The organism is Ancylobacter mangrovi, from assembly GCF_024752335.1.
GTDB lineage: Bacteria > Pseudomonadota > Alphaproteobacteria > Rhizobiales > Xanthobacteraceae > Ancylobacter > Ancylobacter mangrovi.
In genome coordinates, this window is sequence record NZ_JANTHY010000001.1 from 721,601 (window position 1) to 833,278 (window position 111,678).

A 111,678-nucleotide genomic window follows, 5' to 3' on the forward strand; every position below is an offset into this window, starting at 1 on the left:
TCTATCTCGACCTCGCCGAGCGGGCGCGGACGCGGACGGTCGACGGGCGCGAGATGATCGGCGTCGCCTCGGGGTCGTCCTTTTTCGCGATGATGCCGGCGGACGCGCTGGAAGACGAGGCGCCCGCGCAGACGGGCGAAGGAACGAGATGAGCGAAGGAACACGGCTGGGCGCCGGCATGCCGGAGCCCCCGGAAGACATTGTTGCCGCCACGCCCGACGCGCCGCTGCCGCTCGCCGACTTCCTCGCCCGTGCCCGCACGCGCCTGCTGCCCGAGCCGGACCTCGACGGCGACCCCGCGCGCGGCGACCATGAGCTCACCCCGCATTTCCGCGCGCTGCTGAACGCCGTTCCGATGCGGGCGGCGGCGGTGCTGATTCCCGTCGTCGCCCGCCGGCAGCCGAGCATCCTGCTGACCTTGCGCTCGGCGCATCTCAACAATCATCCCGGCCAGATCGCCTTTCCCGGCGGGCGCATCGACCCGCAGGACGCCGGCCCGCTCGACGCGGCGCTGCGCGAGGCCGAGGAGGAGGTCGGGCTCGCCCGCGACCGGGTGACCCCGCTCGGCTATCTCGATCCCTACCTCACCCGCACGGGCTTTCGCATCGTGCCGGTGGTGGGTGTGGTGCGGCCCGATTTCGGGCTGACGCTCAATCCCGACGAGGTGGACGAGGCATTCGAGGTGCCGCTCGACTTCCTCATGAGCCCGGACAACCACCAGCGCGAGACCCGCGAATCGCAGGGGCTTTTGCGTACCTTCCACGCGATGACGTATGACCGTCGGCGCATCTGGGGCGTGACCGCAGGTATCCTGCGCAGCCTCTATGAACGGGTCTATGGCTGATGCTGCGTGTCGCGATCATCAATATCCTGCTGTTCCTGCTGCCTTTCGCCGCCTTCGCCCTGTATCTGCGCTTCGGGCGACGCGTGGACAGCATGCTCGAGGGCTGGTCGAGCGCGGCGCTGGTCGCCTGTACCGCGGTCGCGGTGGTGCTGGTCGCGGCCAGCCTGTTCCTGTTCGAGGCGCAGGGGCGCGGCCCCACCAAGGGAGCCTATGTGCCGCCGACCTGGAAGGACGGCGTGCTGACCCCCGGCCATATCGAATGAACCCGCTCTTCGCCCACCGGCCGGGCCTGGCGCGCGTGCTCGCCGTGCTCGACGGCGAGGGCGAGGAGGCCCGCATCGTCGGCGGCGCGGTGCGCGACTGGCTGATCGGGCGCGGCGTGCGCTCGGACATCGACATCGCCACCACCGCCCTGCCGGAAGAGGTGACGCGCCGCGCGCGGGCGGCCGGGCTGAAGCCGGTGCCGACCGGCATCGAGCACGGCACGGTGACGGTGGTCGCCGAGGGCGAGCCCTATGAGGTGACGACGCTGCGCGAGGACGTCGAGACCGACGGCCGTCGAGCGCGGGTCGTGTTCGGCCGGAACTGGGCGCATGACGCGGCCCGGCGCGACTTCACCATGAACGCGCTCTACCTCACGCGCGCCGGCGAACTCGTCGACCTCGTCGGCGGGGAAGCGGACGCGGTGGAGGGCCGGGTGCGCTTCATCGGCGACCCGGACACCCGCATCCGCGAGGACTATCTGCGCATCCTGCGCCTGTTCCGCTTCCACGCCGCCTTTGGCCGCGGCCCGCTCGACGCAGCGGCGCTGGCAGCGGCGATCCGAAATCGCGCCGGCCTCGCCCTTCTCTCGCGTGAACGCGTGCGGGCGGAGACGATGAAGCTGCTGGTCGCCGCGCGCGCCGCGCAGACGCTGGCGGAGATGGAACAGGCCGGGCTGCTGTCGGCGGTGCTGGGGCGGGCGGGGGACGTGCCCGCCTTTTCCCGCCTCGTTCCCATCGAGGCGGCGACCGGCCTCGGGCCCGACGCGGTGCGCCGGCTCGGCGCGCTCGCCGTGCGCGGCGAGGAGGACGTCGCCGGCCTGCGCGAGGCGCTGCGCCTCTCCAATGCCGAGACCGCGCGGCTGGAGGCGCTGGCCGGGCCGACGCCGGCGCCGGCCATGTGCGAGAAGGGGCAGAAGGCGTTCATCTACCGGCTGGGGCGGCAGGCCTATCTCGACCGGGCGCTCATCGGCTTCGCGCGCTCGGGCGCACCGCTCGACGACGAGGGCTGGCGCGAGCTGGTCGCGCTTGCCGCCGACTGGCAGGCGCCGCGCTTCCCGCTCAAGGCGGCGGACCTGATCGCCCGCGGGCTCAGGCCCGGTCCCGCCCTCGGCGCGGCGCTGGCGCGGGCCGAGGAGATCTGGATCGAGGCCGGCTTTCCGCTTGAGCGGGCGGCACTCGACGAGGTGCTCGCGCAGGCGGTGGAGGCCGCGCCGAGCCTCGTGCCGCCGCCGCGCTAAGCTATTCCGCCGCCGCGCTGACTTCCTCGGCGTCGATGAAGCCGCCCGACTGGCGCTGCCACAGCCGGGCATAGAGCCCGCCCTGCGCCACCAGCTCGGCATGGGTGCCGACCTCGACGATGCGGCCGTGATCCATCACCACCAGCCGGTCCATGCGGGCGATGGTGGAGAGCCGGTGCGCGATCGCGATCACCGTCTTGCCGGCCATCAGCGCGTCGAGATTGGTCTGGATCGCGGCCTCCACCTCCGAATCGAGCGCCGAGGTGGCCTCGTCCAGCACCAGGATCGGCGCGTCCTTCAGCAGCACGCGGGCGATGGCGATGCGCTGGCGCTGGCCGCCGGAGAGCTTCACCCCGCGCTCGCCGACATGGGCGTCGAGCCCGGTGCGGCCCTGCGGGTCGGCCAGCGTGTCGATGAACTCGGCCGCATGGGCGCGGCGCGCCGCCTCCATGATCGCGTCCTCGCCGGCCTCGGGACGGCCGTAGCGGACGTTGTCGCGCACCGAGCGGTGCATCAGCGAGGTGTCCTGGGTGACGACGCCGATCCGCGCCCGCAGCGATTCCTGCGAGATCTCCTTCACGTCCTGCCCGTCGACGAGGATGCGTCCGCCCTCCACGTCGTAGAAGCGCAGCAGCAGGTTCATCAGCGTCGACTTGCCCGCGCCCGACGGGCCGACCAGCCCGACCCGCTCGCCCGGCGCGATGACGAGGTCGAGATGTTCGATCACGCCCGCGCCCTTGCCATAGTGGAAGGTCACGTCGTCGAAGCGGATCTCGCCGGCCCGGACGGCGAGCGCGGGGGCGTCGGCGCGGTCGATCACCGTATGCGGGCGGGCGATGGTGAGGATCGCCTCCTGCACCGTGCCCACATTCTCGAACACGCCGGTGACCACCCACATGATCCAGCCGGACATGTTGGTAATGCGGATGGCGAGGCCGGTGGAGAGCGCGATGGCGCCGAGATTGATGGCGTCGATCGACCACAGCCACACGCCGAGCCCGCCGATCGAGCCCAGCATCACGCTGTTGAGCACGCTGATGGACAGCGCCATGCGGGTGATCTGGCGCTGCTGGTCCTTGAAGGCGGCGTTGTGCCGCTCCAGCGCCTCGCGCACATAGCTGTCCTCGCGGTCGCCATGGGCGAACAGCTTCACCGTCATCATGTTGGTGTAGCTGTCGACGATGCGGCCGGAGAGCAGCGAGTTGGCCTCCGAGGTGGTCTTGGAGAGCTGGCGCACACGCGGCACGAACTTCGAGAGCGCGAGCACATAGAGCGCGATCCAGACGACGATCGGCACGGCGAGCCGCATGTCCGCCTCCGCGAACAGAACCACCGCGCTCACCGCATAGACCGCGACGTACCAGAGCGCGTCGATGACCTCGACGACCGAGCCGCGTAGCGCCGGGCCGGACTGCAGCACACGCTGGGCGATGCGGCCGGCGAAGTCGCTCTGGAAATAGGAAAGGCTCTGGCGCACCACCCAGCGATAGGACTGCCAGCGCACCAGGCTGCCGACGTTCGCGGTGACCGACTGGCGCACCAGCAGGTCGTGCAGCGCGTTGCAGGCCGGGCGGGCGATCACCACCACGAACGCCATCCAGGCCATCAGCCCGCCGTGATCGGCGAACAGCGTCGCCGGGGTCGAGGACTGCAAAAGGTCGACGATCTGGCCGATGTAGCGGAACAGCGACACCTCGACGATCGCCACCAGGAAGGCGGCGCCGAGCGCGGCGACGAAGATCCAGCCGCTCTGGCGCACGAAGTGCCAGTAGAAGGCGATCAGCCCCTCCGGCGGGCGCACGATGGGCGCGGGGCGGAACGGGTCGACGAGGTTCTCGAACCAGGTGAGGACGCGCATGAACATGGCGGGCTTTCTGCCGCAGCGATGCGGCACCAGTATGTCGGGAGGCGTGTGAACCAAACAGGAACATCGACGAGTCGCGGCACCGGCGCCACCCACCCGGCGTTGTCCGGCTTTCCACCCGGCCGGCGAAGCAGCTAGAAGCGGCCGCTCAGGGAGAAGACGCCATGTCCGCCGAAACACCTGCCGATACACCCGCCGAGATGTCCGCCGCGACCTCCGTCGCCGCCGACCGCAACGCGCCCGGCACGCCGATCGATCCGGCGACCATCGGCCCGCGCAAGGAGGAGGCGCGAGCCTGGTTCGAGGATCTGCGCAACCGCATCTGCGCGGCGTTCGAGAAGCTCGAGGACGAGGCGCCGGACGAGCTCTATCCCGGCGCGCCCGGCCGCTTCGAGCGCACGCCCTGGAACCGCGCCGACCACACCGGCACCCCCGGCGGGGGCGGGGTGATGGCGCTGATGCACGGGCGGCTGTTCGAGAAGGTGGGGGTGCATTGCTCGACCGTGCATGGCGAGTTCGCCCCCGAGTTCCGCCAGCAGATTCCCGGCGCGGAGGAGAACCCGCGGTTCCACGCCACCGGCATCTCGCTGATCGCCCACATGACGAACCCGCACGTGCCGGCGGTGCACATGAACACGCGCTTCGTCGTCACCTCGAAGGCGTGGTTCGGCGGCGGGGCGGACCTGACCCCGGTGCTCGGCGCCCGCCGCACACAGGAGGACCCGGACGCGGTCGCCTTCCACGCCGCCATGCGCGGCGCCTGCGAGGGCCGGCCGAACGTCGATTACGGGCGCTACAAGGCGTGGTGCGACGAGTATTTCTTCCTGCCGCACCGGGGCGAGCCGCGCGGCATCGGCGGCATCTTCTACGACTGGCTGGATTCGGGCGACTGGGCGGCCGACTTCCACTTCACCCGCGCCGTCGGGCTCGCCTTCCTCGACATCTATCCCGCGCTTGTGCGTGCCAACTTCGCCCGGCCCTGGAGCGAGGCCGAGCGCGAGGAGCAGCTCGTGCGCCGCGGGCGCTATGTCGAGTTCAACCTGCTCTACGACCGCGGCACCGTGTTCGGGCTGAAGACCGGCGGCAACGTCGATTCGATCCTCTCCTCCATGCCGCCGGTGGTGAAGTGGCCGTGAGGGCGAAGACCGGCGGAGAGGTCAGCGCGGGAAGCCCCCAGTCTGGCGCAGCGCTTCGCCGAGGATCATCGCTCCCGCCACCGCGACGTTGAGCGAGCGCGCGCCCGCTACCAGCGGGATGATGATTCGCGCCTCGGCCGCCGCGTGCACCTCCTCCGGCACGCCCGCGCTCTCGCGCCCGAGCAGCAGCACGTCCGATGGCGAGAAGGCGAAGCCGGCATAGGGCAGGGCGCCGCGCGTGGTGGCGAGCACCAGCCGCCGTCCTTCCGCGCAGCGCCAGTCCTCGAAGGCGGCGAAGCTCGCATGGCGGCGGATCGCGGTCCGGTCGAGATAGTCCATGCCGGCCCGCCGGAAACCCGCGTCGCCGACCGGGAATCCCGCCGGCTCGATGATGTGCAGCGACAGCCCGAGGCAGGCGGCGGTGCGCGCCAGCGTGCCCGCATTCGGCGCGATGTCGGGCTGGAACAGGGCGAGGGCGAGAGTCATGGCGGCCTATACTCGGAGATTACCTAGAGGTGGCGGCGGGGCCTTGCGGAGCCGCGCCCCGGCTGGCTTTGCCCCGCAGCCCCTTGAAGGCAAAGGATAGCCGGCAGCGCGAGCGGCGGTAGGGGCGCATGGACGGGGCGGGGGGCAGGACGGACTGCCGCACTGTGTTCATCTGGACAAGGGGCGGCTCGGATGCAATTAGAGGCACTCGAAGGTAGGTTGACCATAGATCATGGGCCTAGGTGCCGCCGGGTTCGGGCACGGCAGGCCCGGCGGGGAGAGCCGGATCTAAAGGTCAAGGGCTTGAGGGGAAAGGAAACCATCGTGGCAACAACCGGCACGGCGGAAACCACGCGCCGCGACTTCCTCTATATTGCGACCGGCGCCATGGGCGCGGTCGGCGCCGCTGCTCTGGTATGGCCGTTCGTTTCGCAGTTGCAGCCCGATGCGTCGGTGCTGGCGCTGTCGTCGACCGAGGTCGACCTGTCGCTGATCGAGGAAGGCCAGATCGTCACCGTCAAGTGGCGCGGCAAGCCGGTCTTCGTGTGGAACCGCACCGCCGAGGACGTCACCAAGGCCAAGGACGTGCCGGTGGCGTCGCTGATCGATCCGGTCGCGCGCAACGCCAACCTCGCAGCCGACGCGCCGGCGACCGACGCCAACCGCGCCGCCGAGGGCGACGGCCGCGAGAAGTGGCTGGTCGTGGTCGGCATCTGCACGCATCTGGGCTGCGTCCCCATCGGTCATGCCGGCGAATTCGACGGCTGGTTCTGCCCCTGCCACGGCTCGGAATACGATTCGGCCGGCCGCGTGCGCCGCGGCCCGGCGCCGGAGAACCTGGCCGTCCCGCCCTATCAGTTCGTGTCCGACACGAAGATTTCCATCGGCTGAGCCGACGACCCGGGAAACAGACAGATGAGCGGACACGCGACGTTCGAGCCGAAGAATCCGGCCCTGAAGTGGTTTGAAAGCCGGCTGCCCCTGGTCGGCCTGATCCATTCCTCCTTCATCGCCTACCCGACCCCGCGCAACCTGAACTACTGGTGGACCTTCGGCGGCATCCTGTCGCTGATGCTGGTCTGCCAGATCCTGACGGGCGTGGTGCTGGTGATGCACTACACCCCGCATGCGACGCTCGCCTTCGACTCGGTCGAGCACATCATGCGCGACGTCTCCTATGGCTGGCTGCTGCGCTACATGCACGCCAACGGCGCGTCGATGTTCTTCATCGCGGTCTACATCCACATGTTCCGCGGCCTCTATTACGGGTCCTACAAGAACCCGCGCGAGGTGCTGTGGATCCTCGGCTGCATCATCTACCTGCTGATGATGGCGACCGGCTTCATGGGCTACGTGCTCCCCTGGGGGCAGATGAGCTTCTGGGGCGCCACCGTCATCACCAACCTGTTCTCGGCGATCCCGGTGGTCGGCCCGACCATCGTGCAGTGGCTGTGGGGCGGCTTCTCGGTCGACAACGCGACGCTGAACCGCTTCTTCTCGCTGCACTACCTGCTGCCCTTCATGATCGCGGGCGTCGTCGTCCTGCACGTGTGGGCGCTGCATGTGGTCGGCCAGAACAACCCGACCGGCGTCGAGCCGAAGTCGGAGAAGGACACCGTTCCCTTCACGCCCTACGCGACCATCAAGGACGCGTTCGGCATGGTGTGCTTCCTCATCTTCTTCTCGTGGTTCCTGTTCTACATCCCGAACTATCTCGGCCACGCGGACAACTACATCCCGGCCAACCCGCTGGTGACGCCGGCGCACATCGTGCCCGAATGGTACTACCTGCCGTTCTACGCCATGCTGCGCTCGGTGCCGGACAAGCTCGGCGGCGTGCTCACCATGTTCGGCGCGATCGCGGTGCTGTTCTTCGTGCCGTGGCTCGACACCTCGAAGGTCCGCTCGGGCGCCTACCGGCCGCTGTTCAAGCAGTTCTTCTGGATCTGGCTGGCGGTGTGCATCGGCCTCGGCTGGCTCGGCTCGAAGCCGGCGGAAGGCGGCTACGTGATTGCCGGCCGCATCCTGACCGTGTGGTACTTCGTGCACTTCCTCGTCATCCTGCCGCTGCTCGGCCTGTTCGAGAAGCCGAAGGCGGTGCCGGCCTCGATCACCGAGGCGGTGCTGGGCAAGAACAAGGGCGCGGCACCGGCCTCGACCGGCGCCCAGGCGCCGCAGACCAAGGGCTGAGCGGAACATCATGAGCAACACCATGTCCTTCCGCTCGATCGCCCTCGGCTCGCTCGCGGCCGTGCTGATGCTCGCCGGCCCGGCCGAGGCCCAGGAGCACGGCGCGCCCAAGCCGCCCCGCGAGGAGTGGAGCTTCGCCGGCCCGTTCGGCCATTTCGACCGGGCCCAGCTCCAGCGCGGCTTCCAGGTGTTCAAGGAGGTCTGCTCCTCCTGCCACTCCGCGCATCTGTTCGCCTTCCGCAACCTCGCGCAGGAGGGTGGCCCTGGCTTCACCGAGGCGCAGGCCAAGGCGGTGGCCGAGCAGTACCAGATCGAGGACGGGCCGAACGACGCCGGCGACATGTTCGAGCGTCCCGGCCGGCTCTCCGACCACTGGCCCTCGCCGTTCCCGAACGAGCAGGCCGCCCGCGCCTCGAACGGCGGCGCCTACCCGCCGGACTTCTCGACGCTAGCCAAGGCGCGCACCTACGAGGTCGGCTTTCCCGGCTTCCTGATCGACATCGTCACCCAGTACCAGGAGCAGGGGCCGGACTATATCCACGCCCTGCTGAACGGCTATCACGACGAGCCGCCGGAAGGCTTCACCCTGCCGGAAGGCGCGCACTACAACGAGTTCTTCCCCGGCCACGCCATCAAGATGCCGAAGCCGCTCTCGGACGGGCAGGTGACCTATTCGGACGGCACGCCGGAGACGGTCGACCAGTATTCGCGCGACGTGATCAGCTTCATGATGTGGCTGTCCGAGCCGCATCTCGAGGCGCGCAAGCGGCTCGGCTTCCAGGTGATGATCTTCCTCATCATCTTCGGCGGGCTGCTCTACTTCACCAAGAAGAAGGTGTGGCGCAACGTCGAGCACTGAGCGCGGCTCGCCGGCACCGGAGAATCAAAAGGGCCCCGCACGGGGCCCTTTTTCATGCGCGGCGGCTCTATGGCGCTTCTCGCGGAGACAGGGCGGCACGTCGCTCCTTCCCAGCTCGCCATGATGCCCACGGTTGGGGTCAGAAGCGGTAGTTCAGACCGGCCCGCCAGAGGTGGAGCTGGGGCGGCTCCTCGCCGAGATCCGAGGTGATGAGGTCGACATAGAGATAGTCGACCTTCGCGCTCCACTCGTCCGACAGCGCGTATTCGACCCCGCCTCCGGCGGTCCATCCGGCGGTGAAGGCGCTCTCGCTGTAGCTCGCCGGCTGGCTGCCCACCGGAACCCAGGCGCCGGGCGCGAGCTGGGCCTCCAGCGTCGCGTCGCCGCTCACCTCGGCGCTGGAGTAGGTCACCGCGAGGCCGGCCGTGACGAAGGGCAGGAGCGGGCCGACGGCGTAGCCGAGCCGCAGCCGTGCGGTGCCGATGAACGGCGTGTGCAGGCGCACATGGCCCGAGGAGAGGAGCCGCTGCACCGGGCTGAGGGCGCTCGTCCCGTCGAAGTCGAACGCGCCGTCGAGGCCGCTATACGCGACGTCCGCCTCGACGCCGATCAGCGAGCCGTCGGCATAGTGCCAGTTGTAGCCGACGGTGAGGCCGCCGATCGCGGCGTCGCGCTTGCCGTCGCACAGGCCGCCGGTGCAGCCATAGCTGTCGAGCGGCGCCTCGAAGGCGTCGACGAAGGCGTCCTTGTCAATGATGCTGAACGCCTGGCCGGCCTGCGGCCCGACATAGAAGCCGGACCAGTCCGGCGCCGGCCGGGCCGATTTCGCCATGCTGCCCGCCACGCCCCCCGCAACCCCGCCCGCCTGCGCCGCCGTGCCGGACGTGACCGTCAGTCCGGCGACAAGCACCGTGCAGGCGTTCTTGAACGTGCCCATATCCTTGTGCCCCCTTGCCCCGGTCCCGCTAGGCTTCCAGCCGCTCCACGAACATGCAGTTCGTGACCTCGAAGGTCGGCCGGCCCTGCATGTCGCGCGCGCTCTCGCGGGTGAAGACGAGCCCCCATTCGGGCCGGTTGGCGCTCGGCTTCTTGGCGATCACCTCGCTCTGGAAGGAGAGCGTGTCGCCGGCGATCACCGGACGCAGCCATTTCAGGTCCTTGAAGCCGGGGGAGGGGCCGATGCGCGGCACCCGCTTGCCCTCGCGGCGCAGCGTCTCGTGCAGATGCGCCTGCGCCTGTGCGCGCAGCCGCGCGGCGATGGCGGCGGTGTACCAGCCCGAGGCGGCGAGCCCGCCGAAATGGGTGCGCGCGCCGGCGGCGGCGTCGAGATGGAAGGGCTGCGGGTCCCAGGCCCGGGCGAAGGCGATCATCGCCTCGGCGCGGAAGGTGTGCGAGCCGAGCCGGGTCACCTCGCCGACCTCTATATCCTCGAAGAACAGCATGGGGTCCTCACACCGGCCGGTAGCCGGGATTGCGCCGGCCGAACATGATGGTGCCGACCAGTTCCGTCATCACGTTCTGCTGCGCGTCGATCAGCTCGAAGCGGAACTTCACCAGCCCGATCTCCGGCCGGCTCTTGGAGGTCCGCGTCTCCAGCACCTCGCGGCGCAGGCTCAGCACTGCGCCGGGATGCACCGGCTTGAGGAAGCGCACCTCGTCGACGCCCGGCGAGCCGAGGCAGGCGCTGTCGTTGAGGAAGCCGTCGGCGGCGAGGCGCATGAAGATGCAGCACAGGTGCCAGCCGGAGGCCGAGAGCCCGCCGAGCCGCGTCGCCTCGGCGGCGGAATCATCGAGATGGATCGGGGCGGGATCGAAGTCGCGGGCGAAGGAGATGATCTCCTCGCGCCCCACCACGTAGCGCCCGCAGGTCGCCACGTGCCCCTCGTTGAAATCTTCCCAGAACTGCATTGAGCGTGCGATGCCCTTCCGACGTTCCGATGCTCCGCCGCCGGGGCGGCAGGCGATCTCAGGCGACAATGGCCGGCGGGTCAACTCGCCGGCGATGTCCGCGCCTCACAGGCGGGCATAGTCGAACAGCTCGAAGTCGCGGGCGAACAGCGCGTTGATCCGCTCGATCGAGGCCCGATCCAGCCGGTCGGCATAGCGATAGGCGTCCGATCCCAGCATGGCGGCGTCGGTGACGTTCTCGTCCGCGCGGGGCGGCACGGGAATGCCGAGAAAGCCGCAGAGGCGCTCGAATTCGGGCTCGAAACGCTCGACCCGGCCAACGAAGCCGACATAGGGCTCGCCCGCCAGATGGGTCCAGTAATGCGCCGGATGGAGCGAGAAATTGGTGTTGCGGCCGGTCTCGTAGACCTGCCGCTCGGTGATCGAGGCGATCCAGGCGTTAAGGTCGTAGCCCGCCGCCTCGAGCTGGCGCCGGTTCTCGTCGAGCTGCTCGCGCACCAGCTCGCGGATCCAGGGCTGGGGAAAGGGCACGTCCATCTGGGTGGCGATGTCGCGCTGGAGCTGGATGAAGCCCGAGCAGACCCGGTCATAGGGATTGCGCACGAAGGAGGCGCGCCGGTAGTCGAGCCGCGCCTCCGGCAGGGCGTTGAAATCGGCGCAGGTGATGTGCTGGTGCACCACCCGGTTCAGTGCCGGCTGGAAGTCGAAGAAGCGGCTATAGGGGCTCTCGTTGAGCGGCTGGAGGCGCAGATGCGCCGTCGAGCTCGCCGTCTTCCAGGGCGCGAACAGCACGAAGCGGTGGCGATGGGAGAGGATCATCGCCGCCGCGCCCCCTCAGTTGGCGAAGCGGAAGTGGAGCACGTCGCCATCGGCGACGACATATTCCTTGCCCTCGAGCCGGAGGCGGCCCGCGTCGCGCGCCCCGGCCTCGCCCTTGCCCTTGACGTAGTCGTCATAGGAGATGGTCTCGGCACGGATGAAGCCCTTCTCGAAATCGGTGTGGATCACACCCGCCGCGCCCGGCGCCCGCGTGCCGGCGGTGATGGTCCAGGCGCGCGCCTCCTTCGGCCCGACGGTGAAATAGGTCACCAGCCGGAGCAGGTCGTAGCCGGCGCGGATCACGCGGTTCAGGCCCGGCTCGTCGAGGCCGATCGCCTCAAGATACTCGGCCTGCTCCTCGGGCGGCAGCACCGCGATCTCGCTTTCGATCTTGGCCGAGACGACGACCGCCCTCGCACCTTCCTTCGCCGCCTGCTCGAACACCTGCGCGGAGAGCGAATTGCCGTCCTTGGCCGAGGCTTCCTCGACATTGCAGACATAGAGCACCGGCTTGGAGGAGAGCAGGCCCAGCATGCGGAACGCCTTCTCCTCCTCCGGCTTCACCTCGACGAGGCGCGCCGGCTTGCCCTCGCGCAGCAGGGCGAGCGCGCGGGTGATGAGGTCGAGGCTTTCCTTCGATTCCTTGTCGCCGCCCTTGGCCTTCTTCTCCAGCGCCGTCACGCGCTTCTCGAGGCTGTCGAGGTCGGCCAGCATAAGCTCGGTCTCGATGGTGTCGATGTCGCTCAGAGGCGCGATCTTGCCGTCGACATGGGTGACGTCGCCATCCTCGAAGCAGCGCACCACATGGGCGATGGCGTCGCATTCGCGGATATTGGCGAGGAACTGGTTGCCGAGGCCCTCGCCCTTGGAGGCGCCGCGCACCAGCCCGGCGATGTCGACGAAGGTCAGACGGGTCGGGATGATCTGCGCCGAGCCGGCGATGTCGGCCAGCGTGGCGAGGCGCGGATCGGGCACGGCGACGTCGCCGACATTCGGCTCGATGGTGCAGAACGGGTAGTTCGCCGCCTGGGCCGCCGCGGTCTGCGTCAGCGCGTTGAAGAGGGTCGACTTGCCGACATTCGGCAGGCCGACGATGCCGCATTTGAAGCCCATGGTGCGATGCTCGTAATGGCTCTGGTCTGGTTGTCGCCGTGGTAGGCAAGGGGAGGCGCGAGTGCAAGCGTGCCCGCCCGGCGGAGGCTATTTTGCCGCCGCTCCGGGTGTCTTCGGAGCGCCGATGCCGCGGCCTTCGAGATAGAGGTGCATCCGGCTCTGGAAATCGTCGAGCCGGCGGGTGACGAGAAGGCCGGCCAGTTCGGCGCAGCCGTCGCACACCGCCTCCACCCAAGGGCGCTCGGCCTTGGCGAAGTCGGCGAGCACGAACGGCATCACCAGCGCCTTATCGCCGGGATGGCCGATGCCGAGCCGCACACGGCCATAGTCGTTGCCGCAATGGGCGGTGACGGAGCGCAGCCCGTTATGGCCGGCATTGCCGCCGCCGAACTTGGCCCGCACCTTGGCCGGAGCGAGGTCGAGCTCGTCATGGAACACGAAGATGTCGCCGAGCGCGATCTTGTAGAAGCGCTGCGCTTCGGAGACCGCCCGGCCGCTCTCGTTCATGTAGGTCTCGGGCAGCACCGCGAGCACCTTCTGACCCTCGATCTCGCCCTCGCAGGCCGCGCCCTGGAAGCGCCGGCGCCACGGGGTGAAGCGGTGGCGGCGCACGATCGCGTCCACCGCCATGAAGCCGATATTGTGCCGGTTGCCGGCATATTTCGACCCGGGGTTTCCGAGCCCGGCGAAGAGAAACACCGTGCGTCTCCACTCGCTCCGGAAATGAGAAGAGCCGGAAGCGGGCTTCCGGCTCGGGTCTCGTTGGGGCGATCCCTGGCGGGATCGGTCGGCAAGGCGCGACCGGCGGGGCCGGATCAGGCCTTGGGGGCCTCGGCGGCGGCCTCGGCGGCGGCGGCTTCCTCGGCCTCGGCTTCCTTCAGGCCCGACGGGGCGGTGATGGAGGCCAGCGTATCATCGCCATGGCCGGCCCAGGTCACGCCCTCGGGCAGCTTGATCGCCGACAGGTGGATCGAGTCGCCGAAGCTGTACTTCGTCAGGTCGACCTCGACCGCGTCGGGGATCGCGTCGGCGGGGACGTTCAGCTCGACCGTGTGGCTGACGATGTTCAGCGTGCCGCCCTGCTTGATGGCGGGCGCGGTCTCGGCGTTGAGGAAGTGCACCGGCACCTCGACGCTCAGCGTGGCGCCGACCTGCACGCGCAGGAAGTCGACATGGAGCGGGTAGTCCTTGACCGGGTCGAGCTGGTAGTCGCGCGGGATCACCCGGTGCTGCTCGCCCTCGACCTCGATGTTGAACAGCGTGGTCAGGAAGTGGCCGGCATAGATGATCTTGTTGATCTCGATGTGGTCGAGCGTGATGCCGACGGGGGCTTTCCCGTCGCCATAGATGACGGCGGGTACGCGACCGGCGCGGCGTTCGGCACGAGCGGCCCCCTTGCCGACCTTCGTGCGCGCCTGCGCCTTCAGTTCCTTGATGGCGGTCATGGCTTGTCCTCAAATGGTTGCAAAAGGAGAAGGCCGCTGACGCGGCCCGATCCTTCAGTCTGGTCCGGTATGCCCGCGGCGCGCCTCCAGGGGTGCGGAAAGGCCGTGGACGGGCCGGCTCATAGCAGAAGACGCGTTGCGGGGCAATGTGTGGGGGCGTGGGAGGGCGCCCGATGGCCGGCTCCGGCCCGCGGTCGCGTGCTCAGAACTTGCCGAGCACGCCGGCCTTGACGATGTCGCTCGCCGCCGAGTCCGGATTGATCGAGCGCTGGACCGAGATGTAGCGCTGATAGGTGCCGAGCTTGCCGCGCAGTTCGACCCCGGTCGTCACGGCGGCGGAGTTGTTCATCTCGACGCTGGCGCCGAGCTTGTCGCCGTCGAGCCCGAGCGGGGAGAGCGGCACGCTGTAGGTGCTGCCGACCGCGAGGTTGTCGTAGAGCGAGGGCATGCCGGTCGAGGCCGAGGCGCCGACCGAGCCGGTGCTGTAGACGGCGAGATTGTCCTGCTCGTAGCCGATCCGGCCCTTGATCTCGCCCGAGCCGCCGCCCTCGCTGCTGGTGAGCGCGCCCGACTGCGGCGCCGAGGCGCTGGCGGTGGTGGAGACCGAGACGCTCGCCGGGCCCTGCTTCAGCTCCATGTTGGTGGGCAGGCTGGCGGACTTGGCCTTGGGCTTCTTGGTGCGGCTGGTGAGCTGCTTGTAGGGCGAGGGTGTCCCATCGGGCAGCTTCGGGGCCGCGCTCTCGCGCAGCGAGGACCAGACCGAGGCCTTCGGCGCCGGGCCGAGCGGGTCGATCAGCGTGCCCGTGAGCGGACCCGAGGGATCGCTCGGCACGACCGGCTGCTCGGGGGTCTGCGCCTCGGAGATCGCCTGCTCATAGGGGGAGGGCGGGCTGGTCGGCAGCGGTCGCACGGTGATCTCGATGCCGTTCCACGGATTGTCGCCCGCGGCGGCCGACGTGGCGTCCACGCTCTGGGCGGCGGCGGGGCCGGACAGGCACAGCGCGAGGGCGGGGACTGCCGCAAGCTGCGCGGCGGTGCGAGGGGGCCGCGCAAGGGCCCGCCACGGCGCGCCCGGCAGCCTGGTGCTCCGGTGCCTGCCGCGGCCGTTCGATGCCGCCGGCGCCGAGCGCAGAAGGATGCACGTCATGTCGTCGTCCCGTTCCGAATATGCGAGCGGGAAGGCTGCGGGAGAAGTGTGGAACGATCGTGGCGCAGCGCAGCATGGACGCCAATTTATTATTAGGAAAACGCGCCCCGGTACCCCGGCACGGCGCCTGCTGCGCCCTGTTACCTCAGTCGAACAGGCTCGACACGCTTTCCTCATGCGCGGTGCGTCCGATGGCCTCGGCGAGCAGGCTGGCGATCGAGACCACGCGGATGTTGCGGGCCACCCGCACCGCCTCGGTCGGCTGGATCGAATCGGTGATCACCAGCTCCTTGAGGTTCGAGGCGGTGACACGCGCCACCGCGCCGCCCGAGAGCACGCCATGGGTGATGTAGGCGTGCACCTCGGTCGCGCCACGCTCCAGCAGCGCGTCGGCCGCGTTCACCAGCGTGCCGCCGGAATCGATGATGTCGTCGACGAGGATGCAGCGCTTACCCTCGACGTCGCCGATCACGTTCATCACCTCGCTCTCGCCCGGCCGCTCGCGGCGCTTGTCGACGATGGCGAGCTGGGCGTCGATGCGCTTGGCCAGCGCCCGGGCGCGCACCACGCCGCCGACGTCCGGCGAGACCACGGTGATGTTGCCGAGATCGAAGCGGGACTTGACGTCCTGCACCATCACCGGCGCGGCGAACAGGTTGTCGGTCGGGATGTCGAAGAAGCCCTGGATCTGCCCGGCATGCAGGTCGACCGTCAGCACGCGGTCGGCGCCGGCATGGGTGATCAGGTTGGCGACCAGCTTGGCCGAGATCGGGGTGCGGCCGGAGGAGCGCCGGTCCTGGCGCGCATAGCCGAAATAGGGCAGCACGGCGGTGATGCGCTTGGCGGAGGAGCGGCGCAGCGCATCGATGATGATGAGCAACTCCATCAGGTGGTCGTTGGTCGGGAAGGAGGTGGACTGCAGGACGAACACGTCCTTGCCGCGCACGTTCTCCTGGATCTCGACGAAGATCTCCATGTCGGCGAAGCGCCGCACCACCGCGCGCGTCAGCGGCGTCGCCAGATACGCGCCGATCGCCTCGGCAAGCGGCCGGTTGGCATTGCCCGCGACGAGCTTGATGGAACTGTTGTTGTTCGACATTACCGGCGCGCTCCCACCGTGCACATCCCGCGCGACCGTCTTCAAGCCGTCGCGCAGACCTGATAGGCGGGCCGGCCCGCGCTGTAAAGCGGCCGTGAACAGATGAATCGGGGCCCCGGCAAGCCTTACGGGCGGGCCGCGAAGGAGAGCGTCTGCGAGGGCGCGCTCGCCTCTTCGGCGAGCGCCGTGCCGGGCCCGGCCTCGCCGTCCTGCCCGTCGGCCGGCTCGGCGCTGGCGATCGGCGGGCCGTTGTCCATGCGCACGGCGGGCGCCTCGGCCGGCTCCGGCGCGGCGTCGGGCACCGCTTCGGCGGGCTTGGGCGGCAGGCCCTGGGCGAGCTTGGTGGAAATCTCGTCGAGGCTCTGCGAGGCGATCCGCTCGACCGCGGCGTCGTCGAGCTCGCTCCACACGTCCTTGCCCTTGCCGAGCTCTTCGACGCCCGCGACCCGCAGCACCCGCTCGTGGTCGGCGTCGAATACGTCCCACACCCAGTCGACCGAGCCCTTGCCGCCCTCGACGCTGGCGGCGAGATAGCCGCGCACGCGGTAGGCGGCGTCGCCCTCGCGCGAGACGACCTGGATCTTGCGCGCATTCGCTTCGGTGCCGAGGCTCGCGACCAGCTTGTCGAACACGGCTTCCGGCGGGCCGTCGATCGATTCGAAGGCGATCGGCTTGGTGCCGGTGGTGATGTCGGCCCGCGCGACCGGATGGCTTCCGTCATTGGTCTGGCACGCGCCGAGCGCGAGAGCCGCGAGCAGCGCAACGCCGACCGGCATCTGGCGACCCAGACGCGAGCGGGTACACCGACGGAGGCGACCGATCATCGAAGCATCCCCTGAGAGCCGGTCGCGCCGCTTGTCGTCGCCCGGGTCGGGCGGCGCCGCGGCTGTCGCCGACGTTCCGGGGCAAATGGTTAAAGGGAATTAACGATGAGGTCCAGAGGCGCGTCGGTCAGGCACTCATTACCGTTAACCGTCACCAGGAAGGTCCGGCCCAGGCACATGGCGGTCTCGCTCGCGCTGTCCATCAGAATCATGTGCGCGAACATCACCATGCCCGGCTCCAGCAGCCAGTTGTTGCCGGCGTAGAACATGGGCGGGTCCATCCAGGAAGGCGTGAATTTCGCCCCCAGCGAATAGCCGCAGGCGGCGAGCCGGTGCTCGGCGAGGCCGTGCCCGTCCATCACATGGGCATGGGCGGTGAACACCTCGCCCGCCGTGCGGCCGGGAGCGATGGCGTGGGCGCAGGCCTCCATCGCCTGCCTGGCGGCGGCGAACAGCTCGAGATGGCGTCCGCGCGGCGGACCGACCACGACCGTCTCCATCATCGCGGCGTGGTAGTGGCGGTAGGCGCCCGCCCATTCGAGCGTGATCTGGTCTTCCGAATCGAGCTGCCGCCGGCCGGCCTTGTAGCGGCACAGCAACGCGTCGCGGCCCGAGCCGATGATGAACTCGTTGCCTGGATAGTCGCCGCCGCCGCGGAACACCGCGCCCTGCATGGCGGCGAGCACCTCGCCCTCGTCGACGCCCTCGCCGATGGTGGCGATCGCAGCGTCGCGCGCGGCCAGCGCGAGCTTGGCCGCCTGACGGACATAGATGATCTCGGCCGGCGACTTGATCGCCCGCAGCCGGTCGACGAGGCCGGAGGCGTCGTGGAGCGTGGCGACGCCGTCGAAGGCGGTGTCGAGCTTGCGGCCATTGGCGGCGGTGAGGCCGTAGCTGTCATATTCGACGCCGATGCGCCCGCCCGCGCCGCCGAGCGAGGCCACCATGTCGCGAAGCTGGCCCTGGGGCGTGGCGTCCGCGCGGTCGGTCCACACGCGGATGTCGTCGATCAGCGAGGTGTGCTGCGCCTGCCTGAGATCCGCCGAGCGGGTGAGCAGGGCGAGCCGCCCGTCGGCGCCGAGCCAGAGCGCCTGGAAGAAGCAGAAGCCGAACGTGTCGTAGCCGGTCAGCCAGTACATCGATTCCTGCTGGAACATCAGCAGGCCGTCGAGCCGGTGCGCCGCCATCTCGGTGAGCAGGCGCTCCTTGCGGCGGGCAAATTCGGGCGCGGTGAAGTGCAGCATGATGGCTCAGACCAGCGTGATGGCCGCGACGAGACGTCCGTAGTCGGGCTCGCCGCGATGGGTGGCCCGACGGTAGCTGAAGAAGCGCGCCTCGTCCGCATAGGTGTCGAGACCGAGGTCCTCCACCGTGCCCACGCCCGCCGCCTTCAGCCGCATGGCGATGTAGCCCGGCAGGTCGAACATCGCGTGGTGCGCGCGGGGGGAGGGCACGAGGAAGCGGTCGTTTTCCGGGTCGATCGCGGTCAGCCGGGTGACGAAGTCCGGGCCGACCTCGTAGCTCTCCTGCCGGATCAGCGGGCCGATGGCGGCGACCACGCGCTCGCGCCGGGCGCCGAGTTCCTCCATGCGGGCGAGCGTCGACTCCAGTACGCCGCCGACCGCGCCCTTCCAGCCCGAATGGGCGGCGGCGACGACGCGCGCCTCGCCGTCGGCCAGCAGCACCGGGCCGCAATCGGCGATGGCGACGCCCGCCGCGACGCCGGGGGTGGCGGTGGCGACCGCGTCGGCCTTGGGGCGCTCCTCCCACGGGCGCTCGACCACCACGCAGTCCGGGGAGTGGATCTGCCAGCAGGTGAGCAGGTGTCCCGCCGGCACGCCGAGCGCGCTCTCCATGCGGGCGCGGTTCTGCGCCACGTGCCCGGGCTCGTCGCGTGAGCCCGTGCCCCCGTTGAGCCCGGCATAGATGCCCTGCGACACGCCGCCCTCGCGGGTGAAGAAGGCGTGGCGGATGCCGGGGAGCGCCGCGAGGGTGGAGGATTCGACCTTCATGTGGAGCCTTCCGTGCCTGTGGAGCCTTCCGGGAACGCCTCGTCCGGCGCGAAGCCGGCCGGTACGCCGAACGCGGGATGGACCAGCGCCAGCGCCTTGAAGAGCGCGCCCATCTGTCCCTCGCCGCTGCCCGCGAGGCGCGTCCGGGCGGCGTCGATGGCGGCGCACACCGTCTCGTCCGCGTTGCGCTTCAGCCGTTCGGTCCGCGTCTCCAGCCCAAGCCGCTCGAGCAGCGCGCCCTGCGTCACCGGGCCGAAGGCCCGCGCGCCGTTCGCCTGCGCCGCGCGGGCGAGCGCGCCGAAGTCGACATGGGCGGTGAGGTCCGCTTCTCCCGGATGGGCGAGGGCGTCATCGAAGGCGTGCTCGCGCAGCGCCTGCAGCGTATCGCCGAAGCCGCCGGCATGGCCATAGTCGATGAGGAGCGCCGCCCCGCCAGAGGCGGCGAGCCGGCCCCCGAGCCGCTCGGCGATGGCGAGGCCCGCCGGGCAGATCTCCAGTAGCGCGCCGATGGGCGCTTGGCGCAGCACGGCCTCGGCATGCGCGTCGAGCCGTGCGGCCGGACGCAGGCCGAAGGCGAGCGCGCCGTCCCCGCCGAGGCCGACCATGCGCTCGGCGAAGCCCTCGGGCGTGCGCAGGAACTGCCGGATCGGCAGCGCGTCGAAGAATTCGTTGGCGAGCAGGATCAGCGGGCCGGCGGGCAGGTCGTCGAAGGAGGCGGCCCAGCTCACGTCGAAGCGCTGCAGCGTGTCCGCCTGCTTCGCCCGCAGCCGCGCCGAGGCCTCCACCAGCACCACATGGGCGGCCTCGTGGAAGCCGGGCACGATCGTGGTGGCGCGCAGCGCGTCCGCCATCATGGTGCCGCGCCCAGGCCCGAGCTCGGCGAGCACGAAGGAGGCGGGCGAACCGAGCCGCATCCACGTGTCGGCCGCCCACAGCCCGATCAGCTCGCCGAACATCTGGCTGATCTCGGGGGCGGTGACGAAGTCGCCGGCCGCGCCGAACGGCTCATGCGTCGTGTAGTAGCCGAGGCGCGGATGGAGCAGGCAGCGCTCCATGTAGTCGGCGACGGTGATCGGCCCGGTCTGGGCGATCTGCCGGGCGATCTCCTCGCCGAGCGCGGTGGTGCCGGCCGGGCTCCGGGCCGCGGGCGCGCTCATGCGGGCTGGCCGGCATTCAGCGCCGGGCGCCGCCGGGCACGCCAGATCAGCCAGCCGCCCAGCGCCAGCATCGGCAGCGAGAGCACCATGCCCATGGTGACGAAGCCGCCGGCGAGATAGCCGAGCTGCGGGTCCGGCTCGCGGAAGAACTCGACGAAGATGCGCGAGCAGCCATAGAGCAGCACGAACAGCCCCGCGACCGTGCCCGGACGCCTCAGCGCGCCCATGCGGATGGCGATCTGCAGCACGATGAAAATGGTGAGACCCTCCAGCCCCGCCTCGTAGAGCTGGCTCGGATGGCGCGGCAGCGGCCCGCCATGGGGGAACACGATCGCCCACGGCACGTCCGACGGGCGGCCCCACAGCTCGCCATTGATGAAGTTGGCGATGCGGCCGAGGAACAGCCCGACCGGCACCACCGAGGCGGCGATGTCCAGCATCGAGACGAAGGACAGGCTGCGCCGCCGCGTGAAGAGGTACATGGCGAGGATCGAGCCCATGAACCCGCCATGGAACGACATGCCGCCGTGCCAGACGGTGAGCGCCTCGAGCGGATGCCCCGCATAGTAGGGCAGGTTGTAGAACAGCACGTAGCCAATGCGCCCGCCGAGGATGACGCCGAAGGCGACCCAGACGATGGCGTCGTCGAACTCCTCCGGCTCGATTGGCGACTTCCCGCCCCACAGCGCCGGGCTGGCGCACAGTTTCTTGGCGAGCCACCAGCCGATGAGCAGGCCGCCGACGTAGGCGAGCGCGTACCAGCGGATCGCGAACGGGCCGAACTCGATCAGGATCGGATCGATGTTCGGAAAGGGCAGCGCGAACAGCGGAGGGGTGAAGAGCATTACGGGGTCTCTGCGCAGGGGCTCGACGTGCGGTGGCTCGGCGGGCAGGGGTGCGGCGGGCAGCGGGGCGACGGGCAGGGGTTCGGCGAGCGGTGCGAAGGTCTCGGCATGGTATGGCCCGTCTGTGCGCGCCCGCCCGGGAGGAGGTGGCGCGGGCGGCCGGTGCGACTCGGCAGGACCGGGGCGCACCGCCTCACTTGCCTTCCCGGCGTGACGGGATCAAGGCGTTTGGAGCGCCCGCATGCCCTCCGCGCAACGCGGCACCTGCGTTCAGGCCCCTTGCGGAGGTTGCCCCCCCGCCCCATTCTCCCCCAAAAGGCGTGCCATCGTGCGCGCCCGAGCCGGAGAAAACCATGACCCAGACCACCAGCCGCATCTTCGACGATTTCGCCCGGCTCATGAACGACGCCGCCGGCGTCGCCACCGGCGTGCGGCGCGAGGCCGAGACCGTGATGCGCGCCCAGGCCGAGCGCATCCTGCGCGAGCTCGACGTGGTGACGCGTGAGGAATTCGAGACCGTGAAGGAGCTCGCCGCCGCCGCGCGCGAGGAGAACGAGCGCCTTGCCGCCCGCATCGCGGCGCTGGAGGCCAAACTCGGCACCGCCGAGCCGCCGGATTCGCTCGGCTGAACCGGCCCTTGTGGACTCATCGCCCCGCGCGCGTTTCGGCCCTTGCGGCGACGGCGCGAATCCAGACACCTTGACGACACGGCCTTCCAGCCGGAAGGCCGGTCCGGCAGCGCCCGAGGGGCACGATACGGTCAGGATCGAACGCATGATCCGATGCATGGCGCCGGTTGCCAGCTATCCCATGCAGCGCTTCATCGTCCTGACGCGTCGATCCGTTTCGCGCCCATTCTTGCGAGGTCCAGCATGACCTATACCGATTTCGAAACCGACACCCGCCTCAACCCGCTCGACCAGATCGAGCGGATGGCGGCGCTCAACGAGTGGGCGTTCGAGCGGTCGGCGGAGGACGAGATCACCATTTCCCTCGAGGGGCGGTGGACCGACTGCCACGTCTCGTTCCAGTGGATGGACGAGGTGGAGGCGCTGCACGTCGCCTGCGCCTTCGACCTCAAGGTGCCTGAGAAGCGCAAGACCGAGGTGCTGCGCCTGCTCTCGCTGATCAACGAGCAGATGTGGATCGGCCATTTCGACCTATGGTCGAAGGAGGGCGTGATCATGTTCCGCCACGCCCTGCTGCTGGCCGGCGCGGAAGCGACCGACCGCCAGTGCGAGGTGCTGATGGAATGCGCCGTCGAGGCGGTCGAGCGCTACTTCCCCGCCTTCCAGTTCGTCGTCTGGGCCGGCAAGAGCGCCCGCGAGGCGATGGACGCCACCCTGTTCGAGACCATCGGCGAGGCCTGAGCCCCGCCGCGCATCGGACGGCCGGCGCCGCCCAGCGGCGGCCGTCCCCATCTCGCGCCGACCGGCCGGGCCGGCCCGCCGGCGACAGACGCCCCCCGCCATAGCTCCCCGTTCCCGACCCTCCGCCCATTGCCAAAGCTGCGGGTGCCCGTCACAAGTCGGGCATGATGGGCGACGGCGCCGTCGCGGCGCGCGGGCTGAGGAGTGACGATCATGGCCACACTTTCCGACATCCCCGGACGCGTGCTGCTGGTGGGCGCGGGCAAGATGGGCGGGGCGATGCTGGAAGGCTGGCTCGGCCTCGGCCTAGATCCGGCCCTCGCCGCCGTCATCGATCCCTCGCCCCCGCCCGAGGTGGCCGCGCTGCTGGAGGCGAACGGCGTCGCGCTGAACCCGCTCAATGGCGGCCCGCCGGCGGTCATGGTGCTGGCGGTGAAGCCGCAAGCGGCGCCCGAGGTGCTCGCCCGCGCGGCGCCGCTCGCCGGCCCGGATACGCTGGTGGTCTCCGTGATGGCGGGGCGCACGCTCGGCTTCCTCGAGGCCGCCTTCGCGCCCGGCCAGCCGGTGGTGCGCTCCATCCCCAACACCCCGGCGGCGATCGGGCGCGGCATAACCGTCGCGGTGCCGAACGACGCGGTCACCGAGGGGCAGGCGAGCATCGCCGATGCGCTGCTGCGTGCCACCGGCGGGGTCGAATGGGTGGATGACGAGGCGCTGATCGACGTCGCCACCGCGGTCTCCGGCTCCGGGCCGGCCTATGTGTTCCTGCTGGCCGAGGCACTGGCGGCGGCGGGTGTGCAGGCCGGGCTCGCCCCGGACATGGCCGACCGGCTGGCGCGGGCCACCGTGTCCGGCGCGGGCGAACTGATGCTGCGCTCGGGGATCGAGCCGGCCCAGCTCCGGCGCAACGTGACCTCGCCGAACGGCACCACGGCGGCGGCGCTGGCGGTGCTGATGGACGAGGAGCGCGGCTTCGGCCCGCTGCTCGCCGACGCCGTCACCGCGGCCGCCCGGCGCTCACGCGAGCTTGCGGGATAGGCGGCGCCCGGCGCACGCCGTTCCGCCGGAAGGCCTTCTCCTCGCCCGCTGCGAGTCCTAAGTTGGTGTGGGGCCATGTTCAGCTCAGGAGGTCACGATGACGGACACTTCCGGAACGACAGCCGCCGCGCAGGATCCGCGCGGCAGGATCCTCGACAGCTTCCTCGCGCTGCTCGCCGAACGCCCCTTCGAGCGCATCGGCCTCAATGACGTGGCGACGCGCGCGGACGTCTCGCTGGTCGAGCTGCGCGCGGCCTTCGGCTCGACCTTCGACATGCTCTCCACCTTCATCCGCGACGTCGACCGCAAGGTGCTCGTCGGCGTCGCGAGCGAGGGCGACGAGGCGATGGCCGAGCAGCCCGCCCGCGATCGGCTGTTCGACGTGCTGATGCGCCGGATGGACGTGCTGGCGCCGCACAAGGCGGCGCTCGGCTCGCTGGCGCGCTCGGCGCGGGGCAACCCGTTCTTCGCCCTCGCGCTCAACAAGCTGGCGGTGCGCTCGGCGCAGTGGATGCTGGCGGCGGCGAAGATCGACACCGCCGGGCTCAAGGGCGCGGCGCGCGCCCAGGGGCTGGCGCTGGTCTATGGCCGCACGCTCCGGACCTTCCTGCACGACGACGACCCGGGCCTCGCGAAGACCATGTCGACCATCGACCGCGAGCTCTCCAAGGGCGAGCGGGCGCTGGGGCTGCTGGACAGCTTCTGCGTCCTCGCGACCTGCGGCGGGCGGCGCCGCGAGCGGCCCGCTCCCGCTCCCGAGCCCGAGGCGCCCGCCGCCGCCTGACGGGCGGCGCCGCGTCGGGATGAGGCCCCGTTGCATGTGAGGAGTGGAAAGTGAGCCTTGCCCCGTTGGAGCAGATTTCGATCGCGGATTTCCTCAAGGTCGACATCCGCGTCGGCACGATCATCCAGGCCGAGCCGTTTCCCGAGGCCCGCAACCCGGCGATCCGGCTGGTGATCGATTTCGGCCCGCACATCGGCTGCCGCAAATCGTCGGCGCAGATCACCGTGCATTACGCGCCGGAAGACCTGATCGGCCGGCAGGTGGCGGCGGTGGTGAACTTCCCGCCGCGCCAGATCGGCCCGATGATGTCGGAGGTGCTGACGCTCGGCTTCCCGGACGAGGACGGCGCGGTGGTGCTGTTCCGGCCCGATAACGAGGTGCCGAACGGCGCGCGGCTGTTCTGACGGCCGCCAGAGGCCGCCGCAGCCGCGTCAGACCGGAATCCGCACCGTCGCCCTCAGCCCGCCCAGCGGACTGTCGCCCAGCATCACGTCGCCGCCATGGGCGCGGGCGGCGTCGCGGGCGATGGTGAGGCCGAGGCCCGAGCCGCCGGCGTCCTGGTTGCGCGCATCGTCGAGCCGCACGAACGGGCGGAACACGTCGTCGCGCCGCGCCGGTGGGATGCCCGGACCGTCGTCGTCGACCGTCACGGTGAGCCAACGCTCGTCGCGCGTGCCGGTGATCTCGATCCGCTTGGCATGGCGCCGCGCATTGCCGACGAGATTGGCGAGGCAGCGCCGGAACGCGTCCGGGCGGATCATTACCAGCGTGTCGTCGCCGACGAAGCGGGCCGTGACGTCCGCGCCCTGGCGCTCGGCATTGTGGCGGGTGTCGTCGATGATGCGCGCGATGTCGGCCATGATCGGCGCCTCGCCCGTCGTGTCGTCGCGGGCGAAGGCGAGATAGGCCTCCAGCATGCGCTGGAGCTCGTCGACGTCGTTGCGCAGCGCCTCGGTCTCCTCGGTGTCGCCGATCAGCGCCAGCTCCAGCTTGAAGCGCGTGAGGATGGTGCGCATGTCGTGGGAGACGCCCGCGAGCATGGTGGTGCGCTGCTCGATCTGCCGCTCGATGCGCCGCTTCATCTCGAGGAAGGCGAGCGCCGCCCCGCGCACCTCGCGCGCGCCGCGCGGCCGGAAGCCGGTGACGTCGCGCCCCTTGCCGAAGGCGATGGCGGCGTCCGCCAGTGCCTCGATCGGCTTGATCTGGTTGCGCAGGAACAGGATCGCGACCGCCAGCAGCAGCACCGCCGTGCCCACCATCCACACCAGGAAGATGTGCGAATTGGACAGATACGCCTGCGAGCGGCGGGCAAAGATGCGCATCACCATGTCGTCGAACTGGACGCGCACCTCGATCAGGTTCGAGTTGCCGACCGTGTCGGTCCAGAACGGCCGTTTCAGCCGCTTGCCGAGCTCGCTGGTGAAATGCGAGTCGAGGATGGAGAAGAAGGGCTTGGGGCCGGGCGGGGGCAGCCGCTCGCCGGGCAGGAAGTCGACGGTGAGCCCCATCGCCGACTGCGCGATCTGCTTGATCCGGTCGCGGTCGGCCTGGGTCGGGAATCCGGCGCTGAGGTCGGTCAGCGCCGTGATGTCCTGCGAGACGGCGGCGGAGAGCCGGCGCGTCACGGCGTTGTAGTGGCGCTCCATGAAGACGAAGGCCAGCACCGACTGCAGGATCACCATCGGCGTGACGATGATGATGAGCGAGCGGGCATAGAGCCCCTTCGGCATGACGCGGTTGAACCACGCCCCGAAGCGGGCATTGTTCTCGCGCATGCGCGCCTGGGTGAGGCGCAGCCGCTCGCGGGCGGCGCCCATCATCTGGTTGTCGAGCAGGTTCACGCGGTTCAAGGCGCGACCACCAGCCGGTAGCCGACCCCCCGCACGGTCTGGACATAGGTCGGGTTGGCCGGGTCGCGCTCGATCTTGCGGCGCAGGCGGTTCACCTGCACGTCGACCGCGCGGTCGCCGGCGGCGACGCCGGGGGCGACCAGCGCCTGGCGGGGCACGGTATCGCCCGGGCGGGCGCCGAGCACGCGCAGCATGTCGCGCTCACGGTCGGTGAGGCGCACCGGCTCGCCCTCGCGCGTCAGCTCGCCGCGCTCGAGATGGAACACGAACGGCCCAAAGCGCACCGCCTCGATCGCCTGCGTGGTCGGGGTGGCCGCGCGCTTGATGACGTTGCCGATGCGCAGCAGCAGCTCGCGCGGCTCGAACGGCTTGGCGAGGTAGTCGTCGGCGCCGATCTCCAGCCCCTCGATGCGGTCGTCCGGCTCCGAGCGGGCGGTGAGCATGAGGATCGGCACCTCGGACTCGGCGCGCACGGCGCGGGCGAGCTCGAACCCGCTCTCGCCCGGCATCATCACGTCGAGGATGAGCAGGTCGAAGGTGAGCCCGCTCATGCGGGCGCGGGCGTCGGCGGCGGATTCGGCGGTGGTGACGCGGTAGCCGTGCTCGGTGAGGAACCGCGAGAGCAGGTCGCGGATGCGCCGGTCGTCGTCGACGATCATGAGGTGGACGGCGTCGTCGGCGGGCATCGTCCGGCTAACCCTCGCCTTTTCCGGGCTCTCGGCGTCAAGCATCACATACGTCTCTCAGCCGGCCGGACGGGTGCGCGGAGCGGTCCTCGCTTCCGTCGCCTGGTCGGCACGGGCAATGAGCTTCTCGATCGGGCTGCGATCTTCGGGATCGATCATGGCGACAAGAAAGCGGCGTGCCATCTCGCGCGAGTCCGGCCCGCACTCGGCGAGCGCGCGGGCGATGCGCTGGGACTGCAGCGCGACGAACTGCTGCGCCAGCGCCTCGCCCTTGGGCGTGAGGAAGAGCAGCCGCTGGCGCCGGTCCGAGGAGCCGGCGCGGCTGTCGACGAAGCCCTGGTCGATCAGCTCGCGCAGCACGCGCCCGAGGCTCTGCTTGGTGATACGCAGGATGTCGAGCAGGTCGGTGACGCGCATGCCGGGATGGCGGTTGACGAAATGCAGCACGCGGTGATGCGCGCGGCCGAAGCCGAAGCCCTGCAGCACCTCGTCGGGATCGCTCACGAAATTGCGGTAGGCGAAGAAGAACAGCTCGATCAGATCGACCATGGGCTCCGCGTCCTGCGCCGGCGCGAGGCGGGCAGGGGAAGCTGGATCGGCCTTGGCCGGCCGCGACGGCAGCGAGACATTTATGTCAGCCATGTTGACTTTTTTCGTTATGATCGTTACCGAGAACTCCCGCTTGGCGAAAGGATCGTTCGGATTGCCGTTCGACCCGGTCCGGAGCGGGATGTAGACTGGCTGCCTACGAGGCGGCGAAAGATAACGGGACTTCGACTGCGAGGCAAAATATAGCGTTCTCGCGCCAAGCCGAAGCCGCCATGCTGAAGGACAAGAGGGCCGCGACGCCACCATGGGCGCCGGCGACCTGTTCGGGAGATACAACCATGGCAAGCGAACCTTTCGACAAGCGCACCGGCTGGATCTGGTATGACGGCGCCTTCGTGCCGTGGCAGGACGCCCAGGTCCACGTGCTGACCCACGGTCTGCACTATGGAAGCTGCGTATTCGAGGGCGAGCGCGCCTATGGCGGCGAGATTTTCAAGCTCGACGAGCATACCACGCGCCTGAAGGAAAGCGCGCGGCTGCTCGACTTCGAGATTCCCTACAGCGAGGCCGAGATCAACGCGGCCTGCCGCGAGCTTCTGGCCAAGCAGAAGCTGTCCGACGCCTATCTGCGCCCGGTCGCCTGGCGCGGCTCGGACATGATGGGCGTGTCGGCGCAGGCCAACCAGATCCACCTCGCCATCGCGGCGTGGGAATGGCCGAGCTATTTCGATCCGGCCGAGCGGCTGAAGGGCATCCGCATCGGCATGGCGAAGTATCGCCGGCCGGACCCGCAGACCGCGCCCTCGACCTCGAAGGCGGCGGGTCTCTACATGATCTGCACCATCTCCAAGCACGCCGCCGAGCGCGAGGGCTATGCCGACGCGCTGATGCTCGACTGGCGCGGCCTGGTGGCGGAGTGCACCGGCGCCAACATCTTCTTCGTGAAGGACGGCGTGATCCACACCCCGATCGCCGACGCGTTCCTGAACGGCATCACCCGCCGGACGGTGATCGACCTCGCCCGCCGCCACGGCATCGAGGTGGTGGAGCGGGCGATCCAGCCGGAGGAGCTGGAGAGCTTCGACGAGTGCTTCATCACCGGCACCGCCGCCGAGGTGACGCCGGTGTCGGAGATCGCCGGCCGCCACTACCAGCCCGGCCCGGTGACCAAGACGCTGTTCGAGGACTACATGGCCGAAGTGCAGCCGAAGAAGGCCACCGCCGACGCGGCGGCCTGACGCGCGCCGCTCGATCGCTCAGATCCGACAGGGAGGGCCGCCCCGCAAGGGCGGCCTTCTCGCGTCAGGGGCCAGTCCCGGCGCCTAACCTTGGCGTCCTATTCCCAGCGCCCGGCCGCTTCGTCGTCGGTGTCCTTGGCGGCGACCCAGTCGTTGGTGTCCTCGCGCTCCTCGAGCTTCCAGAACGGGGCGCGGGTCTTCAGCCAGTCCATCAGGAACTCGGCCGCGGCGAAGGCGGCGCCGCGATGGGGCGAGGCGGTGACCACGAGGACGATGTTGTCGCCGGGCACGATCCGCCCGTAGCGGTGGATCACCGTGGCGCCGAGCAGCGGCCAGCGGGCGCGGGCCTCGCCGACGAGGCGGGTGATCTCCTCCTCCGCCATGCCCGGATAATGCTCCAGCGTCAGCGCCACCAGCGGGGCGCCGCCGGCCGCGTCGTCGTCCCGGCACAGCCCGGCGAAGGTGACGACGGCGCCGATATCGGTGCGACCCTGCGTCAGTCGCGCAGCCTCCGCCGCGGCATCGAAATCCCCGGACTGGATCCGCACCGTGAACATGGCTTGATCTCCCGCTCGGCGTTCCGCCCGCCGTCTCGTCCGTTCGCCCGGCTCAGCCGCCGGTCATCGGCGGGAAGAAGGCGATCTCGCTGGCGCCGGCGAGGGCGGTGTCCGGCTTGGCGTGGCGCCGGTCGAGCGCGGCGCGCACCACGCGCGGATTCTCGAAGGCGCGGGCATAGCCCTCGCCGCGCGCGGCAAGCCAACCGGCGAGCTCGGCCACGGTGCGGACCGTCTCCGGCACCGCGATCTCCTCGCCGGCAAGGCCGATGCGCTCGCGCACCCAGGCGAAATAGAGAATCTTCACACGTCGTCCTCGATGAGATGGCGCGCCCCGGCCCGGAAATAGTCCCAGCCGGTATAGAGCGTCAGCAGCGCCGCGATCCACAGCAGCACGATGCCGACCAGGGTGATGCCGGGCACCAGCTTGTCGCCCGCGGGGCCGGCCAGCAGCACGGCGACGGCGACGAGCTGCGCGGTGGTCTTCCATTTGGCGAGCCGCGTCACCGGCACGCTGACGCGCAGCTCGGCGAGGAACTCGCGCAGCCCCGAGACCAGGATCTCGCGGCACAGGATCACCACCGCCGCCCACAGCGACCAGCCGCGGATGGTGCCGTCGGAGGCCAGCATCAGCAGCGAGGTGGAGACCAGCAGCTTGTCGGCGATCGGGTCCAGCATGCGGCCGATCGCCGATTGCTGCGACCAGACGCGCGCCAGGTAGCCGTCGAAGAAATCGGTGATGGCGGCGACGATGTAGATGCCGAGCGCCAGCCAGCGCAGCCACAGCCCGCCTTCCAGTATGTCGGCCCAGAACAGGCAGGCCGCGACCATCGGCACGGCGACGCACCGGCCATAGGTGAGGAGGTTGGGCAGCGCGAGCGCGTGTCCGCGTTTCACCTTTCCAGGCTCCGTGATTGTCTCGTGGCTGGAGGTGACATCGACCATGCTGCCGGCTCCCGTTGGACCGAGGTAATGACGCAGGCGGGCAACGTCAATCGCACCGCGCCGCCGCCGCTCGTCAAATACCCTTCATCAGCATGAATCGACGCTGTGACCTTCCCGTGGCAGCCGGCGTTCTCAACGGCCTCAGCCGGGCTTGGCGTGAAAGAAATCGTAGACCGCCCGCGCGGTGGCCGCGTTGACGCCCGGCACGCCTTCGAGATCGGCGAGCGAGGCGCGCTCGATCGCCTTGAGCGTTCCGAAATGATGCAGCAGCGCACGCTTGCGGGTCGGGCCCACGCCGGCGATCTCCTGCAGCCCGGAGCGGCCGATCTCGCGCGTGCGGCGCGCCCGGTGCGAACCGATGGCGAAGCGGTGCGCCTCGTCGCGCAGGCGCTGCACGAAATAGAGCACCGGGTCGCGCGGCTCCAGCCGGAACGGCTCGTGCCCCTGGCGGTAGAAGGTCTCGCGCCCGGCGTCGCGGTCCGGTCCCTTGGCGACGCCCACCAGCGGCACGTCGGTGATGCCGAGCGCGGCCAGCGTCTCGCTTGCCGCCTTGAGCTGGCCCGGCCCGCCGTCGATCAGCAGCAGGTCCGGCCAGGCGGTGGAGGCGGCCTCGGCGACGCCTTCCTCCCGCTCGGCGAGGGCGGCGCCGGCGCCCGCGCCGTCACCGTCGGCTGCGACCGGCGTAGGCTCGGCGCGCGGATTCTCCCGCAGCAGCCGCGAGAAGCGGCGCGTCAGCACCTCGCGCATCATGCCGTAATCGTCGCCGGGGGCGAGGTCGGCGGACTTGATGTTGAACTTGCGGTACTGGCTCTTGGCGAAGCCTTCCGGCCCGGCCACGATCATGCCGCCGACCGCATTCGTGCCCATGATGTGGCTGTTGTCGTAGACCTCGATGCGGCCCGGCGCCTGCTTCAGCTCGAAGGCGCGCGCGAGCTCGCCCAGCAGCCGCGCCTGGCTGGCGCTCTCGGCCAGCTTGCGGCCCAGCGCCTCGCGCGCGTTCTGCAGCGCGTGCTCGACCAGCTCGCGCTTCTCGCCGCGCCTCGGCACGGAAATCTCCACCCGGTGGCCGGCGCGGGTGGCGAGCGCCTCCTCCAGCAGCTCGCGCTCGGCGACGTCGTGGCTGAGCAGGATGAGGCGCGGGCAGGGCTTGTCCTCGTAGAACTGGGCGAGGAACGACTCCAGCACCTCGGCCGGGCCGAGCGTCCGGTCGGCGCGCGGGTAGAGCGCGTGGTTGCCCCAGTTCTGGCCGGTGCGGAAGAAGAACACCTGCACGCAGGTTGCCCCGCCTTCCTGGTGCAGGGCGAACACGTCGGCCTCCTCCACCGAGCGCGGGTTGATGCCCTGCGTGCCCTGCACGGCGGACAGCGCCGCGAGGCGGTCGCGCAGCGCGGCGGCGCGCTCGAATTCCAGCGCCTCCGAGGCGTCCTCCATCTCGTGCGCGAGCTGCTCCTTCACCGCCCGGCTCTTGCCCGAGAGGAAGTCGCGCGCCTCGCGCACATAGTCGGCATACTGCTCGTGGCTGACCTCGCCGGTGCAGGGCCCGGCGCAGCGCTTGATCTGGAACAGCAGGCACGGGCGGGTGCGCGATTCGTAGAAGCTGTCGGAGCAGGAGCGCACCAGGAACGCCTTCTGCAGCGCGTTGATGGTGCGGTTCACCGCCCAGACCGAGGCGAAGGGCCCGTAATAGTCGCCCGGCCTGTTGCGCGCGCCGCGATGCTTGGTGATTTGCGGCGCGTCATGGTCGCGGGTGATGAGGATGTAGGGGAACGACTTGTCGTCGCGCAGCAGCACGTTGAAGCGCGGGCGAAGCTGCTTGATGAGATTCGCTTCCAGCAGCAGCGCCTCGGTCTCGGTCTGGGTCGAGACGAACTCCATCTCGGCGGTGGCCGCCACCATGCGCATGATGCGCGCGGTGAGGCCCGCCGGGCGGGTATAGGCGACGATGCGCTTGCGGATGCTCTTGGCCTTGCCGACATAGAGCACGGTGCCGTCCGGCCCCAGCATGCGGTAGACGCCCGGGCCGTTCGGGGCGTGCTTGATGGCGCGCTGGATCGCGGCGCGGCCCGTCGCCACCGAGCCCGGCGCGGGCTCGGCCTCCTCGGGCTCGTCGATCGGCAGGCTCGCTTCCTGCTCCGCGGCCGCGGTGGCGTCCTCGTCGTCTTCGGGCTCGGGCAGGTCTGGGTTCGGTCGCGTCATGCCCTCTAGATACGGATTCACGCCCGGCTGGAACAGGGGGGCGGACGCGCCTTCGCCATACCGCTCGGAAATCGCGCCGATGTGCTAAGGAGTTGCTTTGGGGGGTCTCCTCGCAGGGGACCGAGGGCTGGGCGTGCTGGAAATTCTGAGAACGGCAGGTGAGAACCGCCTGCCGCGTGCGGTCGGGTTGTTGAGTCGGTGGGCGGACCTGAAGGCCGCCCGAAATCCGAACAGCGAGTTGCAATTCCTTCCCCTTCTCGTCGGGCAGGGCGAGACGGCCTGCGATGTCGGGGCCAATCACGGCCTTTACACCTACTGGATGCTGCGGCTCGGCGCGCATGTGCTGGCCTTCGAGCCCAATCCCGCCATGGGGCGCGTGATCCGCAGCCGCTTCGGGCCGGCGCTGAAGGACGGCCGTCTGACGCTGTTCGAATGCGCGGCGAGCGACGAGAACCGCATCGCCGAGCTCCACATCCCGGTCGGCCACTCGCCGATGGCGGCGATCGACCTCAACGGGTCGGTGTCGGGCGCGAGGCTGGTCGACGAGCTGATGGTGTATTGCCGCCGCCTCGACGACTGCATCGAGGGCGATGTCGCCTTCATCAAGATCGACGTCGAAGGGCACGAGCAGAACGTTCTCGACGGCGCCCGGCGGCTGATCGGCGCCAGCCGGCCCTCGCTGCTGATCGAGGCCGAGGAGCGCCACCGCGCCGGCGCCGTCGCTTCCGTGCGGGCGACGCTGGAGCCGATGGGCTACAGCGGCTTCTACGCTCTGGCGGACGGGCTGCATCCGGTCGAGACCTTCGATCCGGCACGCCACCAGCGCCCGGAAGCGCTCGACGGACAGGGCGGTTCCGCCCGCGAGCCCTACAGTTACGTCAACAACCTGATCTTCATCGCGCGACCCAACGTCATGGACCGGTTCCAGGGCTGGACGCCGCGCCGCCTGCTGCCGTGAGCGGGCGCCGAGTCCATTGCGCGGACTTCGCCGACCCGTTAAGGGCTCGGTCCGGCCGCGCCGCGGCCATCGGATCGAAACGACAATGTCCAGCCTCGCTGAAACGGGCGCAAAGCCCGCCGTCCCCCTGACCGGTTACGTCTTTGGTGCGACCGGTGCGATCCTGTTCGCCTCGAAGGGCATCATCATCAAGCTCGCCTATGCGCAGGGGCTCGATCCCGAGACCGTGCTGGCGCTGCGCATGGTGTTCGCGCTTCCCTTCTACCTCGTCATCGGGGCGATCGCGATCGTCCGGATGCGCGCGCATGGCGAGGCGATGCCGTCGCTGAGCGTGGTAGGGCGTACGGTGCTGGTGGGGGCGCTCGGCTACTGGTTCGCGAGCTACATGGACTTCATCGGGCTCGAATACATCTCCGCCTCGTTCGAGCGGCTGATCCTGTTCACCTACCCGCTGTTCGTGGTGCTGCTCGGCGCGCTGTTCTTCCGCCAGCCGATCCGGGCGCGGGCGCTGCTGGCTTTCGCCGTCGCCTATTCGGGCCTCGCGATCATCTTCATGCAGAATTTCGCGGCGAGCGGGAACGACACGCTGCGCGGCGTCGCCTTCGTGGCGATGTCGGCGATCAGCTTCGCGCTCTACCAGCTCCTCGCCGGCGGGCTGCTGCGCAGCATCGGCTCGGCGCTGTTCACCTGCATCGCCATGACCTCGGCGGCGGTGGCCTCGCTGGTGCAGTTCGCCCTGTTCCGGCCGATCGACGGGCTGTTCGTGTCCGGCCACCTGCTGGTGCTGGCGCTGATGATCGCCATCGGCGCGACGGTGCTGCCGACCTTCTTCCTCAACGCGGCGCTGAAGCGGATCTCGCCCTCGGCCAACTCGATGATCAGCACGGTGAGCCCGGTGGCGACGATGGGGCTCGCCTTCGTGTTCCTCGGCGAGACGGTCTCGCTCGTCGAGCTGGTGGGCTCGGTGCTGGTGATGGGCGGCATCGGCGCCTTCACCTTCGCGGATGCGCGCCGGCGCTAGTCGGTCTCGGTGTCCGGCGTGCGCCAGGCAAGGTGCTGGCCACCGTCGACCGCGATCATCTGCCCGGTGATGCTTCGCGCGCGGGCAAGGAAAAGCACCGCCTCGGCGATCTCCTCCGGCGCCGGCCCGTGGCCCAGCGGCAGCGCCGCGCACTGGCGGGCGAAATCCTCCCCGTCCTGGTGCACGCTGGCGAGCGTCGGGCCGGGGCCGATGCCGTTGACCCGGATGCGCGGCGCGAGCGCCTGGGCGAGCATGCGCGTCGCCGACCACAGCCCGTTCTTGGCGAGGCTGTAGGAGAGATAGTTCGGCGTCGGCTTGAGCACGCGCTGGTCGATGATGTTGACGACCGCCCCGTGCCGATCCGGCGGCAGGGCACGCGCGAAGGCTTCAGCGAGGAACACCGGCGCGCGCAGATTGGCCGCGAAATGGCGTTCCCACCGGGCGAGGTCGAGATCGCCGACACCGTCCGGCTGGAACTCCGAGGCATTGTTGACGAGGAGGCTCACCGGCCCCAGCGCCTCCACGGCGGCGGGCATCAGCCGGGCCATGGCCGCCGGGTCGGTCAGTTCCGCGGCGAGCACGACCGCCCGCGCACCCTCCGCCTCGATCGCCGCCCGCGCGGCATCGCCCGCTTCACCCTCATGCCGCACATGCACGGCGACGTCATAGCCCGCCCGCGCCAGCGCCAGGCTGATGGTGCGGCCGATCCGCACCGCGCCGCCGGTCACCAGCGCGACCGGGCGAGGGGAGGCGGGAGCGATGGGCACGGAGACGGGCATGGGCAGGCAAACTCGCTGGCAGGCGGGTGAGGCGGATCGGAAGCGGCGCCATCATATGGGGAATTTCCCGCCGCCCGTCGATCCGCGCCAGCCACTTCCTTGCGCGAAGGCACGCCGCACGGGCGGGGCGGGCGGAATTTACCTTCCGATAACCATGCGACGAAGAATATTGCGTGGCTGCACGCGTATTTCGTCGCGGAGATGACGAAAATCTTTACGGAGACTGAATATTAATTCTCGAATTGCGCGTTAAACCGGATGTTAAGCATACTCTATCCTTACGAAATGCCCTAAGATTCTGCTCATACATTTATGGGAGTGTCAGCCATCCGAATTTACGGGGGCGGGCCCGGCCGTGCGCCCGCGCGACACTCAGGAGAGCAACATGAAACGCAGCATTCTTGCGGGTCTCGGCCTCGTGGCCCTGATTTCCGCGCCCGCCGCGGCGGCCGATCTCGGTTACCCGGCCCCGGCAGCGCCCGCCTACGAGGCGGTGATGCCGTTCACCTGGACCGGCTTCTACATCGGCGCCAATGCCGGCTATGGCTGGGGCACCGCCGACTGGTCGCCGGACACGGACGGCTTCATCGGCGGCATCCAGGCCGGCTACAACTGGCAGGGCGCCGGCCCGCTGGTCCTCGGCATCGAGACCGACCTGCAGTACTCGAATGTCGAGAGCTCGGTGTTCACGCTGGACTATTTCGGCACCATCCGCGCCCGCGCGGGCTTCGCCATGGACCAGTTCCTGGTCTACGGCACCGGCGGCTTCGCCTATGGCAGCGGCACCTATGAGGTCGGCGGCCTGTCGGACGACAACACCCACACCGGCTGGGCGCTCGGCTTCGGCGGTGAATATGCGCTGAGCAACAACATCACCCTGCGGGCCGAGTACCTCTATCTCGACATGGGCTCGGAGACCTACAACACGGTCGCCGGCCCGGCCGATGTCGGCCTGACCACCAACATGCTGCGCGCGGGCATCAACTACAAATTCTGATCCGCCGCGCCTTCCTTTTCGACAGACGGCCGCGGGGCCCGGGAGTACCGGGTTCCGCGGCCGTTTTCATTTGGCCGCACGACGATTTTGTGTCGTTTTCGCAACAGTGACCTACATTCGATTGCAGATAATGGCAAAATTGTTGCGTCTTTTCCGAGTTTGACGCAGCGGAATATTTCGCCGAAGAATCAGCATTCATGAGGGGTTGCGGGCTCGAAGGCACGGATCGGCGGTGGTATCGGCGGCCGAATTTGGCGGTTTCTGCCGCAATCCAGCCCTCGACATGCCTATCTGGGCGCCTATCTCCGATCCGAGCTTGGCTGAATGCCAGTTTCGTTGTCGTTCGGAGAGTATTTATGAACACGATCATCCGCTCGGGCATGGCCGCCGCTGCCCTTCTCGTCGCGGCGCCGGCCTTCGCTGCCGACCTGCCGCAGGCTTATCCGACCAAGGCCCCGGTGGTTGTGGCCGAGCCCGCCTTCACCTGGACCGGTTTCTATCTCGGTGCCAACGCCGGCTACGCCTGGGGTTCGGGCGAGGGTGGGGCTTCTACGCTCGGCCTCGACCCCGACGGCTTCCTCGGCGGCGGCCAGATCGGCGTGAACTACCAGTTCGGCAACAATGTCGTGCTGGGCGCCGAGGCCGACTTCCAGGGTTCGGACATCAAGGACGACGCCTATGGCTACGAGTCCAAGATGGACTATTTCGGCACCGTGCGCGCCCGCCTCGGCTACGCGTTCGACAACGTGCTGCCCTACGTGACCGGCGGTCTCGCCTGGGGTCACAACGAGGTCAAGAACTCCAACCTCGGCCTGTCCTCGGACAACACCGCCGTCGGCTGGACCGTCGGTGGCGGCGTCGAGTACGGCCTGACGAACAACTGGACCGTCAAGGCCGAGTACCTCTACATGGATCTCGGCGAGGACTACTACGACAGCATCGGCGTGAAGAGCGGCCTGACCGCCAACGTCGTGCGCGCCGGCATCAACTACAAGTTCTGATCCGCCGGCCCCCGCGGCCGTCGATCGATCCGATCTCGAAGACCCCGGGCGGCGACGCCCGGGGTTTTTTCGTTTGCGCGGCGCGTCAGCCGTGGAAGCGCGTTGCCTCGAAAGCGGGCACGCGTGCAGCGAAGCTGTTCAGCCAACTCACCAGCCCGGGGTGGCCGGCGCGCCAGGCGCCTTCGAAGCGCAGGTCGAGATAGCCGAGCGCGCAGGCGAGGGCGATCTCCCCGACATGGGCCGGCGCGGAGACGTTTCCCGCGGCCGGCGGCGCGGCCTCGAACGCCGCCAGCGCCCGCTCCACCTTGCCCGCCTGGGTGGCGAGCCAGTCGGGGCTGCGGATCTGCTCGGGCCGGAAGCGTACCTCGTAGACCTGCAGCAGCGCGGCATCCATCAGCCCGTCGGCCAGCGCCTGCGCAGTGAGGGCCGCGAAGCGCGGCTCGCCGCCCGCCGGCACGATGCACCCGCCGCCGGCCTCGGCGTCGAGATAGTCGAGGATGACCCGGGAATCGAACAGCGGCGCCGCATCGTCGCGCAGCAGCACGGGAATCTTGCCGAGCGGGTTCTGCGCGCGCACCGAATCCTTGGGATCCGTGGTGTCGGCGGGCTCGATCTCGAGGGCAATCCCGCACAGGGCCGCCCCGATCTTGGCCTTGCGGCCGAAGGGGGAGGCGGGTGACGAACGTAGCTTCATGGGATGCATCGCAAGCGAGGCGGGACGGCGTCGCCGTTGGTCGTCATCGGCATGCCGCTCTGCCGGCCGACGGCGGAATGCCGCAGCTTCGTGCGAGGCGTATCAGTCGGCGAACTGCAGGTCGATGGCCTTGGGCCCCTTGCCCCGCTTGTCCGGCTCGACCTCGAAGCTCACCCGCTGTCCTTCCGCCAGCGTGCCGAGGCCCGAGCGCGTGACGGCTGAAACGTGCACGAACACATCCCTTCCTCCGTCGTCCGGACGGATGAAGCCGTATCCCTTCTCGGTGTTGAAGAACTTGACGGTACCCGTCGTCGCCATTCGCCTGCTCTCCTCATCCCCGAATGGACTCCTGCCATTCGCCGGATCTCCTAGCCCCTGTCCATCAAGCAAGACCGATGCCGGACGCATGCGGGACCCGGATCGCGAATGTCCGCTTGCACCCTGGGCACGCGTGAGCGGGGGCGCGATCAGGGTATCGAGGCGTTGCAGAAGGGGAATCTAGGACGGCGAGATGACGTGCGGCCGACGCCGACGCTTTTGCGTCAGTAACCCCGGCGTCAGCGCTCCGGGGTGAGCCAGCCGACGCGCACCCGGCCGGTGCCGTCAGTGGCGAGCACGCGGGCGAGGGCGCCCAGCACCAGCCGGAGCTCGTCCGCCAGCGTGAAGGGCGGATTGACGATGACGAGGCCGCAGCCGGACAGCGCATCGGCCTGCCGCACCGCCCGCAGGTCGAACTGGATGTTCAGCGTCTTGGGGATGCGCGCCCGCTCGATTGCCCGGCGGAAGGCATCCACCGCGCGCACGTCCTTGATCGGGTACCAGAGCGCGTAGATGCCGCCCGACCAGCGCCGGTGCGCCTCGACGAGGGCGTCGGCCATGCGTGGAAACTCGTGCGGGTCCTCGAAGGGCGGGTCGACCAGCACCACCCCGCGCCGCTCCTTCGGCGGCAGATAGGCGTGGAGCGCCTGCCACCCGTCGACGGCCAGCACCTTGGCGCGCGGCTCGCGGCCGACCGCCGCGTCCAGCGCGCCGCGCACCTCGGGCACGGTCTCGCAGAACAGCAGCCGGTCCTGCGGCCGGGTCAGCGCGAGGGCGATCAGCGGCGAGCCGGGATAGAAGCGCAGCGTTCCGGAGGTCGTGTCCGCCCCGGCCGGATTGACCGCCCGCACCGCGTCGAGCCATGGCGCCAGCAGGGCGGCGACCTCGGGGGTGAACGCCGCCCCGAGCACGGCGCCGATGCCCCCGCGCCATTCCCCGGTGCGCCCGGCTTCCTCGCCCGCGAGATCGTAGAGGCCGGCGCCGGCATGGATGTCGATGACGCGATAGGGCGCATCCTTGCGTCCGAGATAGGCAAGGATGCGCGCCAGAGCGACATGCTTGACGACATCGGCGAAATTGCCGGCATGGAAGGCGTGGCGGTAGTTCATGGCACGGGTCCGGCGGTTCAGCCGCCGCGCGTCGGCGGCATGACGATGCGCGCGGCGCGGCAGGCGCGGCGGTCGACCTCGGTGCAGGAGGTGAAGCCGAGCGAGCGGTCGAGGCAGATCTGCACCTCGGTCAGGCGCCGTCCGTCGCAGTCGACCGCGATCATGTCGGCGGCGAGCCCCGGATTGGCGGCGCGGAACGCGCTCTCCACCTCGCCCGGCGTGACGGTGCGATAGGTGTCGAGATGGCGGAACTGCGCTGGGATCGTCACCTCGCCGAAGGCGCGGCGCAGGGTGGTGAAATAGGCGGTGGCGTCGAGCCCGGAACAGGTGCCGTGCCGGCGCCACTCATGCAGGGCGAGGTTGCGGCTGGGCATGATGTCGAGCACGCCGCGCAGCACCCGCTCGGGAACATAGGGGGCGGGGCGCAGGCAGAACTCGGGCCAGCCGCGCGCATATTGCGGCCACAGCCCATGCACGACGAAGGCGAAGGGGCGCGCACGGTCGCACTGCGCGGGCTCGGCCTGCGCCGTCTGGCAATAGGTCGGCGACCAGGAAAGGGAGAGGACGTAATGGTCGAACCGGCCCGGTTCGCCTTCCGCCCGGGCCGAGGCCGACAGGGCGGCGAGCAGAAGGAACGCGGCGCCGAGGCGCCGCGCCACCTCGGCTGGACTCACGGCAGCGCCATGCGGCAGTGCGGCGCGTAGGTCCAGGAACGGTCGAGCCCGTCGATGCACCATTCGACGCCCCAGGAGAAGCCCAGGAAGCCGCCATCCTCGACCAGCGAGTAGTAGATGCGGTGGCGGGTGCCGTGCATCACCGGCGGCGCGCCGACCTTGCCGCCGACATACTGGCTGGTGGCGTAGGGCGTCGCGGCCGTGGTCTCGCCGGAGATGACGACATCGGCGGCGCAGTAGCGGCGCGGAATGTACTCCTCGCCCCAGGGCCGGAAGGCGATCTGGTGGATGCGGTCGAAGGAATCGATCTGCAGCGACGAGTTCCAGTACTTCGATTCGGTCTCGGCGAAGTGCTTCTGGATGCGCGAGAGCGCGGCCGGCAGGTCGCAGGACGGCACGTTGCCGCTGTAGTTCGGGCCGGAAAGCCAGAAGTTCTTCTCGAGGAAGCTTGCCGCGTGCCCCGTGCCGGCGGACCCGACCAGCAGCGCCGCGCTCGCCAGCAGCCCCGTCGCCCAACGTGTCGCGGCGCCCAAACCCCGGCTCCGATCCTTGACCATGACAGCCCTCTCCCATGCGTTGGCCGGACGATGCATCCCACCCCGCCACCGGTCAAGGACGAGCGCGCAACACCGGACGCAAAATCCGCGCCCGGCGGTCAGTGCAGCGGAACGGAGCTCGCGGCGAGGCGCAGCGGGGCGGGCCGCAGGGAGACGTTGCACGGCTCCCTGGCGAAGATCCAGCTCGAGACGTTCTCGTTCATGCCGCACACCGCCATGCGCGGGCCGGAGGGGCCGGACAGGCACACGCGCTGGCCGAGCTGGTAGTCGCGCCCGCCCGCGCGGCAGGTGCAGTCCGCCGCCGCGCTGCCGGCGGTCGCCAGCAGCAGAACGGCGGCCGTGGCAAGAGGCGGCAAGGCAAGATGCGGCAGAGCAAGATGTTGCAAGGAAAGGGAGGATGCGCTGCGTATGCGATCGTACTGCATATCGACACCTTCCGTGTTGAGGCGCATGCAGTACGAAGCTTCTCAGATCAGGCGGATGACGTAAAGTTTGCGCGTGGTCTCGACGACTTCCCAGATACCCTTGAAGCCGGGGCGGATGACGAAGCTGTCGCCCGCCTGCAGCCGCACCGGGGCGGCGCCGTCCTCGTGCAGGATCGAGACGCCGGCGGTCAGCGTGCAGAACTCCCATTCCTCATAGTCGACCCGCCAGGCGCCGGGCGAGGATTCCCACACCCCGGCGAACAGCGCGCCGTCCGGCAGCGTCTCGAAGTTCCAGGTGAGATGGCGCGGATTGCCGGCGACGACGCGCTCGGGCAGCGGCGCGGTCTCTTCCGGCTCGCCGAAGGTTTCGAGGTCGAACTTGAGCAGCAGGGACATGGATGTCTCGACAGGAGGAGGGAAGGCCACCGGATGATGGCATCCGATGGCCGGCCCGTCAGCTGAAGAAACCCTTGATGGTCGCCCAGATGCTCTTCGGCGGCGCGTCGGCGGCGTCCGCCACCGGCTTCTCGTCCGGTGCCTGCGGTGCCGGCGCCGCGCCGGGGTCGATCTGCGACTTCGAGATCACCGCCGGGGTGATTTCCGTGAAGACGGCCAGCTTGGCGAGCGTCGCGGGGCCGGCGAAGCCGTCCGCCTCGAGCCCGTTGGCGGCCTGGTAGGTCTTCACGGCCTTGGCGGTGCCGGCGCCGAACTTGCCGTCGGCGGCGATGCCGAGGGCCGATTGAAGCTTCTTCACCGTCTCGCCCGAGGAGCCCACCTTCAGCAGGACGAGTTCGTAAAGGCCGAGCGAGGCGAAGGTGTCGGGACCGGCGATGCCGTCGGTGCTCAGCCCGTGCTCCTTCTGATACGCCTTGAGCGCCTCCTCCGTCTGGGGCCCGAACCGGCCGTCGGCCGGGACACCAAGCTTCTCCTGGAGGATCTTCACCGGCGTGCCGGCAAGTCCCTTTTTCAAGATCGACATGATCAAAGCCTTTCAAGCCAGTGTGGACGCGGCCGCGCAGCGGCCCCGGCCGGCAGGGTGCGCCCGCCGGCGAGGACAGCAGAGCACAGCTCGGCCCACAGCAGAATGAAAGTTACAAAGGGGCATCCCGCAGGCGGAAGTGGCGCGAGCCATCCAGGGAGATGACCCGCGCCGCCTCAAGTCGCTCCGTGCCCCCCGGCCGAAGCGCGAGAGCCGATGCCGCGCCTATTCCGCCGGCGCGGGCTGCGCGCCCTTGGGCTCGGTGTCGCGCGCCTCCGCCGGCAGGCTCTCGGGCACGGCGTAGCGGGAGCAGGCGAACAGCAGGCCGGCGACCATGACATAGGCGAGCGAGACGCCCGGCGTGACCGCGATGCCGACCATCTCGCCATGCATGAAGCCGAAGAAGGTGAGCACCGCGCCCGCGAGCGCGAAGGCGGAGGCGTGGACGAACTTGCGCTCGATGACGAACACGGCGATGGCGCCGAGCACCAGCCCGACCAGGATCGCGCCGCCGCCCATCACCTCCAGCCCGTGATAGAGCACGCCGACCGAGCCGAGCTTGTCGAAGCCGATGGCGGCGGCCGAGGTGCCGGCGAGGCCGAGCGAGTTGTCGATCAGCAGCTTCGCCCAGGCGGCGAGGTGGGGGCTGAGCGCCAGCACGACGGCGGGCGCGTGACGGCTCGGCGTGGTCTGGAACGCCTGCGCGCCGATGAGCATGCCGATGTAGAGCAGGATCGGCGAGATCGCGACCACCGGGATCAGCGCCAGCAGCAGCGCGATGACGCCGAACCAGGCAAGGACGATCACCATCAGGCCGGTGGCGGCGGAATAGCCGATGCGCCCGCCCATCGACTTCCAGCCCGGGTGGCCGATATAGACCGCGTTGATGAACGGGTTGCCCATCAGGCAGCCGATCAGGCTGACCACGCCGTCGGCGGTGAGCACCCGCGTGGTCGGGTAGTGGTCGCCCGCCGCCTCGGCGCTCTCCACATTGTCCATCGCCTCGACGAGGTCGTAGATGCCGAACGGGATCGCGGTGACGAGGATCACGCCGAGATAGCGGAAGCCGTGGAAGACGTGGTCGAGAGCCGGCAGCGGGATCTCGAAGCCGAAATTCGCCACCGCGTCGCCGACATTGGCGAGGCTCATGCCGCCATAGCCGAGGCCGAAGATGTTCGACCCCCAGGCGATGACCATGCCGACCGCGATGGCGACGAGGCCGGCGGGGATGCCCTTCGGGTACTTCACCCCGCCGAACCAGCTCACCATGATGACGGCGAAGCAGGTGAGGCCGATCACCGGCGTGGCGAAGATCTCGAAGGCGGGGCGCATGGAGATGAAGGCGATGGACACGCCCGCCAGCGTGCCGAGCAGTGCGGCGCGCGGCGTGATGCGCCGGATATAGGGGGCGACGAAGCCGCCGATCATCAGGATGAAGCTCTGGAAGAACACCCAGACGAGGCCCGCCTCCCAGCCCTGGATCGGGTCGCCGGTCGAGGCGCCGATCGGCAGCATGATCACGAAGGTGACGACGAACATGTGCGGCACGCTGATGCCGGAGGGCAGGGCGCAGACGTCGTCGCGTCCGGTCTTCTTGGCGAGCTGGTAGCCGAGAAAGGCGTAATAGGCCGTCGACAGGAACATCATCAGCCCGACCGCCGGCAGGATGCGCCCGAACACGATCTCCGGCGGCATCTTCAGCACGAACTGCAGCAGGCCCGTCAGCACCAGCATGTTGACGAGGATATTTGTGCCGAATCCGAACAGGGCATTCCAGTCGCCCCGCGTCCACAACGTCGGACGCATGCCGATGCGGGCGGGCGATATCGGTGTCATCTCGTTCGCGGACATGAAGCTGATCCCCATGGAAAGACGGTGGTCGCGCAGGCGTCAGGCACGGATCACGTTCGTCGGGGCGGCGGCGCGGGCGGCGTCGCCTCCGTGGCGTCAGCTCGTCGGCGGGCGGGCGCTCACGCGGCCTGCGCCTTGTTGCCGAGGGCGGCGACGAGGCCGGAGGAGGAGGACACCCAGCCGAAGATCCCGCCCTGCGCCTTGATCATCTCGAGGCCGACGCGGTGGAATTCCGGGAAGTAGGAGGCGCAGCAATCGGCCAGCGCCACGCAGCGATAGCCGCGGTCGTTGCCCTCGCGAATGGTGGTGTGCACGCAGACCTCGGTGGTGACGCCGCACACCAGCAGCGTGTCGATGCCGCGGTTCTTCAGCATCAGCTCGAGGTCGGTCTGGTAGAAGGCGCCCTTGCCGGGCTTGTCGAGCACCGGCTCGCCCTCGGCGGGGGCGAGCTCGGCGATGATGTCGTGGCCCGGCTCGCCGCGGATGAGGATGCGCCCCATCGGCCCGGCGCAGCCGATGCGCGCCGTGGGTTCGCCGCGCTCCACCTTGGCGGGCGGGGCGTCCATCATGTCCGGGCGATGGCCCTCGCGGGTGTGGATCACCAGCATGCCGGCGGCGCGGGCGGCGGCGAGGGCGGCCTGGCACGGCCCGACCGCCGCCTGCAGCAGCGACACGTCGTTGCCGAGCGTCTCGCCAAAGCCGCCGGGCTCCAGAAAGTCGCGCTGCATGTCGATGATGACCATCGCCGTGCGCTTCGGGTCGAAGGCGATCGGCGCCGGCTCGGCGGCGAGGAGGGATTCGGGCATGGCAGGCTCCGCATTCGTCCACGGCGATGCGCGTCCGTGTTGCATACATTGAAGTATGCATATGCCATGCCAATGATTAAATTTAAGGCATTATAGAGAAATATATTATTAGAATCAGTTATTTATATTCCCGCATTCATCGTGGGGTCGTCGCATCACATGGCGGCAAAGTGAGCGATGTGGCGTCGAAACCGCCATTCCTGTCGGCCGGAGCCAAGAGAGGAATTCTGTTCCACGACTAATTTTGACGAAGGGGCCGGCAATCGTAAATTGCAATTGACCGAGATCAAAAACCAACTAACGGTTGTATATCCATTGGGGGGTATACGATGCGCAACGGCTTGCTAGTGGCATTTGCTTCGACATTGTTTCTTGCGGCCTGTCAGGGCGGGCCGACCGGCTCCACGAGAGCGGCGGTCGTTCTGCCGGGCGATTGGATCAAGGCCCGGCCAATCCAGCCACCGCAGAGCAATGTGCAGGTGGGCTCGCTCTATTACGCGCGCGAGGAGCCAACCGAGAAGTTGGACCGGCCTCTGGCGCTTGAGCCGCTGTGCTTCACGGATCTCGATCTGCACGGCATCGCACTCGTCGACAATAGCAACGTTCCCAGCTTCGACGTCACCAGCGCTTTCTCCGGCGGCGGCCACTTCTCCGGCCTTCGCACGCGGCTGCTGAGCGCCGGGCTAAGCGGCGACGTTACCGACTATTATGATTTGAAGCTCGTCAACGTGACCAAGTCCGGCATCACCCATACGGACGCAGAGAACCTGTTCGAGGCGCTCAGCCAGCGCGGCAACTGCCGGCGCTGGTTCTCCAACCTGGACAAAAATCTCAAGCAGTTCGCCATCTATCAGATCGAGTCGGTCTATAGCGGGGACATCGCCCTTTCACGCAAGCAGAGCCAGTCCGGCCAGGCCAATCTCTCGCTCACACTGGCCAAGCTTCAGCCGCAGCTTGAAGCCGAGTTGAAGCGCGAGACCGGGGATGCGGTGACAGGCAAGACCATGGTCTTCGCGGTCGTTCCGCTTGTGCGCAATCCGCAGGCGCGGTGAGGGCGAGCCCTTTCCTCCGGGGGCGTCCGACCCCATATTGGCGCCATGCCGAAAGCTGCACGTCCCGGCGGATTCGGAGAGCGCTCGCAGCGCGCCTTCGAACCCGCGCAAGTTTCCACGCTCGATCCCGCCCTCGCCGAGAAGCTCGGCGTGGCGCCGACTTCGGGCGCCTCCGCCACAGTCGCCGCCCTGTCGGCGCTGATCGAGGGCGGGCGCGCCGAAGTCGACAAACAGGTGTGGGCGCCACATCGCCCGGCGCGGCCGGAAAAGTCGGAAGGCGGCGTCCGCTTCGAGCTGAAGTCGGACTACACGCCCAATGGCGACCAGCCGCAGGCGATCGCCGAGCTGGTCGAGGCGGCGGACCAGGGCGAGCGCGACCAGGTGCTGCTCGGCGTGACCGGCTCGGGCAAGACCTTCACCATGGCCAACGTCATCCAGCGCGTGCAGCGCCCGGCGCTGGTGCTGGCGCCGAACAAGACGCTCGCGGCGCAGCTCTATGGCGAGTTCAAGAGCTTCTTCCCCGACAACGCGGTCGAGTATTTCGTCTCCTATTACGACTACTACCAGCCGGAAGCCTATGTGCCGCGCACCGACACCTTCATCGAGAAGGAGTCGTCCATCAATGAGCAGATCGACCGCATGCGCCATTCGGCGACGCGCGCGCTGCTGGAGCGCGACGACGTCATCATCGTCGCCTCGGTGTCCTGCATCTACGGCATCGGCTCGGTCGAGACCTACGCGTCGATGACCTTCAAGGTCGAGATCGGCGAGCACATCGACCAGCGCCAGCTCCTCGCTGACCTCGTCGCCCTCCAGTACAAGCGCACCCAGGGCGATTTCGGCCGCGGCACCTTCCGGGTGCGGGGCGATGTGATCGAGATCTTCCCCGCGCATTACGAGGACCGCGCCTGGCGGGTCTCGCTGTTCGGCGACGAGGTGGAGAGCATCCAGGAGTTCGACCCGCTGACCGGGCAGAAGTCGCAGGATCTCAAGTTCATCAAGCTCTACGCCAACTCGCACTATGTGACGCCGCGCCCGACGCTGATCCAGGCGATCCAGGGCATCAAGGCCGAGCTCAAGCACCGGCTCGAGGAGCTCAACGCGATGGGCCGTTATCTCGAGGCCCAGCGGCTGGAGCAGCGCTGCACCTTCGACCTCGAGATGATGGAGGCGACGGGAAGCTGCGCCGGCATCGAGAACTATTCGCGCTGGCTCACCGGACGCCTTCCCGGCGAGCCGCCGCCGACGCTGTTCGAATACGTGCCCGACAACGCCCTCATCTTCGTCGACGAGAGCCACGTCACCGTGCCGCAGATCGGCGCCATGTACCGCGGCGACTTCCGCCGCAAGGCGACGCTGGCCGAATACGGCTTCCGCCTGCCGAGCTGCATGGACAACCGGCCGCTGCGCTTCGAGGAATGGGAGGCGATGCGCCCGCAGACGGTGCATGTCTCCGCCACCCCCGGCAAATGGGAGATGGAGAAGACCGGCGGCGTGTTCGTCGAGCAGGTCATCCGCCCGACCGGGCTGGTCGACCCCGAGGTCGAGGTGCGCCCCGCCCGGACCCAGGTCGACGACCTCTTGGGCGAGGTGCGGCAGGTGGCGGCGAAGGGCTACCGCACGCTGGTGACGACGCTGACAAAGCGCATGGCCGAGGACCTGACCGAATATCTGCACGAGAACGGCATCCGCGTGCGCTACATGCATTCGGACATCGACACCATCGAGCGCATCGAGATCATCCGCGACCTCAGGCTCGGCGCCTTCGACGTGCTGATCGGCATCAACCTGCTGCGCGAGGGGCTCGACATTCCTGAATGCGGGCTGGTGGCGATCCTCGACGCCGACAAGGAAGGCTTCCTGCGCTCGGAGACCTCGCTGATCCAGACCATCGGCCGCGCCGCACGCAATGTCGACGGCCGGGTGCTGCTCTATGCCGACACCATCACCGGCTCGATGGAGCGGGCGATGGCGGAGACCGAGCGCCGCCGCATCAAGCAGGTTGCGTGGAACACCGAGCACGGCATCACGCCGGAGAGCGTGAAGAAGGCGATCGGCGATATCCTCGAAAGCGTCTATGAGCGCGACCACGTCACCGTCGATTCCGGCCTCGCCGAGGGAGCCGCGACCTACGGCAACAACCTCGCCACGGTGATCGCCGACCTCGAAAAGCGCATGCGCGCGGCGGCGGCCGACCTCGATTTCGAGCAGGCCGCGCGGCTGCGCGACGAGATCAAGCGGCTGCAGGCGACCGAGCTCGCCATCTCCGACGATCCGCTGGCGCGCCAGGACAGCGTGGACGACCGCACCGGCGGCTATCGCGGCGAGCGCAAGTACGGCCGCGCCGGCAATTTGCCGGAGAAAAAGGGCAAGGGCGGCGCGAAAGCGGGCCGGGGCGGGCCGCGCTCCTCGCCCGGCCACGTCTCCTCCAGCGCCTCGGCGCGGGCGGACGAGGCGCAGGCAGGCTACGACGCCGGCGGCTCGGGCTCCCGCGTGATCCGGCCCTCGCTGGACGACATGGGCCCCGGCACGGACCGTGCCGAGCCGCTGGGGCCGGACGGGTGGACCCGTCCCGAGCGCCCGGACCCGATGACCAAGGGCTATCGCAAGGGCGGGCGGCGCAAGGGGCGCTGAGGCCACTCCTGCGTCCGGCGGTACGGGCCTGCCCAGGTCGAGCCCTTCCCCGATCGTAATCCAGGGTTGTGCGCGGCGCGGATCTTCCCGTAATCTCTGCCGTCACGGGCATGGCGGGCCCTTGCGGCAGAGGTATCAATATAGGGTTAATACCCTCCGTCGTATGTTCCGCTTCCCGGGGGAGTTAAGTCGGTCAAGCAGATGAAGACGAGTTATGGGCAGCGACTCGAGTTCGGTGAATCGATTTCGAGTGTTCTGAGCAAGTACGCCACGTTCCACGGACGCGCGCCGCGTTCGGAATACTGGTGGTGGGTCCTGTTCACGATTCTGGTGCAGGCCGCGACCGGCATTCTCGACGCCGCCCTGTTCGACAATTACGGCCTCATCGCGCATCACGGCGCGCGCGGGTTCACCCCGCTGTCCAGCCTCGCCGGTCTCGCCATGCTGCTGCCGAGCCTTGCGGTCGGCGCGCGGCGCTTTCACGACCTGGGCCGCAGCGCCTGGTGGCTGCTGATCGGGCTCACCGGCATCGGCGCCTTCGTCATCTTCTTCTGGTTCATGGCGCGCGGCGATGAGGGGCCCAACCGTTACGGCCGGGACCCCCTCGACCGCCGTCCCGTCTAGCTGACGGCGGCGCGGCTCACTTCGACAGGTTGACGAAGTCGGGCTTCACCTCGAAGGACACGGTGCGGATGTCCTTCGCGTCGAGATCGAGCTCGGAGAAGATGAGCGCGCGCGGGTTGGGGTTCTTGTAGTCCCAGATGGCGTAGATGCCGCGTTTGAGGTCGGCGACCGCCGACCATTCGGTCGTCTCCCAGCCGGCGACGCCCCCGCCCACATCCGAGCCGGCCTCGGTGCGGATCGCGCCGGGCGGGATGTCGAAATTGTCGAGGATGTGCCGGGCGGCGTCCATCGCGTCGAGGCCGGTGGCGAGCGGCGGCAGGCTGTCGGCGAACATGGTGGCGCGGATGAAGCGCGAGGGCGACAGGAAGTCGCCGGGAATGCCGTGCATGCCCGCGCCGGTCGAGGGGCCGGCGAAGCTTTCGCCGCCGATCTTGCGGGCCGGGGGCTCGTTCGGCGACAGATTGCCGTAGAGGCCGAGATTGGCGAGGTGCCAGGGGAATTCCGGCGCGTTGGTCAGCGTGCCGATCGGGTTGTCGTACATGTTCAGCTTGCCGCCGACATATTCGATGACGAGGCTCTTGCCCTGAAGATCGTGCAGCGTGACGTGCAGCGGCACTGGCATCTTGAAGGTTTCCTGCGGCGCCTTGTTTACCTTGATCTTGGGCAGGTTTTCCTTCACCTCGTCGATCGTGGCGAAGTTGGTCAGGATCCAGGTCAGCAGCTCGATCGAGGCGATGGAGTTCTTGGCCTCGCCGGGGGCGACGTCCTGGAACTCGGCATAGTTCGGCAGGTAGAGCATGCCCCCGCCCAGGCCCTTCTCGTTCATCCCGTCGACGAGGATGTTCAGGCCGAGCGCGTTGGCGCCGGCAGCGCCGTATTTGGAGGTCCAGGAGAGGCCGGCGCCGGCCGTGCCGTCAGGCCCGGTGCCGGTGAACGCGTGGTTGCGGGGGATCACCATGAGCTGCGAGTGCAGCGGCATGCTGAACTCCATGGTGCGGCCATACACATAAGAGCCGTCCTGCGCCGCCAGGACGAAGGAGGTGCAGGCGTTGGCGGCGATCGGTGCCGCCGCCATGGAAAACGACGCCGCAGCAACGATTCCCTGTCGAACGAATGAACGGAACATGGAGACTCTCCCTTGCCTCGATTGGTTGAGGGAGGGCTATCCTGGGATCGAATTCCCTATCGTTCGATGACCTGGGTCAGCTTTCCGCTAGGAAAGCGGCGTTAACCTTGCTGAATTGCGCTCAGCGTCCACTCGCCGCCGGGGCTGCGCACGAAGGTCCAGAACTCGGTCACCTGCGCCGGGCGGTCCGGGTCGCCCTGGACGACGCGGCCGGTGGCGCTCTCCACGGTGACGTCCTTCAGCTCGTAGCGCATGGCGACGGTGGCATAGTCGCGATCGCCCTCGCTCCACGCTTCCGAGAGGTCGCCCTGGAGCAGCTTCACGTCGGACAGCCGGTTCTCGAGGCCATTGCGGACGAGATCGTCGAGCTCCTCGCCGATATAGCCCATCATCTCCGGCGTCAGCCGGCGCGCCAGCTCGGCGCGGTCCTGCCGGCCATAGGCGCTCTGGACCTCGCCGAGAAGGCGCTCGAAACTGTCGAAATCGGTGCCCTCCAGCTTCAGCGGCCGGCCGCGCGGCGCAGAGCCGAAACCGGGCCGCACCGGGGCGTCGGTGCCGCCGCCGGTCTCGTCGAGGCCGGAGCGGCGCAGCGGATCGGGCCGCGCGCCGGCATAGGACGGCTGGTTGCGCGTGCGCAGCCAGCCCATGACGAGCCGCACCACGATCACGATCAGGGCGATCTGGAGGAGGAGGCCGAAGAAGCCGGCCATGCTGCCGATGCCCGAGAAGAAGCCGCCGCCCATCAGCAGGCCGAACAGCCCGGCGCCAAGCAGGCCGCCCATCAGGCCGCCCATGAAACCGCCGCGGCCGAACATGCCGCCCGGCTGGGTCATCGGCGGGCGCGTAGCGCTCTGCCCGAACTGGCTCTGCGGCGTGGTCGAACGCTGCATCGGCTGGGCGTAGGGGGAGGTGGGGGTCGGCGCGGGCGTCGACCAGGTCCGCATGCCGCGGCTGCCGAAGCTTCCGCTCCGCCCGAGCCGGGCCTCGGCGAAGTCGCTCGCGGCAACGACGCCGACAGCGACGATGACGGACGCCAGCGCAACGCGCAGGGCGGCGGAGCTCAGTCGCAGTTTACGCACGGGTGGCGGGCCTTTCTCGCTCGACAACAGGATGGCGGCGCATGCCGCTACGTCATCCATATGGGGGGCGGGGCAGGCTTTGTCACCCTCTGCCGCGATCACATCCGCGCGCCGTCGCCGAAAGGCGGAGCAGGCGCGGGTCCGCAACGGTCAAAAGCCGAGCAGAGACTCGATGGCCGCGATCGATCCTACCGGCGCGGCGGCCGTATTGCCGGCCTTCTTGTCGGTGGAACTGGCGGTCTGACGCGGATCGGCGGCAAGCGGGGTCTTTGCCGGACGAAGCGCGGCGGGGGTCTGGCCCTCGGCGCGATTCAAGACGGGGGGCATTTCAACGTCCTTCCTGTTACGCACACGCATATGTCACACTGCCGGCCGACTGCCGGCTTCCTGCTGAATCAACACCGCTTTTCTTCCGGCGCTGATCCTTTCACGAACACCGTTATGAACGGCTAACGCTGAACCCCAGCTGAGCGTTTCGTTCATATGTACAGTCATTTCGTTCACAATCGCGGCGGACATAGGGCAATTGTTGCCAGTTCGCACGAGAATCCGAAGCTGTTGCGCCAAGGTCGCACTGGTATCGGGCGGCTGCCTTCCCCGGGTGGGGAAAAGGGCCGCATCGGGGTGTCATGCCCGGCATGCTAATTGCTAAGTCCTACGGGTCTCAGGGAGTATCGCCATGTCCGTTGCCCTCACCATCGCGCTGCCCGATGCCGATATCGATCCGGACGGCGAGCTCGACCTGTCGCTGCGCGAGGACATCCGCATGCTGGGCCGCGTGCTCGGCGACACGCTGCGCGACCAGGAAGGCGAGCCGATCTTCGATCTGGTGGAGAACATCCGGCGGGTCTCGACGCGCTTCCACCGCGAGGAGGACGAGGGCGCCCGGCACGAGCTGGAGGCGATGCTCAGCGACCTCGACGCCGACGACACGATCAGCATCGTGCGTGCCTTCAGCTATTTCTCGCACCTCGCCAACATCGCCGAGGACCAGAACGTCATCCGCCGCATGCGGGCGGCGGCCGCGAGCGGGCACGGCGCCGGGCCGGCGACGGTCGCCGGCGCGCTGGAGCGTGCGCGCAAGGCGGGCATCACCGTCGCCGAGCTGCGCAAATTCTTCGACACGGCGCTGGCGAGTCCGGTGCTGACCGCCCACCCGACCGAGGTGCGCCGCCGCTCCACCCTGACGCACGAGATGCGTATCGCCGAGCTGCTGGCCGATCGCGCCCGCACCGAGCCGACGCCCGAGGAGCAGCAGCTTGCCGACGACGAGCTGCGCCGCCGCGTGCTGACGCTCTGGCAGACCAACCTCCTGCGCAAGACCAAGCTCACCGTGCTCGACGAGGTGGCGAACGGCCTCGCCTATTACGACTACACCTTCCTGCGCCAGCTCCCCACGCTCTACGCGGCGGTGGAGGACCGGCTGGCGGCGATGGAGAGCGACGCCGCCGAGAACGGCGCGCTGCTGCCGCCGCCCGAGCTCGCCTCCTTCTTCCGGGTTGGAAGCTGGATCGGCGGCGACCGCGACGGCAATCCCTTCGTCACCGCCGACGTGACCAGCGAGACCATGCGCATGCAGAGTGCGCTGGCGGTGGGCTTCTATCTCAGCGAGCTGCACGAGCTCGGTGGCGAGCTGTCCATCAGCACCATCCGGGTGAAGGTCTCGGACGAGCTGATGGCGCTGATCGACACCGCGCCCGGCGAGACCTCGCCGCACCGGCGCCACGAGCCCTACCGCCTCGCCATGGGCGCCATCGCGACGCGGCTGCGCGCCACCGCGTTCCGCCTAGAGGTCGCCGACCTCGCTGGCGTCACCGAGAAGCCGGACGCGGCCCCTTATGGTTCGGCGGCGGAACTGCGCGCCGACCTCGACGTGCTCGACCGTTCGCTCAAGGCGCACGGCTCGGCCGCCGTCGCGCGCGGCAAGCTGAGGGCGCTGCGCCGGGCGGTGGACTGCTTCGGCTTCCATCTTGCGATCCTCGATTCGCGCCAGAACTCCGACGTGCACGAGCGCTGCGTGACCGAGCTGTTCGAGGTCGCCTCGCCGGGCACCAACTACAAGGCGCTGCCCGAGGGCACCCGCGTCGCGCTGCTGCTGCGCGAGCTGACCACGGCCCGCCCGCTCACCTCGCCCTTTATCGACTATTCGGACGAGACCGAGGGCGAATTGGAGATGCTGCGCACCTGCGCCCGCATCCACCGGATCTACGGGTCCGAGGCGATGCAGACCGCCATCATCTCCAAGGCCGAAGGCGTCTCCGACATGCTGGAGCTCGCCCTGCTGCTGAAGGAGGTCGGCCTCGTCGACCCGGCGGGCACCTCGGCGATGCACATCGTGCCGCTGTTCGAGACCATCGAGGATCTGCGCAACGCGCCGAAAGTGATGGAGCAGATGTTCCGCCTGCCGGAATATCGCCGGCTGGTCGACAGCCGCGGCGGCGTGCAGGAGGTGATGCTCGGCTATTCCGACAGCAACAAGGATGGCGGCTTCGTCACCTCGGGCTGGGAGCTCTACAAGGCCGAGATCGAGCTGATCGAGGTGTTCAGGCGCCACGGCGTGCGGCTGCGCCTGTTCCACGGGCGCGGCGGCTCGGTCGGCCGCGGCGGCGGGCCGAGCTACGACGCCATCCTCGCCCAGCCGGGCGGGGCGGTGCAGGGGCAGATCCGCATCACCGAGCAGGGCGAGATCATCTCCTCCAAATATTCGAACCCGGCGGTCGGGCGCGGCAATCTCGAGATCCTCACCGCCGCCACGCTGGAGGCGACGCTGCTCTCGGGCGACGCCAAGGCGCCGCGCGACGAATATCTGACCGTGATGGAGGACCTGTCGGAGGCGGCGTTCCGCGCCTATCGCGCGCTGGTCTACGAGACCCCGCGTTTCGAGGACTATTTCTGGGAATCCACCGTCATCAACGAGATCGCGACGCTGAACATCGGCTCGCGCCCGGCTTCGCGCAAGAAGACGCGGCGGATCGAGGACCTGCGCGCCATTCCCTGGGTGTTCTCCTGGGCGCAGTGCCGGCTCATGCTGCCGGGCTGGTACGGCTTCGGCACCGCGGTGCGCCAGTGGCTGGAGCTGCACCCGGACGGGCTCGGCCTGCTGCAGGAGATGTACCGGGAGTGGCCGTTCTTCCGCACCCAGCTCTCCAACATGGACATGGTGCTCTCCAAGAGCTCGATCGCCATCGCCTCGCGCTACGCGCAGTTGGTCGAGGACGCGGAGCTGCGCGAGAGCATCTTCGGGCGCATCCGCACCGAGCATCAGGCGGCGATCGACGCGCTGCTGTCGATTTCCGAACAGCCCCGGCTGCTCGGCTCCAACCCGCTGCTCGACCGCTCGATCCGCGCCCGCTTCCCCTATATCGACCCGCTGAACCACGTGCAGGTCGGGCTCCTGAGGAAGTACCGCGCCAACGATACCGACGAGAAGGTGCTCCAGGGCATCCAGATCACCATCAACGGCATCTCGGCGGGCCTGCGCAACTCCGGCTGAGGCTCAGCCGGTGCCGGTCGCCGCGACCGGATTGGGCGGCACGCGGGCGATCTCCAGCGCCGCCTTGATGAGGGCGGCGTTGTCCTCGGCCTCCTCGCCGGAGGGCAGCAGCTTGCCGTCCTCCAGCCCGATGCGCCCGTCCATGCCGCGCATCAGCGCGTCGCGGTAGAGCGGCCACATCGTCGCGTCGAGCCCGTGCTGGAGCGCGGGCACGTCGAGGCTGGCGCGGGCCAGCACCTTGCGGATCGCGGCGGCGGCCGCCAGCCCCTCGGCCTCGTCCTGCTCGTTGATCTCGATAAGGATGCGCAGCACCTGCCGCGCTTCCGGCAGGGCGACGAAGCGCTCGGCGTCGTCGGCCGACCAGAGCCCGGCCTCGACCCCGATGCCGCGCGACAGGGCGAGGCGGATCATCTCCGGCGCCTCGGGCTCTATCAGGTTCACCGAGACATAGTCCGGCAGCGCGCTCCAGTGCGCCACGGCGTCGAGACGCACGGCGCCGGGGGCGATGCGTCCATGGGTCGACAGGCCGATCGGCGTTCCCGGGACGCGGGCGCGGACCTCCTCCAGCACCTGCGCGACCATGTCGGGGGCGAGCGTCTCGGCGCCGTCCGCGCCGCGCACATGGATGTGGATCTCGCTGGCGCCGGCGGCGAGCGCGGCCACTGCGTCGGCGGCGAGGTCGGCGGCGCTCAGCGGCGTGAGGCGGTGAAAATCCCGCGTACGCGAGCCATTGAGGCAGGCCTGCAGCATTGGCATCTCCTTCGGCGGCGAATGTCAGCCCTTCAACCCGCCAGGAAGCCCTTTCGTTTCAGCCGATTTACAGCGCGGTCGAGCGCCTGCAGAAATTCCGAGCGGTCGCGCGGCAAAAAGGGACGGGGCCCGCGGGTGATCTCGCCCGCCTCGCGCAGGTCCTGCATGAGGTTGCGGGTGGCGAGCTGCATGCCGATGGTGGCGGCGGTGAAGGGCTTTCCGGTCGGCCCGATGGCTTCCGCGCCCTTGGCCACCACCCGTGCGGCGAGCGGCACGTCGGCGGTGACGACGAGGTCGCCTTCCTCCACCCGCTCGGCGATCCAGTCATCGGCCACGTCGAGCCCGGAGGGAACGACGACGCGCTCCACCTCGACGTCGCGGGGAACGGCGATGTAGCTGTTGGCGACCAGGAACACCTTGATGCGATGCCGCGCGGCGACGCGGTAGGTCTCGTCCTTCACCGGGCAGGCATCGGCGTCGATATAGATGAAGATCGGTTTCGCCACGTTCTCGCGCAGTTCCTGGGTCGGCAGGCGGAGATATCGGAAATCAGGAAGTCGGAGGCCAAGAAAGAAGGGCTGCCCTTGCGAGCAGCCCTTCCCATGTCAGACCGCGGTCCGGCCCGGTGAGCGCCGATCAGGCGGCGCGAAATGTCGCTTCACGCGGCACGGACCTCACAAGAGGCAAGCGTCCAGGTCACGTTCACCGACGACCGCAGATCAAGACGATCAGACACTGGATCACCTCCTTTCAATTGTTGACGACCCTTGAAGCTTAACCCGATTCGCCGGGTCGTCACTTCCCCTCGGCCAGTGCGATGCGGATTTCCCCTTCACATCGCGTTACGGTGAGCAATCATCTTTGTGCATGCGCGAAAAGAGGGCAGGTGATGCGGCGAGCTTGGCAGCGAGGCGGATGGCTCGGTTGCTGGTGGCTGGTGGCGCTGGCGGTTCTCGCCGGCCCGCTTCAGGCCCAGCAGAGCTCCGATACCCGGCCGCCCGAGGCGGCGAGCGCGCGCATCGCCGGCGCGAAGTCGGCCACCGGGAAACACTGGATGGTGACCGCGGCCAACCCGCTTGCCGCCGAGGCGGGGGCGCAGGTGCTGCGCGAGGGCGGCAGCGCCATCGACGCGCTGGTGGCGACCCAGCTCGTGCTGGGGCTGGTCGAGCCGCAGTCCTCCGGCCTCGGGGGCGGCGCCTTCCTCGTCTACTGGGACGCCGGCCAGCACCGCCTCACCACCTTCGACGGGCGCGAGACGGCCCCGCGCGCGGCGACGCCGACCCTGTTCCAGGACGCTGCCGGCGCGCCCCTCGCCTTCATGGACGCGGTGATCGGCGGGCGCTCGGTCGGAACCCCCGGCACGCCGCGCCTGCTCGAGACCGTGCATCGCCGCTATGGCCGGCTCGCCTGGTCGCGGCTGTTCCGCCCGGCGATCAACTTGGCGCAGCAGGGCTTCGCCGTCTCGCCGCGGCTCGAGGAACTGATCGCCGACGACGTCGAGACGCTGAAGCGCGACGGCGCGGCGCGGGCCTATTTCCTCGACGCCGACGGTGCGCCGCTCAAAGCCGGCACGATTCTGCGCAATCCGGCCTATGCCCGGACCCTGCAGACGCTGAGCGAAGGCGGTGCGGATGCCTTCTATCGCGGCCCGCTGGCGGGCGAGATCGTGCGTAAGGTGCACGAGGCGGCCAATCCCGGCCTGCTCGCGACCGAGGACCTGCGCGACTATCGGGTGAGGGAGCGCACGCCGGTGTGCGGCAGCTATCGCGGGCTCGACGTCTGCGGCATGGGGCCGCCGAGCTCGGGCGCGCTCACCATCGACCAGATCCTCGGCATGCTGGATGCCTACGACCTCAAGGCGCTCGGGCCGCAATCGCCGGAGGCGTGGCGTCTGATCGCCGACGCCTCGCGCCTCGCCTTCGCCGATCGCGAGCGCTACATGGCCGACGAGGACTATGTGCCGATGCCAACCCGCGGCCTGCTGGCGCGCGACTATCTCGCTGCGCGCGCCCGCCTCCTCGCCGGCGACGACGCCCTGCCGGAGGTGGCGCCCGGCACGCCGACCTGGGACCACGCCATGGCCGCGCCGGCCCGGGCCGACGGCAACGCGCCCGAGCTGCCCTGCACCACGCAGATCACCATCGTCGATGCCGAGGGCAACGTCGTTTCGATGACCTCCACCATCGAGGCGGGGTTCGGCTCGCGGCTGATGGTGGGCGGCTTCCTGCTCAACAATGAGCTGACCGACTTCTCCTTCCGCTCGCAGAAGGACGGCGTGCCGGTGGCGAACCGGGTCGAGCCCGGCAAGCGCCCGCGCTCCTCCATGTCGCCGACCATCGTGCTGAAGGACGGCAAGCCGCTGCTCGCGCTCGGCTCGCCCGGCGGCAGCCAGATCATCGGCTATGTAGCGAAGACGCTGATCGCCCGCTTCGACTGGAACATGCCCATAGCCGAGGCGATCGCGGCGCCGAACGTGCTGGCGCGATTCAATGCGGTCGAGATCGAGGAGGGAAGTGGCGCGCAGGCGCTGGAGCCGGCCCTGCGCGGGCTCGGCTTTGAGGTGCGCACGATGCCGATGACCTCGGGCGTGCAGGCGGTCGAGATCGGCCCCGACGGGCTGACCGGGGCGGCCGATCCGCGCCGCGAGGGGGTGGCGATCGGCGAGTGAGGCGGCGCGGCGCCTACAGCCGCCTCAGTGGCTGATCATCCAGGGGCGAGCCGTGGGGAAGCTCTTGGCGCCGTTCGGGCTGGTCGCGGTCTTCGACTTCTTGCTGCGGCTCTTCATGCCGGAGCAGCACGAGCAGCCGGAACCGTGGCGGGCGCGCTCCTGCTTCGCCTTGTAGCCGTCGACGCTCATCGGTTCGTGGCGGGCCTGCTCGTTGGTGGCGTGGGCAACGAGGCTCGCGCGCGAGACGGACGAGAAGTGGGGCGCGGTCAGCATGACCCGCGGCGCCATCGCGCCGCAGTCGGGGCAGGGTTGCGGGGCCTGATACTCGCTCATCGGGCGCAGCGTGGTGAAGTCGCCGCATTCGTCGCAAAGATATTCGTAGACGGGCATCGGCCGGTTCCTTGGGCGTTTCCTCGTTCCAGAAGGGAAGGCGGTGACGGGCACCGCCGACCGATGGCTTACGGCAGGGATGGCGAGCATGGTCTCGCCACGGCCCTGCCGGACAGGATGGGGCGATGCCTGGCACCGCCCCATTGCCGGACCCAAGCGGGGGTCACAGGTCCGGCGAGATCGGCATGTCGACCGAACCGTCGATAAACTTGGTCGGGCCGGCAGCCGAAGGCTTGATGTCGAAGTCGAAGATCTCGGTCGGCAGCCACAGCGTGGCGCAGGAGTTCGGGATGTCGACGACGCCCGAGAAATGCCCCTGCACCGGCGCCACGCCGAGGATCGAGTGCGCCTGCGCGGGCGAGTAGCCGAACTTGGTCAGGTACTCGATCGCGTTGAGGCAGGCCTGGCGGTAGGCGACGTTGGCGTCGAGATAGTGCTGCGTGCCGCTCTCGTCGACCGAGATGCCCTCGAAGATCAGGTAGTCCTTGTAGTTCGGCGTGATCGGCGACGGCTTGAAGATCGGGTTCTTGATCCCGTACATCGCCATGCCGTTCTTGATCAGATCGACCTTGATGTGCAGCCACGCGCCGAACATCTCGATCGCGCCGCAGAAGGTGATCTCGCCGTCGCCCTGGGAGAAGTGCATGTCGCCCATGGAGAGGCCGGCGCCGTCGACATAGACCGGGAAGTAGATCTTCGAGCCGCGCGACAGGTCCTTGATGTCGCAATTGCCGCCATGCTCGCGCGGCGGCACGGTGCGCGCGCCCTCCGAAGCCACCTTGTCCCAGGCGTCGCCTTTGCCGAGCTTGCCCAGATGCGCGGTCTTGGGCGCGGGCGGGTTGGCGAGCGGGGGCACGCGGGTCGGATTGGTGTCGATCAGCGCCTGCTCGCGCGCGTTCCAGGTGTCGAGCAGGCTCTGCGAGGGCAGGGTGCCGATCAGGCCGGGATGGATGAGGCCGGCGAAGCCGACGCCCGGCACATGCCGCGAGCGGGTGAACATGCCCTCATAGTGCCAGATCGACTTCTGGGCGAGCGGGAAGTGATCGGTCAGGAAGCCGCCGCCGTTCTTCTTCGAGAAGAAGCCGTTGAAGCCCCATTCGTGGCCCTTGAGCGTGCCCGCGTCGAGGATGTCGACGACGAGCAGGTCGCCCGGCGCCGCGCCCTTGATGCCGATCGGGCCGGACAGATAGTGCACGGTCGACAGGTCGACGTCGCGGATGTCGTCGGCGCTGTCATTGTTGGCGATGGCGCCGCCGGTCCAGTCGACGGTCTCGACGATGAAGTCGGCACCGGGCTCGACCCAGGTGGCGATCGGAATGTCCGGGTGCCAGCGATTGTGCAGATATTCGTTCTCCGTGGCCGGCTTGGACAGATCGACCGAGATCAAAGTTTCAGGCATGGCACACTCCGTTCCCCTTGGGCTGCATGCGAATTACTGGGTGGCGGCCGCGGGTCGGCCCGGCCGCCGGTACGTCAGACGGACAGGAAGCGGGCGACCGCGGCCTCGTCGACCTCGGAGCGCTCGTTCTCGTGGACGATCTCGCCGTTCTCGATGACGAGCACGCGGTCGGCGATGTCGAGGGCGAAGGAGAGCACCTGCTCGGAGACGACGATGGACAGGCCGCGCTCGTCGCGGATGCGCTTCAGCGTGCGGGCCATCTCGCGGATGATCGAGGGCTGGATGCCCTCGGTCGGCTCGTCGAGCAGCAGCACCTTGGGCGCGGTGGCGAGCGCGCGGGCGATGGCGAGCTGCTGCTGCTGGCCGCCGGAGAGGTTGCCCCCGCGCCGGCCCTTCATCTCCAGCAGCACCGGGAACAGCTCGTAGATGTCCGTCGGCACCTTGCTTTCGCCGCGCGGGATCAGCCCGGTCTCGATGTTCTCCTGCACCGTCATGGTGGAGAAGATCATGCGGCCCTGCGGCACGTAGGCGATGCCCTTGGCGACGCGCTCGTAGCTCTTCAGCCGGGTGATGTCGGTCTCGCCGACCGAGACCGCGCCGCTCTTGGTCGGCACGATGCCCATGAGCGACTTCATGAGCGTGGTCTTGCCCATGCCGTTGCGGCCCATGATGGCGATGATCTCGTTGGGCGCGACCTTGAAGTCGAGCCCGTGGAGAACCTCGCTCTCGCCGTAGGAGACGTGAAGTTTCTCGACGTTCAGCATGTTCCGCCCCTCAATGGCCGAGATAGACTTCGATGACCTTCGGGTCCGCCTGGACCTTGGCCATCGGGCCTTCCGACAGGATCTTGCCCTGGTGCAGGACCGTGACCTTGTGGGCGATGTCCTCGACGAACTTCATGTCGTGCTCGATCACGATCACCGAGCGGTTCTTGATGATGGTGTGCAGGAGCTCGGCGGTCTTCTTGCGCTCCGACACGCTCATGCCGGCGACCGGCTCGTCCAGCATCAGCAGCTCGGGGTCCTGGATCAGCAGCATGCCGATCTCGAGCCACTGCTTCTGGCCGTGGGAGAGATACTCGGCGCGCTGGTCGAGCTGGTCGGCGAGGAAGATCATCTCGGCGATCTCCTGCACCCGCTCCTTCACCGGCGCGTCGCGGCGGAAGGTGAGGGCGCCGACCACGGAGCGGCCCTTGGGATAGGAGATCTCGAGGTTCTCGAAGACGGTGAGGTCCTCGTAGATCGACGGGTTCTGGAACTTGCGCCCGACCCCGGCGCGCACGATCTCGTGCTCCTTCATCCGGGTCAGCTCCTGGTCCTTGAACTTGATGGACCCGGTGGTCGCCTTGGTGCGGCCGCAGATGAGGTCGAGCACCGTCGTCTTGCCGGCCCCGTTGGGGCCGATGATGACGCGGATCTCGTTCTCGTCGACGTAGAAGGAGAGGTCGTTGACCGCCTTGAACCCGTCGAACGAGACGGTGAGCCCTTCAACCGCGAGGACGAAGTCCTTGTTCATGGTGTCGGTGATGACAGGGGTGTTCATGGGACCTGCTCCTTACTCGGCGGCGGCCGGGGCGTGGCCGGAGGTCGGCGGCGCGGGCGGGGTCGCGTCGCTGCGCTTGGCCGCGCCGCCGAACAGCGGCCCGAGACGGGGGGCGACATAGGTCTGGTAAAGACCGGCGATGCCGTTCGGGAAGGTGAGCACCACGGCGATGAACAGGCCGCCGAGGCCGAACAGCCAGAGCTCGGGGAAGCTCTCCGAGAACGAGGTCTTGGCCCAGTTCACCAGCAGCGTGCCGTAGATGGCGCCGAGGATCGACAGGCGCCCGCCGACCGCGGTGTAGATGACCATCTCGATCGAGGGCACGATGCCGACGAAGGACGGCGACATGAAGCCGACCTGCAGGGTGAACATCGCCCCGCCGATGGCCGACAGCGAGGCCGCCAGGCAGAACACGAACACCTTGAAGTTCGAGACGTCGTAGCCGGAGAAGCGGACGCGGTCCTCCTTGTCGCGCATGGCGACGAGGATGCGCCCGAGCTTGGACGACTTCACGAAATAGGCGAGCAGGATGGAGGCCAGCAGCAGGCCGACGCAGACGAAGTAGAGGATCGTCTTGGCGCTGTCGGTGCGGATGTCCCAGCCGTTCAGCGTGCGCAGGTCGGTGATGCCGTTGATGCCGCCCGTATAGCCCTGCTGGCCGACGATCAGGATGGTGAGGATCGCCGCCAGCGCCTGGGTGATGATGGCGAAGTACACGCCGCCCACGCGCCGCTTGAACATGGCGAAGCCGACGACGAAGGCGAAGATCGCCGGCACCACGAGTACCGCGATGATGGTGAAGCCGAGATGGTGGAACGGCTCCCAGAACCAGGGAAGCTGCGTGATCTGGTTCCAGTCCATGAAGTCGGGAATGCCCGGCGTGGTCTGGATCTTGGTGTTCTCCACGCTGGAGGCTTCCAGCTTGAGGAACATGGCCATGCAGTAGCCGCCGAGGCCGAAGAACACGCCCTGGCCGAGCGAGAGAATGCCCGCATAGCCCCAGCACAGCACCAGGCCGAGCGCGACGAAGGCGTAGGTCAGGTATTTGCCGACGAACTGGAGGCGGAAATTGTCCAGCGTCAGCGGCAGGACCACGAGGAGGAGGATGGCGAGGATCGCGATCCCGATCATGTCCTGCGGGCGCAGGAAGAAGGTGCGGCCGGTCTTTGTCATGTGCGCCTCCTCAGCGACGGACCTTGATGACGAACAGGCCCTGGGGCCGCAGCATCAGGATGATGACCACGCTGAGCAGCGTGAGGACCTTGGCCGTCGAGCCGGACAGGAAGAACTCCATCGTCGACTGGGCCTGGGAGATGGTGAAGGCGGAGGCGATGGTGCCGAGCAGGCTCTGCGCGCCGCCGAAGACGACGACCAGGAAGGTGTCGACGATGTAGAGCTGGCCGGAGGTCGGCCCGGTCGAGCCGATCATGGTGAAGGCCGAGCCGGCGACGCCGGCGATGCCGCAGCCGAGGCCGAAGGTGTAGCGGTCCACCTTCTCGGTGTTGATGCCGACGGCACCCGCCATGACGCGGTTCTGCACCACGGCGCGCACCTGCTTGCCCCAGTTCGACTTGTACATGAGCACGGCGACCGCGACGGTGATGGCGATGGTGAGGCCCATCACGAACAGGCCGTTGATCTGCACCTCGACCATGTCGGTGACGGGCAGCGAGCCCATCATCCATTCCGGCAGCTCGACGCCGACCTCGCGCGGGCCGAACACCGAGCGGTAGACCTGCTGAAGGATCAGGCTGAGGCCCCAGGTGGCGAGCAGCGTGTCGAGCGGGCGTTTGTAGAGCCGCCGGATCATCGCCCATTCGATGAACATGCCGAGCGCGCCGGAGGCGAAGAACGCCAATATCATGGCGACGAAGAAGTAGATGTTGAACAGAGACGGGATGAAATTGAGGAAGAACTGCGATGTGAAATAGGTCACATAGGCGCCGAGGATCATGAATTCGCCGTGCGCCATGTTGATGACGCCCATCTGGCCGAAGATGATGGCCAGGCCGAGCGCCATGAGCACGAAAACCGAAAACAGGATGAGGCCGGCGAAGCCCTGCATCACGAAAATCGAGCCGAGTTCGGCCAGCGAATAGTCTGAGAACATCACGAATCCCCCGGCGTGCGCCCTGCGGCGCGGTCTCCGTTCAATGGAAAAGGCCCCGGAGAGGGCGCGAACGCCCTCTCCGGGTGGCGCTCAAGCGCTCACTGGTAGCCCTCGGGGAACGGGTTGGGCTCGATGAGGTCCGGGGTCTCGAACACCACCTTGAACTGGCCGTCGACCTGCGCCTGGCCAACCCGGGTCTTCGACCACAGGTGATGGTTCTTGTGGATCTTCACATAGCCTTCCGGCGCCTTGGTGAACTCGATGCCGGGCGAGGCCTCGGCGATCTTGTCGATGTCGAAGCTGCCGGCCTTCTCGACCGTCATCTTCCACAGCCAGGGTCCGAGATAGGCGGCCTGGGTCACGTCGCCGATCACGGTCTTCTCGCCCCACATCTTCTTGAACGCGGCGACGAATTCCTTGTTGTTCGGGTTGTCGAGCGACTGGAAGTACTTCATGCAGCTGTAGGCGCCGGCGATGTTCTCGCCGCCGATGCCGTCGATCTCGTCCTCGGTCACCGAGATGGTGAGCAGAGTCTGCTTCGACAGGTCGATGCCCGCGGCCTTGAGCTGCTTGTAGAAGGCGACGTTCGAGCCGCCGACGACCGCGGCGTAGATCACGTCCGGCTTCTTCAGCTTGATCTTATTGATCACCGAGTTGAACTGGGTGTGGCCGAGCGGGAAGTACTCCTCGCCGACGACCTTCGAGTCCTTCAGGTGGCCTTCGATGTGCTTGCGCGCGATCTTCATCGAGGTACGCGGCCAGATGTAGTCGGAGCCGATCAGGTAGAAGGTCTTGCCGCCCTTGGTCTCCTGCACCCAGTCGAGGCCGGCGAGGATCTGCTGGGTGGCCTCCTGGCCGGTGTAGATGACGTTCTTGGACTGCTCGAGGCCTTCATAGAAGGTCGGGTAGTAGAGCATGCCGTTATACTGCTCGACGACCGGCAGCACCGCCTTGCGCGAGGCCGAGGTCCAGCAGCCGAAGATCGCCGCGACCTTGTCCTGCACCAGCAGCTTCTTGGCCTTCTCGGCGAAGGTCGGCCAGTCGGACGCGCCGTCCTCTTGGATGTACTTGATCTTGCGGCCGAGCACGCCGCCGGCGGCGTTGATCTGGTCGATGGCGAGCTTCTCGGCCTGCACCGAGCCGGTCTCCGAGATCGCCATGGTACCGGTGACGGAATGCAGGATGCCGACCGTCACTTCGTCGTCGGTGACCGCAAGTCCCGTCGTGTTGACGTCGGCCGTCGCCGGCGCCTGGGCGTGGGCCGGCGTAGTCAAGAGGCCGGTCTGGGCAAGAAGAGGTACGGCGGGAAGCGCCGCCATGCCCATCAGAAGCTTTCGGCGAGTGGCCGAAAACCTGTTGGAATTATCACTGTTCGAAGACATACGATCCCCTCCACGGGTTTGACGTGGCCTCAACAAGCTTCTCGATGCGCTTGCATTGTGAGGATCGTGGGGGCCGATGCCGCGCCGCAGCAATACGTCGATTGACGTATAGGTGATCCGGTGCCGCCGGGACACACTGGGCTATAGGTTGGGGATACAGGTGCTCGCCGTGCGCTTTCAGTTTTCGCACGCGCGTGTGATGGGTATTCTTGCCAATAGTGAAATCTACACCAATTTTTCGTGTGTTTATTGCATTCAGTTCCTCTCCTAAACACCAAGGTGCGGCAAAAAGTCTTGACGCCGATCGCGTGGGAAATCTTCTTGTCTCTGTCGACTTGGATGGAACGAAATATGCTAGGGAAGCGGTGCCGGTCGGCGTGACCGGCGGGTTTCGGGCAGTGCAGCAACGAAAAGAGTGCCGGGGAGGATAAGCGCAAGCGGATGTCGAGCGTCGAAACGGCGAGGCGAAACCCTATGGCGGCGGAACAGAAGATCGTTCGTGTTCGACGCCAGTACAATCAATGGGTCGTCAACGAGACGCTCGAGGACTATGCGCTGCGTTTCACGGCGAAGGGCGCCCGCCGCTGGTCGGCGCTGCGCGTCGCCAACACCGCGCTCGGGGCGGTGTCGTTCCTGGCGCTGGAGGCGATCGGCGGCTCGATCACGCTGGCCTACGGCTTCCCCAACGCGGTCGCGGCGATCCTGGTCGTCAGCATCATCATCTTCGCCACCGGGCTTCCCATCAGCTACTACGCCGCCAAGTTCGGGGTCGACATCGACCTGCTCACGCGCGGCGCCGGCTTCGGCTATATCGGCTCGACCGTCACCTCGCTGATCTACGCCTCCTTCACCTACCTGTTCTTCGCCATCGAGGCGGCGATCATGGCGCTGGCGCTGGAGTTGTGCTTCGGCGTGCCGCTGATGGTCGGCTATTTCATCAGCGCGCTGGTAGTGATCCCGCTGGTGACGCACGGCATCACCTTCATCAGCCGGTTCCAGCTCTGGACCCAGCCCTTCTGGCTGCTGCTGAACCTCATACCCTTCGTCTTCATCTTCTTCGTCCACGGCCACGCCATCGCCGGCTGGACCTCCTATACCGGCCGGCTCGGCGCGCTGGACGGATCGTTCGACCCGCTGCTGTTCGGCGCCGCCTCGACCGTGGTGTTCGCCCTCGTGGCGCAGATCGGCGAGCAGGTGGACTTCCTGCGCTTCCTGCCGCGCCGCGTGCCGGGCGGCAGCGCGGCGGTGCGCAACACGGTGTGGTGGCTCTCGCTGCTGTCGGCCGGGCCGGGCTGGATCATCCCCGGCATGATCAAGATGCTGGCGGGCTCGTTCCTGGCCTATTTCGCGCTGACCCAGGGCGTGCCCTTCGTCCACGCCGCCGAGCCGACGCAGATGTACCTGTCGGCCTTCAAGATCATGCTGAGCCCGGAAATGGCGCTGGCCTTCACCGGCTTCTTCGTCATCCTCGCCCAGCTCAAGATCAACGTGACGAACTCCTATGCGGGCTCGATCGCCTGGTCGAACTTCTTCTCGCGGCTCACCCACAGCCATCCGGGACGGGTGGTCTGGCTGGTGTTCAACGTCACCATCGCGCTGATGCTGATGGCGCTCGGCATCTACAAGGTGCTGGAGCAGATCCTCGGCCTCTACGCCATCGTCGCGGTCTCGTGGGTCGCGGCGCTGGTGGCCGATCTGGTGGTGAACAAGCCGATGGGCTGGAGCCCGCCGGGCATCGAGTTCAAGCGGGCGCATCTCTACGACATCAACCCGGTGGGCGTCGGCGCGGTGCTGATCGGCACGCTGGTGGCAATCGCAGCCTTCGCCGGCTTCTTCGGCCCGACGCTGCAGGTGTTCGCGCCCTTCGTGGCGCTGGTGGTCTCCTTCGCCGCCGCCGCCGGCATCGCCTTCGCGACCAGGGGGCGCTACTACATCGCCCGCCGCACCACCAAGAACTGGGAACATCGCCACACCCTCAAGTGCTGCATCTGCGAGCACAAGTTCGAGCCGGAGGACATGGCGCACTGCCCGGTCTATGCCGGCCCGATCTGCTCGCTGTGCTGCTCGCTCGACGCGCGCTGCCACGACCGCTGCAAGGAGGATGCGCGCTTCCCGGACCAGATTCTCGGCGCATTGCGCGCGACCTTGCCGAGCTGGATGGTGGCGCAGATCAATTCGCGCATCGGCCACTATATCGGCGTGCTGTCGCTGCTGGCGCTGGTGATCGGCGCCATCCTCGGCATCATCTATTTCCAGGCCACGCTCGGGCCGCCGATGCGGCGCGAGGCGATCGGCAGCGTCCTGTTCACGCTCTACTTCATCCTGCTCATCATCGCGGGCGTCGCCGCCTGGCTGTTCGTGCTGGCGCAGGAGAGCCGGCGCGTCGCGCAGGAGGAGAGCAACCGCCAGACCGCGCTGCTGATGCGCGAGATCGAGGCGCACAAGCGCACCGACGCCAAGCTGCAGAAGGCGAAGGAAGTGGCCGAGGCCGCCAACCTCGCCAAGAGCCGCTACGTCGTCGGCATCAGCCACGAACTGCGCACCCCGCTCAACGCCATTCTCGGCTACGCACAGCTCCTCGAGCGCGACACCTCGATCCCCCCGCACCGGCGCGACGCCATCCGCGTGGTGCGGCGCTCGGCCGAGCACCTGTCCGGCCTGATCGACGGCCTGCTCGACATCTCGAAGATCGAGGCCGGCCGGCTCCACCTCACCCGCGACGAGGTGCGGATCGCCGAATTCCTCGACCAGCTCGTCGACATGTTCCGCCTGCAGGCGACCGCCAAGGGCATCGACTTCGTCTATGTGCGGCCCGAGCGGCTGCCGGCGGTGGTCTACACCGACGAGAAGCGGCTGCGGCAGATCCTCATCAACCTGCTCTCCAACGCCATCAAGTTCACCGCCCAGGGGCGGGTGGCGCTGCGCGTCGCCTATCGCAACCAGGTCGCCGAGTTCGAGGTCGAGGATACCGGCATCGGCATTCCCGCCGCCGACCACACGCGCATCTTCGAGCCGTTCGAGCGCGGCGAACGGGCGGGCACCTACTCGACCAGCGGCATCGGCCTCGGGCTGACCATCACAAAGCTGCTCACCGAGATCATGGGCGGTGAGATTTCCCTCACCTCGAAGCCGGGCAAGGGCAGCACCTTCCGCGTCAAGATGATGCTGTCGGAGGTTGCCAACCCGACCCGCCCGGGTCCGATCCAGCACCGGCGCATCGCGGGCTATACCGGGCCGCGGCGCACCGTGCTGGTGGCGGACGACGATTCGGCCCATCGCGACCTGATGCACGAATTGCTGGTGCCGCTCGGCTTCACCGTGCTGGCGGCGGCGGACGGCGTCGCCGCGCTCGACATGGTTCGCCAGTGGGACCCCGACCTGCTGCTGCTCGACCTCGCCATGCCGGGGCTGAACGGCTGGGAGGTGGTGCGGCAGGTGCGCGACGAGGGCTTCACCCGGCTGCGCATCATCATCATCTCCGCCAATGTCGGCGAGATCCACGGCAACGGGCTCGAGGCCAGCCAGCACGACGACCACATGGTCAAGCCGGTGCAACTGCGCGGCCTGCTGGAGAAGATGGAGAAGCTGCTCGACCTCGAATGGATCGGCGAGGGCGAGGCGGCGGCGCGGGCGGTGGAGCTGCGCGCGGCCGGCGTGCTGCAGGCGCCGGGCGGGCTCCACCTCGAGGACCTGATGAAGCTTGGCGAGATCGGCTATGTGCGCGGCATCCAGGCCAAGCTCAAGGAGATCGAGAGTGCCTCGCCCGAGAACGAGGCCTTCGTCTCGCACATGCGCGATCTGATGGAAACCTTCGACCTGAAGCAATACATGGCTGTTCTGGAGGCGTTGCGCAGCAATGATGCATAGCGTGGAGCGCCGCGACATCATCCTGGTGGTGGATGATTCCCCCGAAACCCTGAGCCTGCTCACCGACGCGCTGGAGGCGGCCGGGGCGACCGTGCTGGTCGCCGTGGAGGGCGCCAACGCGCTGGCGCTGGTCGAGCGCATCACGCCCGACGTGATCCTGCTCGACGCGGTGATGCCGGGCATGGACGGATTCGAGACCTGCCGCCGGCTCAAGCGTAACAAGTCGGTCGCCCATGTGCCGGTCATCTTCATGACCGGCCTGTCGGAGACCGAGCAGATCGTGAAGGGGCTGGAGGCGGGCGGGGTCGACTACGTGACCAAGCCGATCTCGCCGGACGAGCTGATCGCGCGCATCCGCGTGCACCTCGCCAATGCCCGCCAGACCCACAGCGCCCGCGCCGCGCTGGACGCCGCCGGCCGGTTCCTGCTCTCCGCCACCCGCGACGGGCGGGTGCTGTGGAGCACGCCGCAGGCAACCACGCTGCTGACGGCGATCACGGCATCGGTGCCCGGCGACAGCCTGATGCTGCCCGAACCCGTGCGCCGCTGGCTGGCCGAGCGCCGCAGCGAGGCGAGCGGCGTGGAGCCGAGCGCGCTCGACCTGCCGGTGGACGGCTCGCCGCGCCGCCTGCGCATTTCCTATGTCGGGCAGATCGGGCCCGAGGAACTGCTGCTGCGCATCGTCGAGGACGACGGGCTGGCACCCGAGCAGGTCCTGCGCGCACGGCTCAACCTCACCATCCGCGAGGCCGAGGTGCTGATGTGGCTGGCCCGGGGCAAGGCGAACCGCGACATCGGCGAGATCCTCGGGCTTTCGCCGCGTACGGTTAACAAACACTTGGAGCAGATCTACTCCAAGATCGGTGTCGAAAACCGGGCTGCCGCAACGGCACTCGCGGTAACCGCCCTGACGCCGAAATAGTCAGCCCTCCGAAGCTGTTGTCTGCCCGAAGGTCACCCAGTACTCGAGAGGCCCGGACGGAGTGGAAGTCCGCCGCCGGAGCGGATCGTGCGCATGCAAACATGCGGCACAATGACGCGAAATGGCCATAAATTTTGAAATTTTGATTAAATCAGTACGAAATTGGAAACGGATTTGTTGCGTCGTAGGTAACGTGGTGTAAATTCACGGACTTATTCGGTTCTTTCCCGGGGAGGATGGAATGAGACGTGGAGTTGCCGTAGCCGCAAGTGCCGCTCTCATGGCGCTCGGCGCCGTGGGCAGCCCGGCGCTGGCGCAGCAGAACGCCGCCGGACAGGCCCTGCAAAGGGCAGTCGAGCGGACCTGCATCATCGAGATCCGCTCGTCGGCCGACGCCCAGCGGATCGAGCTGCAGAACCTCTGCTACAACCCGCGCGCCGTACGGATCAGCTGGGGCGACGGTCGCATGTACGACTACTGCCTGAACAGCAGCGGCGACGTGCGCTACGTGGTGAAGCTCTCGCCCAACTACCAGCTGACCCGCGAGCAGGACATCCTGCTCTGCCAGTAGGCGCCCGGCGCGCCCCGACGATCGACCCCGTACCGCCCCCGGCGGCGCGGGCGGCTAACTCCGACGCCCGATAGCCCCGGTACATCCGCCAAGCGGATCGCCTTCGCGTGCGAAGACATGAACGCGCCCGTCGCCTTGGCGTGAGAAGACGTGTACGCGCCCAGCCGCGGCGCCCTGCAGAAGCTCCCTTCGCGTGTTCGCGCGTCTTCGGTCCCGGCGCATAGACCGAACGCGTTCCTCCACCCGCCGCGCTGGCGCATCCTCCGGCAAATTTCCAGCCCACCATGTCCGGCTCGCTGTGATTGGCCGCGCCGTCCTTGCCGTCCGACCCGTCACGAGCCAGCCGAGCAGCGGCGGGCAACAAAACCAGACGATAATTACCGATGACCCGGCCCCTGCTACCGAGCGCTCACCGCATGGATCGGGGAGGGCGCGTCGGACTGCCGGCGCCCGGTCTCCCGCGCCACCCGCGGATGCGCACGCCGGGGCTCCCGTCCGGCGACCTACCGCCCGCCGCTTCGATAGGGAAGAGTGCTTCGTGGCATCTGACGTCCGCGCTCCCGCCCCGTTAGCGGATGCACGCGCCGGGGCCTTAACCCCGATGACTCGGCCCCCGCGACCGAGCGCCCGTCGCGCGGATCGGGGAAGGTGCTTCGAGCCCCCGACGCCCGCGCTCCCGCGCCGCTAGCGGATGCGCACGCCGGGGCCGTGCTCGTCGGCCGGCAGCAATATGATTCCGGCATCCTGAAGCGTGCGGATCAGCAGCGATTCGGTGCCGCGATGCAGCGCGTGGCGGTGCCGCTCGAAATCGCGCACGGTGCTGCGCGAGACGCCCGCGCGCGCGGCCAGGCTCTCTTGCGTCCAATCCAGGAGGCCGCGTGCGGCGCGGCACTGCTCGGGCGACAATTGCATCGCTCATGCCTTGCCTAGTGACATGCAAATCAACCATTATGGGCGAGATCACGCAAGTTCTCAGGGTACCAGCGCGGGAGGATCGCCCGACCCATGCAGCCCGGCCCACTTCTCCTCGTCATGCTGCTCCTGCCATTCGCGGGCAGCCTCGTGGCGGGGTTTCTTCCGACCAATGCGCGCAACACCGCCGCGACGCTGGCCGGGAGCATCGGGGTCGTCGGCAGCCTCATGCTGGTCTGGCTGTATCTCGACGTCGCCGACGAGGAGCCGGTGCGCTTCGCGCTGGACTGGCTGCCGACGCTGGGGCTGGACTTCACGCTGCGGCTCGACGGCCTGTCCTGGCTGTTCGCGACGCTGATCTCCGGCATCGGCGCGCTGGTCGCGCTCTATGCGCGCTACTACATGTCGCCGGAAGACCCGGTGCCGCGCTTCTTCTCGTTCCTGCTCGCCTTCCAGGGCTCCATGCTCGGCGTGGTGATCTCCGGCAACCTGGTGCAGCTCGTCTTCTTCTGGGAGCTCACCAGCCTCTTCTCCTTCCTGCTGATCGGCTACTGGCACCATTCCGCCCCGGCGCGCGAGGGCGCGCGCATGGCGCTCATCATCACCGCGAGCGGCGGGCTGTGCCTGTTCGTCGGCGTGATGCTGATCGGGCGCATCGTCGGCAGCTACGACGTCGACGAGGTGCTCAATTCCGGCAACCTGATCCGCAACAGCGACCTCTACATGCCGGCGCTGGCGTTGATCCTGCTCGGCGCCTTCACCAAGAGCGCGCAGTTCCCGTTCCATTTCTGGCTGCCGCACGCCATGTCGGCGCCGACGCCGGTGTCGTCCTATCTGCACTCCGCCACCATGGTGAAGGCCGGCATCTTCCTGATGATCCGGCTCTGGCCGGTGATGGCGGGCACCGACGAGTGGTTCTACGTCGTCGTGCCGGTGGGGCTGACGACGCTGCTGCTCGGCGCCTTCGCGGCGATCTTCCAGCAGGACCTGAAGGGGCTGCTCGCCTATTCCACCATCAGCCATCTGGGGCTGATCACGCTGCTGCTTGGCCTCGGCAGCCCGCTGGCGGCGGTCGCCGCGATCTTCCACACGCTGAACCACGCCATCTTCAAGGCGTCGCTGTTCATGGCCGCCGGCATCATCGACCACGAGACCGGCACGCGCGACATGCGCCGCCTCAGCGGCCTCGCCCGCTACATGCCCTTCACCGCGACGCTGGCCATGGTGGCCGCCGCCTCCATGGCCGGCGTGCCGCTGCTCAACGGCTTCATCTCCAAGGAGATGTTCTTCGCCGAGGCGGTGGCGAACCACACCGGCTCGCTGCTCGACGACAGCCTTCCCTACTGGGCGACGCTGGCCGGCGTGTTCAGCGTCACCTATTCGATGCGCTTCATCCTAGGCGTGTTCTTCGGCCCGCCGCCGATCGACCTGCCGCGGCGCCCGCACGAGCCCGAGCGCTGGATGCGGTTCCCGATCGAGCTGCTGGTGCTGCTGTGCCTGACCATCGGCATCGTGCCCGGCTTCACGGTGGGCCCGCTGCTGGCGACCGCGATCCGCTCCGTCATCGGCACCGGCCTGCCGGCCTACAGCCTCGCGCTGTGGCACGGCTTCACCCTGCCGCTGCTGATGAGCTTCATCGCCCTCATCGGCGGCATCGTGCTGTACTACGCGCTGCGCCGCTACCTGATGAGCGGCATCGAGGGCCCGCCGCTGATCCGCGAGCTGAAGGGCCAGCGCATCTTCGACAAGGTGCTCGTCACCATCTCCTGGCAATGGGCGCGCGCGGCCGAGGCTGTGCTGGGCACGCGGCGCCTGCAGCCGCAGATGCGGCTCGTGCTGGCGCTCGCCGTGGTCGCGGCGGTGGTGCCGCTGGTCGGGCATGTGGTCGGGACCGGCATGCTGCCCGGCGCGCCGATGGAGCCAGCCTTCGTCGTGGTGTGGGCGATCGGCATCGCCTGTGCCATCGGCGCCGCCTACCAGGCCAAGTACCACCGCTTCGCGGCGCTGGTGCTCGTCGGCGGGGCGGGGCTGGTGACCTGCGTCACGTTCATCTGGCTCTCCGCGCCGGACCTCGCGCTGACCCAGCTCCTGGTCGAGATCGTCACCACGGTGCTGCTGCTGCTGGGGCTGCGCTGGCTGCCCAAGCGGATCGAGGACGTCTACGGCACGCGCCCGCCGCTCAGCGTGCTGGTGCGCCGCTACATCGACTTCACCATCGCCTGCGGGCTCGGCGCGGTGATGGCGTTCCTCTCCTACAGCCTGATGACCCGCCCGCACGCCTCCGCCGTGTCGCGCTTCTTCGTCGAGAACGCCTATAGCGAGGGCGGCGGCACCAACATCGTCAACGTGATCCTGGTCGACTTCCGCGGCTTCGATACGATGGGCGAGATCGTGGTGCTGTGCCTCGCCGCGCTCACCGTGTTCGCGCTGCTGCGCCGCTTCCGGCCGGCGCCGGAGAGCATCGAGAGCCCCGAGCAGCAGCGCATCCAGGACGCCTTCGACGATGCGGAACCCACGCGCGCGCCGGGCGACACGCTGACCGACTATCTGATGATCCCGCGCCTCATCATGAACTGGCTGTTCCCGGTGATCGGCGTGGCGGCGGTGTACCTGTTCATGCGCGGCCACGACCTGCCGGGCGGCGGCTTCGCGGCCGGCATCACGCTCTCCATCGCCTTCGTGGTGCAGTACATGGCCAACGGCACCCGCTGGGTGGAGGACCATCTGCGCGTGCTGCCGCTGCGCTGGATGGGGCTCGGCCTGCTGACCGCGGTGGCGACCGGGCTCGGCTCCTGGTTCTTCGGCTATCCCTTCCTCACCTCGTATTTCCAGTATGCGGTGCTGCCGGTGGTGGGCAAGATTCCGGTGGCGAGCGCGCTGCTGTTCGACCTCGGCGTGTTCGCGCTGGTGGTGGGCGCGACGGTGCTGATCCTCATCGCCCTGGCCCACCAGTCGCTGCGCTCGTCGCGCTCCTCGCAGAGCTCGGAGGCCGAGCGATGGAGATGATGCTCGCCATCGGCATCGGCGTGTTCGCCGCCTCCGGCGTGTGGCTGCTGCTGCGCCCGCGCACCTATCAGGTGATCATCGGCCTGGCGCTGCTGTCCTATGCGGTGAACATGTTCATCTTCAGCATGGGCCGCATCAAGATGGACGCGCCCCCGGTGCTGACCCCCGGCACGGCCGCCGACCCGGCGGTACTGGCCGACCCGGTGCCGCAGGCGCTGGTGCTGACGGCGATCGTCATCGGCTTCGCCATGACCGCGCTGTTCCTGGTGGTGCTGCTCGCCGCGCGCGGGCGCACCGGCACCGACCATGTCGACGGGCGGGAGGCGGAATGATGGGCGACGTCATGCGCCATCTGGTCATCGCCCCGGTCCTGCTGCCGCTGGCGGTCGGTGCCTTCCTGCTGATGTTCGACGACCGCCGCCGGACCATGAAGATGACGCTCAGCCTCGGCACGGTCGGCGCGCTGCTGGTCATCGCGGTGGCGCTGGTGGTATATGTCGATACGCCCTCGGGCGACCGCTGGTCCTCGCTCATCGTCTATCCGCTCGGCAACTGGCGCCCGCCCTTCGGCATCGTGCTGGTGGCGGACCGGCTGTCGGCGCTGATGGTGCTGGTGACCGCCGTGCTCGGCGCGGCGACGCTGCTGTTCGCCATGGCGCGCTGGCACCGGGCGGGGCCGCGCTTCTACACGCTGTTCCTGCTTCTGCTGACGGGGCTGAACGGCGCCTTCCTCACCGGCGACGTGTTCAACCTGTTCGTCTTCTTCGAGATCCTGCTGGCCGCGTCCTACGGGCTGGTGCTGCACGGCTCGGGCACGGCGCGGGTGAAGGCCGGGCTGCACTACATCCCGATCAACCTCGTCGCGTCCTCGCTCTTCCTCATCGGCGTCAGCCTGATCTACGGCGTCACCGGCACGCTCAACATGGCGGACCTGGCGCGGCTGGTGCCGGACCTGCCGGACGATTCGCGCGTGCTGTTCGAGGCCGGCGCGGCGGTGCTGGGCGTCGCCTTCCTGGTCAAGGCCGGCATGTGGCCGCTCAGCTTCTGGCTGCCGACCACCTATGCCGCCTCCTGCGCGCCGGTCGCGGCCATGTTCGCGATCATGACCAAGGTCGGGATCTACGTGATCCTGCGCCTGTTCCTGCTGTGCTTCGGCGACGGGGCCGGCGCCTCGGCCGATTTCGGCGCCGAGTGGCTCTATTATGGCGGCATGGCCACCATCGCTTTCGGCGGCATCGGCGTGCTCGCCTCGCAATCGATGCCGCGGCTCGGCGGCTACAGCGTGCTGGTCTCCTCCGGCACGCTGCTGGCGGCGATAGGCACCACCAACAGCGCGGTGATCTCCGGCGCGCTGTTCTATCTCGTCAGCTCGACCTTCACCATCGGCGCCTATTTCCTGCTGGTGGAGCTGATCGAGCGCGGCCGGCAGGCCGGCGCCGACGTGCTGGCGGTGACGATGGAGGTGTTCGGCGATCCGGAGGAGGACATCGAGGACGAGGAGGACGAGGTCGGCGTCGCCATTCCCGCCGCCATCGCCGTACTGGGCGGCGGCTTCCTCGCCTGCACGGCGCTGCTCGCGGGCATGCCGCCGCTCTCCGGCTTCATCGCCAAGTTCGCCATGCTCTCGGCGCTGATCAACGAGGCCGGCGACATCCCGCCCTCGCACTGGGCGCTGGTGATCCTGCTGGTCCTCTCGGGCCTCGCCACGCTGATCGCCATGACCCGTACCGGCATCCGCACGCTGTGGGGGCCGGACGAGATCGCCATTCCCCGCGTGCGGGCGATCGAGGCGATGCCGGTCGCGGTGCTGCTGTTCCTGTGCGCGGCGATGACGGTGATGGGCGGCCCGGCCATGCGGTACATGGAGGCGACGGCGCAGCTGCTCTACTGGCCGCAGATCTATGCGCAGGACGTGCTGGGCTCGCTGCCGCCGCGTCCGCCGACGGATGGGGGCCACGAATGAGCGCGCTGCGCCGGGTCGTTCCCTATCCGCTGCTGTTCCTGGCGCTGCTCGCCATGTGGCTGCTGCTGCAGCAGAGCGTGGCGCCGGGCACGCTGATCTTCGGCGCGCTGGTCGCGCTCGGCGGCTGCTGGGCGATGGTGGCGCTGAGCCCGCAGCCGGCGCGGATCCGCCGGATCGGCGCGGCGGTGCGGCTCGCCGGCCGGGTGTTCGTCGATGTGTTCCGCTCCAACCTCGCGGTCGGCACCATCGTCCTCGGCGGCCAGCACCGGCGCACCCATTCCGGCTTCATGACGCTGCGGCTGGAGCTTACCAACCGCTACGGCCTCGCGGTGCTGGCCATCGTGATGACCTGCACGCCCGGCACGCTCTGGGTGCATTACGACCCGATGCGGCGCACGCTGCTGCTGCACGTGCTCGACCTCGTCGACGAGAGCGAATGGGTGCGCCTGATCAAGCTGCGCTACGAGACGCTTCTGCTGGAGATCTTCGAATGAGCGCGACGATCCTCGCCTGGTCGCTGACCATCGCGCAGATCCTTCTCGGCCTCGCCATGGCGTGCGCGGCCGTGCGCTTCACCATCGGGCCGCGCGCGCAGGACCGCATCCTCGGCATGGATACGTTCTACATCAACGCCATGCTGCTGTTTCTGACCATCGGCATCGGCAGCGGGCGCACGCTCTATTTCGAGGCGGCGCTGGTCATCGGCCTGCTTGGCTTCGTCGCCACCGTGGCGCTCGCCAAATTTCTGATGCGCGGGGAGGTGATCGAATGAGCGGAGCGCCCGAACTGCCGCTGTGGGCGGCGCTGCTGGTCTCGTTCCTGGTGCTCGCCGGGGCAAGCATCACGCTGATCGGCGCGGTCGGCTTGCTCAGGCTGCCCGATTTCTACTCCCGCACCCATGCGCCTTCGCTCGGCGCGACGCTCGGGGTCGGCTGCATCCTCGTCGGCTCGATGATCACCTTCAGCGTGCTTCAAAGCCGCTTCCTGGTGCACGAGCTGCTGATCGCCACCTTCGTGACCATCACCACGCCGGTCACGCTGATGCTGCTCGCCCGCGCCGCGCTCTACCGCGACCGGGTGGAGCGCACCGGCTCGGCGCCGGAGACCGACCCCGAGCCGACCGAGCTGCGCTGAGCGCGCTTAGCGTTTGGGATCGTCCGGCTCCTGCGGCGTGCCGTCGGTCGAACCGTCCACCGTCTGCAGGGTCTTGGGCGCGAAGCGACCGCCGGAGCGGGCGGCGCGCTTGCCGTCCTTCGGGTCGTTGTCGTTGTGAACCTCGTGCAGCGGCGGCTTGAGCGGGTTGGAGACGTCGGTCGCCCGATCCTCCAGCACGGCGTCGACATTGGCCGGGTCGGTGACGACGGGGTTCTGGTCGAGACGGCGCGGATCACGAACCATCTGCTTGCCTCCCTTGATGAAATCTCGGGGGCAACGGATGGCGACGGCGATCGGTTCCCCGCCTCAGGCGATGAACAGGCGGCGGTAGAGGGTCGAGCGGTTGATGCCGAGCTGGCGCGCGGCGCGCGAGACATTGCCGCCGCACGCGTCCAGCGCCCGGCGCATCGCCTCCACCGTCAGCGCGTCGAGCGTGGCGTCGCTTATCGCGCCCGCCGCGGGCAGCGCCGGTGGCGGCGTCGCGGCCATCTCGCTCAATTCCGGAGGGAGCAGTTCCGCTTCGACCGGCCGATGGGGCTCGGCGAGGGCGGCGAGGGCGCGCAGCGTGCCGACGAGCTGACGGAAATTGCCCGGCCAGCGATAGGCGGCGAGCCGCGCCTCGCAGCGCTCCGAAAGGCTCAGCCGCTCGTCCTCGACGAGCCGCCGCCACAGCGCGCGCACCGTTTCGAGCCGATCCTCGAGATCGCGCAGCGCCGGCAGCTCGAGCGTGTAGTGGGCGATGCGGAAATAGAGGTCGGAGCGGAAGGCTCCGGCCTCCACCAGCGCGCGCAGGTCGCGATGGGTGGCGCAGATCAGCGCGAAATCCACATGCACCGGCCGGCCGCCGCCGAGCGGGGCGACCTCGCGCTCCTGCAACACCCGCAGCAGGCGCGACTGCAGGCCGAGCGGCATGTCGCCGATCTCGTCGAGGAACAGCACCCCGCCCTCGGCCTGGCGCAGCAGCCCCTTGTGGCCGTGCCGCCGCGCGCCGGTGAAGGCGCCGTCCTCATAGCCGAACAGCTCGGATTCGATCAGCGTCTCGGGAATGGCGGCGCAGTTCACCGCGACGAAGGGCCCGGCGGCGCGCTCGCTCAGGCGGTGGATCTCGTGCGCCACCATTTCCTTGCCGGTGCCGGTCTCGCCGCGGATCAGCACCGGCACGTCCGCCTCCACCATGCGCACCGCGCGCGAGACCGCCTCGCGGTCGGAGGGGCGCAGCAGCGGGCCGGCGCCGGGGCGCGGGCCGCCCGCCGGGCGGGTCAGGCGGGACATCGGGGCGGACACGCCGTCGAAGCGCCCGAACAGGCTGCCGCCCACGAGCGTATGCATCAGGTGCGCGGTGCCGTCCGCGCGGGGCATCTCGCCGAACAGCTCGCCCGCGCGCCGCAGGCCGAGCGCCGACCAGTCGGCGCCGACGAGGCCGAGGCCGACCCGGTTCGCCGCCACCAGACGGTCGTCCTCGAAGACGAGGATGCCCTCGCGCGCCGTGCCCAGCAGTTCGCGCTCATTCTGGAAGCGCAGCACGCGGCGGCCCTGGAAGTCCTCGTCGAAGAAGCGGTGCTCGATCTGCTCGACCGCGAGGCGCACCAGCCCGAGTGCGTGGCGGTGGTCGACCGCGGCGGGGCCCGAGAGGTCGAGCGCGCCCACCGTCTGGCCGAACGGATCGAGGATCGGCGCCGCCGAGCAGCTCAATATGCCGTGCGGGTCGTAATAATGCTCGGCGCCGTGCACGGTGATCGGCCGGCCCTCGACGATGGCGGTGCCGACCGCATTGGTGCCGGTCGTGCCCTCGCCCCATTCCACGCCAGGGCGCAGGGCGACGCGTGCCGCGCGGGCGGCGAAATCGGCGTTGCCGAGCGCGTCGAGGATCAGGCCGGACGCGTCGGTGAGCACGACGACGCAGCCGGTCTGCATGGCGTCGGCATAGAGGCTCTCGATCTCCGGCCGGCACAGGCGGCGCAGCTTGTCGTGGCGCTCGGCCACCTCGCGCAGCTCCTGCGCCGTCATCGGCTCCAGCCGGGGCAGGGCGGCGCTGTCGAGGCCGCGCTCGGCGCAGCGGCGCCAGGAGCGCAGGATCGGTTCGGGCAGCAGCGAAGCGACCAGCGGGCCCTCCGGCCGGCCATCATGGAAGAATTGCCGCCGGGCCGCGAGCACGGCCCGTGGGGATGCCTCCGTCCTCATGCGCACCTCCCGCTGTTGCAAAAAGCAACACCTGTTGCAGGTCTTGTTGTTTTCTCCGACAGTTTTTAGCAAGTTTTCGTCAGGCGTCTATCGGTGATTTCCTCAACCATAGGCGAGTTTTTCGGTAATACGAGCAGTTTCAATATTTTCCCGCTTCGCACTAACGATTTTGTGCGCTGCCGCACAGCTTTGGCATAGGCGGTGCAATCCTCCCCAGACCACCCTTGGGAGGATCCAATGAACAAGCCAGAAATCGCGATTACCAGGCAGTCCCCGTTCAAGGCCCGCTACGGCAACTTCATCGGCGGCGCCTTCGTCGAGCCGGTGGCCGGCCGCTACTTCGACAACACCTCGCCGATCACCGGCGGCAAGATCTGTGAAGTGGCCCGCTCCGACAAGGACGACATCGAGAAGGCGCTCGACGCCGCGCATGCCGCCAAGGACGCCTGGGGCAAGACCTCGGCCGCCGAGCGCGCCCTGATCCTCAACAAGATCGCCGACCGTATGGAGGAGAACCTCGATACGCTGGCGCTCGCCGAGACCTGGGACAACGGCAAGCCGATCCGCGAGACCACCGCGGCGGACATCCCGCTCGCCATCGACCATTTCCGCTACTTCGCCGGCGCCGTACGGGCGCAGGAGGGCGGAATCAGCGAGATCGATCACGACACCATCGCCTATCATTTCCATGAGCCGCTCGGCGTGGTCGGCCAGATCATCCCGTGGAACTTCCCGATCCTGATGGCGGTGTGGAAGCTCGCCCCGGCCCTCGCGGCAGGCAACTGCGTGGTGCTGAAACCGGCCGAGCAGACCCCGGCGGGCATTCTGGTACTGGTCGAGATGATCGCCGACCTGCTGCCGCCGGGTGTGCTGAACGTCGTCAACGGCTTCGGCCTCGAAGCGGGCAAGCCGCTCGCCTCCTCGCCGCGCATCGCCAAGATCGCCTTCACTGGCGAGACCACGACCGGCCGGCTGATCATGCAGTATGCCAGCCAGAACCTGATCCCGGTCACGCTGGAGCTCGGCGGCAAGTCGCCCAACATCTTCTTCAAGGACGTGGTGGCCGAGGACGACGACTTCTTCGACAAGGCGATCGAAGGCTTCGTCATGTTCGCGCTGAACCAGGGCGAGGTCTGCACCTGCCCGAGCCGCGCCCTGGTGCAGGAGAGCATCTACGACCGCTTCATGGAACGTGCCCTCAAGCGCGTTGAGGCGATCGTACAGGGCTCGCCGCTCGACCCCGCGACCATGGTCGGCGCGCAGGCCTCCTCCGAGCAGCTCGAGAAGATCATGTCCTATATCGACATCGGCAAGCAGGAGGGCGCCGAGGTGCTCACCGGCGGCGAGCGCAACAATCTCGGCGGCGACCTTGCGGGCGGCTATTACGTGAAGCCGACCGTGTTCAAGGGCCACAACAAGATGCGCATCTTCCAGGAGGAGATCTTCGGGCCGGTTGTGTCCGTGACCACCTTCAAGGACGAGGACGAGGCGCTCTCCATCGCCAACGACACGCTCTACGGCCTCGGCGCCGGTGTGTGGACCCGCGACGGCAACCGCGCCTACCGCTTCGGTCGTGCCATCCAGGCCGGGCGCGTGTGGACCAACTGCTACCACGCCTATCCCGCCCACGCGGCCTTCGGTGGCTACAAGCAGTCCGGCATCGGGCGCGAGAACCACAAGATGATGCTCGACCACTACCAGCAGACCAAGAACATGCTGGTGAGCTACAGCCCGAAGAAGCTCGGCTTCTTCTGATTTCCCCCCAAGTACCTCCACGCCATCCCGGTTTCCCGCCGGGATGGCGTTTCTTTCGGGGGGAACGCATTCTTTCGGGAGGAGACGCCATGGATGCCGCAACCTCCACCGCGACCGGCCGCGCCGACACCTTGGTGCCGCGCGTGCTGGCGACGCCCGCCGCGCTGAAGCTGATCGCCACCCTCACCGGCGAATACGGACCGGTGCAGTTCCACCAGTCCGGCGGCTGCTGCGACGGCTCATCGCCCATGTGCTACCCGCAGGGCGAGTACATGATCGCCGACCGCGACGTGAAGATGGGCGAGATCGGCGGCGCGCCGTTCTATATGAGCCCCTCGCAATTCGACTACTGGAAGCACACCCAGCTCGTCATCGACGTGGTGCCCGGGCGCGGGGGCATGTTCAGCCTCGAGAACGGGCGGGACCTGCGCTTCCTCACGCGCTCGCGCCTGTTTACCGACGACGAACTGGAGCGCCTTGCGCCGACCTCGGAGGGGCCGGGCGAGTAGCGCGCGCCGCCCTTACCGCCACATGCCGCGCATGCGGGCGGAGAGGTCGATGCGCACCGTGTCGTTCGCCGCCGGGGAGGGCGCCTCGGGCGTGGCCGGCGGCCAGGCGGCCTGCGCGAAATGGCCGAGGATGCGCGGCGGGATGAAGCGCGTACGCGCGGCATAGACGTGCCGGTCGCCGCGCGATGCCTGGCCATGCACGAAGAAGCGCTGCGGCACGACCAGCGACAGGCTGTCCTTCGCCCGCGTCATGGCGACGTAGAGCAGCCGCCGCTCCTCCTCGATCTCGTCGCGCGTGCCGGCGCCGAGGTCGATCGGGATGCACCCGTCTACCGTGTTGAGCACGAACACCGACTTCCATTCCTGCCCCTTGGCGGAATGGATGGTCGAGAGGATCAGATAGTCCTCGTCGAGATGGGGTGGGCCGGCCTCCGCGCTGGTGGCGTCCGGCGGGTCGAGCGTGAGCTCGGTCAGGAAGCGCTCGCGCGAGGGATAGGCGCTGGCGATCTGGGCGAGCTGAACCAGGTCGGCCTGCCGTGTGGGCGCATCCTCGTGGATGCGCTCCAGATGCGGCTCGTACCACTGCCGCACCCGGTCGAGCTCGCCGGGCCAGCCGGCCGATCCGCCCTTCAGGTCGCGGGCGAGGGCGATGAAGTCCTGCCAGTCGCCGCTCACGCGCGGCGGCGGCGCGTAGCATTCGAGCGTCGGCAGCAGCGGGCCGGTGGCGATCGCGTCCAGCACCTTGCCGGCGGTGGCGGGGCCCATGCCGTTCATCAGCCGCAGCACGCGGAAGCCGGCGACGCGGTCGCGCGGGTTCTCGGTGAAGCGGAGCACGGCGAGCACGTCCTTCACATGGGCGGAATCGAGGAATTTCAGCCCGCCGAACTTCACGAACGGGATGTTGCGGCGGGTCAGCTCCACCTCCAGCGGGCCGCTGTGATGGGAAGCGCGGAACAGCACCGCCTGCTGCTTCAGCGCGATGCCGGCCTCCCGGTTCTCCAGCACCTGGGAGGCGACGAAGCCGGCCTGCTCGATCTCGTCGCGCACGCTCACCAGCACCGGCCGCTCGCTCGAGACCCGCTCGGACCACAGGTTCTTGGCATAGCGTTCGGAGGCGAAGTCGATCACCGCATTGGCGGCGCCGAGGATGGGCTGGGTGGAGCGATAGTTCTGCTCCAGCATGATGGTCTCGGCCCGCGGCGAGAAATGGCCGGGAAAATCGAGGATGTTGCGCACCGTGGCGGCGCGGAAGGAATAGATCGACTGCGCGTCGTCGCCGACCACGGTGAGGCCGCGCCCCTCCGGCTTCAGCCCGACCAGGATGGAGGCCTGCAGCCGGTTGGTGTCCTGATATTCGTCGACCAGCACATGGTCGAAGCGTCCGCCCATCTCGGCCGCCAGCGCCGGCTCCTGCGCCATCTGCGCCCAGTAGAGCAGCAGGTCGTCATAATCGAGCACGCCCTGCGCCTGCTTGGCCTCGACATAGCCGCCGAAGATTGCCTTCAGCTCCGCCCCCCAGCCGGCGCACCAGGGGAAGAAGCGGCCGACCACCTCCTCGAGCGGCAGCTCCGCATTGACCGCGCGCGAATAGATGGCGATCAGCGTGCCCTTGGTGGGGAAGCGCTTCTCGGTGCGGGAGAAGCCGAGCTCGTGGCGGACCAGGTTCATCAGGTCCGCGCTGTCCTCACGGTCATGGATGGTGAAGTTCGGGTCGAGCCCGATCTGGGGCGCGTAGTCGCGCAGCAGCCGCGCGCCGATGCCGTGGAACGTGCCGGCCCAGCTTAGCCCCTCGGTCAGGATGGCGGCGTCCGGGCCGAGCACGTGCGAGGCGATGCGCCCGACGCGGCGGGTCATCTCCGCGGACGCGCGGCGCGAGAAGGTGAGCAGCAGGATGCGGCGCGGATCGGCGCCGTTGACGATGAGATGGGCGACGCGGTGGGCCAGCGTGTTGGTCTTGCCGGAACCGGCGCCGGCGATGACGAGAAGCGGACCCTTGCGCGCCTCGTCCGGCCCGCTCACGCCATGCTCGACCGCCCGCCGCTGCTGCGGGTTCAGCTTCTCGAGATAGGCGGCGGTGTGCATGGGCGGGCGAATCTCTGCGCTGGAATCAGTTTGCTACGCAAACACGTTTCCCGTTTTGTTCGCAATGCGGTTTGCCGGGATGAGGCGGGCTGTTGAAAAGGCCCGCCCCGACACCAATAATCTATTACTGAATGGCGGTACCGAATTGGGTAGTAGATCATAGTCATTGTCGGCCGATCCGGAAGATATGTACCCTGCATGCGGGCAGTACGCATAAGGGGGCATGGGATGACTCGGGAAGAGATTATCCTGAGAGGGCTCGACAAGAGCAGCAAGGTCATCGAAATCGGGCCGAGCTTCGCGCCGCTGGCGCCGAAACGGGACGGCTGGAACACGTTCATCGTCGACCATGACAGCCGCGAGGCGCTCAAGGCCAAATACGTCAACGACCCCTATGTCGCCGATGTCGAACGCATCGAGGAGGTCGATCACATATGGCGCGGCGGGTCGATCGCCGACGCCATACCCGTTGCCGACCACGGGACGTTCGATGCCTTCATCGCCAGCCATGTGATCGAGCACACGACCGACGTCGTGACTTTTCTCGAAGCCGCCCAGCGACTGCTCAAGAGCGATGGCGTGGTTATCCTCGCCGTGCCCGACAAGCGCAAATGCTTCGATTTCTATCGCCCGTTCTCCACGACAGGCGCGGCCATCGCGGCGTATCGGGAAAAGCGCGCGCGGCACAAGCCGGAGATCTATTTCGACTTCGGCGCCTTCTACGCCATGAAGGGCTTTCCGCCCGGCTGGGCAATCGACGACCCCGAGCCCAAGACCTTGCGCGTGGCGATCAGCGAGCTGCTGCCGGCCTGGGAACGGGCCGCCAACGCGACCTCCTATGTGGATGCCCATCAATGGGTGTTCACCCCGGCGAGCCTAAAGCTGATGATACTGGAGCTGGGCGCGCTGGGTTTCCTTGATCTGCGCGTCGAGGCGGTGGAGGAGGCGTCGGCGACCGAGTTCTATGCCTGGCTGCGCAAGGGAGCGGAGGAGCTTTCCCCCGAAGCGCTGGCCGACCGACGCCGCGCCCTGATGGACGAGATCGTCATCGACCTCGCGGAGCAGTCGCGGCAGATCGCCGACAGTCCGCTCTCGATCGCGACCGCGAGGGTGCGGGAGCTGGAGGCCCAGCACGCGGCGAAGGACCAAGAGCGCGAGCAGGCCCGCGTGCAGGGGCAGGCTCACGCCGAGGCTGAACGAGTGGCCCTGATACGCTCCTACGAGACCCGACTCGCCGACGCGCAGGATCGCGCGGCGCAGCTCTCGGATGCGCAACTGCGCCTCTCCGCCCAACTCGCCGACGCACAGGCACGCGTCGCCGCGCTGGAGAAGGAGCTCATTCCGCTGAAGAAGAGCCTGCCGAAATGGCTGCGCCGGCAGATCGCCTCCCTGCAGCAGGCGCGAGGAAGCGGGCCGACACGTCGGGCATGAGCCAGGGGACGCTTGGCAATCGGGGACAGGGCATCGTTGCGTCCATGAAAATGCCGGGCGGCGGCCCGGCATTTTTCGTCATCGTTTATGTGAGGGTGCGCGTCAGGGCAGCTGGCGCACTGCGCCCTTGGCGGCGCTGGTGGCGAAGGCGGCGTAGGCCTTCAGCGCGGTCGAGACGTTGCGCTTGCGCGGGGCGGCGGGCTTCCAGCCCTTCTCCTCCTGCTCCTCGCGTCGGGCGGCGAGCTCGGCATCGTCGACGGCGAGGTGGATGCGCCGGTTCGGGATGTCGATCTCGATCGTGTCGCCCTCGCGCACCAGCCCGATCGTGCCGCCTTCCGCCGCTTCCGGCGAGACATGGCCGATCGACAGGCCCGAGGAGCCGCCCGAGAAGCGCCCGTCGGTGATGAGCGCGCACTGCTTCCCGAGGCCCTTCGACTTCAGGTAGCTGGTCGGATAGAGCATCTCCTGCATGCCCGGCCCGCCGCGCGGCCCCTCATAGCGGATGAGCACGATCTGGCCCGGCTTCACCCGGTTGCCAAGGATGCCGGAGACGGCGTCGTCCTGGCTCTCGAACACGGTCGCGGTGCCGGTGAACTTCAGGATGCTCTCGTCGACGCCGGCCGTCTTCACGATGCAGCCGTCCTCGGCGAGGTTGCCGTAGAGCACGGCGAGGCCGCCATCCTTGGAAAAGGCGTGCTCGGCGTCGCGGATCACGCCCTTCTCGCGGTCGAGGTCGACCTCATCGTAGCGCGCGGCCTGGCTGAAGGCGACCTGGGTCGGCACGCCGCCGGGCGCGGCGCGGTAGAACTCGTGCACCGCGTCGCTGGAGTTGCGCTTGACGTCCCAGTGCTCGAGCGCGGCGCCGAGCGTCGGGGCGTGGATGGTGCTGACCGAGGTGTCGAGAAGCCCGGCGCGGTCGAGCTCGCCGAGGATGCCCATGATGCCGCCGGCATGGTGGACGTCCTCCACATGGACGTCGGCGACGGCCGGGGCGACCTTGCACAGCACCGGCACGCGGCGCGACAGCCGGTCGATGTCGGCCATGGTGAAGGGCACCTCGCCCTCATTGGCGGCGGCGAGCAGGTGCAGCACCGTGTTGGTCGAGCCGCCCATGGCGATGTCGAGCGTCATCGCGTTCTCGAACGCCGCGAAGCTGGCGACGGCGCGCGGCAGCACGCTCTCGTCGTCCTGCTCGTAGTAGCGGCGGGCGAGGTCGACGACGGTGTGGCCGGCCTCGACGAACAGGCGCTTGCGGTCCGCATGGGTGGCGAGCGTCGAGCCGTTGCCCGGCAAGGCGAGGCCCATCGCCTCGGTGAGGCAGTTCATCGAATTGGCGGTGAACATGCCCGAGCAGGAGCCGCAGGTCGGGCAGGCGGAGCGCTCGATCACCTCCACGTCGGCTTCGGCCACCCGGTCGTCGGCGGCGGCGACCATGGCGTCGATCAGGTCGAGCGACTTGGTCTTGCCGCCCAGCACCACCTTGCCGGCCTCCATCGGGCCGCCGGAGACGAACACGGTCGGAATGTTGAGGCGCATCGACGCCATCAGCATGCCGGGGGTGATCTTGTCGCAATTGGAAATGCAGACCATGGCGTCGGCGCAGTGCGCGTTGACCATGTACTCGACGCTGTCGGCGATGAGCTCGCGCGAGGGCAGCGAGTAGAGCATGCCGTCATGGCCCATGGCGATGCCGTCATCGACGGCGATCGTGTTCATCTCCTTGGCGACGCCGCCCGCGGCCTCGATCTCGCGCGCGACGAGCTGGCCGAGGTCCTTCAGGTGGACGTGACCGGGCACGAACTGGGTGAAGGAGTTCACTACCGCGATAATGGGTTTGCCGAAATCGCCATCCTTCATGCCCGTGGCGCGCCAGAGACCGCGCGCGCCAGCCATGTTGCGGCCGTGGGTGGTGGTTCGGGAGCGATAAGGCGGCATGGAACTCCTCCAATCTTGTTGCCGCGCTTATGCGCCCGAGGCCCGGCGGGCGCAAGCTTTGTCGCATTCGGACAAGCGCCCCGCGCAGGGCGGGCACCCGGGCGGAATACCTTTGGGGCGACCCCGCGCGACTCCGCGGCCGCTTCGAACGCGGCTGCGGGAGCTGGTGGCGGGCGATCCTCAGGCGACCAGGAAGCCGGTACCGACCGGGTCGTTGCGGTCGATCACCCAGCGCGCGGTGCCGAGCAGGCCGGCGGTGCCCTTCACCGTCGGGCGCACGGCGCGCACGTCGTTGAGCCGGGTCTCGCCGACGAGGCAGCCCTCGAAGGTGCCGGTGCCGAGCAGGCCCTCAGACCTGATCGGCTGGTTGAGGCCGATCACGCCGCGCGCCTCGAACATAGCCATCATCGCGCTGGTGCCGGTGCCGCCGGGCGAGCGGTCGAGCTGGCCGGCGCTGAACACGTGCACGTTCTTGTAGAGCGCGCCCTCGATGGTCGGCTCGTGCCAGAAGGTGACGAAGTTGAAGTTGTTGATGTGGCCGGCGGTCGGGTGCTGGATCTTCACCTTCTCGCGGATGGCCTCGCGCGCCATGATGCCGAGGCGCGACAGCTCCGAGCCGTTCTCCGGCCCGATCCGCAGCGAGGTGCCGCGCAGGTCGATGATGCCGAAATAGTTGCCGCCCCACACCACGTCCGCCTTGAGCGGTCCGACGCCCGGCAGGTCGAAGGCGACGTCCTGCGCCGCCACATAGGCGGGCACGTTCTCGAAGCGGGTCCACAGCACCTCGTCGCCCTCGCTGGCGACTTCCGCCTGCACGAGGCCGGCGGTGGTCTCGAAGCGGATGCGGGTGATGCCATCGTCGGAGCGCCGCACCATGCCGTGCGCCACCATGGCCATGGCGACGGCGATCGTGCCGTGGCCGCACATGTGGGAGTACTGCGTGCCGTCGATGTAGATCAGGCCGGCATCGTAGTCGGGCGAGGAGGGCGGGGTGAGGAACACGCCGAACATGTCGCGGTGGCCGCGCGGCTCGCGCATCAGCGAGGTGCGCACCCAGTCGTAGTTCGCTTCCAGGAAGGCGCGCTTCTCGAGGATCGACGACCCGGCCGGGTAGGGAATGCCGCTATGGATGATGCAGAGCGGTTCACCCTCGGTATGCGTGTAGATGACGTCGAAACTATCCTGCTTGCGCATCGTGAAGGCTCCGTTGGAATTACGACCGATGGCGCTCGGACAGCATGTCGAGGCCCATCAGCAGATCGAGGAGGATGATGACGAGTGCGGCGGCGACGATCGTGATCGCGGACACGGCCGCGATGGTCGGGTCGATCGTGTACTGCACGTAGTTGAACATCTTCACCGGGATGGTGTTGAGGGTGGCCGTCGTGTTGAAGATCGACAGCTCCACGTTGATCCAGGACGAGATGAAGGCGAGCAGCCCGCCCGAGACGATGCCGCCGCGGATCTGCGGCAGGACCACCAGGAAGAAGGTGGTCACCGGGTTGGCGCCGAGGTCCATCGAGGCTTCCTCGAGCGCGCGCTGCTCCGGGGTGAGCAGGGGCAGCACCGAGCGCAGCACGAAGGGCATGACGATGACGACGTGCCCGACCAGCAGCGCCTCGAAGGAACGCGCCATGCCGATCGCCGAGCCGAACTGCAGCAGCGCCGCGCCGAGCACGACATAGGGCAGCACCAGCGGCGACAGGAACAGCGAGGAGACCAGCGCCCGGCCGGCGAAGGCATAGCGGGCCAGCGCGAGGCTCGCCGGCACCGCGAGGACGACCGACACCGCGGTCGCCGCCAGGGCGAGCAGGGTCGAGGTGACGAAGGCGGACACGTAGGACGGGTCGTCGAGCAGCACGCCGAACCATTTGAGGGTCAGCCCCTCGGGCGGGAAGGCGAGGTAGCTCGTCTGCGTCAGCGAGGTGCCGGTGATGACCACCAGCGGCAGGACCAGATAGGCGAGCGCCGCCAGCGCCACGATGCGGATGAGGAGCCGCGCGATCATGCCGCCCTCCGTCCGGCATCGCCGATGCGGCCGGCGATGCCGACGAGCACCAGCGTCAGCACCAAAAGGGTGATGCTCAGCGCCGCGCCGTAGTGGAAGTCGAACACCGAGGAATATTGCTGGAAGATCAGCATGGAGAAGACGGTGATCTGCCCGCCCGACAGCAGCGCCGGCGTCACATAGGCGCTCACGGCCAGCGCGAACACGATGATGGCGCCGGACACCGCGCCCGGCAGGCAGAGCGGCAGGGTGACGAACCAGAAGGTGCGCGCCGGGCCAACGCCGAGATCGGCCGAGGCTTCCTCATAGGAGCTGTCGATCGTCGCCAGCGCGTTGCCGACCGCCAGCACCACGAAGGGCACGAGGATGTAGACGAGGCCGATCAGGATGCCGGTCTCGGTGCCGAGGAAGCGGATCGGGCGCTCGGTCAGGCCGAGCGTCATCAGCGCCTGGTTGACGAGGCCGGTCCGGCCCAGCAGCACCATCCAGCCGAAGGAGCGCACGATGTTGGAGGTGAAGAGCGGCACGATGACGAGGATCACGCAGATCCGCCGCCAGGTCCGCCAGCGCACGATCCGCACCAGGTACCAGGCGAGCGGGAAGCCCACGAGCATGCAGATCAGCGTCGTCATCAGCGCGATGCGGAACGTCACCCACAGCACGTCCCAGTGATACTCGTCGAGGAGGATGCGGGCGTAATGGGCGAAGGTGATCGTGTCGCCGTCCGTGGTCACGCTCGAGATCGCCACCACCGCCATCGGCGCCACGAAGAAGGCGGCGAAAAAGGCGAGCGGCGCGAAGAGCAGCAGCGCCAGGGCGGTTCGCGAGGCGGCCATGGCCCTAGCCCGCGATGAAATGGAGGCCGGCGGGGCGCAGCCCCACCGTGACCGTGGCGCCGGGCTCGAGATCGGCGCCGGACATGCCGAGCCGCGCCACCTTCAGCACGAGGTCGCCGCAGCGCACGAACACCGTGGTGACCGAGCCGATGGCCACCACATCCTCGACCACGCCGGTCGCGGTGGCGAGGTCCGGCGCGGCGGCGCCCTCGACGAGAACCACGTCCTCCGGCCGCACCATGGCGCAGCTCGTGCCCTCCGGCACAGCCAGCTCCAGCCCGGCGAAGGCGAGCCGGGCGCGGCCGGGGCCTGCGGGCGTCGCCGGAATGAGGTTGGGCTCGCCGACGAACTCGGCGACGAAGCGGGTCGCCGGCGCGCGGTAGATGTCGGCCGGCGCGCCGACCTGCTCGATGCGTCCGGCATGCATCACCACGATCCGGTCGGCCATCGCCATGGCCTCCTCCTGATCGTGGGTGACGAAGATGAAGGCGATGCCGAGCTTCTCCTGGATGTGCTTGAGCTCGATCTGCATGCGCCGGCGCAGCTTCAGGTCGAGCGCGGAGAGCGGCTCGTCGAGCAGCAGAAGCTTCGGCCGGTTGACGATGGCGCGGGCCAGCGCCACGCGCTGCTGCTGGCCGCCGGACAGCGCACGCGGCAGGCGCGCGCCCATCTCGCCGAGGCCCACCAGCGCCAGCGCCTCGCGCGCCCGCTCCTGCGCCTCGCGCCGCGAGGCACCCGCGCGACGCGGCCCGTAGGCGACGTTGTCGGCGACGCTCATATGCGGAAACAGTGCGTAGCTCTGGAACACCGTGTTGAGCGGGCGGCGATAGGGCGGGGCGGCGGTGATGTCCTCGCCCTCGATGCGGATACGCCCGCTCTCGGGGATCAGGAAGCCGGCGATGCAGCGCAGAAGCGTGGTCTTGCCGCAACCGCTCGGCCCGAGCAGGGCGACGAACTCGCCCGCGCTGACGCCGAGCTCCACATCCCGCAGCGCCTGATGGCCGGCGAAATGCTTGGAGACCGCTTCAAGGGAAAGGAGTGGCTGCACGTGTCGGTCCCGGATTCGGAGCCGGCCGGCCACCTGATGGCGACCGACCGGCGGGTTGGAGGGTCAGGCCTGCTGGCCGCGGCTCACTTGTGAGCGATTTCGCGGTTCCAGGTGTCGACCAGCTCTGCGCGCTTGGCGTTCACCTCGGTCCAGTTCAGCAGGTAGAGATTATCCACCGAGCCCTTCTCGCCCCAGGGCAGCTTGCGGGCGGTCTCGGCGGAGACCGTGACGCCCTTCACCGACGGGCCGAGGAAGAGCTTCTCGGCGAGGCACTTGGAGGCTTCCGGGGTGAGGGCGGTGTCGATGAACTTCTGCGCCATCTCCTTGTGCGGCGCGTTCTTCACCAGATGCAGGCGCGCATCGGTCGCCCACACGCCTTCCTTCGGGACGGTGAAGCCGATCGGCAGCCCCTTGGCCATCAGGTCGAAGGCGCCGACGTTGAAGTGCGCGCCGATCACCACCTCGCCGCTCTGGAAGGCGTTGGACGCCGCTCCCGAGGAATCGAAGAACAGCGCGGCCTTGAGCTCCTTGATCCTGGCGAAGACCGGGGCGAAGTCGCCGGCCGGGGCGTTCAGGATCTTGTGCAGGAAGAACAGGAACGGCACGCCGGAGGAGTTGGCCGGCGAGGGGATCGTCACCGCGTCGGCATATTCGGGCTTCCACAGGTCGTTCCAGGAGGCCGGCGGCTCCTTGATCTCCTTGGTGTTGTAGGTCAGGCCGAGCGAGTAGTAGCCGGTGCCGACGGCATAGATGCCGTTGTCGTTCTTGTAGATCGCCTGCGGCAGGGTGTTGGCGAGGTTCGGCACGCCGGCCTCGGTCAGCGGCTCCAGCACGCCATCCGCCTCGGCGAGCTCGCTGACGCCGCCATCCATCCAGGCGACGTCGAGGGTCGGCGCGTCCTTCTGCTGCTGCAGCTTGGCGAGGGTGACGGTGGAGGTGCCGACCTCCGGCACCACCGTGACGCCGGTCGCCTTGGTGAAGGGATCGGCTACGCAGGACTTGAAGGCGTCGCCCCAGTTGCCGCCGTACCAGGCGACGTGCAGCGCGTCCTGGGCCGAAGCCGGCGCGATCGTGGCGGCCAGCGCGAGCGCGGACGCGGTAACGAGACCATGCATGCGTGCCATGTTGTTTTCTCCCCTCCATGTACAGGCGACCGGATAATTGTCCCCTGAAGCAGCGGCGGCTTGCAGTATCAGGCCAGAAACTTTGATATGGGCGACATGCTGCAGCCCCCACCTTACCCGAGCGTCCCTGCCGAGAGGCCCGGCTTCCGGCCCGGTCCGGCGCGCGTCTCGCCGTTGCGCGTGGGCTTCGTGCTGCTCGACCAGTTCACGCTCGCCGCCTTTGGCGGGCTGATCGACGCGCTGCGCCTCGCCGCCGACCATGGCGGGCGGAGCCGGCAGATCCATGCCTCGTGGAAGGTGATGAGCCTCGACAGCACGCCGCGCCGGGCGAGCTGCGGGGTGGTGATCTCCGACAGTTCGCCGCTGCTCGATCCCGCGCAGTTCGACTATGTCGCGGTGTGCGGGGGCAACGACTATCTCAACGAGCGCCAGCCCGCCGCGCTGCTCGACTATCTGCGGCTCGCCGCCGCGCGCAAGGTGCGGCTCATCGGCGTGTGCACGGGCACCTTCGCCATCGCGCAGGCCGGCCTCGCGCAGAAGCGCACGGTCTGCGTGCACTGGAACGTGCTCGAGGCGTTTCATGCCCAGTTCCCCACGCTCGACGCGGTCACCGACAAGCTCTTCGTCGACGAGGGCGACCTTCTCTCCTGCGCCGGCTCCACCGCCGCGATCGACCTCGGCCTCTATCTGATCTCGCGCCATTGCGGGTCGGCCAAGGCCAACCAGGCGGTGCGCCACATGATGCTGCAGGGCATGCGTCCCTCCTCGCTGCCGCAGCCGCATTTCTTCGCGGACCTGTCGGGCGTGGCGGATTCGCGGGTGCATCAGGCGGTCCATTTCATGGAGCAGCGGCTGGACGATCCGCCTTCGATGGAAGCCGTCGCCCGCTATGTCGGCTGTTCCGCGCGCCAGCTCGAACGGGCCTTCAGCGCCGCCCTCGGCGCTTCGCCGGCCTCGTTCCAGCGCCAGCTCCGCAAGGACTATGCCTGCTGGATGCTGGAGAACAGCCCGCGCTCGATCACCGAGATCGCCTTCGACTGCGGCTTTTCCGACGCGGCGCACTTCTCGCGCGAGTTCCGCAACGCGTTCGGCCTTTCGCCGCGCCAGTACCGGGCGAGATGCGTCGTTTCGCGCGGCGCGCCCGCACCCTTGCCGGCCTGACGCGGCCGGGTCAGTGGCGCGGGGCGGCGCCGTTGACGAACAGCCGGATGCACTCGCTGACATAGGCCCGCCGCGCGGCGCTGCCGGGCCACTCCACCGGACCCGTGCGGGCCGGCATGGTCGCTCCGGCCACCAGGTCCATCAGCATGCGCGCGGCGCCGTGCGCGTCGGGTACCCGGAGGCGGCCGAGCTCGACCTCGCGGGCGATCCAGTCCTCCAGCAGGCCCAGCGCCACGTCCCGCCCGTGCAGGCGCACGATCTGGTCGAGCTCGGGGTTCTGCGCCGCCTCGATGAACAATAGCTTGAGGAAGGCGAACCGCTCGCGGTCGTGCTCGTCCTCCACCTCGTTCACGAAGATGCGCTCCAGCGCCTCGATCGGCGACAGGTCGTCATAGTCGCCGGGCAGGGCGATCAACTGCCGGCGATGGGTGTCGATGATGGCAGCGACCAGCGCCCCCTTGTTGGGGAACAGCCGGTAGAGCGTGCGCTTCGAGATGTGGCAGCGCGCCGCGACCGCATCGGTGGTGAGCTGCGCATAGCCCAGCTCGCGAAACATGGCGTAGGCCATGGCCACGATTCCGGCGCGGCGCTCCTCGTCCGGCGCCTGCTTCGGACGCCCGCGCCTGCGCGGCGAAGCGTCCCGGCTGTGAGCCAGTTCGTCCAGCATGATCTGCCCCCCGAGGCCTGCCTGCCTCTTGCGGACAATTGACAGAGCCCGCGATGGAAGAATATGGGTACTGATAGTATCAATATTTGGATCAAACGCGCAAATGTCCACCCCCAGGATGCGGCCGGCCCTCGCGGCGGCCGCCTGCCTCGCATTTCTTGTCCTTGGCGGGTGTGACGGCCGGGAGACTTCGGGCCAGCAGCAGGGCGGGGGGCAGCAGCGCCCGCAGGTCGGCGTCGTGACGGTGCATCCCCAGTCGGTCGCGATCACCGCCGAGCTGCCGGGCCGCACCACGGCCTCGCTGGTCGCCGAGGTGCGCCCGCAGGTCGCGGGCATCATCAAGGAGCGGCTCTTCCAGGAAGGCAGCGAGGTCAAGGCCGGAGATCCGCTCTACCAGATCGATCCGGCGAGCTATCAGGCCTCCTATGACAGCGCGGTCGCGAGCCTGCAGAAGGCGGAGGCGCTGGTTCCCAGCGCGCAGTCCAAGGTCGACCGCTACCAGAACCTGATCAAGCAGAACGCGGTCAGCAAGCAGGACTATGACGACGCCGTCGCCTCGCTCGCCCAGGCCAAGGCGGACGTCGCGGTCAACAAGGCCGCCGTCGACACCGCGCGCATCAATCTCGACTTCACCCGCATCACCGCACCCATCAGCGGGCGCATCGACAAATCCTCGCTCACGCCGGGAGCGCTGGTCACGGCGAGCCAGGACACGGCGCTGACCACCATCCGCACGCTCGATCCGATCAATGTGGACGTCACCCAGTCGAGCACCAACCTTCTGAACCTGCGCCAGGCGATCCGCGACGGGCGCATCAAGATCAGCGGCGACAACGTGCAGGTGCGCCTGAAGCTCGACAACGGCACGCTCTATCCCCATGCGGGGACGCTGGAATTCTCCTCCGCCAATGTCGACGAGACCACCGGCACCTATCTAGTCCGCGCCCGGTTTCCCAATCCCGACCGCCTGCTGCTGCCCGGCATGTATGTGCACGCCATCGTCGAGGAAGGCGTCGCGCCCAACAGCTTCCTGGTGCCGCAGCGCGGTGTGACCCGCAACACCAAGGGCGAGCCGGTCGCGCTCGTCGTCGACGCCGACGACAAGGTCGAGCAGCGCGTGCTCACCATCAGCCGCAATGTGGGCAACAGCTGGCTGGTGGAGAGCGGCGTCGCCGACGGCGACCGCGTCATCGTCGAGGGCAGCCAGTTCGCCAAGCCGGGGCTGCAGGTCACGCCGGTCAGCGTGGTGGTGGACGACACGACGGGCGAAGTCAGCGATCGAGGCCAGCGTTCGACGGCCGCGCCGGCGAAGAAGGACGAGGCGGCGAAGAAGGAGGCGGCAGGCGGGGGCGCCACGGCCGACGGGGCCGCCGGCACGTCGACCTCGGCCGAGAACTGAGGTCGCCATGTCCCGGTTCTTCATCGACCGCCCGGTCTTCGCCTGGGTCATCGCCATCCTGATCATGCTGGGCGGCCTTCTGGCGCTGCGCAGCCTGCCGATCGCTCAATACCCGCAGATCGCGCCGACCACGGTCAGCATCACCGCGTCCTATCCGGGTGCTGACGCCCAGACGGTCGAGAACTCGGTGACCAAGATCATCGAGCAGGGCATGACCGGCATCGACAATCTCGACTACATGTCGGCCACCTCGACCTCCACCGGCGAGGCCAGCCTCACGCTCACCTTCACCAGCGCCGCCGATCCCGACGTCGCGCAGATGCAGGTGCAGAACAAGCTGCAGCTCGTCACCTCGCAGCTTCCAACCATCGTCCAGACCAGCGGCATCGAGGTCAACAAGGCTTCCGACGGCTTCCTGATGGTGATCGGCTTCGTGTCGTCCGACGGCAAGATGTCCTCGGTCGATCTCGCCGATTACGTCAATTCCACGCTGAACGACACGCTCAAGCGGGTCGAGGGCGTCGGCTCGACCCGGCTGTTCGGCGCCGGCTACGCGATGCGCATCTGGCTCGACCCGGACAAGCTGGCCAAGTACCAGCTCATGCCCGGCGACGTCGCCACGGCGATCGAGGCGCAGAACACGCAGGTCTCCGCCGGCCAGCTCGGCGGGCTGCCGCAGCGCAGGGGCCAGGAGCTCAACGCCACCGTAACCGCGCGCAGCCGCCTGCAGACCGCCGAGCAGTTCCGCAACATCATCCTCAAGAGCACGACCGACGGCTCGCTGGTGCGGCTGAACGACGTCGCGACCGTGGAACTCGGCGCGGAGAGCTACACCACATCCTCGCACTACAACGGCAAGCCGGCAGCGGGCCTCGCCATCAACCTCGCGACCGGCGCCAATGCGATATCGACCGCCGAGGCGGTGAAGTCGACCATCCAGCGCCTCTCCGGCACGTTCCCGGAGGGGGTGGAGGTCGTCTATCCCTACGACACGACGCCCTTCGTGGTGCTCTCCATCGAGGAGGTGGTGCGCACCCTGTTCGAGGCGATCGCGCTGGTCTTCGTGGTGATGTTCGTGTTCCTGCAGAACATCCGCGCCACGCTGATCCCGACCATCGCGGTCCCCGTCGTGCTGCTCGGCACGTTCGGCGTGCTCGCCGCGCTCGGCTACTCGATCAACACCCTCACCATGTTCGCCATGGTGCTCGCCATCGGCCTGCTGGTCGATGACGCCATCGTCGTGGTCGAGAACGTCGAGCGCGTGATGGAGGAGGAGGGCCTCCCGCCGAAGGAGGCGACGCGCAAGTCGATGGACGAGATCACCGGCGCGCTGGTCGGCATCGCCACCGTGCTGTCGGCGGTGTTCGTGCCGATGGCGTTCTTCGGCGGCTCGGTCGGGGTGATCTACCGCCAGTTCTCGGTGACCATCGTCACCGCCATGGTGCTGTCGGTGCTGGTGGCGCTGATCCTCACCCCGGCGCTCTGTGCCTCGATCCTTCGCGCGCCCAGGCACGGCAGCGAGAAGCGCGGCATCTTCGGCGCCTTCAACCGCGGCTTCGAACGCGGAACCGGCGCCTATCGCCGCGGGACGGCGGGGATCCTCGCCCGTTCGGGGCGCTTCCTCGTCGTCTTCCTCGCCATCACGATCGCCATGGGGTGGATGTTCAGCAAGCTTCCCTCGTCCTTCCTGCCGCAGGAGGACCAGGGCATCCTGCTCACCAGCGTGCAACTCCCCGTCGGCGCCACCGCCGACCGCACCCAGAAGGTGCTCGACCAAGTCACGCGACATTATCTGGAGGACGAGAAGGACGCGGTCGAGGGCATCATGACCGTCGCCGGCTTCGGCTTCGGCGGGCAGGGACAGAATGTCGGCATCGCCTTCGCACGCCTGCGCCCCTTCGACGAGCGCAAGTCCGCCAATCTCTCGGCCACCGCCGTGGCCGGCCGGGCGATGGCCGCCTTCTCCAGGATCCGCGACGCCCAGGTGTTCGCCCTCGCGCCGCCCGCCATCCAGGGCATGGGCAACACCAACGGCTTCAGCTTCTACCTTCAGGACATCAACGGCGCCGGCCACGAGAAGCTGATCGCCACGCGCGACGCACTGCTCGCCAAGGCGGCATCCGATTCGCGCCTCGCCAATACCCGCCCGAACGGGCAGGAGGACGAGCCGCAATTCGTCATCGACATCGACCAGGAGAAGGCGAGCGCGCTCGGCGTGTCGCTCTCCGACATCAACGACACGCTGTCGATCGCCTGGGGCAGCGAATACGTCAACGACTTCATCGACCGCGGGCGGGTGAAGAAGGTCTACCTCCAGTCCGCCGCCGATTTCCGCATGCAGCCGGCCGACCTCGGCAAGTGGCATGTGCGCAACTCGGCCGGCGACATGGTGCCGTTCTCCTCCTTTGCCTCGAGCCGCTGGACCTACGGCTCGCCGCGGCTGGAGCGGTTCAACGGCTCCTCGGCGGTGGAGATCCAGGGGCAGGCGGCGCAGGGCGTGAGCTCGGGCGACGCGATGGACGCGATCGACGAGATCGTCGCCGCGCTACCGGCCGGCTACGGCCATGAATGGACTGGCCTGTCGAACCAGGAGCGGCTGTCGTCCAACCAAGCGACAGCGCTCTACGCGATCTCGGTGCTGGTCGTGTTCCTGTGCCTCGCGGCGCTGTATGAGAGCTGGTCGATCCCGTTCGCGGTGATGCTCTCGGTACCGATCGGCATCTTCGGGGCGCTGCTCGCCGCCCATCTCTTCGGCCAGACCAACGACGTCTACTTCAAGGTCGGCCTGCTCACCACGATCGGCCTGGCGGCGAAGAACGCGATCCTGATCGTCGAGTTCGCCATCGAGCGCCAAGCCCATGGCCTCGGGCTGGTCGAGGCCACGCTCGACGCCGCGCGCCAGCGCCTGCGCCCGATCCTGATGACCTCCTTCGCCTTCATTCTCGGCGTGACGCCGCTCGCCATCGCCAGCGGGGCGGGCTCGGGGGCGCAGAACGCCATCGGCATCGGCGTGATGGGCGGCATGATCGCGGCGACGGTGCTCGGCATCTTCTTCGTGCCGCTGCTGTTCGTCGCCGTCAGCCGCGTGTTCCGCAAGAAGGCCGACCGGACCGGGCCCGAAGGGCAGGGCCTTGTTCCCCCGCATCCCCCCGCGACCGACGCAACGCCGGAGCCGCCCCGTTGAACCGATCCGCCCTCATTCCATCCCACTGCACAGGTGCGCTCATGGGGATTCCGCCTCGCCCGCCCGCCCAGGACGGGTGGCGCCTTCCGGCGCCCCGCCTCGTCGCGCTTCTGTTCCTCGCCAGCCTGCTCGGCGGCTGCGCCGTGGGGCCGGACTACCAGGCGCCGTCCTTGCAGTTCCCGGCGAAATGGGGATCTGCCCATCCCACGGTCAGCGCCAACGGGACCGAGCCGGACAATCTTCCCCCCGATCTCGCGCGCTGGTGGGAGCGGCTGAACGACAAGACGCTCGACGGCCTCATCGAGCGGGCCGTGGCCGGCAATCTCGACGTGGCGACCGCCAAGGCGCGGGTGCGCGAGGCGCGGGCGACGCGCCGGCAGGCTCTCGCGGCGCTGGCGCCGGTGGTGACCGGGGACGGCTCCTATACGCGCGCCGACAATGGCAGCAACGTTTCGGCGCAGAGCGGCGACATCACCGTCTCCGGTCCGTTCGATTCCTTCGATCTCGGGCTCGACGCGAGCTGGGAGCTGGACCTGTTCGGCGCCAACCGCCGCAGCGCCGAGGCGGCGACCTACGGCCTCGACGCGGCCGAGGAGAACCTGCGCAACACGCTGCTGGTGCTGATCGGCGACGTCGCGACCTATTATGTCGAGGCGCGCGGCTATCAGGCGCGGATCGCGCTGGCCCAGCGCACCGCCGCCTCCCAGCGCGAGACCGCGGCGCTGACGCGTACCAAGCTGGAGGCAGGCACGGCGACGGCGCTGGACGTCGCCAACGCCGAGGGCCAGGCCGCGAGCACCGAGGCCGATATCCCCGGGTTGCAATCGTCCTATCAGCAGACCCTGCACCAGCTCGCCATCCTGCTCGGCCAGCCGCCGTCCTCGCTGAACGACCTGATGAAGCGCAGCCGGCCGATCCCGAAGCCGCGCCTGCCGATCCCGAAGAGCGTGCCGGCGAACGTGCTGCTCGCGCGGCCAGACGTGCGGCTCGCCGAGCGCCAGCTCGCGCAGTACACGGCCAAGGTCGGCCAGGCCGAGGCGGCGCGCTATCCCGATGTGAGCCTCGTCGGCGACGTCTCGACCTCGGCGACCAATGTCGGCGATCTCGGCAAGAACTCCACCATCAGCTGGAGCTTCGGCCCAAGCCTCAGCGTCCCGATCTTCAATGCCGGCCAACTCAAGGCCGCGGTGGAATACGCACAGGCCGAGCGCGACGAATATTTCATCGCCTATCGCTCCGCGGTGCTGACGGCATTGCAGGACGTGGAGAACGCCAGCGTCGCCCTGCAGCATGAGCGCCGCAAGAGCCGCAGCCTCGCGACCTCGGCGACCTCCTACCGCAAGGCCGCCTCGCTCGCGCGCGCCCTCTACCAGTCGGGCTCCAGCAGCTTCCTCGACGTGCTCGACGCCGAGCGCTCGCTTTACTCGGCGGAGGATTCCTATCTCCAGAGCGAGGTCGCGATCACGACCGACTACGTGTCGCTCAACAAGGCGCTGGGCGGGGGATGGACCGGCTATGTCGACACCCGCACGCCGGAGGTGACCGACGAGATGGCGCCGCATTTCGTGCGGGCCGACTGGGCGAAGGAGTTCGTCCAGTCCGACGGCGCCCCCTGATCCCGGCGGCGGATGGCGCCTTCAGCGGGGCGCGGGCGCTAGCTCAGCCCTCGTGCGGCGGGTTCTCGCCGCCGAAGCCGAAATGCTGGTCGAGCTCGTCGCTGACCAGCAGCTCCCGGCCGTTGGGCGGGATCCGGAACTCCTGATAGTAGAGCGGCGCGCCGTGGCTCCATGTCAGCGCCGTGAGGATGAGGCTCGCCGGCTCGCGCTCCCTGACGGCGTAGCGCAGCTTGTGGACGACGCGGGTCACCGGCAGGTGGCACTTGCTGGCGATGAGATGCTTCAGGTTCTCGCCGTCGAGCTGCGCCATATGGCCGAGCCTTAGCGCCGACAGCCGGTTGGCGTCGCCCCAGAAGCGGCTGTCCACCGAGAACTCGCCGGCCACGTCGAAATTGCGCTCGATATAGAGATAGCCGCCCGCCGCCGGGCCGAGATGCTTGGTCCACGGGCCGACCTCGTTCGTCACCAGCCGGCGCCGCGTGGTGGGCGACACCGGCAGCACGGTCTTGCCGTCGTCGCTCAGGAAACGGCAGTGCCAGGGCTGGCGGATCTGCGTGCGCTCGGTGACGAAGCTGCCGACCTTCGGGGCGCGGGTGAGGTAGCCTTCCTCCACCAGGCTGCGCAGCGAGCGCTGCACCGTGCCGAGGCTCAGCCCGCTCAGCGTGGCGAGCTCGCGCTCGGTCGGCAGGCGGGCGCCGGCGGGCAGGCTGCCGCCCAGGATCATGGTGCGCAGGCACTCGGTGAACACAGCATATTTGGCCCTTCCCGAGACGTCGCGGTGAGCGAGGTCGCGGATCGCTTCGAGCGGAAGGCTATGTTCGGCGGTGGAAACAGGCATTGTCACGGCGTCCGCATTGCTATATAGCATTGTAGCATTATAAATAGAATAATGAGGAGCGAACGCCAATGCCCGCCGCCTCGAACGTCCTCATCATTATGTCGGACGAGCACAATAAGGCGATCGCCGGGTGCTATGGTAACCGGGTTGTCGCGACGCCGAACATCGACGCGCTCGCGGCCCGGGGAACGCTCTTCGAGGCCGCCTATACCAACTGCCCGGTCTGCGTGCCGGCGCGCGCTTCCTTCGCCTGCGGGCGCTACGTCCACGACATCGGGCACTGGGACAACGCCGATCCCTATGACGGCACGCGGCCGAGCTGGCATCACATTCTTCGCGCCGGCGGCCATGAGGTGAGCTCGATCGGCAAGCTGCATTTCCGCAGCGCCGCCGACGATTACGGTTTCACGCAGAGCCTCATTCCCATGCATGTGGTCGAAGAGAAGGGCGACCTTCTCGGCCTGGTGCGCGACGAGCTGCCCAAGCGCAAGGGCTCGTGGAAGATGGCCCGGCTCGCGGGGCCGGGGGAGTCGAGCTACACCTTCTACGACCGCGACATCGCCGCCCGCGCCCAGACCTGGCTGCGCGAGGCGGCGGCCCGCCCTCACGAGAAGCCCTGGGTGCTGTTCGTCTCTTTCGTGGCGCCGCATTTCCCGCTCACCGCGCCGCCCGAGCACTATTACCGCTACTACGACGATCCCAACCTCGAATGGCCCAAGCTCTACGAGGAAGAGGCCCGTCCGGCCCATCCCTATCTGCGCGAATATGCCGAATGCTTCGCCTATGACGAGCATTTCGCCTCGCGCGACGACGTCCGCCGCGCGCTCGCCGGCTATTACGGGCTGGTCGGCTTTCTCGACGAGAACATCGGCAAGCTGCTGAAAATGCTCGAGGCGACCGGCCTGTCGGAGACCACCCGCGTCGTCTACGTGTCCGACCATGGCGACAATCTCGGCGCGCGCGGCCTCTGGGGCAAGTCGACCATGTATGAGGAGGCGGTCTCGGTGCCGCTGATCGCGGCGGGGCCTGGCCTCGGTGCCGGGGAGGGGGTGAAGGCGCCGGTGTCTCTCGTCGACCTCTCGGCGAGTATCCTGTCGTGGGCCGGCGAGGACCGGCCGGCCGACTGGCCGGGCGAGGATCTCGCGCAGGTGGCGCGGGAGCGGTCCGAGGGGCGGGTCGCCTTCGCCGAGTATCACGGCATGGGCTCGAAGGCCGGCTTCTACATGCTGCGCGACGGCCGGTACAAATATGTCCACTACGTCGATCATCCCGCGCAGCTGTTCGACCTCGAGGCCGACCCTCAGGAACTGAACGACCTTGCGGGCGACCCCGCCCATTCGCACGTGCTCGGGCGGCTGCGCGCCGAGCTCTACGCCATCTGCGATCCCGACGATACCGACCTGCGCGCCAAGGCGCGCCAGGGCGAACAACTCCGCCTCGCCGGCGGACGCGAGGCCGTCATCGCACGGGGAGATCTCGGCTTTTCGCCACCGCCAGGGTTCTCGCCAGACTTCAACCTGTGAGGCCCCCACGAAGAGGGGCATTTCAGATCCGGGAGGAAAATCAATGAAATCGACCGTCAAGCTCGCCGTCGCACTCGCGGCGACGCTCTTCGTCACGCCTGCGCTCGCGCAGGACAAGATCACGCTCAGCCTCGCCACCTGGGGCGCGTCCTCGCATCCGCAGGTGAAGACCTACGCCAAGGTATTCATGGACGAGGTCGTGAAGCGCACCAACGGCAAGGTCGAATGGAAGTACTTTCCGGACGACACGATGGTGAAGCAGGCCTTCGTGCCGAGCGCCATTCCCGGCGGCCAGGTGGACATCTCGCTCACCACGCTCGACAACTGGGTCGGCCGCGTCCCGCAGGTCGCCATCACGGCGAGCCCGCTCTGGACGCTGACCATGGACCAGGCGCAGGCCGAGCTGCAGCCCGGCAAGCCGCTGTTCCAGCATTTCGAGCAGCTGCTCGCCAAGCAGAACACCAAGCTGCTGTCGCTGTTCGACATCGGCGCGCCGGCGCTGTTCTCCAAGTTCGACGCCCGCGATCCCGCTTCCCTCAAGGGCCACACGCTGCGCGCCTATTCGAAGGGTGCCTCGCAGAGCCTGCAGGCGCTCGGCGCCGCGCCCGTGACCATGGGCGTCGCCGACGTCTATTCCGCGCTCCAGCGCGGCGCGATCGACGGCGCGCTCGGCGGCCTGCAGGGCGCTTATGGCCTCAAGCACTACGAGGTCACGCAATACGCGCTCGGCACCGGCGGCGTGCTCGGCGCGCTGATCAACGGCTATGTGATGAACCGCCGCTCCTTCGAGCGCCTGCCGGACGACGTCAAGAAGGCGGTGCTGGAATCCACCCAGGTCGCGCTCGACGTCACCAACAAGGAGCTCGCCGAGAGCTACCAGCGCTATCTCGACGATACCCGCAAGCACGGCCTCGAGGTTTCCGAGCTGAAGCCCGGCACGCCGGAGCGGGCCGCCTGGGAGGCGGCGCTCAAGGACTATCGCGAGAAGATCAAGGGCGAGTTCCCGGCGGACACGGTGTCTCTCGTCACCTCCGTTCACTGATCCCGGCAAATCCGAAGAGGTGGAGCTGGACCGATGATCAGCCGACTACTCGATATCGTTGCGCGCGTCTTGACGACGGCGAGCGCCACGATCGTCGCCATCCTCGCAGTGCCGGTCGCCTATGACGCGATCAGCCGGTCGCTGCGCCATCCGAGCGTGTGGGTCTTCGACGTCTCGCTCTACCTGATGATCGCCGCGGCGTTCCTGGGCAATGCCTATGCGCTTCGCTGCGGCTCCCATTTCCGCATGATGATGTTCGTCGACATGGCGGGGCCGAAGGTGCGGCACTGGGCGGACCGTTTCGCCTTCCTCGTCACGTTCCTGTTCGCGCTTGCGATGGCGTGGCTGTCGGCGGGCTACGTCGCCGAGAACTACGAGATGGGCTTTACCTCCGGCACGCTGTTCGACGCGCCGCTGTGGATCGCCCAGCTCGCCATGCCGCTCGGCGGGCTGTCGCTGGCGGTGGAGGCACTGCGCCGCCTCCTCCTCGACGACTATCCCGACGTGCTCGAGGGCTGATGATGACAAGCGGAATCGCCATCACACTCCTCTTCCTGCTGCTCATGGTCGCCAGCCTGCCGGTCTTCGTGGCCATGGCCGTGGCGGGCTTCCTCGGCTTCGTGCTGTCCAAGGGTCTCGACGGGGCGCTCTACGGCTTCACCGAGACGGTCTGGCAGGCCACCCACGTCTACGAGCTCATCGCCATCCCCCTGTTCATCCTGACCGGGACGGTGATGCAGCAGAGCGGCGCGGGCCGCGACCTCTTCGCGGTGGTCAACGCCTTCGCCGGCCGGCTGCGCAACGCCACCGGCATCGCCACCATCATGGCCTGCGGCATCTTCGCCGCCATCTGCGGCTCCTCCATCGCCACCGCGGCCACGGTCGGCCTCGTCGCCGTGCCGGCGCTGCGCGAGCAGGGCTATGGCGAGGCGAGGGCGGGCGGCTTCGTCGCCGCGGGCGGCACGCTCGGCATCCTGATCCCGCCCTCCATTCCCCTCATCCTCTACGGCATCATCACCGACACCTCGATCGGCCAGCTCTTCATTGCCGGCATCGTGCCGGGAATCCTGATGATGGCGGCCTTCACCGGCTATGCGCTGTGGTCGCGGCCGGAGGTGGTCGCCGCCGCGGGCGACGGCAGCGAACGCTGGCCGCTGCTGCGGGGCAGCATCGGCGTGCTGCTGCTGCCGCCGGTCATCATCGGCGCCATCTATCTCGGCCTGTTCACGCCGACCGAGGTGGGCGCGCTGGCGGTGGTCTATGTCGTCGGGCTCGGCCTGCTGCAGCGGCGCCTCGACGTCGGAAAGCTGGTGGCCGCGGTGCTGGCCGCGACCCGCACCACGGTCATGCTGATGATGCTGATCGTGTTCGGGCAGTACTTCGCCCACTACCTGACCTACGAGCAGGTGCCGCAGATCATCGCCCAGAGCATCACCCAGGTTCCGGGCGGCTCGCTGGTGACGATCACGCTGATCGTCCTCGTCTACCTGCTGCTCGGCATGTTCCTCGAATCCGCAGCCATGCTGCTGATCTCGGTGCCGATCTTCTTTCCGGTCGCGGCGACGATCGGCATGGACCCGCTGACCTTCGGCATCTTCGCCATCATGGCGATGGAGATCGCGCAGATCTCGCCGCCGGTCGGCATCAACCTCTTCACCATCCACGGCATCAGCCGGATTCCGCTGGAAAGGCTCGCGCGCGGGGTGCTGCCCTTCATCGGCATCCAGATCGCCTTCCTCTACCTGATTTTCTTTTTGCCCCAGATAATCCTCTGGCTTCCAGGACAGATGAAATGAAGCTCAACGAAGAAGAACGCGCCCTGCTTGCAGGCGAGGGCGGCCGTGCCCGCCAGTGGGCGATCCGCCACCAGATCGAAGTCGGCAAGTTTTTCGATGCCGAGGACATGGTCCCGGTCGACCAGGCCCACGTCATGGCCGATCCGGAGAGCCTGGGCGAGGCCGGGGTGCGCTGGCTCTCCGACATCGCTGCGATGCCGGAAGCCGAGCGGCGCGTGCGCATTCCCACGATCACCGACCCGCGCGGCGTCGACTTCGCGGCCTATAAGCGGCTGCACCAGACCGACGACATGGCGAGCCTCGAGGAGCGCGCGATCCGCGCCTTCGAAGCCATGGGCGTGCTGATGACCAATACGTGCATCAACTACCAGACCATCCTGCCGCCGGTGCGGGGCGAGCACGTGGCGTTTGGCGACACCGGCGTGGTCATCTATTCCAACGCCGTGTTCGGCGCCCGCTCGAACTTCGAGGGCGGCCCGTCCGCCATCGCCGCCGGGCTGACCGGGCGCACCCCGCGCTACGGCTATCATCTCGACAGGAACCGGCTCGGTACCAAGCTGTTCGAGCTGCGCCACCAGCCGAAGGACTTCAGCGAATGGGGCGCGCTCGGCGCGGTGGTCGGCAAGCGCTCGGGCAGCTACTGGTCGGTGCCGGTGATCACCGGCATCGAGAACGCCCCGTCCTCGGACGACCTGAAGCACTTCGGCGCGGCGCTGGCGAGCTTCGGCTCGGTGGCCATGTTCCACATGCCCGGCGTCACCCCCGACGCGCCGACGCTGGCCGACGCGTTCGACGGCCCGCCGCCGCCTGCCTCGACGATCACGTCGGAGGATATCGCCAGCGTCTATGAGGGCTATGCCGCGCGCGGCGACAAGGTCGACGTGGTGGTCTTCTCGGCGCCGCAGCTTTCGCTGATCGAGCTCGAGAAGGTGGCGAACCTGCTGGACGGCCGGCAGGTCCATGCCGGCACCACGCTGATTGCCGCCACCTCGCCCGAGATCAAGTTCGCCGCCGACCGGATGGGCCTCACCCGCCGGATCGAGGGGGCGGGAGGCATCGTCCTCTCGGGCGTGTGCTTCTACCAGAGCTATGCGCGCGAGATGGCCGAGGCCAACGGCTGGAGCCGCCTCATGTCGAACTCCGCCAAGCTCGTGAACATCATCGGCGGCTACGGCTACAAGCCGACGCTCGCCACCATGGAGCGCTGCGTCGACAGCGCCGTCGCCGGAAAGGTGCTGTGATGGCCCAGACACTCCTCTGCCACCCCGGCATCGGGCCGGATGTCGAGGGCATCGCCCTCGTCGCTTCCGACGATTTCAGCGCGCGCTACGATCTCGACCGCATCAAGGGCGTGTTCTCGCGCCCGGCGCACAAGCTCTTCGGCCAGGACTACCGCGAGCGGATCCTGGTGCTGAACAACGTGAAGGGCGGCGTGGCCTCGGCCTGGATGCTGAACGAGATGGCCTCGCGCGACGTCAAGCCGGCCGCGTTCGTGTTCAACCGCGTCAATCCGATCCTCGCGCAGGGGGCCGCGCTCGCCGCGCTGTCGCTGGTCGACCGCTTCGAGGACGGCGACGTCACGCAACTGATCCGGAACGGCGAGCGGATCCGGGTTCGGCCGAGCGAAGGGCAGGTCATCCTGCTCGACCGCCCCTAGCGGCGCGCTGCCGACCGGCGGATGTGAGCCGGCGAGGGGCGGATCGACGCGCCTCGCCGGCGCGGCTCGCGGGCGCGAGGAGCACGCGGAGTGTCCGGGCGGTCCCTCAAAGCCGGCCGGACGAACGAACAGGTGAACGCGAATGAAATGGTGGCAGACGGGCACCCGGCCCGACTACCGGTTTTCCCTTGCCAATGAGCGGACCTTCCTCGCCTGGATACGCACGGCGCTCGCCCTCATCGCCGGCGCGGTCGGCGTCGACCAGTTCGCCTCGCATCTCGGCTCGCCGCTGACGCGGCTGTCACTGGCGCTGGTGCTGTTCTGCGTCGGCGGGGCGCTCGGCGCGGTGGCCTATGCGCGCTGGGCCCGCGCCGAGAACGCGATGCGGCATGAGGCCGATCTGCCGCGCAGCCTGCTGCTGCCCATCCTCGCCACGATCACGGCGCTGCTGGCGATCGCGCTGGCGTGGCTCGTGATCACGAGCTGACGTTTATGGCGGGAGACGGAGACGTGAAGGATCGCGGCCTCCAGCCCGAGCGCACCGCGCTCTCCTGGTCACGGACCGGCTTCCTCGCCCTGCTGGTGACGGCCCTGCTGGGTCGCGCCGGCACCTCGGCGGCGGACGCGATCGAGCTGGCCCTGACCCTCATCCTCGCGCCGATGGCGGGACTGTTCCTCTATCGCGGCTTCAGCATACCGCTCGCCGGACACGAAGAGCGCGACGATGTCGCCGGGCGGCGGCGGACCATGCTGTTCGTCGGCCTCGGCATCACGGCGATCGCCGGCCTTCAGGCCCTGGAGTGCTGCCTGCGCATCGCGGCGATGATCGGTGGGTAGCGTCGGCCGTGTTGCTGCGGGGAGGTTTCCGGTAGCCACCAAAAGATCTCATCTTTCAGTGGCTTTCGGGTCCAGAGTCACGCGGGCCAGTAGATGCGCTTCAGCGGCAGAAGCTGCTGGGTCTCGATATCGAGGCGGTCGTAATTCTGGATCACGGCCTCGACCAGATCGTCGATCGTCATCAGGGACAACGGGATGCTGGCGCGCTCCGCTTCATAGAGCGCGTCTTTGGAGAAGCCGCCGGTTGAGACATAGAGACCCTTGTCCTGCGGATGACGGCCGCCCAGAAAACTGCGGATCGCCTGTGAGCCGATGGCTCCGTGCCGGTGCTTGACCTCGACGACGATGCGCGGCGCCTCGAAACCGAAACCGTCAGGCGAGGCGACGATGTCCTTGCCCCGATCGGCGCCGGCCGGGGACACGCGCGTCTTATAGCCCATGGCGCGAAGCAGGCCGGCGACAAGCTCCTGCAGGTCGGACCAGTCCAGCGCATGGACACGGTCCTTTGTGAATTCGATCGCCTTCTCCTGGATGTTCTTGAATACGTCCTCCTCCGCGATCTCGACGGAGGCGGCGAGGTCGGCTTTCGCCGGCTGGTGCGACTTGAGTGCCCGGAGGAGATCCTCGATCACGTCGGCCGACAGCTGGAAGAGCGTCGAGATCGCGCCGAGGCTGTTGCGGCTGCGCACGGAGAGGAGATCGCGCGAGACTTCTCCCTGCCATGCGACAGATCGAACATTCGGATAACCGATCTCGATGCTGGGATCCCAGCGATAGTCGCCGGTGATCTCGCCGACGAGATAGACGCGGCGGCCCGGGTCGTAGGTGACGATAGGATCGCCGATCTTCATCTCGCTGCGGAAGCGATGAAGCTGGCCGGCCGACATGGCCACGGCTTGCGGCTTCCATTCCGGCCAGGTGGTGGCGATTCGAGCGGCGATCTTCGCGCGCGTCTTCAGCTCCGTCAGCGGACCGATCTCACGCCAACCTATGGCGATGACGGCATTGTCCTTGAACACGTCATAGAGCCGCCCGCCGCGCTCGGCGCGCACTACCCAGCCTTGCCTCATATGGTCTCCAAACCCGACTTCCCCCATTATGGTAGGGGGACGGCGCTGCCGGAGGCAAGGAGGTGGCGTGACCCTCGCCCCTTATCCGGCGTCTGCCTCAACCATGAATCGGCCGATACGGGACGCGACGCCCGTGAGAGAGGGTATCAGTCACCATGATTATTTCTGCCTCAATCGTTGGTCATTTCGTTGGTGGAAACGATCCAGACTGAGGCGCGCACCAGCTAAGCTGTTGAGAATGCTGGTGGGCCCGGCAGGACTCGAACCTGCAACCAGACCGTTATGAGCGCGCTGCTTTCTCCGCAAACCCGCATGAAACCGTGCGAACCTAGGCGGCTCCGGGGGTAGATGTTCGCTTTTGGTTCACGCGTTTCATTGGCGTTTTATTGGCGCCGATGCTGAGAGCCCGCGCGGCACCCTTCATATGATCGGGGTGATGGTGCCCATAAGTGCGCTCCAGCATCTCCGGCGACATGCCGAGGAAGCCAGCGGCTTCCCATATCGGGACACCGGCTTGCATCAACCAGGTTGCCGCCGTGTGGCGCAGTGTGTGGGGAGTGATCTTCCCGTCGAGCCCGGCGAGGTCGACGGCGCGCGCGAAGGCGACCTTGACCGACTTTACCGGCGCGCCGTGATACTCGACCAGGTATTCGCGCGAGACGCCGGTCTCCTTCCACCTGCGGATATGGGCAAGCAGGCGGTCGGGGATAGGGACGGGCGGTTGGCGCTTTTTGGTGGCCTTCGCCCCTTGCGGCAGTCGGTAGAACACACCGCGCTCGACGTCGACATATGACCGGCCGGAAGCTGCTGCCCAACTCGCGGACGCGATCGCGCCGGCGCGGGTGCCGGTGTAGAGCCCGATCAGTATGAAGCGCGCCAGATGGCGCATGGTGTATTTTCGGGTCGGCAGGGACTCGCCGGGTAGCCTCTTGTGTGAGCGACGCTGTTTCTCCCGCGCGTGCCAGCACGCCCATAGCAGGGCGGCGGCTTCGTCCCGCGTGAGCCAGCGTTCCCGGGCAGGGCCCTTGTCGGGTAGCGTCACGCGCACCTCGCCCCGATGCAGGCCTTCCCGGGCATGATACTGGATGGCCGCGCGCAGATCCTCGAGGTCGCGCCGCGCGCCGCCGGCCTTACGGCGGTCCTCGACATAGGCGCGGCAGGTGCCGGAGGAGACATCGGCGAGGCTCTTGTCGCCCCACCACATAAGAAGCCGCCGACAGCGCTCGGCGACAGCCTTCTGATTGGCTTGCAGCTCGCCGCGATCACGCAGATAGATCGCGATCACGTCCGAGACGGGGATCGCCTCGAGCTCACGGTCGCGCCGTGGCGGTTCGTATTTGGCGGCGATGTATTCGGAGAGCGTCCGCTCAGCCTGTCCACGATCCTGAGCGCCGCAACCAGTGGGATATTGCCGCTGTCCGTCGAGGATGATCCATGTTGGGGCATGGGTGATGCGGCCTTCCGCATTTCGCCGGGCCGGCCGGAGCCAGAGGCGCGCTCCCTTGGCACGACGCGGCATTTCTCGATCATCTCCTGGATAGCGGCGAGGGTGGTGTAATCCTTGCCGGCGATGCGCGTGATGGCGAGATTGCCGCGGGCGCCCTCGCGCCGCAAGCCGGCAACCTTCATCGTCCCGTCGGGGAAGGCGAGCGCGGCGGCGACCGAAAGGCGTATCGGATCGGTCGGCGCAATACCGGCTGCATCGACCGCCTTCATGTCTCGATCCCTCCAAGCCGATCTTCCACGCGCTCGACGAGGGCATTGAGCCGTTCGACCGACGCGCGGCGGGTGACGCCGTAGAGATGCTCGCAGGAGACGACTGCGCCGAGCAGCACCGTTTCCGCGACAACCATGATCGCCACGTCGTTCCCACCGTCGCGGACGACCTCGGCGAGGATCCTGCGCACGAAATCGTTGGCGAGGGCGTTGTGCGAGTCAGCCGACATCGACGCCTCCGGGCGTTAGGCACCCCATGGGTTCGGCCTGGAGCTTGGTCTGCAAGCCGTTCGCCATCGACGTCGCATTGAATTTGCGGATCACGGCGGCGCCGAGGTCGATGCCGGCGGTGATGGCGACGAGGTTCGCGCAGATCACGACGTCGGCCAGTTCCTCGGCGAGCTGATCGAGCGAGGCGCGTGATCCGCGCCAGCCGTGGCGGGCGCGCTCCAGCTTCTTGATGACGTTGCATGCCTCCCCGACCTCGCCGGCCAGTTCGTTGCCCCGGAACGACAGATCGGGAAGATCATCGGGACACCATTCGGCCTGACGGGCGAGGTTCGCGGCCTGCAGCTCGGCGAAGGTAAGATCGGCGCTCATGCGAAGTCCTCCGAACGGTAGGGATCGCCGGCCGGGATCGGATCGTCCCGCCCCAGCGGCTCGCACGTATCGATGTCGCGGACGTAGCTTTCGCGATCCTCGCCGCAGCAGGCGCGATGGCAGAGCCCCTCCGTCACATCCACGATGACCATCTGTCCGTCGACGAACGGCTCGCCACAGATGAAGCAGGCATGCACGTCGTCGTCCGGCATCGGCCGGCCGGACATGCTCAGCCGATTATGGCTCATGGCACCTCTCCGACTTCGATCATGACAGGGGGATGGGTAACGCCGAGCACGCGCAGCAGGACCGGCGCGCCGGCGTTGATGCGGGTGATCTCGTCCGGTGTCGGCTCCCACGCGGTCACCATGCTGGGCGTGGCGGGTCCGT

General features: G+C 68.4%; 112 protein-coding genes (2 of these 112 only partly in view). 47 read left to right on the forward strand and 65 right to left on the reverse strand.

Features of this window, described 5'->3' with window-relative positions; translation table 11 throughout:
- The 4 genes in view from NVS83_RS03480 to NVS83_RS03495 are tightly spaced (at most 26 nt apart) and all read left to right on the forward strand, a layout consistent with a single transcriptional unit that may run on beyond the window.
- On the forward strand, positions 1–152 hold the 3' end of the coding sequence (locus NVS83_RS03480) for a DUF1285 domain-containing protein (RefSeq protein ID WP_258738085.1). 475 nt of this gene lie to the left of the window's left edge; 152 of the gene's 627 nt are visible here — the last part of the coding sequence; its start codon lies beyond the left edge, outside the window; its stop codon occupies positions 150–152.
- Positions 153–178: 26 nt separating this feature from the next.
- Positions 179–844, forward strand: a complete 666-nt coding sequence (locus NVS83_RS03485) for a CoA pyrophosphatase (protein ID WP_374115020.1) — start codon at positions 179–181, stop codon at positions 842–844.
- Positions 844–1,107 (forward strand): DUF6111 family protein, encoded by a 264-nt coding sequence (locus NVS83_RS03490; protein ID WP_258738087.1) that lies wholly within the window; start codon positions 844–846, stop codon positions 1,105–1,107. The genes NVS83_RS03485 and NVS83_RS03490 overlap by 1 nt, the downstream gene beginning before the upstream one ends.
- Positions 1,104–2,345, forward strand: coding sequence for a CCA tRNA nucleotidyltransferase (locus NVS83_RS03495; RefSeq protein WP_258738088.1), 1,242 nt, complete (start codon positions 1,104–1,106; stop codon positions 2,343–2,345). Before NVS83_RS03490 ends, NVS83_RS03495 begins: the two co-directional genes overlap by 4 nt.
- Position 2,346: 1 nt before the next feature.
- Here NVS83_RS03495 and NVS83_RS03500 read toward each other — a convergent pair whose 3' ends face one another.
- On the reverse strand, positions 2,347–4,209 hold the full coding sequence (locus NVS83_RS03500; RefSeq protein ID WP_309486168.1) for an ABC transporter ATP-binding protein: 1,863 nt from the start codon (positions 4,207–4,209) through the stop codon (positions 2,347–2,349).
- 200 nt (positions 4,210–4,409) lie between these two features.
- Between NVS83_RS03500 and hemF the strand changes: the two genes are divergently transcribed.
- Positions 4,410–5,345, forward strand: a complete 936-nt coding sequence (hemF, locus tag NVS83_RS03505; RefSeq protein WP_258738479.1) for an oxygen-dependent coproporphyrinogen oxidase — start codon at positions 4,410–4,412, stop codon at positions 5,343–5,345.
- Positions 5,346–5,366: 21 nt separating this feature from the next.
- On the opposite strand, the gene NVS83_RS03510 is transcribed toward hemF, so the two are convergent.
- Complete coding sequence (locus NVS83_RS03510; RefSeq protein WP_258738089.1) at positions 5,367–5,831, reverse strand: tRNA (cytidine(34)-2'-O)-methyltransferase; 465 nt, start codon at positions 5,829–5,831, stop codon at positions 5,367–5,369.
- Positions 5,832–6,155: 324 nt separating this feature from the next.
- On the opposite strand from NVS83_RS03510, the gene petA reads away from it, so the two are divergent.
- Genes petA through NVS83_RS03525 form a run of 3 tightly spaced genes read left to right on the forward strand, consistent with a single transcriptional unit; the run spans position 6,156 to position 8,880 of the window.
- Entirely contained in the window at positions 6,156–6,722 is a 567-nt protein-coding gene (gene petA, locus NVS83_RS03515) for a ubiquinol-cytochrome c reductase iron-sulfur subunit (protein ID WP_258730791.1), read from the forward strand.
- Between the two features lie 24 nt (positions 6,723–6,746).
- A complete protein-coding gene (locus NVS83_RS03520; RefSeq protein ID WP_258730790.1) occupies positions 6,747–8,021 on the forward strand; it encodes a cytochrome b in 1,275 nt (424 codons plus the stop codon).
- 10 nt (positions 8,022–8,031) lie between these two features.
- Positions 8,032–8,880 carry a cytochrome c1 gene (locus NVS83_RS03525; RefSeq protein WP_258738090.1) on the forward strand — a complete coding sequence of 283 codons (849 nt, stop codon included), beginning with the start codon at positions 8,032–8,034 and terminating at the stop codon, positions 8,878–8,880.
- Positions 8,881–9,019: 139 nt separating this feature from the next.
- On the opposite strand, the gene NVS83_RS03530 is transcribed toward NVS83_RS03525, so the two are convergent.
- From NVS83_RS03530 to lgt, 14 genes are all read right to left on the reverse strand, one after another.
- Positions 9,020–9,817: an outer membrane protein gene (locus tag NVS83_RS03530; RefSeq protein ID WP_258738091.1), complete on the reverse strand. Its 798-nt coding sequence runs from the start codon at positions 9,815–9,817 to the stop codon at positions 9,020–9,022.
- Between the two features lie 28 nt (positions 9,818–9,845).
- Entirely contained in the window at positions 9,846–10,322 is a 477-nt protein-coding gene (locus NVS83_RS03535; RefSeq protein ID WP_258738092.1) for a MaoC/PaaZ C-terminal domain-containing protein, read from the reverse strand.
- Between the two features lie 7 nt (positions 10,323–10,329).
- Entirely contained in the window at positions 10,330–10,788 is a 459-nt protein-coding gene (locus NVS83_RS03540; protein WP_258738093.1) for a MaoC family dehydratase, read from the reverse strand.
- Between the two features lie 105 nt (positions 10,789–10,893).
- A complete protein-coding gene (locus NVS83_RS03545) occupies positions 10,894–11,607 on the reverse strand; it encodes a sulfotransferase family 2 domain-containing protein (protein WP_258738094.1) in 714 nt (237 codons plus the stop codon).
- A 15-nt stretch (positions 11,608–11,622) separates the two neighbouring features.
- Positions 11,623–12,720: a redox-regulated ATPase YchF gene (gene ychF, locus NVS83_RS03550; protein WP_258738095.1), complete on the reverse strand. Its 1,098-nt coding sequence runs from the start codon at positions 12,718–12,720 to the stop codon at positions 11,623–11,625.
- 87 nt (positions 12,721–12,807) lie between these two features.
- A complete protein-coding gene (gene pth / locus NVS83_RS03555) occupies positions 12,808–13,419 on the reverse strand; it encodes an aminoacyl-tRNA hydrolase (protein WP_258738096.1) in 612 nt (203 codons plus the stop codon).
- Positions 13,420–13,535: 116 nt separating this feature from the next.
- Positions 13,536–14,165 (reverse strand): 50S ribosomal protein L25/general stress protein Ctc, encoded by a 630-nt coding sequence (locus NVS83_RS03560; protein ID WP_258738097.1) that lies wholly within the window; start codon positions 14,163–14,165, stop codon positions 13,536–13,538.
- Positions 14,166–14,367: 202 nt separating this feature from the next.
- Positions 14,368–15,312: a hypothetical protein gene (locus tag NVS83_RS03565; RefSeq protein ID WP_258738098.1), complete on the reverse strand. Its 945-nt coding sequence runs from the start codon at positions 15,310–15,312 to the stop codon at positions 14,368–14,370.
- A 145-nt stretch (positions 15,313–15,457) separates the two neighbouring features.
- On the reverse strand, positions 15,458–16,411 hold the full coding sequence (locus NVS83_RS03570; RefSeq protein ID WP_258730780.1) for a ribose-phosphate pyrophosphokinase: 954 nt from the start codon (positions 16,409–16,411) through the stop codon (positions 15,458–15,460).
- Positions 16,412–16,536: 125 nt separating this feature from the next.
- Positions 16,537–17,187 (reverse strand): hypothetical protein, encoded by a 651-nt coding sequence (locus tag NVS83_RS03575; protein WP_258738099.1) that lies wholly within the window; start codon positions 17,185–17,187, stop codon positions 16,537–16,539.
- A gap of 137 nt (positions 17,188–17,324) precedes the next feature.
- Positions 17,325–18,482 (reverse strand): M24 family metallopeptidase, encoded by a 1,158-nt coding sequence (locus NVS83_RS03580; protein WP_258738480.1) that lies wholly within the window; start codon positions 18,480–18,482, stop codon positions 17,325–17,327.
- 3 nt (positions 18,483–18,485) lie between these two features.
- Positions 18,486–19,247 (reverse strand): peptidoglycan editing factor PgeF, encoded by a 762-nt coding sequence (pgeF, locus tag NVS83_RS03585; RefSeq protein WP_258738100.1) that lies wholly within the window; start codon positions 19,245–19,247, stop codon positions 18,486–18,488.
- On the reverse strand, positions 19,244–20,404 hold the full coding sequence (locus NVS83_RS03590) for a class I SAM-dependent methyltransferase (protein ID WP_258738101.1): 1,161 nt from the start codon (positions 20,402–20,404) through the stop codon (positions 19,244–19,246). Before NVS83_RS03590 ends, pgeF begins: the two co-directional genes overlap by 4 nt.
- Entirely contained in the window at positions 20,401–21,249 is an 849-nt protein-coding gene (gene lgt / locus NVS83_RS03595; RefSeq protein ID WP_258730776.1) for a prolipoprotein diacylglyceryl transferase, read from the reverse strand. The genes NVS83_RS03590 and lgt overlap by 4 nt, the downstream gene beginning before the upstream one ends.
- Positions 21,250–21,602: 353 nt before the next feature.
- On the opposite strand from lgt, the gene NVS83_RS03600 reads away from it, so the two are divergent.
- From NVS83_RS03600 to NVS83_RS03620, 5 genes are all read left to right on the forward strand, one after another.
- Entirely contained in the window at positions 21,603–21,878 is a 276-nt protein-coding gene (locus NVS83_RS03600; protein ID WP_258730775.1) for an accessory factor UbiK family protein, read from the forward strand.
- A gap of 243 nt (positions 21,879–22,121) precedes the next feature.
- A complete protein-coding gene (locus tag NVS83_RS03605; protein WP_258730774.1) occupies positions 22,122–22,619 on the forward strand; it encodes a type III secretion system chaperone family protein in 498 nt (165 codons plus the stop codon).
- Between the two features lie 213 nt (positions 22,620–22,832).
- A complete protein-coding gene (gene proC, locus NVS83_RS03610; protein ID WP_258738102.1) occupies positions 22,833–23,657 on the forward strand; it encodes a pyrroline-5-carboxylate reductase in 825 nt (274 codons plus the stop codon).
- A gap of 97 nt (positions 23,658–23,754) precedes the next feature.
- Positions 23,755–24,441, forward strand: a complete 687-nt coding sequence (locus tag NVS83_RS03615; RefSeq protein ID WP_258738103.1) for a TetR/AcrR family transcriptional regulator — start codon at positions 23,755–23,757, stop codon at positions 24,439–24,441.
- A 50-nt stretch (positions 24,442–24,491) separates the two neighbouring features.
- Complete coding sequence (locus NVS83_RS03620; RefSeq protein WP_258730770.1) at positions 24,492–24,845, forward strand: tRNA-binding protein; 354 nt, start codon at positions 24,492–24,494, stop codon at positions 24,843–24,845.
- A gap of 27 nt (positions 24,846–24,872) precedes the next feature.
- Here NVS83_RS03620 and NVS83_RS03625 read toward each other — a convergent pair whose 3' ends face one another.
- Genes NVS83_RS03625 through NVS83_RS03635 form a run of 3 tightly spaced genes read right to left on the reverse strand, consistent with a single transcriptional unit; the run spans position 24,873 to position 27,619 of the window.
- Positions 24,873–26,261, reverse strand: coding sequence for an ATP-binding protein (locus NVS83_RS03625; protein ID WP_374115021.1), 1,389 nt, complete (start codon positions 26,259–26,261; stop codon positions 24,873–24,875).
- Positions 26,262–26,287: 26 nt separating this feature from the next.
- Positions 26,288–27,022: a response regulator gene (locus NVS83_RS03630; protein ID WP_258738104.1), complete on the reverse strand. Its 735-nt coding sequence runs from the start codon at positions 27,020–27,022 to the stop codon at positions 26,288–26,290.
- 12 nt (positions 27,023–27,034) lie between these two features.
- Entirely contained in the window at positions 27,035–27,619 is a 585-nt protein-coding gene (locus tag NVS83_RS03635; RefSeq protein ID WP_258738105.1) for a MarR family winged helix-turn-helix transcriptional regulator, read from the reverse strand.
- 245 nt (positions 27,620–27,864) lie between these two features.
- Between NVS83_RS03635 and NVS83_RS03640 the strand changes: the two genes are divergently transcribed.
- Entirely contained in the window at positions 27,865–28,764 is a 900-nt protein-coding gene (locus tag NVS83_RS03640) for a branched-chain amino acid aminotransferase (RefSeq protein ID WP_258738106.1), read from the forward strand.
- A gap of 98 nt (positions 28,765–28,862) precedes the next feature.
- Here the strand turns inward: NVS83_RS03640 and NVS83_RS03645 are convergent, their stop codons facing one another.
- From NVS83_RS03645 to uvrC, 4 genes are all read right to left on the reverse strand, one after another.
- A complete protein-coding gene (locus tag NVS83_RS03645) occupies positions 28,863–29,321 on the reverse strand; it encodes a molybdenum cofactor biosynthesis protein MoaE (protein ID WP_258738107.1) in 459 nt (152 codons plus the stop codon).
- A 52-nt stretch (positions 29,322–29,373) separates the two neighbouring features.
- Entirely contained in the window at positions 29,374–29,625 is a 252-nt protein-coding gene (gene moaD / locus NVS83_RS03650; RefSeq protein ID WP_258730765.1) for a molybdopterin converting factor subunit 1, read from the reverse strand.
- Positions 29,622–30,263, reverse strand: a complete 642-nt coding sequence (gene pgsA, locus NVS83_RS03655; protein WP_374114508.1) for a CDP-diacylglycerol--glycerol-3-phosphate 3-phosphatidyltransferase — start codon at positions 30,261–30,263, stop codon at positions 29,622–29,624. Before pgsA ends, moaD begins: the two co-directional genes overlap by 4 nt.
- A 141-nt stretch (positions 30,264–30,404) precedes the next feature.
- Positions 30,405–32,459: an excinuclease ABC subunit UvrC gene (gene uvrC, locus NVS83_RS03660; RefSeq protein ID WP_258738108.1), complete on the reverse strand. Its 2,055-nt coding sequence runs from the start codon at positions 32,457–32,459 to the stop codon at positions 30,405–30,407.
- Between the two features lie 238 nt (positions 32,460–32,697).
- Here uvrC and NVS83_RS03665 point away from each other — a divergent pair, with 238 nt between their 5' ends.
- The gene (locus NVS83_RS03665) at positions 32,698–33,417 is read left to right on the forward strand and encodes an FkbM family methyltransferase (protein ID WP_258738109.1); all 720 of its coding nucleotides are present in this window, start codon (positions 32,698–32,700) and stop codon (positions 33,415–33,417) included.
- 85 nt (positions 33,418–33,502) lie between these two features.
- On the forward strand, positions 33,503–34,438 hold the full coding sequence (locus tag NVS83_RS03670; RefSeq protein ID WP_258730761.1) for a DMT family transporter: 936 nt from the start codon (positions 33,503–33,505) through the stop codon (positions 34,436–34,438).
- Here the strand turns inward: NVS83_RS03670 and NVS83_RS03675 are convergent.
- The gene (locus NVS83_RS03675) at positions 34,435–35,217 is read right to left on the reverse strand and encodes an SDR family oxidoreductase (RefSeq protein WP_258738110.1); all 783 of its coding nucleotides are present in this window, start codon (positions 35,215–35,217) and stop codon (positions 34,435–34,437) included. The genes NVS83_RS03670 and NVS83_RS03675 overlap by 4 nt on opposite strands.
- Before the next feature lie 385 nt (positions 35,218–35,602).
- On the opposite strand from NVS83_RS03675, the gene NVS83_RS03680 reads away from it, so the two are divergent.
- Both NVS83_RS03680 and NVS83_RS03685 read left to right on the forward strand, forming a co-directional pair.
- Positions 35,603–36,214: an outer membrane protein gene (locus tag NVS83_RS03680; protein ID WP_258738111.1), complete on the forward strand. Its 612-nt coding sequence runs from the start codon at positions 35,603–35,605 to the stop codon at positions 36,212–36,214.
- A 356-nt stretch (positions 36,215–36,570) separates the two neighbouring features.
- Entirely contained in the window at positions 36,571–37,215 is a 645-nt protein-coding gene (locus tag NVS83_RS03685; RefSeq protein ID WP_258730758.1) for an outer membrane protein, read from the forward strand.
- Between the two features lie 85 nt (positions 37,216–37,300).
- Here the strand turns inward: NVS83_RS03685 and NVS83_RS03690 are convergent, their stop codons facing one another.
- The 10 genes from NVS83_RS03690 to NVS83_RS03735 form a co-directional block, all read right to left on the reverse strand.
- The gene (locus tag NVS83_RS03690; RefSeq protein ID WP_258738112.1) at positions 37,301–37,909 is read right to left on the reverse strand and encodes a glutathione S-transferase family protein; all 609 of its coding nucleotides are present in this window, start codon (positions 37,907–37,909) and stop codon (positions 37,301–37,303) included.
- A gap of 102 nt (positions 37,910–38,011) precedes the next feature.
- Complete coding sequence (locus NVS83_RS03695) at positions 38,012–38,227, reverse strand: cold-shock protein (RefSeq protein WP_258738113.1); 216 nt, start codon at positions 38,225–38,227, stop codon at positions 38,012–38,014.
- A gap of 239 nt (positions 38,228–38,466) precedes the next feature.
- Positions 38,467–39,336, reverse strand: coding sequence for a 23S rRNA (adenine(2030)-N(6))-methyltransferase RlmJ (locus NVS83_RS03700; RefSeq protein ID WP_258738114.1), 870 nt, complete (start codon positions 39,334–39,336; stop codon positions 38,467–38,469).
- Between the two features lie 17 nt (positions 39,337–39,353).
- Complete coding sequence (locus NVS83_RS03705) at positions 39,354–40,010, reverse strand: ribonuclease T2 family protein (protein WP_258738115.1); 657 nt, start codon at positions 40,008–40,010, stop codon at positions 39,354–39,356.
- The gene (locus NVS83_RS03710) at positions 40,007–40,567 is read right to left on the reverse strand and encodes a hypothetical protein (protein WP_258730753.1); all 561 of its coding nucleotides are present in this window, start codon (positions 40,565–40,567) and stop codon (positions 40,007–40,009) included. Before NVS83_RS03710 ends, NVS83_RS03705 begins: the two co-directional genes overlap by 4 nt.
- 98 nt (positions 40,568–40,665) lie before the next feature.
- Positions 40,666–40,923 carry a hypothetical protein gene (locus NVS83_RS03715; protein WP_258738116.1) on the reverse strand — a complete coding sequence of 86 codons (258 nt, stop codon included), beginning with the start codon at positions 40,921–40,923 and terminating at the stop codon, positions 40,666–40,668.
- A gap of 111 nt (positions 40,924–41,034) precedes the next feature.
- On the reverse strand, positions 41,035–41,388 hold the full coding sequence (locus NVS83_RS03720; RefSeq protein WP_258738117.1) for a cupin domain-containing protein: 354 nt from the start codon (positions 41,386–41,388) through the stop codon (positions 41,035–41,037).
- Between the two features lie 58 nt (positions 41,389–41,446).
- A complete protein-coding gene (locus NVS83_RS03725; RefSeq protein WP_258738118.1) occupies positions 41,447–41,971 on the reverse strand; it encodes a peptidoglycan-binding domain-containing protein in 525 nt (174 codons plus the stop codon).
- A gap of 225 nt (positions 41,972–42,196) precedes the next feature.
- On the reverse strand, positions 42,197–43,822 hold the full coding sequence (locus NVS83_RS03730; protein WP_258738119.1) for a regulator: 1,626 nt from the start codon (positions 43,820–43,822) through the stop codon (positions 42,197–42,199).
- Between the two features lie 119 nt (positions 43,823–43,941).
- Positions 43,942–44,628, reverse strand: a complete 687-nt coding sequence (locus NVS83_RS03735; protein WP_258730748.1) for a cysteine hydrolase family protein — start codon at positions 44,626–44,628, stop codon at positions 43,942–43,944.
- A 329-nt stretch (positions 44,629–44,957) separates the two neighbouring features.
- Between NVS83_RS03735 and NVS83_RS03740 the strand changes: the two genes are divergently transcribed.
- The 3 genes from NVS83_RS03740 to NVS83_RS03750 all read left to right on the forward strand — a co-directional run bounded on the left by NVS83_RS03740 (position 44,958) and on the right by NVS83_RS03750 (position 48,938).
- On the forward strand, positions 44,958–45,680 hold the full coding sequence (locus NVS83_RS03740) for a hypothetical protein (RefSeq protein WP_258738120.1): 723 nt from the start codon (positions 44,958–44,960) through the stop codon (positions 45,678–45,680).
- Positions 45,681–45,725: 45 nt separating this feature from the next.
- Entirely contained in the window at positions 45,726–48,314 is a 2,589-nt protein-coding gene (gene uvrB / locus NVS83_RS03745; RefSeq protein ID WP_258738121.1) for an excinuclease ABC subunit UvrB, read from the forward strand.
- A 201-nt stretch (positions 48,315–48,515) separates the two neighbouring features.
- Positions 48,516–48,938 carry a DUF805 domain-containing protein gene (locus NVS83_RS03750; RefSeq protein WP_258738122.1) on the forward strand — a complete coding sequence of 141 codons (423 nt, stop codon included), beginning with the start codon at positions 48,516–48,518 and terminating at the stop codon, positions 48,936–48,938.
- Positions 48,939–48,954: 16 nt separating this feature from the next.
- Here NVS83_RS03750 and NVS83_RS03755 read toward each other — a convergent pair whose 3' ends face one another.
- The 3 genes from NVS83_RS03755 to NVS83_RS03765 all read right to left on the reverse strand — a co-directional run bounded on the left by NVS83_RS03755 (position 48,955) and on the right by NVS83_RS03765 (position 51,470).
- Positions 48,955–50,013 carry a linear amide C-N hydrolase gene (locus NVS83_RS03755; protein WP_258738123.1) on the reverse strand — a complete coding sequence of 353 codons (1,059 nt, stop codon included), beginning with the start codon at positions 50,011–50,013 and terminating at the stop codon, positions 48,955–48,957.
- A gap of 152 nt (positions 50,014–50,165) precedes the next feature.
- The gene (locus NVS83_RS03760; RefSeq protein ID WP_258738124.1) at positions 50,166–51,143 is read right to left on the reverse strand and encodes a Tim44 domain-containing protein; all 978 of its coding nucleotides are present in this window, start codon (positions 51,141–51,143) and stop codon (positions 50,166–50,168) included.
- Between the two features lie 150 nt (positions 51,144–51,293).
- A complete protein-coding gene (locus tag NVS83_RS03765) occupies positions 51,294–51,470 on the reverse strand; it encodes a hypothetical protein (RefSeq protein WP_258730742.1) in 177 nt (58 codons plus the stop codon).
- 352 nt (positions 51,471–51,822) lie between these two features.
- Here NVS83_RS03765 and ppc point away from each other — a divergent pair, with 352 nt between their 5' ends.
- On the forward strand, positions 51,823–54,636 hold the full coding sequence (gene ppc, locus NVS83_RS03770) for a phosphoenolpyruvate carboxylase (RefSeq protein WP_258738125.1): 2,814 nt from the start codon (positions 51,823–51,825) through the stop codon (positions 54,634–54,636).
- A gap of 3 nt (positions 54,637–54,639) precedes the next feature.
- Here ppc and NVS83_RS03775 read toward each other — a convergent pair whose 3' ends face one another.
- A complete protein-coding gene (locus NVS83_RS03775) occupies positions 54,640–55,386 on the reverse strand; it encodes a 3-keto-5-aminohexanoate cleavage protein (protein ID WP_258738126.1) in 747 nt (248 codons plus the stop codon).
- 32 nt (positions 55,387–55,418) lie between these two features.
- Positions 55,419–55,892, reverse strand: coding sequence for a YaiI/YqxD family protein (locus NVS83_RS03780; RefSeq protein WP_258738127.1), 474 nt, complete (start codon positions 55,890–55,892; stop codon positions 55,419–55,421).
- A 383-nt stretch (positions 55,893–56,275) separates the two neighbouring features.
- Between NVS83_RS03780 and ggt the strand changes: the two genes are divergently transcribed.
- A complete protein-coding gene (gene ggt, locus NVS83_RS03785) occupies positions 56,276–58,054 on the forward strand; it encodes a gamma-glutamyltransferase (protein ID WP_258738128.1) in 1,779 nt (592 codons plus the stop codon).
- 24 nt (positions 58,055–58,078) lie between these two features.
- On the opposite strand, the gene NVS83_RS03790 is transcribed toward ggt, so the two are convergent.
- The 7 genes from NVS83_RS03790 to urtA all read right to left on the reverse strand — a co-directional run bounded on the left by NVS83_RS03790 (position 58,079) and on the right by urtA (position 64,877).
- A complete protein-coding gene (locus tag NVS83_RS03790) occupies positions 58,079–58,444 on the reverse strand; it encodes an FmdB family zinc ribbon protein (RefSeq protein ID WP_258738129.1) in 366 nt (121 codons plus the stop codon).
- Positions 58,445–58,607: 163 nt separating this feature from the next.
- The gene (gene fmdA, locus NVS83_RS03795) at positions 58,608–59,843 is read right to left on the reverse strand and encodes a formamidase (protein ID WP_258730737.1); all 1,236 of its coding nucleotides are present in this window, start codon (positions 59,841–59,843) and stop codon (positions 58,608–58,610) included.
- Between the two features lie 74 nt (positions 59,844–59,917).
- Positions 59,918–60,607: an urea ABC transporter ATP-binding subunit UrtE gene (gene urtE / locus NVS83_RS03800; protein WP_258738130.1), complete on the reverse strand. Its 690-nt coding sequence runs from the start codon at positions 60,605–60,607 to the stop codon at positions 59,918–59,920.
- A 10-nt stretch (positions 60,608–60,617) separates the two neighbouring features.
- Complete coding sequence (gene urtD, locus NVS83_RS03805; RefSeq protein WP_258730735.1) at positions 60,618–61,385, reverse strand: urea ABC transporter ATP-binding protein UrtD; 768 nt, start codon at positions 61,383–61,385, stop codon at positions 60,618–60,620.
- Between the two features lie 12 nt (positions 61,386–61,397).
- Positions 61,398–62,558, reverse strand: coding sequence for an urea ABC transporter permease subunit UrtC (urtC, locus tag NVS83_RS03810; protein WP_258738131.1), 1,161 nt, complete (start codon positions 62,556–62,558; stop codon positions 61,398–61,400).
- Between the two features lie 10 nt (positions 62,559–62,568).
- Positions 62,569–63,495 (reverse strand): urea ABC transporter permease subunit UrtB, encoded by a 927-nt coding sequence (gene urtB, locus NVS83_RS03815; RefSeq protein ID WP_258730732.1) that lies wholly within the window; start codon positions 63,493–63,495, stop codon positions 62,569–62,571.
- Positions 63,496–63,593: 98 nt separating this feature from the next.
- A complete protein-coding gene (urtA, locus tag NVS83_RS03820) occupies positions 63,594–64,877 on the reverse strand; it encodes an urea ABC transporter substrate-binding protein (RefSeq protein WP_258738132.1) in 1,284 nt (427 codons plus the stop codon).
- 474 nt (positions 64,878–65,351) lie between these two features.
- On the opposite strand from urtA, the gene NVS83_RS03825 reads away from it, so the two are divergent.
- From NVS83_RS03825 to NVS83_RS03835, 3 genes are all read left to right on the forward strand, one after another.
- Positions 65,352–68,744 carry a hybrid sensor histidine kinase/response regulator gene (locus tag NVS83_RS03825; RefSeq protein WP_258738133.1) on the forward strand — a complete coding sequence of 1,131 codons (3,393 nt, stop codon included), beginning with the start codon at positions 65,352–65,354 and terminating at the stop codon, positions 68,742–68,744.
- The gene (locus NVS83_RS03830) at positions 68,734–69,666 is read left to right on the forward strand and encodes a response regulator (protein WP_258730729.1); all 933 of its coding nucleotides are present in this window, start codon (positions 68,734–68,736) and stop codon (positions 69,664–69,666) included. The genes NVS83_RS03825 and NVS83_RS03830 overlap by 11 nt, the downstream gene beginning before the upstream one ends.
- Before the next feature lie 241 nt (positions 69,667–69,907).
- Positions 69,908–70,237 (forward strand): hypothetical protein, encoded by a 330-nt coding sequence (locus NVS83_RS03835; RefSeq protein WP_258730728.1) that lies wholly within the window; start codon positions 69,908–69,910, stop codon positions 70,235–70,237.
- Between the two features lie 684 nt (positions 70,238–70,921).
- Here the strand turns inward: NVS83_RS03835 and NVS83_RS03840 are convergent.
- Entirely contained in the window at positions 70,922–71,149 is a 228-nt protein-coding gene (locus NVS83_RS03840; protein ID WP_258730727.1) for a helix-turn-helix domain-containing protein, read from the reverse strand.
- 93 nt (positions 71,150–71,242) lie between these two features.
- On the opposite strand from NVS83_RS03840, the gene NVS83_RS03845 reads away from it, so the two are divergent.
- The 6 genes from NVS83_RS03845 to mnhG are packed head-to-tail and all read left to right on the forward strand — an operon-like array spanning position 71,243 to position 77,252.
- Positions 71,243–74,155 (forward strand): monovalent cation/H+ antiporter subunit A, encoded by a 2,913-nt coding sequence (locus tag NVS83_RS03845; RefSeq protein WP_258738134.1) that lies wholly within the window; start codon positions 71,243–71,245, stop codon positions 74,153–74,155.
- Positions 74,146–74,487, forward strand: a complete 342-nt coding sequence (locus NVS83_RS03850; protein ID WP_258730725.1) for a Na+/H+ antiporter subunit C — start codon at positions 74,146–74,148, stop codon at positions 74,485–74,487. Before NVS83_RS03845 ends, NVS83_RS03850 begins: the two co-directional genes overlap by 10 nt.
- Positions 74,487–76,118: a monovalent cation/H+ antiporter subunit D gene (locus NVS83_RS03855; protein ID WP_258731496.1), complete on the forward strand. Its 1,632-nt coding sequence runs from the start codon at positions 74,487–74,489 to the stop codon at positions 76,116–76,118. Before NVS83_RS03850 ends, NVS83_RS03855 begins: the two co-directional genes overlap by 1 nt.
- A complete protein-coding gene (locus NVS83_RS03860) occupies positions 76,115–76,612 on the forward strand; it encodes a Na+/H+ antiporter subunit E (RefSeq protein ID WP_258738135.1) in 498 nt (165 codons plus the stop codon). The genes NVS83_RS03855 and NVS83_RS03860 overlap by 4 nt, the downstream gene beginning before the upstream one ends.
- Positions 76,609–76,890 carry a K+/H+ antiporter subunit F gene (locus NVS83_RS03865; protein ID WP_258738136.1) on the forward strand — a complete coding sequence of 94 codons (282 nt, stop codon included), beginning with the start codon at positions 76,609–76,611 and terminating at the stop codon, positions 76,888–76,890. The genes NVS83_RS03860 and NVS83_RS03865 overlap by 4 nt, the downstream gene beginning before the upstream one ends.
- Entirely contained in the window at positions 76,887–77,252 is a 366-nt protein-coding gene (gene mnhG, locus NVS83_RS03870; protein WP_258738137.1) for a monovalent cation/H(+) antiporter subunit G, read from the forward strand. The genes NVS83_RS03865 and mnhG overlap by 4 nt, the downstream gene beginning before the upstream one ends.
- A 6-nt stretch (positions 77,253–77,258) precedes the next feature.
- Here mnhG and NVS83_RS03875 read toward each other — a convergent pair whose 3' ends face one another.
- Together NVS83_RS03875 and NVS83_RS03880 are read right to left on the reverse strand one after the other, a co-directional pair.
- Positions 77,259–77,516, reverse strand: a complete 258-nt coding sequence (locus NVS83_RS03875; protein WP_258738138.1) for a hypothetical protein — start codon at positions 77,514–77,516, stop codon at positions 77,259–77,261.
- A gap of 63 nt (positions 77,517–77,579) precedes the next feature.
- Positions 77,580–79,454 (reverse strand): sigma-54-dependent Fis family transcriptional regulator, encoded by a 1,875-nt coding sequence (locus tag NVS83_RS03880; protein WP_258738139.1) that lies wholly within the window; start codon positions 79,452–79,454, stop codon positions 77,580–77,582.
- A 237-nt stretch (positions 79,455–79,691) separates the two neighbouring features.
- Here NVS83_RS03880 and adh point away from each other — a divergent pair, with 237 nt between their 5' ends.
- Positions 79,692–81,209 (forward strand): aldehyde dehydrogenase, encoded by a 1,518-nt coding sequence (gene adh / locus NVS83_RS03885; protein WP_258730718.1) that lies wholly within the window; start codon positions 79,692–79,694, stop codon positions 81,207–81,209.
- An 89-nt stretch (positions 81,210–81,298) separates the two neighbouring features.
- Complete coding sequence (locus tag NVS83_RS03890; RefSeq protein WP_258738140.1) at positions 81,299–81,718, forward strand: DUF779 domain-containing protein; 420 nt, start codon at positions 81,299–81,301, stop codon at positions 81,716–81,718.
- A 12-nt stretch (positions 81,719–81,730) separates the two neighbouring features.
- Here NVS83_RS03890 and NVS83_RS03895 read toward each other — a convergent pair whose 3' ends face one another.
- Positions 81,731–83,800 (reverse strand): ATP-dependent helicase, encoded by a 2,070-nt coding sequence (locus NVS83_RS03895; RefSeq protein WP_258738141.1) that lies wholly within the window; start codon positions 83,798–83,800, stop codon positions 81,731–81,733.
- A gap of 198 nt (positions 83,801–83,998) precedes the next feature.
- On the opposite strand from NVS83_RS03895, the gene NVS83_RS03900 reads away from it, so the two are divergent.
- Positions 83,999–85,231, forward strand: coding sequence for a methyltransferase domain-containing protein (locus tag NVS83_RS03900; RefSeq protein WP_258738142.1), 1,233 nt, complete (start codon positions 83,999–84,001; stop codon positions 85,229–85,231).
- A 102-nt stretch (positions 85,232–85,333) separates the two neighbouring features.
- Here NVS83_RS03900 and ilvD read toward each other — a convergent pair whose 3' ends face one another.
- The 6 genes from ilvD to NVS83_RS03930 all read right to left on the reverse strand — a co-directional run bounded on the left by ilvD (position 85,334) and on the right by NVS83_RS03930 (position 92,182).
- The gene (ilvD, locus tag NVS83_RS03905) at positions 85,334–87,166 is read right to left on the reverse strand and encodes a dihydroxy-acid dehydratase (RefSeq protein WP_258738143.1); all 1,833 of its coding nucleotides are present in this window, start codon (positions 87,164–87,166) and stop codon (positions 85,334–85,336) included.
- Positions 87,167–87,346: 180 nt separating this feature from the next.
- Positions 87,347–88,360: a proline racemase family protein gene (locus NVS83_RS03910; RefSeq protein WP_258738144.1), complete on the reverse strand. Its 1,014-nt coding sequence runs from the start codon at positions 88,358–88,360 to the stop codon at positions 87,347–87,349.
- 19 nt (positions 88,361–88,379) lie between these two features.
- A complete protein-coding gene (locus NVS83_RS03915) occupies positions 88,380–89,174 on the reverse strand; it encodes an ABC transporter permease (RefSeq protein WP_258738145.1) in 795 nt (264 codons plus the stop codon).
- Entirely contained in the window at positions 89,171–90,010 is an 840-nt protein-coding gene (locus NVS83_RS03920) for an ABC transporter permease (protein ID WP_258738146.1), read from the reverse strand. The genes NVS83_RS03915 and NVS83_RS03920 overlap by 4 nt, the downstream gene beginning before the upstream one ends.
- Before the next feature lie 4 nt (positions 90,011–90,014).
- A complete protein-coding gene (locus tag NVS83_RS03925; protein ID WP_258738147.1) occupies positions 90,015–91,058 on the reverse strand; it encodes an ABC transporter ATP-binding protein in 1,044 nt (347 codons plus the stop codon).
- 83 nt (positions 91,059–91,141) lie between these two features.
- Positions 91,142–92,182 (reverse strand): ABC transporter substrate-binding protein, encoded by a 1,041-nt coding sequence (locus tag NVS83_RS03930; protein ID WP_258730710.1) that lies wholly within the window; start codon positions 92,180–92,182, stop codon positions 91,142–91,144.
- 87 nt (positions 92,183–92,269) lie between these two features.
- Here NVS83_RS03930 and NVS83_RS03935 point away from each other — a divergent pair, with 87 nt between their 5' ends.
- A complete protein-coding gene (locus tag NVS83_RS03935) occupies positions 92,270–93,343 on the forward strand; it encodes a GlxA family transcriptional regulator (RefSeq protein ID WP_258738148.1) in 1,074 nt (357 codons plus the stop codon).
- Positions 93,344–93,353: 10 nt separating this feature from the next.
- On the opposite strand, the gene NVS83_RS03940 is transcribed toward NVS83_RS03935, so the two are convergent.
- Positions 93,354–93,911, reverse strand: a complete 558-nt coding sequence (locus tag NVS83_RS03940; RefSeq protein ID WP_258730708.1) for a TetR/AcrR family transcriptional regulator — start codon at positions 93,909–93,911, stop codon at positions 93,354–93,356.
- A 202-nt stretch (positions 93,912–94,113) separates the two neighbouring features.
- Between NVS83_RS03940 and NVS83_RS03945 the strand changes: the two genes are divergently transcribed.
- Genes NVS83_RS03945 through NVS83_RS03955 form a run of 3 tightly spaced genes read left to right on the forward strand, consistent with a single transcriptional unit; the run spans position 94,114 to position 100,209 of the window.
- On the forward strand, positions 94,114–95,409 hold the full coding sequence (locus NVS83_RS03945; protein ID WP_258738149.1) for an efflux RND transporter periplasmic adaptor subunit: 1,296 nt from the start codon (positions 94,114–94,116) through the stop codon (positions 95,407–95,409).
- Between the two features lie 7 nt (positions 95,410–95,416).
- Entirely contained in the window at positions 95,417–98,593 is a 3,177-nt protein-coding gene (locus NVS83_RS03950; RefSeq protein ID WP_258738150.1) for an efflux RND transporter permease subunit, read from the forward strand.
- 41 nt (positions 98,594–98,634) lie between these two features.
- Positions 98,635–100,209, forward strand: coding sequence for an efflux transporter outer membrane subunit (locus tag NVS83_RS03955; protein ID WP_258738151.1), 1,575 nt, complete (start codon positions 98,635–98,637; stop codon positions 100,207–100,209).
- 43 nt (positions 100,210–100,252) lie between these two features.
- Here NVS83_RS03955 and NVS83_RS03960 read toward each other — a convergent pair whose 3' ends face one another.
- Positions 100,253–101,047, reverse strand: coding sequence for a GntR family transcriptional regulator (locus tag NVS83_RS03960; RefSeq protein WP_258738152.1), 795 nt, complete (start codon positions 101,045–101,047; stop codon positions 100,253–100,255).
- 68 nt (positions 101,048–101,115) lie between these two features.
- Between NVS83_RS03960 and NVS83_RS03965 the strand changes: the two genes are divergently transcribed.
- The 8 genes from NVS83_RS03965 (at position 101,116) to NVS83_RS04000 (ending at position 107,902) form a co-directional block, all read left to right on the forward strand.
- On the forward strand, positions 101,116–102,570 hold the full coding sequence (locus NVS83_RS03965) for a sulfatase family protein (protein WP_258738153.1): 1,455 nt from the start codon (positions 101,116–101,118) through the stop codon (positions 102,568–102,570).
- Between the two features lie 43 nt (positions 102,571–102,613).
- The gene (gene dctP, locus NVS83_RS03970) at positions 102,614–103,612 is read left to right on the forward strand and encodes a TRAP transporter substrate-binding protein DctP (RefSeq protein ID WP_258730702.1); all 999 of its coding nucleotides are present in this window, start codon (positions 102,614–102,616) and stop codon (positions 103,610–103,612) included.
- Positions 103,613–103,645: 33 nt separating this feature from the next.
- Positions 103,646–104,131 (forward strand): TRAP transporter small permease subunit, encoded by a 486-nt coding sequence (locus NVS83_RS03975; protein WP_258738154.1) that lies wholly within the window; start codon positions 103,646–103,648, stop codon positions 104,129–104,131.
- On the forward strand, positions 104,131–105,408 hold the full coding sequence (locus NVS83_RS03980) for a TRAP transporter large permease (protein ID WP_258730700.1): 1,278 nt from the start codon (positions 104,131–104,133) through the stop codon (positions 105,406–105,408). Before NVS83_RS03975 ends, NVS83_RS03980 begins: the two co-directional genes overlap by 1 nt.
- Positions 105,405–106,649 (forward strand): aconitase X, encoded by a 1,245-nt coding sequence (locus NVS83_RS03985; protein WP_258738155.1) that lies wholly within the window; start codon positions 105,405–105,407, stop codon positions 106,647–106,649. Before NVS83_RS03980 ends, NVS83_RS03985 begins: the two co-directional genes overlap by 4 nt.
- Complete coding sequence (locus NVS83_RS03990) at positions 106,649–107,065, forward strand: aconitase X swivel domain-containing protein (RefSeq protein WP_258730698.1); 417 nt, start codon at positions 106,649–106,651, stop codon at positions 107,063–107,065. Before NVS83_RS03985 ends, NVS83_RS03990 begins: the two co-directional genes overlap by 1 nt.
- Before the next feature lie 142 nt (positions 107,066–107,207).
- On the forward strand, positions 107,208–107,552 hold the full coding sequence (locus NVS83_RS03995) for a YidH family protein (protein WP_258730696.1): 345 nt from the start codon (positions 107,208–107,210) through the stop codon (positions 107,550–107,552).
- A 23-nt stretch (positions 107,553–107,575) separates the two neighbouring features.
- Positions 107,576–107,902, forward strand: coding sequence for a DUF202 domain-containing protein (locus tag NVS83_RS04000; protein WP_258738156.1), 327 nt, complete (start codon positions 107,576–107,578; stop codon positions 107,900–107,902).
- Between the two features lie 77 nt (positions 107,903–107,979).
- Here the strand turns inward: NVS83_RS04000 and NVS83_RS04005 are convergent, their stop codons facing one another.
- The 7 genes from NVS83_RS04005 to NVS83_RS04035 form a co-directional block, all read right to left on the reverse strand.
- Positions 107,980–108,972 carry a restriction endonuclease gene (locus NVS83_RS04005; RefSeq protein ID WP_258738157.1) on the reverse strand — a complete coding sequence of 331 codons (993 nt, stop codon included), beginning with the start codon at positions 108,970–108,972 and terminating at the stop codon, positions 107,980–107,982.
- 328 nt (positions 108,973–109,300) lie between these two features.
- Positions 109,301–110,257, reverse strand: coding sequence for a tyrosine-type recombinase/integrase (locus NVS83_RS04010; protein WP_258738158.1), 957 nt, complete (start codon positions 110,255–110,257; stop codon positions 109,301–109,303).
- Positions 110,254–110,688, reverse strand: coding sequence for an excisionase (locus NVS83_RS04015; RefSeq protein WP_258738159.1), 435 nt, complete (start codon positions 110,686–110,688; stop codon positions 110,254–110,256). Before NVS83_RS04015 ends, NVS83_RS04010 begins: the two co-directional genes overlap by 4 nt.
- A complete protein-coding gene (locus tag NVS83_RS04020) occupies positions 110,685–110,918 on the reverse strand; it encodes a PIN domain-containing protein (RefSeq protein ID WP_258738161.1) in 234 nt (77 codons plus the stop codon). Before NVS83_RS04020 ends, NVS83_RS04015 begins: the two co-directional genes overlap by 4 nt.
- Positions 110,908–111,288 (reverse strand): MazG-like family protein, encoded by a 381-nt coding sequence (locus tag NVS83_RS04025; protein ID WP_258738162.1) that lies wholly within the window; start codon positions 111,286–111,288, stop codon positions 110,908–110,910. Before NVS83_RS04025 ends, NVS83_RS04020 begins: the two co-directional genes overlap by 11 nt.
- Complete coding sequence (locus NVS83_RS04030) at positions 111,285–111,536, reverse strand: hypothetical protein (RefSeq protein ID WP_258738163.1); 252 nt, start codon at positions 111,534–111,536, stop codon at positions 111,285–111,287. Before NVS83_RS04030 ends, NVS83_RS04025 begins: the two co-directional genes overlap by 4 nt.
- Positions 111,533–111,678: the 3' portion of a hypothetical protein gene (locus NVS83_RS04035; RefSeq protein WP_258738164.1), read on the reverse strand. 100 nt of this gene lie beyond the right edge of the window; only the last 146 of its 246 coding nucleotides appear in the window; its start codon lies beyond the right edge, outside the window; its stop codon occupies positions 111,533–111,535. The genes NVS83_RS04030 and NVS83_RS04035 overlap by 4 nt, the downstream gene beginning before the upstream one ends.

Bases quoted from the DNA above. Each gene is read 5' to 3' on its own strand.
- NVS83_RS03485 (WP_374115020.1), top strand. From the start codon at position 179: ATGCCGGAGCCCCCGGAAGACATTGTTGCCGCCACGCCCGACGCGCCG.
- NVS83_RS03490 (WP_258738087.1), top strand. From the start codon at position 844: ATGCTGCGTGTCGCGATCATCAATATCCTGCTGTTCCTGCTGCCTTTC.
- NVS83_RS03495 (WP_258738088.1), top strand. From the start codon at position 1,104: ATGAACCCGCTCTTCGCCCACCGGCCGGGCCTGGCGCGCGTGCTCGCC.
- NVS83_RS03500 (WP_309486168.1), bottom strand. From the start codon at position 4,209: ATGTTCATGCGCGTCCTCACCTGGTTCGAGAACCTCGTCGACCCGTTC.
- hemF (WP_258738479.1), top strand. From the start codon at position 4,410: ATGTCCGCCGCGACCTCCGTCGCCGCCGACCGCAACGCGCCCGGCACG.
- NVS83_RS03510 (WP_258738089.1), bottom strand. From the start codon at position 5,831: ATGACTCTCGCCCTCGCCCTGTTCCAGCCCGACATCGCGCCGAATGCG.
- NVS83_RS03520 (WP_258730790.1), top strand. From the start codon at position 6,747: ATGAGCGGACACGCGACGTTCGAGCCGAAGAATCCGGCCCTGAAGTGG.
- NVS83_RS03525 (WP_258738090.1), top strand. From the start codon at position 8,032: ATGAGCAACACCATGTCCTTCCGCTCGATCGCCCTCGGCTCGCTCGCG.
- NVS83_RS03530 (WP_258738091.1), bottom strand. From the start codon at position 9,817: ATGGGCACGTTCAAGAACGCCTGCACGGTGCTTGTCGCCGGACTGACG.
- NVS83_RS03535 (WP_258738092.1), bottom strand. From the start codon at position 10,322: ATGCTGTTCTTCGAGGATATAGAGGTCGGCGAGGTGACCCGGCTCGGC.
- NVS83_RS03540 (WP_258738093.1), bottom strand. From the start codon at position 10,788: ATGCAGTTCTGGGAAGATTTCAACGAGGGGCACGTGGCGACCTGCGGG.
- NVS83_RS03545 (WP_258738094.1), bottom strand. From the start codon at position 11,607: ATGATCCTCTCCCATCGCCACCGCTTCGTGCTGTTCGCGCCCTGGAAG.
- ychF (WP_258738095.1), bottom strand. From the start codon at position 12,720: ATGGGCTTCAAATGCGGCATCGTCGGCCTGCCGAATGTCGGCAAGTCG.
- NVS83_RS03560 (WP_258738097.1), bottom strand. From the start codon at position 14,165: ATGACCGCCATCAAGGAACTGAAGGCGCAGGCGCGCACGAAGGTCGGC.
- NVS83_RS03565 (WP_258738098.1), bottom strand. From the start codon at position 15,312: ATGACGTGCATCCTTCTGCGCTCGGCGCCGGCGGCATCGAACGGCCGC.
- NVS83_RS03570 (WP_258730780.1), bottom strand. From the start codon at position 16,411: ATGTCGAACAACAACAGTTCCATCAAGCTCGTCGCGGGCAATGCCAAC.
- NVS83_RS03575 (WP_258738099.1), bottom strand. From the start codon at position 17,187: ATGCCGGTCGGCGTTGCGCTGCTCGCGGCTCTCGCGCTCGGCGCGTGC.
- pgeF (WP_258738100.1), bottom strand. From the start codon at position 19,247: ATGAAGGTCGAATCCTCCACCCTCGCGGCGCTCCCCGGCATCCGCCAC.
- NVS83_RS03590 (WP_258738101.1), bottom strand. From the start codon at position 20,404: ATGAGCGCGCCCGCGGCCCGGAGCCCGGCCGGCACCACCGCGCTCGGC.
- lgt (WP_258730776.1), bottom strand. From the start codon at position 21,249: ATGCTCTTCACCCCTCCGCTGTTCGCGCTGCCCTTTCCGAACATCGAT.
- NVS83_RS03600 (WP_258730775.1), top strand. From the start codon at position 21,603: ATGACCCAGACCACCAGCCGCATCTTCGACGATTTCGCCCGGCTCATG.
- NVS83_RS03605 (WP_258730774.1), top strand. From the start codon at position 22,122: ATGACCTATACCGATTTCGAAACCGACACCCGCCTCAACCCGCTCGAC.
- proC (WP_258738102.1), top strand. From the start codon at position 22,833: ATGGCCACACTTTCCGACATCCCCGGACGCGTGCTGCTGGTGGGCGCG.
- NVS83_RS03615 (WP_258738103.1), top strand. From the start codon at position 23,755: ATGACGGACACTTCCGGAACGACAGCCGCCGCGCAGGATCCGCGCGGC.
- NVS83_RS03625 (WP_374115021.1), bottom strand. From the start codon at position 26,261: ATGATGGGCGCCGCCCGCGAGCGGCTGCGCCTCACCCAGGCGCGCATG.
- NVS83_RS03630 (WP_258738104.1), bottom strand. From the start codon at position 27,022: ATGCTTGACGCCGAGAGCCCGGAAAAGGCGAGGGTTAGCCGGACGATG.
- NVS83_RS03635 (WP_258738105.1), bottom strand. From the start codon at position 27,619: ATGGCTGACATAAATGTCTCGCTGCCGTCGCGGCCGGCCAAGGCCGAT.
- NVS83_RS03640 (WP_258738106.1), top strand. From the start codon at position 27,865: ATGGCAAGCGAACCTTTCGACAAGCGCACCGGCTGGATCTGGTATGAC.
- NVS83_RS03645 (WP_258738107.1), bottom strand. From the start codon at position 29,321: ATGTTCACGGTGCGGATCCAGTCCGGGGATTTCGATGCCGCGGCGGAG.
- pgsA (WP_374114508.1), bottom strand. From the start codon at position 30,263: ATGGTCGATGTCACCTCCAGCCACGAGACAATCACGGAGCCTGGAAAG.
- uvrC (WP_258738108.1), bottom strand. From the start codon at position 32,459: ATGACGCGACCGAACCCAGACCTGCCCGAGCCCGAAGACGACGAGGAC.
- NVS83_RS03670 (WP_258730761.1), top strand. From the start codon at position 33,503: ATGTCCAGCCTCGCTGAAACGGGCGCAAAGCCCGCCGTCCCCCTGACC.
- NVS83_RS03675 (WP_258738110.1), bottom strand. From the start codon at position 35,217: ATGCCCGTCTCCGTGCCCATCGCTCCCGCCTCCCCTCGCCCGGTCGCG.
- NVS83_RS03680 (WP_258738111.1), top strand. From the start codon at position 35,603: ATGAAACGCAGCATTCTTGCGGGTCTCGGCCTCGTGGCCCTGATTTCC.
- NVS83_RS03685 (WP_258730758.1), top strand. From the start codon at position 36,571: ATGAACACGATCATCCGCTCGGGCATGGCCGCCGCTGCCCTTCTCGTC.
- NVS83_RS03690 (WP_258738112.1), bottom strand. From the start codon at position 37,909: ATGAAGCTACGTTCGTCACCCGCCTCCCCCTTCGGCCGCAAGGCCAAG.
- NVS83_RS03695 (WP_258738113.1), bottom strand. From the start codon at position 38,227: ATGGCGACGACGGGTACCGTCAAGTTCTTCAACACCGAGAAGGGATAC.
- NVS83_RS03700 (WP_258738114.1), bottom strand. From the start codon at position 39,336: ATGAACTACCGCCACGCCTTCCATGCCGGCAATTTCGCCGATGTCGTC.
- NVS83_RS03710 (WP_258730753.1), bottom strand. From the start codon at position 40,567: ATGGTCAAGGATCGGAGCCGGGGTTTGGGCGCCGCGACACGTTGGGCG.
- NVS83_RS03720 (WP_258738117.1), bottom strand. From the start codon at position 41,388: ATGTCCCTGCTGCTCAAGTTCGACCTCGAAACCTTCGGCGAGCCGGAA.
- NVS83_RS03725 (WP_258738118.1), bottom strand. From the start codon at position 41,971: ATGTCGATCTTGAAAAAGGGACTTGCCGGCACGCCGGTGAAGATCCTC.
- NVS83_RS03730 (WP_258738119.1), bottom strand. From the start codon at position 43,822: ATGTCCGCGAACGAGATGACACCGATATCGCCCGCCCGCATCGGCATG.
- NVS83_RS03735 (WP_258730748.1), bottom strand. From the start codon at position 44,628: ATGCCCGAATCCCTCCTCGCCGCCGAGCCGGCGCCGATCGCCTTCGAC.
- NVS83_RS03740 (WP_258738120.1), top strand. From the start codon at position 44,958: ATGCGCAACGGCTTGCTAGTGGCATTTGCTTCGACATTGTTTCTTGCG.
- uvrB (WP_258738121.1), top strand. From the start codon at position 45,726: ATGCCGAAAGCTGCACGTCCCGGCGGATTCGGAGAGCGCTCGCAGCGC.
- NVS83_RS03750 (WP_258738122.1), top strand. From the start codon at position 48,516: ATGAAGACGAGTTATGGGCAGCGACTCGAGTTCGGTGAATCGATTTCG.
- NVS83_RS03755 (WP_258738123.1), bottom strand. From the start codon at position 50,013: ATGGCGGCGGCACCGATCGCCGCCAACGCCTGCACCTCCTTCGTCCTG.
- NVS83_RS03765 (WP_258730742.1), bottom strand. From the start codon at position 51,470: ATGCCCCCCGTCTTGAATCGCGCCGAGGGCCAGACCCCCGCCGCGCTT.
- ppc (WP_258738125.1), top strand. From the start codon at position 51,823: ATGTCCGTTGCCCTCACCATCGCGCTGCCCGATGCCGATATCGATCCG.
- NVS83_RS03775 (WP_258738126.1), bottom strand. From the start codon at position 55,386: ATGCTGCAGGCCTGCCTCAATGGCTCGCGTACGCGGGATTTTCACCGC.
- ggt (WP_258738128.1), top strand. From the start codon at position 56,276: ATGCGGCGAGCTTGGCAGCGAGGCGGATGGCTCGGTTGCTGGTGGCTG.
- NVS83_RS03790 (WP_258738129.1), bottom strand. From the start codon at position 58,444: ATGCCCGTCTACGAATATCTTTGCGACGAATGCGGCGACTTCACCACG.
- fmdA (WP_258730737.1), bottom strand. From the start codon at position 59,843: ATGCCTGAAACTTTGATCTCGGTCGATCTGTCCAAGCCGGCCACGGAG.
- urtE (WP_258738130.1), bottom strand. From the start codon at position 60,607: ATGCTGAACGTCGAGAAACTTCACGTCTCCTACGGCGAGAGCGAGGTT.
- urtD (WP_258730735.1), bottom strand. From the start codon at position 61,385: ATGAACACCCCTGTCATCACCGACACCATGAACAAGGACTTCGTCCTC.
- urtC (WP_258738131.1), bottom strand. From the start codon at position 62,558: ATGACAAAGACCGGCCGCACCTTCTTCCTGCGCCCGCAGGACATGATC.
- urtB (WP_258730732.1), bottom strand. From the start codon at position 63,495: ATGTTCTCAGACTATTCGCTGGCCGAACTCGGCTCGATTTTCGTGATG.
- urtA (WP_258738132.1), bottom strand. From the start codon at position 64,877: ATGTCTTCGAACAGTGATAATTCCAACAGGTTTTCGGCCACTCGCCGA.
- NVS83_RS03825 (WP_258738133.1), top strand. From the start codon at position 65,352: ATGGCGGCGGAACAGAAGATCGTTCGTGTTCGACGCCAGTACAATCAA.
- NVS83_RS03830 (WP_258730729.1), top strand. From the start codon at position 68,734: ATGATGCATAGCGTGGAGCGCCGCGACATCATCCTGGTGGTGGATGAT.
- NVS83_RS03835 (WP_258730728.1), top strand. From the start codon at position 69,908: ATGAGACGTGGAGTTGCCGTAGCCGCAAGTGCCGCTCTCATGGCGCTC.
- NVS83_RS03840 (WP_258730727.1), bottom strand. From the start codon at position 71,149: ATGCAATTGTCGCCCGAGCAGTGCCGCGCCGCACGCGGCCTCCTGGAT.
- NVS83_RS03845 (WP_258738134.1), top strand. From the start codon at position 71,243: ATGCAGCCCGGCCCACTTCTCCTCGTCATGCTGCTCCTGCCATTCGCG.
- NVS83_RS03850 (WP_258730725.1), top strand. From the start codon at position 74,146: ATGGAGATGATGCTCGCCATCGGCATCGGCGTGTTCGCCGCCTCCGGC.
- NVS83_RS03855 (WP_258731496.1), top strand. From the start codon at position 74,487: ATGGGCGACGTCATGCGCCATCTGGTCATCGCCCCGGTCCTGCTGCCG.
- NVS83_RS03860 (WP_258738135.1), top strand. From the start codon at position 76,115: ATGAGCGCGCTGCGCCGGGTCGTTCCCTATCCGCTGCTGTTCCTGGCG.
- NVS83_RS03865 (WP_258738136.1), top strand. From the start codon at position 76,609: ATGAGCGCGACGATCCTCGCCTGGTCGCTGACCATCGCGCAGATCCTT.
- mnhG (WP_258738137.1), top strand. From the start codon at position 76,887: ATGAGCGGAGCGCCCGAACTGCCGCTGTGGGCGGCGCTGCTGGTCTCG.
- NVS83_RS03875 (WP_258738138.1), bottom strand. From the start codon at position 77,516: ATGGTTCGTGATCCGCGCCGTCTCGACCAGAACCCCGTCGTCACCGAC.
- NVS83_RS03880 (WP_258738139.1), bottom strand. From the start codon at position 79,454: ATGAGGACGGAGGCATCCCCACGGGCCGTGCTCGCGGCCCGGCGGCAA.
- adh (WP_258730718.1), top strand. From the start codon at position 79,692: ATGAACAAGCCAGAAATCGCGATTACCAGGCAGTCCCCGTTCAAGGCC.
- NVS83_RS03890 (WP_258738140.1), top strand. From the start codon at position 81,299: ATGGATGCCGCAACCTCCACCGCGACCGGCCGCGCCGACACCTTGGTG.
- NVS83_RS03895 (WP_258738141.1), bottom strand. From the start codon at position 83,800: ATGCACACCGCCGCCTATCTCGAGAAGCTGAACCCGCAGCAGCGGCGG.
- NVS83_RS03900 (WP_258738142.1), top strand. From the start codon at position 83,999: ATGCGGGCAGTACGCATAAGGGGGCATGGGATGACTCGGGAAGAGATT.
- ilvD (WP_258738143.1), bottom strand. From the start codon at position 87,166: ATGCCGCCTTATCGCTCCCGAACCACCACCCACGGCCGCAACATGGCT.
- NVS83_RS03910 (WP_258738144.1), bottom strand. From the start codon at position 88,360: ATGCGCAAGCAGGATAGTTTCGACGTCATCTACACGCATACCGAGGGT.
- NVS83_RS03915 (WP_258738145.1), bottom strand. From the start codon at position 89,174: ATGATCGCGCGGCTCCTCATCCGCATCGTGGCGCTGGCGGCGCTCGCC.
- NVS83_RS03920 (WP_258738146.1), bottom strand. From the start codon at position 90,010: ATGGCCGCCTCGCGAACCGCCCTGGCGCTGCTGCTCTTCGCGCCGCTC.
- NVS83_RS03930 (WP_258730710.1), bottom strand. From the start codon at position 92,182: ATGGCACGCATGCATGGTCTCGTTACCGCGTCCGCGCTCGCGCTGGCC.
- NVS83_RS03935 (WP_258738148.1), top strand. From the start codon at position 92,270: ATGGGCGACATGCTGCAGCCCCCACCTTACCCGAGCGTCCCTGCCGAG.
- NVS83_RS03940 (WP_258730708.1), bottom strand. From the start codon at position 93,911: ATGGCCTACGCCATGTTTCGCGAGCTGGGCTATGCGCAGCTCACCACC.
- NVS83_RS03945 (WP_258738149.1), top strand. From the start codon at position 94,114: ATGTCCACCCCCAGGATGCGGCCGGCCCTCGCGGCGGCCGCCTGCCTC.
- NVS83_RS03950 (WP_258738150.1), top strand. From the start codon at position 95,417: ATGTCCCGGTTCTTCATCGACCGCCCGGTCTTCGCCTGGGTCATCGCC.
- NVS83_RS03955 (WP_258738151.1), top strand. From the start codon at position 98,635: ATGGGGATTCCGCCTCGCCCGCCCGCCCAGGACGGGTGGCGCCTTCCG.
- NVS83_RS03960 (WP_258738152.1), bottom strand. From the start codon at position 101,047: ATGCCTGTTTCCACCGCCGAACATAGCCTTCCGCTCGAAGCGATCCGC.
- NVS83_RS03965 (WP_258738153.1), top strand. From the start codon at position 101,116: ATGCCCGCCGCCTCGAACGTCCTCATCATTATGTCGGACGAGCACAAT.
- dctP (WP_258730702.1), top strand. From the start codon at position 102,614: ATGAAATCGACCGTCAAGCTCGCCGTCGCACTCGCGGCGACGCTCTTC.
- NVS83_RS03975 (WP_258738154.1), top strand. From the start codon at position 103,646: ATGATCAGCCGACTACTCGATATCGTTGCGCGCGTCTTGACGACGGCG.
- NVS83_RS03980 (WP_258730700.1), top strand. From the start codon at position 104,131: ATGATGACAAGCGGAATCGCCATCACACTCCTCTTCCTGCTGCTCATG.
- NVS83_RS03985 (WP_258738155.1), top strand. From the start codon at position 105,405: ATGAAGCTCAACGAAGAAGAACGCGCCCTGCTTGCAGGCGAGGGCGGC.
- NVS83_RS03990 (WP_258730698.1), top strand. From the start codon at position 106,649: ATGGCCCAGACACTCCTCTGCCACCCCGGCATCGGGCCGGATGTCGAG.
- NVS83_RS03995 (WP_258730696.1), top strand. From the start codon at position 107,208: ATGAAATGGTGGCAGACGGGCACCCGGCCCGACTACCGGTTTTCCCTT.
- NVS83_RS04005 (WP_258738157.1), bottom strand. From the start codon at position 108,972: ATGAGGCAAGGCTGGGTAGTGCGCGCCGAGCGCGGCGGGCGGCTCTAT.
- NVS83_RS04015 (WP_258738159.1), bottom strand. From the start codon at position 110,688: ATGAAGGCGGTCGATGCAGCCGGTATTGCGCCGACCGATCCGATACGC.
- NVS83_RS04020 (WP_258738161.1), bottom strand. From the start codon at position 110,918: ATGTCGGCTGACTCGCACAACGCCCTCGCCAACGATTTCGTGCGCAGG.
- NVS83_RS04025 (WP_258738162.1), bottom strand. From the start codon at position 111,288: ATGAGCGCCGATCTTACCTTCGCCGAGCTGCAGGCCGCGAACCTCGCC.
- NVS83_RS04030 (WP_258738163.1), bottom strand. From the start codon at position 111,536: ATGAGCCATAATCGGCTGAGCATGTCCGGCCGGCCGATGCCGGACGAC.